This is a genomic window from Streptomyces griseus (assembly GCF_001715295.1).
Taxonomy (GTDB): Bacteria; Actinomycetota; Actinomycetes; order Streptomycetales; family Streptomycetaceae; genus Streptomyces; species Streptomyces griseus_G.
Genome location: NZ_MDKB01000002.1, coordinates 184,499 through 299,841 on the forward strand (window position 1 = coordinate 184,499; position 115,343 = coordinate 299,841).

Annotated in this window: 83 protein-coding genes, 4 pseudogenes and 1 riboswitch (1 of these 88 cut by a window edge); of the genes and pseudogenes, 17 read left to right on the top strand and 70 right to left on the bottom strand. The window is 71.6% G+C overall.

The window, feature by feature from the left end; genetic code table 11:
* Nucleotides 1-190: pseudogene (locus BA175_RS30450) on the bottom strand (methylmalonyl-CoA carboxyltransferase); the annotation flags it as partial.
* A 292-nt stretch (nucleotides 191-482) separates the two neighbouring features.
* On the bottom strand, nucleotides 483-4,334 hold the full coding sequence (locus BA175_RS07480; protein WP_069170503.1) for an endo-alpha-N-acetylgalactosaminidase family protein: 3,852 nt from the start codon (nucleotides 4,332-4,334) through the stop codon (nucleotides 483-485).
* A gap of 764 nt (nucleotides 4,335-5,098) precedes the next feature.
* On the opposite strand from BA175_RS07480, the gene BA175_RS07485 reads away from it, so the two are divergent.
* A complete protein-coding gene (locus BA175_RS07485; RefSeq protein WP_175420835.1) occupies nucleotides 5,099-6,310 on the top strand; it encodes a glycoside hydrolase family 64 protein in 1,212 nt (403 codons plus the stop codon).
* Nucleotides 6,311-6,390: 80 nt separating this feature from the next.
* Here BA175_RS07485 and BA175_RS07490 read toward each other — a convergent pair whose 3' ends face one another.
* On the bottom strand, nucleotides 6,391-6,912 hold the full coding sequence (locus tag BA175_RS07490) for a hypothetical protein (protein ID WP_069170505.1): 522 nt from the start codon (nucleotides 6,910-6,912) through the stop codon (nucleotides 6,391-6,393).
* 224 nt (nucleotides 6,913-7,136) lie between these two features.
* Between BA175_RS07490 and BA175_RS07495 the strand changes: the two genes are divergently transcribed.
* Nucleotides 7,137-7,757 (top strand): YceI family protein, encoded by a 621-nt coding sequence (locus BA175_RS07495; RefSeq protein WP_069170506.1) that lies wholly within the window; start codon nucleotides 7,137-7,139, stop codon nucleotides 7,755-7,757.
* A 122-nt stretch (nucleotides 7,758-7,879) separates the two neighbouring features.
* On the opposite strand, the gene BA175_RS07500 is transcribed toward BA175_RS07495, so the two are convergent.
* The gene (locus BA175_RS07500; protein ID WP_069171996.1) at nucleotides 7,880-8,482 is read right to left on the bottom strand and encodes an SAM-dependent methyltransferase; all 603 of its coding nucleotides are present in this window, start codon (nucleotides 8,480-8,482) and stop codon (nucleotides 7,880-7,882) included.
* An 89-nt stretch (nucleotides 8,483-8,571) separates the two neighbouring features.
* Nucleotides 8,572-9,612 (bottom strand): NAD(P)/FAD-dependent oxidoreductase, encoded by a 1,041-nt coding sequence (locus BA175_RS07505; RefSeq protein WP_069170507.1) that lies wholly within the window; start codon nucleotides 9,610-9,612, stop codon nucleotides 8,572-8,574.
* A 314-nt stretch (nucleotides 9,613-9,926) separates the two neighbouring features.
* Here BA175_RS07505 and BA175_RS07510 point away from each other — a divergent pair, with 314 nt between their 5' ends.
* Nucleotides 9,927-10,505, top strand: a complete 579-nt coding sequence (locus BA175_RS07510) for an MSMEG_1061 family FMN-dependent PPOX-type flavoprotein (protein ID WP_069170508.1) — start codon at nucleotides 9,927-9,929, stop codon at nucleotides 10,503-10,505.
* 212 nt (nucleotides 10,506-10,717) lie between these two features.
* On the opposite strand, the gene BA175_RS07515 is transcribed toward BA175_RS07510, so the two are convergent.
* The 9 genes from BA175_RS07515 to BA175_RS07555 form a co-directional block, all read right to left on the bottom strand.
* Nucleotides 10,718-12,115, bottom strand: coding sequence for a hypothetical protein (locus BA175_RS07515; protein ID WP_069170509.1), 1,398 nt, complete (start codon nucleotides 12,113-12,115; stop codon nucleotides 10,718-10,720).
* A gap of 61 nt (nucleotides 12,116-12,176) precedes the next feature.
* The gene (locus tag BA175_RS07520; RefSeq protein WP_069170510.1) at nucleotides 12,177-15,263 is read right to left on the bottom strand and encodes a glycoside hydrolase family 3 protein; all 3,087 of its coding nucleotides are present in this window, start codon (nucleotides 15,261-15,263) and stop codon (nucleotides 12,177-12,179) included.
* Between the two features lie 22 nt (nucleotides 15,264-15,285).
* Entirely contained in the window at nucleotides 15,286-16,698 is a 1,413-nt protein-coding gene (locus BA175_RS07525) for a GH1 family beta-glucosidase (protein WP_069170511.1), read from the bottom strand.
* Between the two features lie 47 nt (nucleotides 16,699-16,745).
* Nucleotides 16,746-17,732 (bottom strand): ABC transporter ATP-binding protein, encoded by a 987-nt coding sequence (locus BA175_RS07530; protein WP_069170512.1) that lies wholly within the window; start codon nucleotides 17,730-17,732, stop codon nucleotides 16,746-16,748.
* Nucleotides 17,729-18,730 carry an ABC transporter permease gene (locus tag BA175_RS07535; protein WP_069170513.1) on the bottom strand — a complete coding sequence of 334 codons (1,002 nt, stop codon included), beginning with the start codon at nucleotides 18,728-18,730 and terminating at the stop codon, nucleotides 17,729-17,731. The genes BA175_RS07530 and BA175_RS07535 overlap by 4 nt, the downstream gene beginning before the upstream one ends.
* A gap of 166 nt (nucleotides 18,731-18,896) precedes the next feature.
* Nucleotides 18,897-19,877: an ABC transporter permease gene (locus BA175_RS07540; protein WP_069170514.1), complete on the bottom strand. Its 981-nt coding sequence runs from the start codon at nucleotides 19,875-19,877 to the stop codon at nucleotides 18,897-18,899.
* Nucleotides 19,874-20,929: an ABC transporter ATP-binding protein gene (locus BA175_RS07545; protein WP_069170515.1), complete on the bottom strand. Its 1,056-nt coding sequence runs from the start codon at nucleotides 20,927-20,929 to the stop codon at nucleotides 19,874-19,876. The genes BA175_RS07540 and BA175_RS07545 overlap by 4 nt, the downstream gene beginning before the upstream one ends.
* Nucleotides 20,930-21,109: 180 nt before the next feature.
* Entirely contained in the window at nucleotides 21,110-22,789 is a 1,680-nt protein-coding gene (locus tag BA175_RS07550; RefSeq protein ID WP_069170516.1) for an ABC transporter substrate-binding protein, read from the bottom strand.
* 172 nt (nucleotides 22,790-22,961) lie between these two features.
* Nucleotides 22,962-23,936, bottom strand: coding sequence for a LacI family DNA-binding transcriptional regulator (locus BA175_RS07555; RefSeq protein WP_069170517.1), 975 nt, complete (start codon nucleotides 23,934-23,936; stop codon nucleotides 22,962-22,964).
* Between the two features lie 290 nt (nucleotides 23,937-24,226).
* Here BA175_RS07555 and BA175_RS07560 point away from each other — a divergent pair, with 290 nt between their 5' ends.
* Nucleotides 24,227-26,095, top strand: a complete 1,869-nt coding sequence (locus BA175_RS07560) for a ricin-type beta-trefoil lectin domain protein (protein WP_069170518.1) — start codon at nucleotides 24,227-24,229, stop codon at nucleotides 26,093-26,095.
* Between the two features lie 27 nt (nucleotides 26,096-26,122).
* Here the strand turns inward: BA175_RS07560 and BA175_RS07565 are convergent.
* The 10 genes and pseudogenes from BA175_RS07565 to BA175_RS07605 all read right to left on the bottom strand — a co-directional run bounded on the left by BA175_RS07565 (nucleotide 26,123) and on the right by BA175_RS07605 (nucleotide 36,883).
* Nucleotides 26,123-26,444, bottom strand: a pseudogene (locus BA175_RS07565) (VOC family protein).
* Between the two features lie 309 nt (nucleotides 26,445-26,753).
* Complete coding sequence (cimA, locus tag BA175_RS07570; protein ID WP_069170519.1) at nucleotides 26,754-28,289, bottom strand: citramalate synthase; 1,536 nt, start codon at nucleotides 28,287-28,289, stop codon at nucleotides 26,754-26,756.
* 279 nt (nucleotides 28,290-28,568) lie between these two features.
* A complete protein-coding gene (locus tag BA175_RS07575) occupies nucleotides 28,569-29,201 on the bottom strand; it encodes a TetR/AcrR family transcriptional regulator (protein ID WP_069170520.1) in 633 nt (210 codons plus the stop codon).
* Between the two features lie 4 nt (nucleotides 29,202-29,205).
* On the bottom strand, nucleotides 29,206-30,222 hold the full coding sequence (locus BA175_RS07580) for an agmatine deiminase family protein (RefSeq protein WP_069170521.1): 1,017 nt from the start codon (nucleotides 30,220-30,222) through the stop codon (nucleotides 29,206-29,208).
* A gap of 108 nt (nucleotides 30,223-30,330) precedes the next feature.
* The gene (locus BA175_RS07585; RefSeq protein WP_069170522.1) at nucleotides 30,331-32,013 is read right to left on the bottom strand and encodes an urease subunit alpha; all 1,683 of its coding nucleotides are present in this window, start codon (nucleotides 32,011-32,013) and stop codon (nucleotides 30,331-30,333) included.
* A 404-nt stretch (nucleotides 32,014-32,417) separates the two neighbouring features.
* Nucleotides 32,418-33,098 (bottom strand): annotated as a pseudogene (gene ureA / locus BA175_RS07590) (urease subunit gamma); the annotation flags it as partial.
* Nucleotides 33,099-33,291: 193 nt separating this feature from the next.
* Nucleotides 33,292-34,395, bottom strand: coding sequence for a branched-chain amino acid aminotransferase (locus tag BA175_RS07595; protein WP_069170523.1), 1,104 nt, complete (start codon nucleotides 34,393-34,395; stop codon nucleotides 33,292-33,294).
* 270 nt (nucleotides 34,396-34,665) lie between these two features.
* Nucleotides 34,666-35,709, bottom strand: coding sequence for a 3-isopropylmalate dehydrogenase (locus BA175_RS07600; protein WP_069170524.1), 1,044 nt, complete (start codon nucleotides 35,707-35,709; stop codon nucleotides 34,666-34,668).
* 87 nt (nucleotides 35,710-35,796) lie between these two features.
* Nucleotides 35,797-35,925 (bottom strand): hypothetical protein, encoded by a 129-nt coding sequence (locus BA175_RS32100; protein ID WP_302622485.1) that lies wholly within the window; start codon nucleotides 35,923-35,925, stop codon nucleotides 35,797-35,799.
* A 358-nt stretch (nucleotides 35,926-36,283) separates the two neighbouring features.
* On the bottom strand, nucleotides 36,284-36,883 hold the full coding sequence (locus BA175_RS07605) for a TetR/AcrR family transcriptional regulator (RefSeq protein ID WP_069170525.1): 600 nt from the start codon (nucleotides 36,881-36,883) through the stop codon (nucleotides 36,284-36,286).
* Between the two features lie 134 nt (nucleotides 36,884-37,017).
* Between BA175_RS07605 and BA175_RS07610 the strand changes: the two genes are divergently transcribed.
* Nucleotides 37,018-39,309: a glycoside hydrolase family 3 N-terminal domain-containing protein gene (locus BA175_RS07610; protein ID WP_107407544.1), complete on the top strand. Its 2,292-nt coding sequence runs from the start codon at nucleotides 37,018-37,020 to the stop codon at nucleotides 39,307-39,309.
* Nucleotides 39,310-39,322: 13 nt separating this feature from the next.
* On the opposite strand, the gene BA175_RS07615 is transcribed toward BA175_RS07610, so the two are convergent.
* From BA175_RS07615 to BA175_RS07625, 3 genes are all read right to left on the bottom strand, one after another.
* Complete coding sequence (locus tag BA175_RS07615; RefSeq protein WP_069170527.1) at nucleotides 39,323-39,862, bottom strand: GNAT family N-acetyltransferase; 540 nt, start codon at nucleotides 39,860-39,862, stop codon at nucleotides 39,323-39,325.
* A gap of 124 nt (nucleotides 39,863-39,986) precedes the next feature.
* Nucleotides 39,987-41,618 carry an L-glutamate gamma-semialdehyde dehydrogenase gene (gene pruA, locus BA175_RS07620; protein WP_069170528.1) on the bottom strand — a complete coding sequence of 544 codons (1,632 nt, stop codon included), beginning with the start codon at nucleotides 41,616-41,618 and terminating at the stop codon, nucleotides 39,987-39,989.
* Between the two features lie 45 nt (nucleotides 41,619-41,663).
* Entirely contained in the window at nucleotides 41,664-42,590 is a 927-nt protein-coding gene (locus BA175_RS07625; RefSeq protein ID WP_069170529.1) for a proline dehydrogenase family protein, read from the bottom strand.
* Between the two features lie 181 nt (nucleotides 42,591-42,771).
* On the opposite strand from BA175_RS07625, the pseudogene BA175_RS07630 reads away from it, so the two are divergent.
* Nucleotides 42,772-43,967 (top strand): annotated as a pseudogene (locus BA175_RS07630) (PucR family transcriptional regulator).
* A 48-nt stretch (nucleotides 43,968-44,015) separates the two neighbouring features.
* Nucleotides 44,016-44,387 (top strand): hypothetical protein, encoded by a 372-nt coding sequence (locus BA175_RS07635; protein ID WP_069170530.1) that lies wholly within the window; start codon nucleotides 44,016-44,018, stop codon nucleotides 44,385-44,387.
* 117 nt (nucleotides 44,388-44,504) lie between these two features.
* On the opposite strand, the gene serA is transcribed toward BA175_RS07635, so the two are convergent.
* The 6 genes from serA to BA175_RS07665 form a co-directional block, all read right to left on the bottom strand.
* Complete coding sequence (gene serA, locus BA175_RS07640; RefSeq protein WP_069170531.1) at nucleotides 44,505-46,097, bottom strand: phosphoglycerate dehydrogenase; 1,593 nt, start codon at nucleotides 46,095-46,097, stop codon at nucleotides 44,505-44,507.
* 295 nt (nucleotides 46,098-46,392) lie between these two features.
* A complete protein-coding gene (gene ilvC / locus BA175_RS07645) occupies nucleotides 46,393-47,394 on the bottom strand; it encodes a ketol-acid reductoisomerase (protein WP_069170532.1) in 1,002 nt (333 codons plus the stop codon).
* Nucleotides 47,395-47,499: 105 nt separating this feature from the next.
* Entirely contained in the window at nucleotides 47,500-48,027 is a 528-nt protein-coding gene (ilvN, locus tag BA175_RS07650) for an acetolactate synthase small subunit (RefSeq protein WP_069170533.1), read from the bottom strand.
* A gap of 22 nt (nucleotides 48,028-48,049) precedes the next feature.
* Complete coding sequence (locus tag BA175_RS07655; protein ID WP_069170534.1) at nucleotides 48,050-49,906, bottom strand: acetolactate synthase large subunit; 1,857 nt, start codon at nucleotides 49,904-49,906, stop codon at nucleotides 48,050-48,052.
* 216 nt (nucleotides 49,907-50,122) lie between these two features.
* Nucleotides 50,123-53,149: a putative bifunctional diguanylate cyclase/phosphodiesterase gene (locus BA175_RS07660; protein ID WP_438947320.1), complete on the bottom strand. Its 3,027-nt coding sequence runs from the start codon at nucleotides 53,147-53,149 to the stop codon at nucleotides 50,123-50,125.
* A 411-nt stretch (nucleotides 53,150-53,560) separates the two neighbouring features.
* Entirely contained in the window at nucleotides 53,561-54,511 is a 951-nt protein-coding gene (locus tag BA175_RS07665) for a 2-hydroxyacid dehydrogenase (protein ID WP_069170535.1), read from the bottom strand.
* Nucleotides 54,512-54,605: 94 nt separating this feature from the next.
* On the opposite strand from BA175_RS07665, the gene BA175_RS07670 reads away from it, so the two are divergent.
* A complete protein-coding gene (locus tag BA175_RS07670; protein WP_069170536.1) occupies nucleotides 54,606-55,601 on the top strand; it encodes an aldo/keto reductase in 996 nt (331 codons plus the stop codon).
* Between the two features lie 104 nt (nucleotides 55,602-55,705).
* Nucleotides 55,706-56,911, top strand: a complete 1,206-nt coding sequence (locus BA175_RS07675) for a PQQ-dependent sugar dehydrogenase (protein WP_175420776.1) — start codon at nucleotides 55,706-55,708, stop codon at nucleotides 56,909-56,911.
* Between the two features lie 285 nt (nucleotides 56,912-57,196).
* Here the strand turns inward: BA175_RS07675 and BA175_RS07680 are convergent, their stop codons facing one another.
* From BA175_RS07680 to BA175_RS07740, 13 genes are all read right to left on the bottom strand, one after another.
* Nucleotides 57,197-57,748 carry a GNAT family N-acetyltransferase gene (locus BA175_RS07680; protein WP_069170538.1) on the bottom strand — a complete coding sequence of 184 codons (552 nt, stop codon included), beginning with the start codon at nucleotides 57,746-57,748 and terminating at the stop codon, nucleotides 57,197-57,199.
* A gap of 15 nt (nucleotides 57,749-57,763) precedes the next feature.
* Nucleotides 57,764-59,983 (bottom strand): MMPL family transporter, encoded by a 2,220-nt coding sequence (locus tag BA175_RS07685; RefSeq protein ID WP_069170539.1) that lies wholly within the window; start codon nucleotides 59,981-59,983, stop codon nucleotides 57,764-57,766.
* A gap of 216 nt (nucleotides 59,984-60,199) precedes the next feature.
* Entirely contained in the window at nucleotides 60,200-62,308 is a 2,109-nt protein-coding gene (locus BA175_RS07690; RefSeq protein ID WP_069170540.1) for a phosphocholine-specific phospholipase C, read from the bottom strand.
* Nucleotides 62,309-62,429: 121 nt separating this feature from the next.
* Nucleotides 62,430-63,665 (bottom strand): SLC13 family permease, encoded by a 1,236-nt coding sequence (locus BA175_RS07695; protein WP_438947332.1) that lies wholly within the window; start codon nucleotides 63,663-63,665, stop codon nucleotides 62,430-62,432.
* Between the two features lie 228 nt (nucleotides 63,666-63,893).
* Nucleotides 63,894-65,402 (bottom strand): Asp-tRNA(Asn)/Glu-tRNA(Gln) amidotransferase subunit GatB, encoded by a 1,509-nt coding sequence (gene gatB, locus BA175_RS07700; protein ID WP_069170542.1) that lies wholly within the window; start codon nucleotides 65,400-65,402, stop codon nucleotides 63,894-63,896.
* A gap of 16 nt (nucleotides 65,403-65,418) precedes the next feature.
* Nucleotides 65,419-65,661: a hypothetical protein gene (locus tag BA175_RS07705; RefSeq protein ID WP_069170543.1), complete on the bottom strand. Its 243-nt coding sequence runs from the start codon at nucleotides 65,659-65,661 to the stop codon at nucleotides 65,419-65,421.
* On the bottom strand, nucleotides 65,658-67,160 hold the full coding sequence (gatA, locus tag BA175_RS07710; RefSeq protein WP_069170544.1) for an Asp-tRNA(Asn)/Glu-tRNA(Gln) amidotransferase subunit GatA: 1,503 nt from the start codon (nucleotides 67,158-67,160) through the stop codon (nucleotides 65,658-65,660). The genes BA175_RS07705 and gatA overlap by 4 nt, the downstream gene beginning before the upstream one ends.
* A 5-nt stretch (nucleotides 67,161-67,165) precedes the next feature.
* Nucleotides 67,166-67,462: an Asp-tRNA(Asn)/Glu-tRNA(Gln) amidotransferase subunit GatC gene (gene gatC / locus BA175_RS07715; RefSeq protein WP_069170545.1), complete on the bottom strand. Its 297-nt coding sequence runs from the start codon at nucleotides 67,460-67,462 to the stop codon at nucleotides 67,166-67,168.
* A 259-nt stretch (nucleotides 67,463-67,721) separates the two neighbouring features.
* On the bottom strand, nucleotides 67,722-69,869 hold the full coding sequence (locus BA175_RS07720; protein ID WP_069170546.1) for a putative bifunctional diguanylate cyclase/phosphodiesterase: 2,148 nt from the start codon (nucleotides 69,867-69,869) through the stop codon (nucleotides 67,722-67,724).
* 313 nt (nucleotides 69,870-70,182) lie between these two features.
* Entirely contained in the window at nucleotides 70,183-72,378 is a 2,196-nt protein-coding gene (gene ligA / locus BA175_RS07725; RefSeq protein WP_069170547.1) for an NAD-dependent DNA ligase LigA, read from the bottom strand.
* A 30-nt stretch (nucleotides 72,379-72,408) separates the two neighbouring features.
* A complete protein-coding gene (locus BA175_RS07730; protein ID WP_069170548.1) occupies nucleotides 72,409-73,434 on the bottom strand; it encodes a methionine synthase in 1,026 nt (341 codons plus the stop codon).
* Nucleotides 73,435-73,502: 68 nt separating this feature from the next.
* Entirely contained in the window at nucleotides 73,503-74,192 is a 690-nt protein-coding gene (locus tag BA175_RS07735; protein WP_069170549.1) for an SDR family oxidoreductase, read from the bottom strand.
* Nucleotides 74,193-74,207: 15 nt separating this feature from the next.
* Complete coding sequence (locus BA175_RS07740; protein ID WP_069170550.1) at nucleotides 74,208-74,747, bottom strand: TIGR00730 family Rossman fold protein; 540 nt, start codon at nucleotides 74,745-74,747, stop codon at nucleotides 74,208-74,210.
* Nucleotides 74,748-74,822: 75 nt separating this feature from the next.
* On the opposite strand from BA175_RS07740, the gene BA175_RS07745 reads away from it, so the two are divergent.
* Nucleotides 74,823-75,158: a DUF427 domain-containing protein gene (locus tag BA175_RS07745; protein ID WP_069170551.1), complete on the top strand. Its 336-nt coding sequence runs from the start codon at nucleotides 74,823-74,825 to the stop codon at nucleotides 75,156-75,158.
* A gap of 429 nt (nucleotides 75,159-75,587) precedes the next feature.
* On the opposite strand, the gene mnmA is transcribed toward BA175_RS07745, so the two are convergent.
* Nucleotides 75,588-76,724 carry a tRNA 2-thiouridine(34) synthase MnmA gene (gene mnmA, locus BA175_RS07750; RefSeq protein ID WP_069170552.1) on the bottom strand — a complete coding sequence of 379 codons (1,137 nt, stop codon included), beginning with the start codon at nucleotides 76,722-76,724 and terminating at the stop codon, nucleotides 75,588-75,590.
* Between the two features lie 61 nt (nucleotides 76,725-76,785).
* Here mnmA and BA175_RS07755 point away from each other — a divergent pair, with 61 nt between their 5' ends.
* On the top strand, nucleotides 76,786-77,457 hold the full coding sequence (locus BA175_RS07755) for an N-acetylmuramoyl-L-alanine amidase (protein WP_069170553.1): 672 nt from the start codon (nucleotides 76,786-76,788) through the stop codon (nucleotides 77,455-77,457).
* Nucleotides 77,458-77,587: 130 nt separating this feature from the next.
* On the opposite strand, the gene BA175_RS07760 is transcribed toward BA175_RS07755, so the two are convergent.
* From BA175_RS07760 to BA175_RS31080, 4 genes are all read right to left on the bottom strand, one after another.
* Nucleotides 77,588-78,757 (bottom strand): cysteine desulfurase family protein, encoded by a 1,170-nt coding sequence (locus BA175_RS07760; protein WP_069170554.1) that lies wholly within the window; start codon nucleotides 78,755-78,757, stop codon nucleotides 77,588-77,590.
* Nucleotides 78,758-78,884: 127 nt separating this feature from the next.
* Nucleotides 78,885-81,386 (bottom strand): hypothetical protein, encoded by a 2,502-nt coding sequence (locus tag BA175_RS07765; RefSeq protein WP_069170555.1) that lies wholly within the window; start codon nucleotides 81,384-81,386, stop codon nucleotides 78,885-78,887.
* 116 nt (nucleotides 81,387-81,502) lie between these two features.
* A complete protein-coding gene (locus BA175_RS07770) occupies nucleotides 81,503-81,877 on the bottom strand; it encodes a hypothetical protein (RefSeq protein ID WP_069170556.1) in 375 nt (124 codons plus the stop codon).
* Nucleotides 81,878-81,910: 33 nt separating this feature from the next.
* Nucleotides 81,911-82,066 carry a hypothetical protein gene (locus BA175_RS31080; RefSeq protein ID WP_175420777.1) on the bottom strand — a complete coding sequence of 52 codons (156 nt, stop codon included), beginning with the start codon at nucleotides 82,064-82,066 and terminating at the stop codon, nucleotides 81,911-81,913.
* A gap of 105 nt (nucleotides 82,067-82,171) precedes the next feature.
* Here BA175_RS31080 and BA175_RS07775 point away from each other — a divergent pair, with 105 nt between their 5' ends.
* On the top strand, nucleotides 82,172-82,795 hold the full coding sequence (locus BA175_RS07775) for a TetR family transcriptional regulator (protein ID WP_069170557.1): 624 nt from the start codon (nucleotides 82,172-82,174) through the stop codon (nucleotides 82,793-82,795).
* Nucleotides 82,796-83,320: 525 nt separating this feature from the next.
* Here BA175_RS07775 and BA175_RS07780 read toward each other — a convergent pair.
* The 10 genes from BA175_RS07780 to BA175_RS07825 form a co-directional block, all read right to left on the bottom strand.
* On the bottom strand, nucleotides 83,321-84,187 hold the full coding sequence (locus BA175_RS07780) for a thioesterase family protein (RefSeq protein WP_069170558.1): 867 nt from the start codon (nucleotides 84,185-84,187) through the stop codon (nucleotides 83,321-83,323).
* A gap of 51 nt (nucleotides 84,188-84,238) precedes the next feature.
* Nucleotides 84,239-84,910, bottom strand: coding sequence for a trimeric intracellular cation channel family protein (locus tag BA175_RS07785; RefSeq protein WP_069170559.1), 672 nt, complete (start codon nucleotides 84,908-84,910; stop codon nucleotides 84,239-84,241).
* A gap of 18 nt (nucleotides 84,911-84,928) precedes the next feature.
* A complete protein-coding gene (locus BA175_RS07790; RefSeq protein ID WP_069170560.1) occupies nucleotides 84,929-86,404 on the bottom strand; it encodes a dipeptide ABC transporter ATP-binding protein in 1,476 nt (491 codons plus the stop codon).
* Nucleotides 86,401-87,510, bottom strand: coding sequence for an ABC transporter ATP-binding protein (locus BA175_RS07795; protein WP_069170561.1), 1,110 nt, complete (start codon nucleotides 87,508-87,510; stop codon nucleotides 86,401-86,403). The genes BA175_RS07790 and BA175_RS07795 overlap by 4 nt, the downstream gene beginning before the upstream one ends.
* Nucleotides 87,507-88,496 carry an ABC transporter permease gene (locus BA175_RS07800; RefSeq protein ID WP_069170562.1) on the bottom strand — a complete coding sequence of 330 codons (990 nt, stop codon included), beginning with the start codon at nucleotides 88,494-88,496 and terminating at the stop codon, nucleotides 87,507-87,509. The genes BA175_RS07795 and BA175_RS07800 overlap by 4 nt, the downstream gene beginning before the upstream one ends.
* Nucleotides 88,497-88,586: 90 nt before the next feature.
* Complete coding sequence (locus BA175_RS07805) at nucleotides 88,587-90,350, bottom strand: ABC transporter substrate-binding protein (protein ID WP_069170563.1); 1,764 nt, start codon at nucleotides 90,348-90,350, stop codon at nucleotides 88,587-88,589.
* A gap of 44 nt (nucleotides 90,351-90,394) precedes the next feature.
* Nucleotides 90,395-91,387 (bottom strand): ABC transporter permease, encoded by a 993-nt coding sequence (locus BA175_RS07810; protein WP_069170564.1) that lies wholly within the window; start codon nucleotides 91,385-91,387, stop codon nucleotides 90,395-90,397.
* A gap of 376 nt (nucleotides 91,388-91,763) precedes the next feature.
* Nucleotides 91,764-92,552, bottom strand: coding sequence for an enhanced serine sensitivity protein SseB C-terminal domain-containing protein (locus tag BA175_RS07815; protein ID WP_069170565.1), 789 nt, complete (start codon nucleotides 92,550-92,552; stop codon nucleotides 91,764-91,766).
* Nucleotides 92,553-92,694: 142 nt separating this feature from the next.
* Nucleotides 92,695-93,465, bottom strand: a complete 771-nt coding sequence (locus tag BA175_RS07820) for an enhanced serine sensitivity protein SseB (protein ID WP_069170566.1) — start codon at nucleotides 93,463-93,465, stop codon at nucleotides 92,695-92,697.
* A gap of 158 nt (nucleotides 93,466-93,623) precedes the next feature.
* Entirely contained in the window at nucleotides 93,624-94,298 is a 675-nt protein-coding gene (locus tag BA175_RS07825; protein ID WP_069170567.1) for an AAA family ATPase, read from the bottom strand.
* Nucleotides 94,299-94,475: 177 nt separating this feature from the next.
* Nucleotides 94,476-94,573, top strand: a riboswitch (glycine riboswitch).
* Nucleotides 94,574-94,740: 167 nt separating this feature from the next.
* Between BA175_RS07825 and gcvT the strand changes: the two genes are divergently transcribed.
* The 4 genes from gcvT (at nucleotide 94,741) to BA175_RS07845 (ending at nucleotide 99,177) form a co-directional block, all read left to right on the top strand.
* Nucleotides 94,741-95,865: a glycine cleavage system aminomethyltransferase GcvT gene (gene gcvT, locus BA175_RS07830; RefSeq protein ID WP_069170568.1), complete on the top strand. Its 1,125-nt coding sequence runs from the start codon at nucleotides 94,741-94,743 to the stop codon at nucleotides 95,863-95,865.
* A gap of 113 nt (nucleotides 95,866-95,978) precedes the next feature.
* Nucleotides 95,979-96,356 (top strand): glycine cleavage system protein GcvH, encoded by a 378-nt coding sequence (gene gcvH, locus BA175_RS07835; RefSeq protein WP_069170569.1) that lies wholly within the window; start codon nucleotides 95,979-95,981, stop codon nucleotides 96,354-96,356.
* An 18-nt stretch (nucleotides 96,357-96,374) separates the two neighbouring features.
* Entirely contained in the window at nucleotides 96,375-97,634 is a 1,260-nt protein-coding gene (gene glyA, locus BA175_RS07840) for a serine hydroxymethyltransferase (protein ID WP_069170570.1), read from the top strand.
* Nucleotides 97,635-97,791: 157 nt separating this feature from the next.
* Complete coding sequence (locus BA175_RS07845) at nucleotides 97,792-99,177, top strand: L-serine ammonia-lyase (protein WP_069170571.1); 1,386 nt, start codon at nucleotides 97,792-97,794, stop codon at nucleotides 99,175-99,177.
* Nucleotides 99,178-99,791: 614 nt separating this feature from the next.
* Here BA175_RS07845 and BA175_RS07850 read toward each other — a convergent pair.
* The 7 genes from BA175_RS07850 to BA175_RS07880 all read right to left on the bottom strand — a co-directional run bounded on the left by BA175_RS07850 (nucleotide 99,792) and on the right by BA175_RS07880 (nucleotide 108,880).
* The gene (locus BA175_RS07850) at nucleotides 99,792-100,406 is read right to left on the bottom strand and encodes a TOPRIM nucleotidyl transferase/hydrolase domain-containing protein (protein WP_069171998.1); all 615 of its coding nucleotides are present in this window, start codon (nucleotides 100,404-100,406) and stop codon (nucleotides 99,792-99,794) included.
* Nucleotides 100,399-102,195, bottom strand: a complete 1,797-nt coding sequence (locus tag BA175_RS07855) for a non-ribosomal peptide synthetase (RefSeq protein WP_069170572.1) — start codon at nucleotides 102,193-102,195, stop codon at nucleotides 100,399-100,401. The genes BA175_RS07850 and BA175_RS07855 overlap by 8 nt, the downstream gene beginning before the upstream one ends.
* A complete protein-coding gene (locus BA175_RS07860; RefSeq protein WP_069170573.1) occupies nucleotides 102,192-103,607 on the bottom strand; it encodes a lysine N(6)-hydroxylase/L-ornithine N(5)-oxygenase family protein in 1,416 nt (471 codons plus the stop codon). Before BA175_RS07860 ends, BA175_RS07855 begins: the two co-directional genes overlap by 4 nt.
* A gap of 18 nt (nucleotides 103,608-103,625) precedes the next feature.
* The gene (locus BA175_RS07865; protein ID WP_139131377.1) at nucleotides 103,626-104,486 is read right to left on the bottom strand and encodes a sulfotransferase; all 861 of its coding nucleotides are present in this window, start codon (nucleotides 104,484-104,486) and stop codon (nucleotides 103,626-103,628) included.
* Nucleotides 104,487-104,561: 75 nt separating this feature from the next.
* Entirely contained in the window at nucleotides 104,562-105,860 is a 1,299-nt protein-coding gene (locus tag BA175_RS07870) for a trans-sulfuration enzyme family protein (RefSeq protein WP_079159439.1), read from the bottom strand.
* A gap of 114 nt (nucleotides 105,861-105,974) precedes the next feature.
* Entirely contained in the window at nucleotides 105,975-107,690 is a 1,716-nt protein-coding gene (locus tag BA175_RS07875) for a DUF885 domain-containing protein (RefSeq protein WP_254667831.1), read from the bottom strand.
* Nucleotides 107,691-107,857: 167 nt separating this feature from the next.
* The gene (locus tag BA175_RS07880; RefSeq protein ID WP_069170575.1) at nucleotides 107,858-108,880 is read right to left on the bottom strand and encodes an ornithine cyclodeaminase family protein; all 1,023 of its coding nucleotides are present in this window, start codon (nucleotides 108,878-108,880) and stop codon (nucleotides 107,858-107,860) included.
* A gap of 79 nt (nucleotides 108,881-108,959) precedes the next feature.
* Here BA175_RS07880 and BA175_RS07885 point away from each other — a divergent pair, with 79 nt between their 5' ends.
* Entirely contained in the window at nucleotides 108,960-109,727 is a 768-nt protein-coding gene (locus tag BA175_RS07885) for a thioesterase II family protein (protein WP_069170576.1), read from the top strand.
* A gap of 72 nt (nucleotides 109,728-109,799) precedes the next feature.
* Here the strand turns inward: BA175_RS07885 and BA175_RS07890 are convergent, their stop codons facing one another.
* Together BA175_RS07890 and BA175_RS07895 are read right to left on the bottom strand one after the other, a co-directional pair.
* Nucleotides 109,800-112,109 carry a penicillin acylase family protein gene (locus BA175_RS07890; protein WP_069170577.1) on the bottom strand — a complete coding sequence of 770 codons (2,310 nt, stop codon included), beginning with the start codon at nucleotides 112,107-112,109 and terminating at the stop codon, nucleotides 109,800-109,802.
* A protein-coding gene (locus BA175_RS07895; protein ID WP_069170578.1) for a non-ribosomal peptide synthetase crosses the window boundary here: on the bottom strand, nucleotides 112,106-115,343 show its 3' portion. Its footprint extends 3,104 nt past the window's final position; 3,238 of the gene's 6,342 nt are visible here — the last part of the coding sequence; its start codon lies off the right edge, out of view; its stop codon occupies nucleotides 112,106-112,108. Before BA175_RS07895 ends, BA175_RS07890 begins: the two co-directional genes overlap by 4 nt.

Genomic DNA, 115,343 nt, shown 5'->3' on the forward strand with positions numbered 1-115,343 from the left:
CCTCCTTGAACGAACCCTCGTCCAGCAGCAGCGCGATACGCTCCCGGGCCGTCAGCTTGCCCTTGGCGTGCTGCGCCTCGGTCGCCCGATCACCCGGCCCGCGCCGGGCCTGCTCGCGCAGGGCCAGCAGTTCGGCCACCCGGCCACGCGTGTCACTCGGCTCGCCCGGGATTTCGTCCACAACGGTCATGCATCGACCCTACGAACCCGGCCACACGAATCCCGCCGTCCACACCGGACAGTCTCCTGCCCCGTTTCCTGGTGGCACCTGACAGAAGCGGTGCGCCGCGCAGCCCATCCACCAGCTCACGGGGCTGTTCGATTGTGGAGGTCCAACAAACGCCTGAGTATGACGCACGTCACATCGCAGTGCGCGCGCCACGCCGGGATCCACCGGTGCGGGGGAGGCGGGACCCCAGAATGGCAGAGGGCGGTGCCGGATCCGGCACCGCCCCCGGGTCCGTGCGGGTCACCCGCCGCGCTCAGCTCCCGCAGTGGAAGCGCGCCGCGCCCCAGTCGGCGTGGTCGTTGCCGTTGCCGTCCCCGCCGTCGCCGACGACCAGGTCGACGTAGGCGGCGCCGGTGAGGTCGGCCGTGAGCGACCATGCCGGGTCCGTCGCCCGCAGCACGGGGGAGATCACTTGCTCCGTGCCGTCGGCCCTGACGGAGAACGTCACGCTGCCGCGCGAGGTCTGCGCGTCGTCCACACCGACCTCGGCGGTGAAGGAGGTGCACTTCCCGCCCAGGTAGTAGCGGACCTTCGCCGGGGCGTGGGTACCGAGGCCCTTCCCGTAGGTGACGCCCCCGATCCGCAGCGGGCCTCCGTCGCCGGTGCCCGTCTCCCCGTTGGACAGGTTCCGCTCGACCGGTCCCCACCCGTTCTCGGACGCCGTCCAGTCCATGTCACCGGCCCAGCTGTCGGTGACCGGCGGTGGGGGCAAGGTCCGCACGGCGGCCTGCGCGCCGAGGGTGCGCCGACTGCCGTCGACCGTGTAGGAGGCTCCGGCGCGCAGGGAGTACGTCCGGTATGCGGCGTCCGCCGGCGGGGTGACCTCCCAGCTGCCGGTGGCCCGGCCGCCCGGGGCGACCGGGCCCGGCGTGACTGCGCCCGCGGGCCGGGCGGTCCAGCCGTCCGGCAGGTCCAGCGTCAGCTCCACCCCGGTGGCCGCGGCCGTCTCGTGGTTGGTGAAGACCGCCTCGACCGTGTGGGGCTCCCCGGGCACGAGGGTCTCCCCCTCCGGTGCCACCGCGAGGGTCGCGCAGGCGCTCCGCTCACCCGCGGGGACGGCACCGAGGTCGGTCACGGTGAACCCGTCGAGGACGAAGTCGGCGCCGTCGGGCGCGTCACCGAGCTTGCGCAGCCCGGTCCAGGTGTCCCCGCAGCCCGCGGTGAGGGTCTGCGAGAAGTGGCCCGTGGTGAGCTGCCGGCCGATCGGCGTCGTCCGGGTCTCGGTGGAGACGGGTGGGCCGCCGGTACCGGACCGGTCGTAGCCGTCGACCCACGCGTACGCACCTGCGTGGCTGGACACGTAGTCGAACTCGACCTGGTAGCGGTGACCGTCGGTCATGGGGACGGTCCAGGGCGCGGTGCGGTGGACGAGGCCCGCGTTCTCCTCGTGGGACTTGAGGGACTCCTTGCCGCCGAGCACGTCGTCGACGAGCTTCCCGTTCCAGCCGGCCTGCGTGTACGGGGCGTGCAGCTGGGAGATGCTGGTGCGGGGGTCGGTGGAGCCGCCCGCGTCCCCCTTGACGAAAGGCCCCCAGCCTTGGTCGACGTCCTCGAAGTCCTCGTACACGACGGTGCCCGGTTTCGTCGCCGGGGCGTTGGCGACGACGCGTACGTCGTCGGCCCGTACGCGTGCGGTGCTGCCCGCGTCCGCCTGGATCCGCAGGACGGTCCGGCCGTCCGCGGGGGCGGTGAAGTTGACCTTGGCCCGCTGGAAGTAGGTGCCGTGCCGCTCGGAGGCGGCGACGTGGTCCTCGACCGTGGAGCGTTCCACGGTGACGGACTTCCCGCCGGCCGAGAGGGTGGTACGCCTGTTCTGCCCGGGCTCCACCTCGACAAGGGCCGAGGCGGTGTGACGCGTCCCCGGCTTCAGGCCGGTGATGCGCTGCGAGACCGCGGCCGCCGCGCTCCCGGAGAGCAGGGCGCTGTGGTGGCCGAGGCTGTCGGTGTCACGGGTCACCGTGCCGGTCCGGGACCAGTGGTCCAGCCCGGCGTCGTTGAAGCCGGGGTCGCGGACGGGGGTGTCCTGGCCCCACCGGGGGTCGGCCGCCTTCGGTGCCGCCTCCGGGTACAGGACGTACGGCTGCCCCGGGTCCGCCGTCAGCGTGATCCTCCCGCCGGTGGGCCGGACGGCTCCGGTCTTGACCCGGCCGTTGTCGGTGAGCTTGTGGACGGAGTACGAGCCCTTCCCGGGCACCTCCCAACTGGTCGTCCCACCTGCTTTGTTGTAGTGGTAGAGCTTTCTTCCGCCGTCCCACGGCAGGAGGTAGCCGCTGCCGCTGAGGACCTTGCGGCCGTGCTCGTAGAAGGTCCGGCGGCCGTCCTCGGTCGTGCCGCGCACCCCACCGGTGAAGGTGATGTCGTTGCCGTCCCAGCGGGTGATCTTCTGCCGCTGGAGGTACTTGGCGGGCAGGTTCCGCTGCCAGATGTTGTCGTAGAAGGCGTTCCAGTCGGTCTCGCCGGTCCAGCCCTCGAACTCCTCGAGTGCGCTCCGGCCGAGGACCGGGTCGTCGTTCCAGGTGTCCTTCTCGTTGTTGCGGATGAACCTGATGATCTTCGAGTTGAGGCCCTTGTTCGTCTCGCCGCCGTAGTTCAGGTCGTTGGCCCAGTGTGACCAGAGGGTGCCCCGCTCGAACTTGTCGGACCACTCGCTGGCCACGTTCCAGCCCTGCTGCTGCATGGTCCGCAGGGTGCGGTCGGCGATCCAGCCGTGCGAGTAGTAGACGTCGACGTAGAGCAGGCTGAGGTTGGGGTCCGTCTCGTCGCGCAGCTGCTGGAGCCGCCGGGCGAGGCCGCCGCTGTTGATGTCGCGGCGCTGGTCGATGTAGTAACTCTGGTTGAGCCAGTTCCAGCCGGGTTTCGTCCGGTCGACGAGCTGCTCGTCGAAGGCCGCGGCCTCGGGGTAGGACTCGGTGGCGTTGATGTGGACGCCGAAGGTCGCGCCCCACTTCCTGCCGCGCGCGAGGAGGGCGTTGAGGTCCTTCAGCCCGCCGGCCCGCTTGTTGTAGTTCCCGCCGTAGTCGGGGTGGGCGGAGTCGTGGCCCTCGGAGCCGTAGCCCTTCAGCAGCGCGAGCTGGCCGAGGCCGTCCGTGGCGAGCGAGATGCGCTTGACGTCGTCCAGGGTGCGCAGGAAGGGATGGGTGGCCTGGCTGGCGAAGTTGAACGGGATGTGGGTGACGACCCTGTTCGCCGTGTCCTGGCCGCCCGGCGCCATGATGCCGATGCTCCGGAAGGCCACGGCACCGTCCTGCCAGTCGACCGCCCCGTCCCCGTTGGCGTCGGGGGTGACGACGACCTTGGCCCAGGGCAGGTCCGCGCCGCCGGCCGGCGCGGGCGCTCCTTCGCCGCGGTAGGTCCACTGGCCCGACCCGACGCCGACGCGTACCGTTCCGTCGGCTTCCCTGCGGGTCTCGTGCCGGAACCGGGAGTCGTCGCCGCCGGTGGCGCCCGAGGGTTTGTCGTACGAGGAGTTGGACTCGATGGCCGCAGCGAGCGAGCCGGTGTTGACGATCGCGTAGGCGGCGCCGAGCGGCGCGGGGTCGGCCGGCGTGTCCGCGGTGATGTCTCGGAAGACGTCCGCGGTCTTCGTGGCGTCCGGGTCGAGGCGGGTGAAGGCCGTGGCGGCGCCGGTGTCGGTGGAGGCGACCGACATCAGGTCGTGGCCGGGTATCTCGAGAGTGCCCACCCGGAAGTCCACGGTGTCCCGGACGGCGGTCACCGCGAAGGTGGTGGTGCGTCCGGAGAGGGTGAGCCCGGCGTCGATCTCGACGCCGGGCAGGTCGGCGAAGGCCAGGGTGTACCGGGCCGCGCCGGCGGTGAACCGGGGCGCGCCTTCGAGGTGCACGGGGTGCGCGGTGCCGTTGAGCGTGACGGCGGTGACCGGCCGGGTGCTGCCGGTGAGCCGGCCGCCCGCCCTGTCGGTGTACGACAGGACGCGCGGGAAGTCGTCGGCGACGGCCACCGACAGCTCTTCGGACGTCAGGACGGCACCGGCCGCGGTGGTGGGCGGCGGGTCTGCGGCCGCGGCGGGGAGGCCGGTCCCCGCGAGGGCCAGGACTACGGCTGAGGCGGCGGCCACTGAGGCTGCCGAACGGAATCTGGGCGACATGGGAACTGAGTAACGCGGGGCCGGGCCAGCCGGTCAACGGCTTCCGGCCTCAGGGGCCGTACCAGTCCAAGAGCCTCGCGCGTTAGTCCAAGTGAGCTTGCGGCGAAGGGCGGGAGCACTCCGGCTGCGCACAGGGCGGGTGGGCACGGTGGGTGGGCACGGCGGGCGGAGTACAGCGGGTTGGTGCGCACGGGGCGCGGGCCCGGCGGGCACGGACATACGGCCGGCACGGGGCGCGGGCCCGGACGGCGGACGAAGGGGCGGCCCGGCGCCCTCAGCCGGGGGACGGAACAGCTCGCCGGGCGGCCGGGCCCGAGGCCGACGTACAGCCGAGGGGTACGGGATCGACCGTCTGCGGCTGACCGGCAAGGCGCGGGGCCGGCAGGGGGTGAGGCCGGCAGGGCGCGGAGGCAGGCGCGGGCACGCGGCCGGCACTGAGCAGTCGGCAACCGGCAACCGACGGACACCGCACACGCACAAGCCCAGCGGCCGGCCGAGGTGCCCCGGCGGAACTGCCCACGCGTTCAGTTCCTGTTCACGCGGCGCACACGACGAGCGACCCGGAGTCCTCGAACTCCCCTTCACAGCGCCGAGTTGTGAAGAAAGGCGCACCCCTGAGAGCGCTCTCAGTCATAACTCTTGACGCTCGCCACCGGCATGGCGAAAGTGGTGGGCACCGCAGACGACCCCCCACTGCGTCACCTCCCCCATGCTTCCGTCTGCGGCCCCCACACCTCGGGAGTCCCTTCGTGATCTCACGCAGAATGTTCCTGACGGGCGCCGCCGCCTCCGCGACCGCGCTCTCCTACCCCCTCTGGGGCAGCGCCCTGAGCCCGCGCGCGTCGGCCGCACCCGCCACATGCGAACTCGCCCTGGAGAACCGCTCGCTGCCCGGCACGGTGAACGCCTACGTCACCGGTCACGAGCAGGGCACCGACCGCTGGGTCCTCCTGCGTGCCGACGGCAGCGTCTACCGCCCCGACTCGCCCGGCGCCCCGCAGACCCCGCTCCCGGTGGACTGCGCCATCCCGCTGAAGCCCGCCGGCGCGGGACCGGTCGTCCTGACACTGCCCCAGATGTACGGCGCCCGGGTGTACTTCGTGCGGGACGACACGCTGGACTTCTACCTGAACCCCGGCCCGTCCCTGGTGGAGCCCGCCTTCGCGACACCGACCGACCCGAACTACGGCCGCACCTGGTCGTTCTGCGAGTTCACCTTCAACCCGCAGCAGATCTACGCCAACATCAGCTACGTCGACCTGGTGACGGCCCTGCCCATCGGCCTCACGGTGGAGGGTGACGCCAGGCACACGGTGGCCCCGCTCCCCGACGGCGCGGTGCAGCGGATCGCCGACGACCTCACCGCCCAGGCCGCCGCCGACGGACAGCCCTGGGACAAGCTGGTCACCCGGGCCGCGGACGGGCGGGTGCTGCGTGTCGTCTCTCCGCAGAACCTGATGGCGCCGTTCTTCGACCGGCCGGACCAGATGCCCTTCCGGGACCTGTTCACCGCGCAGATCGACCAGGTCTGGGAAAAGTACCGCTCCACGGACCTGCGGATCGACCTGCAGGGGGGCCGGCCCACGCTCACCGGCCGGGTCAGCGGGGACGTCCTGACGTTCGAGGGTGGCCACACGTTCGTCAAGCCGACGTCCAAGGACATCTTCACCTGCAATCACGGACCGTTCACGAACAACCCCGGGGACTCCGACGACAAGAAGGCGATCCTGGCCCGGCTGGCGGCGGGCTTCAACCGGTCGATCATGCTGAGCCACCCCAGCCAGCCGAACGGCACCTCGGTGGCGGACTACTACCAGGGCGCGGTCACCAACCACTGGTCGCGCGTGGTCCACGCGAACTCCCCGATCGGCTACGCGTTCCCCTACGACGACGTACGCCCGGACGGCCAGCCGGACGTCTCCGGAGCCGCCCACGACGGCAACCCCCGCCGCTTCACGGTGAGCGTCGGTTCCTGACCGGCTCACGGACGGCATGAGGCCCGCCCGCGTCCCACGGACGCGGGCGGGCCTCATGCGTTCCCCCGTGCGGTTCAGGCTCAGCAGCCGCCGCAGTTGTAGTACGTCACGTCCCAGTGGTTGCCCTCGTCCGCGTAGATGTTGCCGGAACCGGACTTGTACTGGGGGGCGCCGTCGCCCCGCAGGCCGATGTAGCTGAACGCGCTCTTCACGTAGTTCGTGAGGCAGGTGCTCTTGGCGAAGTCGAGCTTGTAGCCGTTCCAGTGCGAGTAGGTGCCGCTCGCGTGCCCGGTCTCCGTGCCGCCGGTGATGTTGAGCCCGCAGCCCGTGGCGCTCTTCAGGGTCTGGGCGCCCTGCGCGCTGGTCAGGTTCAGCTGCTCGAAGGACGTACAGGTGGAGTTGTACCGGTCGGAGCAGCCGCCCGAGGACGACCAGGTGATCCCGGACGAGCTGAAGCGGGAGGTCGCCTGGGAATGGGTCAGCTTGGTGACGGCGTGTGCCTCGGTCGCGCCGCCGAGGACGCCGACGCCGGGCGCGAAGAGCGCACCGAGGACGAGGGCGAGGGCGGTGAGGGCCGAGCGGAGTCGGGGGCGGGTCAGCATGGACTTCCTCCTGCTCATGACAATCAGGGCAGGAAGATCCTGCCCTGTTCTACGCGCGTCCGCCAGTGGGCGGCAGCATCACGGACAACCCGGGGGGCGAATTCCGGACCGGCCTGGACCCTTGCTGTTGAACTTTGAACAAGATAGGTCTACAGTCAATCTCGTTGAAGGTTAAACAAACGCCTCCACAGCCACCCGCCTGAACCGTCCCCCGAGGAGGAGCCATGGCTCTGTTCACCCGTAAGACCAACGCCGCCCCGTCCACGACCGCCGCTCTCCCGGTGGACCCGGCGCTGGCCGCCCTGACCGGCGTGTACACGATCGACCCGGCGCACAGCAGCATCGGCTTCACCGTGCGCCACGCCATGGTCACCAACGTGCGCGGTTCCTTCGGTGAGCACGAGGGCACGCTGACGCTGGACGGCGCCGACCCGGCCAACTCCTCCGCCTCCGTGGACGTGAAGATCGCCAGCGTCGACACCGGCATCGCCGACCGCGACGGTCACCTGGTCAGCGGCGACTTCTTCGACGCCGAGAAGTTCCCCCTCATGACGTTCCGCTCCACCGGGGCGGAGCAGCTCGGCGGGGACACCTACCGGGTCACCGGCGAGCTCACCATCAAGGACGTCACGCGTCCGCTCGCCATCGACCTGGAGTTCAACGGCTCCGCCGTCGACCCTTACGGAAACCAGCGCGTGGGCTTCGAGGGCAGCGCCGAGATCCTGCGCTCCGACTGGGGCCTGACCTACAACGCGGCGCTGGAGACCGGTGGCGTGCTGGTCAGCGACAAGGTCAAGCTGAACTTCGACATCTCCGCGATCAAGGCCGCCCCGCAGGCAGCCTGACCCGCCGTACCACGCCGAGCGCCCGCCGCCCCCCTCGCACGAGGGGGAGGCGGGCGCTCGGCGTCGCGGTGGCCGTGGGTGGCCTGGAGGGGCCCGGGACGATGATCAGCGACGGCCCCGGGTCACCGCGTCCGCCGGAGCTTCAGCACGTTGTCGGTGCGGGTGGTGGGGTTCCCCTCGGGGTCGTTCTGGATCCGCTCGTACTCCTCGCCGAGCAGCACCTCCCACTCCCCCTCCGGCAGTTCCAGTGACGCCAGCACCTCGTCCGTCGTGGGCAGGACCAACCCGGGGTGGGGGTCCTTCTCCCAGGCGGGGAAGCCCGCGTGGCCGACGATGAGGAGCACGCCTCCGGGCGTCACCGCCGAGGCCGCCTTCCGCAGGATCCGCTCGCGCGGCAGATCGCCCATGGAGTGCAGGAACGCGGCCGAGACCAGGTCGTACACCCCCTCGGGGAAGGTGGCGCCCAGGTCGTGCCACTGCCAGTCGATACGGTCGGCCACCCCGGCCTCCACCGCGTGCCCGGCGGCCCGGTCCAGCGCGACGCGGGAGATGTCCGTGGCGGTGACCCGCCAGCCCTGCCGGGCGAGCCACACCGCGTCGGCGCCCTCGCCGCACCCGAGGTCCAGTGCGCGCCCCGGCTGCATGTCCTCCACCTCGCGGACCAGCATGGTGTTCGGGTTGCCGCTCCAGATCCGGTCGCTCTCGCGGTACCGGTCGTCCCACATCTCGGCGTCGGTGCGTGCCGTCCCGTCGGTCTCCGCGCCCTCGGCCGTCGCGTCGCCGGTCGTCGGGTCGTCGGTCGTCGGGTGCTCGTTCATCGGGTCTCCTCCAGTCCGTGACGGCGGTCGCCGAGCACGCGCTCGGTGACCCTTCGCTCGGCCTCGGCCGAGAAGGGGGCGCGCCGGGCGCCGACCGCCCGGCGGGTGTCGTCGGTGACGAGGTCCATGTTGAGGGCCGCTGCCGCCTTCAGCCCGGCGGCGGCGGAGCCGATGACCTGCTCCATGGGGTTGACGACGTTTCCGGCCACCCACACGCCGGGCACCTCGGTGGCTCCGGCGGGATCGGCCGCGACGTAGGTGCCGACGACCTGGCCGCCCATCTCCAGTGCCGTGGGCACCAGGCCGAGGCTCTCCAGGACGCCGGAACGCGCGGTGAAGCGTGGCTGGATCACGACTGCCTCACGCGGAATGAGCGTGCCGTCGGCCAGCCGCACACCCGTGAGCCGGTCGCCGGTCACCTCCACCCCGGTCACCTCGCCGTCCACCACGGAGATGCCCCGCGCGGCCAGTTGCTCGTACTCCTCGTCGCCGAAGTCCTTCTGCCGGTGGCGGAAGAGCGCGAGGTCGTCGGTCCACTGCCGCCACAGCAGGGCCTGGTGCACGGCCATCGGACCGGTGGCCAGGATGCCGACCGGCCGGTCGCGCACCTCCCAGCCGTGACAGTACGGACAGTGCAGCACCTCACGGCCCCAGCGCTCGGCCAGGCCGGGTACCGGCGGAAGTTCGTCGACGAGGCCGGTGGTGACGAGCAGCCGGCGCGCGTCGACGGTCCCGCCGTCCTCCCGGACCACCCGGAACCCGCCGCCCGGCAGCCGTGTCGCCGCCACCGCCTCGCCCTGGACGATCTCGGCCCCGTAGCCGGCCGCCTCCGCCCGGCCGGCGGCCAGCAGTTCCAGCGGCGGGACACCCTCACGGCCCAGGTAGTTGTGCGCGTGGGACGCCGGGGCGTTCCTGGGGTCGCCCGCGTCGATCACCAGCACGGAGCGCCGGGCCCTGGCCAGTGCCAGGGCCCCGCTCAGTCCGGCCGGCCCGCCTCCGATGATCACCACGTCGTGGCGCTGAGTCCTGTCACTCATGTGAACACCTCTCCCTCTACGGAAGAGAGTGCGCCCGCCCCGGGCGGATCGACAAACTTGATTGCCGAAACAGCAAACCCGTCCACGGGGGCCCGGAAAGCGGGCAGAACGCCCACGCTTCGGTCCGCAGCCTTACGGGAGCCGACCCACTCGGTACGGGGCCGGGGCGCGGGGAGGAGAGGTACGGGACGAGGGTCCGAGGCGCGGTGACGACCGCCCCGGGGCCGGGCGCGCACGGGACCACAAGTAAGGTAACCCTAAGAGAGCCAGGTCAGCGATCCGCTGCCGTCCACCCCCGAGCTACGGAGCTCCCCTTGTCGAACGCCGTACCCGCGGCCGCCACCGTCGCCCCCGGCCGGACCTGGGACCCGCCGGCCGGATCCGTACCCCTGCAGTCGGCGGAGCAGCTGCGGGAGATCCTCGGCACGCCGTGGCCCCTCGTGATCGACAAGGTGCACGACGAACTGACCGACGCCGACCTCGATCTGCTGGCCCGGGCACCCTTCTGCGTCGTGTCGACCTCCGACGGCGAGGGCAACTGCGACACCTCCCCGCGCGGTGGCGAGCCCGGCTTCACCCGGGTCCTCGACCCGCGCACCCTGGCGCTGCCCGACCTGCCGGGCAACCGGCGCGGGGACAGCTTTCACAACATCCTGTCCAACCCGCACGTGGGACTGCTCTACCTGATACCCGGTGCGATGACCGTCCTGCGGGTCAACGGCCGCGCCCGCATCCTTACGGACGCGCCGTTCTTCGACGGGATGACAGTGAAGGGCCGACGGCCCGATCTGGCCCTGGTTGTCGACATAGACGAGATCTACCTGCACTGCCCGGCCTCGCTGCGCCGCTCGGGCCTGTGGGCCCCGGAGACCTGGGAAGCCGCCGGCCGATAGCCCGGCGGCGCGGGGCGGGAGCGCCCGGTGACCGGCGGCGCGCCGCTCCTGAGGGCCGTCCCGCACTTCCCGGCGGGCGCGCGACGACAGCTACGGCACCTCGCCGCATTGTCGGAACGTCCCCATACATCCAGTATGCGGACGTCCCTCCGCCGTGCGATGCCCCGCATCCGACGCCGCACGCCGATCCACCAGGAAGTGCGGGACAGCCCTCAGAACCCGCCGCCGTCGAAGCCGCCGCCGCCTCCGAGGCCGCCTCCGCCGAAGCCGCCGCCGTCGCCGAAGCCACCGCCGCCGAAGCCTCCCGCGTCGAAGTCGGAGCCGGAGAAGTCGCCGCCGCCCCAGTCGCCGCCCGCGCCTGGGCCGAAGTCGCCGCCGCCGTACTCGCCCGCGTACGCCGGGGTCGACAGCATCGAGCCGAGCATCGTGCCGACGAGCAGCCCGGGCAGCAGGCCGCCGCCGAAGTAGCCGCCCGCCCAGGGGCCGTAGGCCGGACCCGCCTCCCAGTAAGGCCGGCGGCGGCCGTCACCGACGTCGACGGTGCGGCTCATCGGGTCCTCGCCCTCACGCAGCCGGACCTCGTCGGCACCGCAGACCGGGACCTCACGGGACGCGCCTCCGGACGGGGTCCACAGGACGTCGGTCACCGAGGGGCCGTGGCGGGGGTCGAAGAAGCAGGGCGGCCGGCGGACGGGGAGCTCGTGGTGCTTACGGCGGGCGTCCAGAACCGCCAGGGAGAACCGGCCGTCCTCCAGGGCCTTGGTGACCCCGCGCACGTCGGAGGGGTGCCGGGCGTTCCCCATCCTGGACTTGGCCTCCTCGTACGAGTCGAGCGCGCGCTCGTAGTCCGCGCGCATCGCGTCGTCGGCGCCCGCCTCCGCGGGATGGAAGTCCAGCCGGTCCAGGGTCTCGCCGTACGCGGTGATGTCCTCGTCCACGACGACCCGGAGCTTGTCCAGCGAGGCCTGTTCCTCCGCATCCTTGCGCCTGCGGTTGCGGTGGCCGACCGCGAGGGCTGCCGCTCCGCCGGCCACGACGACACCGCCGAGCACGAGCAGCCCGGTCAGGGGTGCGCCGCTCGTGGAGCCGGTGCCCGTGCCGCCGCCGGACCATGAGGCGGGGGCGCTGCCCCTGGCCTGCTCGAGGGCACGGTCGACGAAGGCGTTGAGCTGGGTGGCGGCGTTCGTGTCGGCGCCGGGCGCCTTGACGGCGGTCACGAGGTTCCGCACCGCCCGGGTCGGCATCACCTGCGGGTCGGCGCCCGCGTCGAAGCCGTCACCGAGGCGGACCGCGTACACACCCGTGATCCCGGTGTCGGCGCGCAGGTTCCGCAGGAGGGTGTCGGGTGGGTACTGGGACGTCGCGGGCAGCACGGCCACGAAGACCGGCTTGCCGGCATCCTTGATCTTCTTCTCCAGGGCGGCCTTCTGGGAGGCCGGGAGCTGCCCGGCCGCCGCCGGATCGACGTACACCGGGCCCCGGCGCAGGGCCTGGGCGGCGTCGCCGATCGTGGAGGGGGCGGCCTGGGCCGCGGGGGTCGTGGCCAGCACCGCCGCCGACAGCATCAGCAGCAGGCAGGCCCACAAGGGGGCGAACAGCCTTTTCCGCATACTCCGAAAGTAACCCGGACGGGCGACGAATGCGTCACCCGTCCGGGTCCTTCCGGAGCTCTCAGACGGCGCGGTAGGCCGCTCGCAGCTTGGCCACCGCACCGGTCAGGTCACCGGTGAGCAGCAGGTGGTCGGCGTCGGCGAACGGCGCGGACACCGCCTGCGTCAGCTTTCCGCCCGCCTTCCGCTGGACCAGCAGCCGCGCCTGCTCCACGATCGCCCGGCCGGCCGGGGTCTTCCCCAGGCCCGCCTTCTGTGCGACGCGGGCGGTGACGGCGAGACCCGCGAGGGTGGCCTCGCCGCCCGCCGGGACCTTCTTCAGGGTGGTCAGGCCCCAGCCGTAGGGGAACTGCGGGTCGTACACCGCGTCACCGACGTTGACCGGCAGCTGCGACTCCGACTTCGGCCAGGTCACCGGGAGCCGGCCGGTGAAGGGACGCTTGCCGTAGAGCACGTCGGCCACGCCGTCGCCCTCCGTACCCGGCAGCCAGGAGGCCACCAGCGCGTCCATGTCCCCGAGCCGGTCGCCGATGAGCTGCGGGCGGCCCGAGACGACGAGGACGGCGCACTTCATCGCGGCGCAGACCGTGTCGACGGCCGCCTTGTCGGCGTCGGTCAGCTCCAGGTCGTGGCCGTTGCCGACGTCGCCGATGCCCTCCGCGTACGGCTTCTCTCCGACGACGACGACGCCGACGTCGTATCCCCCGGTCGGGGCGGTTGCGTCCTGGGAGTAGGTGGCCGACGAGGTGTTCTTCCTGATGCCCTCCAGGATCGTGGTACCCGTGGTGGTCCTGCCCGAGGAGCCCTGCCAGCTGACGGTCCAGCCGCCGGCCTGGTTGCCGAGGTCGTCGGCGTTGGACCCGGCCACGTACACCTTCTGGGACGCCTCGAGCGGGAGGACCGCGCCGTCGTTCTTCAGGAGCACCTGGGACTTGGCGGCCGCCTCGCGGGCGACGGCACGGTGCGCGGCGGAGCCGACGGCGTCCAGGTTCGTGGTGTCGGCGTACGGCTTCTCGAAGAGGCCGAGGCGGAACTTCTGGGTCAGGATCCGGGATACGGCGTCGTCGATCCGGGCCCGGGTGATCCGGCCGGCGCCGGCCTCGTCCTGGAGCGTCCTCGTGAACTCCTGGTACGCGGTCGGGACCATGATCATGTCGAGCCCGGCGTTGACCGAGGTGCGGACGTCGCTCGCGTAGTCACCGGGGATCTGGTCGATGGCCTGCCAGTCGCTGATGACGAAGCCCTCGAAGCCCATCCGGTCCTTGAGCACCCCGTTGATCATCTCGGCGTCGGCGTGCATCTTCACCGGGCCGGCGCCGTCGCCGATGATGTCCAGCGAGGAGTAGGAGGGCATGACCGTGCCGACGCCCCGCTTCACGGACTCGGCGAACGGCGCGAGGTGTACGGCTTCGAGCTCCTCGCGGGTGACTCTGGTGACGCCCTGGTCGATCGTGTACGAGCCGGTGGTGGACGAGCCGAACTCCGTGCCGCCGTCGCCGACGAAGTGCTTGGCGCTGGCCAGCACCTTGTCGTTGCGGTCCAGGTCCGTGCCCGAGGGGCGGCCCTGCATGCCGGTGATGACGGTCTCCATGGACTCGACGAGGGCCGGGTCCTCGCCGTAGGCCTCGTAGGACCGGCCCCAGCGCTCGTCACGGGTGACGCAGAGGCAGGGGGCGAAGTCCCACGGGACGCCGGTGGCGCGCACCTCGTTCGCGGTGACGGCACCCGTCCTCTGCGCGAGCTCCGGGTCGCGTCCGGCACCGATGCCGATGTTGTGCGGCATGATCGTCGAACCGATGACGTTGTTGTGGCCGTGCACCGCGTCCACGCCGTAGATCAGCGGGATCTGGAAGCGCGTGGCCTGGGCGCGCAGCTGGTAGGCGTCGATCATCTTCGCCCAGGCGGCGGCCGTGTTCGGGGTGGGTACGGAGCCCCCGCCGGAGAGCAGCGAGCCGAGGTCGTACGTGGCGATGTCGCCCGGCGACCTGAGGGCGTTGCGCTCGGCCTGGGTCATCTGGCCGGCCTTCTCCGCCGGGGACATCCGCGACAGCAGGTCGGCGACGCGCTTCTTCACCGGCAGCTTCGCGTTCTGGTAGGGCAGCCCGTGGGCGTCGATGACGACCTGCGGGTTCTCCTTGGGCGGCTTGGCCCCGGTGACGGTGAGTTCGAGGGGGATCGTCTCGGCCGGCTCGGCGCCCCCGTCCTTCGCCGTGGCCACGGAGACGGTGTGCGAGGTCCCGGACGCGGTGCCTGCCGGGAAGGTGTACGTGCCGGTGACCGGCGTGTAATCCCGGCCGGCCTCGGCGCTGCCGCCCTTGGTCGTGTACGCGACGGTGACGGGCTCCTCGATGGGGAGGGAGCCGGTCGTGGCGACGGAGACCTCGATGTCCGCCGTGGCACCCTCCGTGACCGGGTGCACCGCCGAGTCGACGACGACACTCGACTTCAGGGCGGGGTCGGCCTTCCCGTACAGCTCGACGGCGTCCATCGCGAAGGAGCCGGGTGCGCCGGTCGGCAGCGTGAGGGCGTAGCCCCACATCTCGTTCAGGCCGAGGACCTGGTCGATGCCGCCGACGGGCTGGTAGTCGGTCCGGTAGACGAAGTCCGCGAACGGGATCTCGACCTGGTGCCAGCCCTCCCAGTCGTCGGTGAACGAGGTGGTCCACAGCTCCGACGCGCCGCCGTTGGCGCCGCCGTCCTTGATCTCGAAGTGGATCCGCCTGCCGGAACCGGGCGGCAGGGGCGCGGTGTTCTGGCCGTACCACCAGAAGCGGATGCCCTTGTGGGCGGTCCAGTCCTTCGGGGGCCGGTCGACGGCGAACTCGTGGCTGAGCCCGCCCCAGGCGCTGATGTCGTAGGTGCCCTGGAGGACCTTGGCGCCCTCGGGGGCGTCGGAGCGCTCGGCGAACGACAGCGTCGGCCGGTCGTCCGCGTCGCCACCCCAGGTGAAGAGGGAGTCGGCGGGCGGGTTGCCGAGGGGGACCTCTCCCTCGAAGCGGTCGACGAGGACGGGCGCGGGCTCGTCCCCGCCGGCCGCCGCGCTGGGGACGGCTCCGGCGAGGAGCCCGGCGAGGACGGTGACGGCCGCGAGAGCGGCCGTGACCGGTCTCGCTCCGCGGCGGGCGCGGGGGTGCGGTGTGCGGGGCATGTGCGGCTCTCTTCCGTCCGTGTCAGTCGGTGCTGCTGTTACGGGTGAGGTGGATGGTGTCGCGGTACCACATGGCGCTGTCCTTGAGGGTCCGCGTCTGGGTGTCGTAGTCGACGCGGACGATGCCGAACCGCTTGTCGTACCCGTACGCCCACTCGAAGTTGTCCATCAGCGACCACGCGAAGTAGCCGCGGACGTCCGCCCCGCGCCGGCGCGCCTCGGACACGGCGGCGATGTGGTCGGCGAGGTAGGCGGTGCGGTCGGCGTCGGGGACGCTCCCGTCGGCCGCGACGGTGTCGTCGAACGCGGCGCCGTTCTCCGTGATGACGGTCGGCAGGGCGTAGTCGCTCTGGAGCCGCAGCAGCAGATCGGTGAGCTCACCCGGGGTGATCTCCCAGTCCATGGCCGTACGGGGCAGGTCCCGCTCCACCCCGCGGACGACGGGCAGGCCGTCGGCGCCGGTCGGTGAGCCGTCCTCGGTCACACCGGAGAACAGGGCGCCCCGGTAGAAGTTGACGCCGAGGACGTCGAGGGGGGTGGCGACGGCGGCGAGATCGCCGTCCCGGACGGGCAGTTCGACGCCCTGGGCCGCGAGGTCATCGACGACGTCCTGCGGGTAGCGGCCGTGGACGATCGGGTCGAGGTAGAGGCGGGTGCCCATGCCGTCCGCCCGGCGGCAGGCCTCGCGGTCGGCATCGCTGCCGGTCTCCGGGGTGGCCGTGCCGAGGTTGAGGGTGATGCCGAGTTCCAGCGGGCGGCCGCCCGCCGCCTCGCGCATCTGCCGGGCGGCGAGGCCGTGTCCCAGGAGCAGGTGGTGGACGGCGCCCATGGCGTCGCCCAGGTCCTTGCGCCCGGGGGCGTGCACCCCGTAGGCGTAGCCGAGCATCGCCGAGCACCACGGCTCGTTCAGCGTCGTCCAGTGCTCGACCCGGTCGCCGAGCGCCTCGTAGGCGAGCATGGCGTACTCGGCGAAGCGCAGGGCGGTGTCACGGGCCGGCCAGCCGCCCGCGTCCTCCAGCTCCTGCGGCAGGTCCCAGTGGTAGAGGGTGATCCAGGGGGTGACGTCCCTGGCCCGCAGCTCGTCGACCAGCCGCTTGTAGAAGTCGAGGCCCTTGGCGTTGGCGGGGCCCCGGCCGCCCGGCTGGATGCGCGGCCAGGCCAGCGAGAAGCGGTAGGTATCGACGCCGAGGCCCGCGATCAGCTCCACGTCCTGGGGCATCCGGTGGTAGTGGTCGCAGGCCACGTCGCCGTGCTCCCCGTTGTGCACGGCGCCCGGGACCCGGCAGAAGGTGTCCCAGATGGACGGGGTGCGCCCGTCCTCCGAGGCCGCGCCCTCGATCTGGTACGAGGAGGTCGCCACGCCCCAGCGGAAGTCGGCGGGGAGTCCCTGGACGGCGGCGGGCTGCGGGCTGCTGCGGGGCGTGACGAGGTTCATGGTCTCCGTAACTCCTCTTGGCCGGTGGGTGGGTGGGGCTGGAGCGGTCAGCGGTGCAGCCAGCAGGCGACCTCTCGGTCCTGGTCGGCGTCCGGCGCGGCGAGGACCGGGACCCGCGTGGCGCACGGCTCGAACGCCTTGGCGCAGCGGGGGTGGAAGGCGCAGCCGGTGGGCATCGCGGACAGGTGCGGGGGTGATCCGGGGATGCCGGTGAGCTCGCGGCGCGGGCCGTGCAGCGCGGGGAAGGAGTGCAGCAGGCCTTCGCTGTAGGGGTGGCGGGGGTCGCGGTAGATCTCGGTTGCGCCCGCCTGCTCCACGATCCGTCCCCCGTACATGATCGCGATCCGGTCGGAGAACTCGATCAGCAGCGATATGTCGTGGGTGATGAACACGACGGAGAAGGAGAGCCGCTCCCTCAGCTCCACCAGCGTGCGCAGGATCTGCCGCTGCATCACGACGTCGAGGGCGGTCGTGGGCTCGTCCATGATGACGATCTCGGGTTCCAGGGCGAGCGCCATCGCGATCATCACGCGCTGGCGCATGCCGCCGGAGAGCTGGTGCGGGTAGGCGGCGAGCCGGTCGGTGGAGATCCCGACGAGGCTCAGCAGCTCTTCGGCCCGCGCGGTCCGCTCGGCGGCCCGCATGCCGGGGCGGTGCGCGGTGAGTACGTCGGTGAGCTGGCTGTGGACCGTGTGCACCGGGTTCAGCGAGTTCATCGCCCCCTGGAACACGATGGACAGCTCCTGCCAGCGGAAGGCGCGCAGCTGCTCCGGTGAGAGGGCCAGGATGTCGATGGTCCCACCGCCCGGCCGGTGGTAGTGGACGTCGCCGCCGGTGATCACGCCGGGCGGGGAGAGCAGCCGGGTGACGGCGTACGCCAGCGTGGACTTCCCGGACCCCGACTCGCCCGCCAGGCCGAGGACTTCGCCGCGGTGCAGGGTGAGGTCGATGTTCCGCAGGGCACGGACGCCGCTCGCGCCGGTGCCGTAGTCGACGTCCAGGCCGCTGATGGTGAGGATCGGCTCGGCGGTCATGCGCTGTGCTCCTTGCTGGGCTGTCCGGCCGGCTCGCGCCCCTCGGGTGCGGTGGTACGGGCCACGGGGGTGAAGCCGACCCGCATCCGGACCGTTCGGGAGGCGCCCGTGGCGGTGCGCAGGCGCGGGTTGACGAACTCGTCGATGCCGAAGTTGATGAGGGAGAGGGCGGTGCCCAGCAGGGCGATGCACAGGCCGGCGGGGACGAACCACCACCAGGCCCCCTGGGCCAGCGCCTGGTTGGACTGGGCCCAGAAGAGCACGGTGCCCCAGTTCCAGTGGGAGATGTCGGCGACGCCGATGAAGGCGAGGGTGATCTCGGAGAGGATCGCGAAGATGACGGTGCCCACGAAGCCCGAGGCGATGACGGCGGTGAGGTTCGGCATGACCTCGAACAGGATGATCCGCCAGGTGGACTCGCCGGTGGCCCGGGCCGCCTCCACGTAGTCGCGCCGTCTGAGCGACAGGGTCTGGGCGCGCAGGACGCGCGAGCCCCAGGCCCACGAGGTCAGGGCGATGACGAAGGCGATCAGCAGGTCCCCGGTGTCCTCGACGAAGCTCGCGATGATGATGATCAGCGGCAGCCCGGGGATGACGAGGAAGACGTTGGAGAGCATGGAGAGGGCCTCGTCGGCGGCCCCGCCGAGGAATCCCGCGCTGACCCCGATGAGCACCGAGAGCACGGTGGCGAGGAAGCCGGCCAGGAACCCGACGACCAGGACCCCGCGGGTGCCGACCAGGATCTGGGAGAGGACGTCCTGCCCGGTGTGCGTGGTGCCGAACCAGTGGTCGGCGGACGGCGGTTGCAGCAGCTGGTCACTCATCGCGTCGGGGTCGTACGGGGCGATCCACGGGCCGATGACGGCGAGGACCACGAAGAACAGGAGGATGAGCAGACCGGTGCGGGTCTTGCCGCCGCGCAGGAAGCGGAGCCTGGCCCGGCCGGCCGCGGGCGGGACGGGGTCCGTGACGACTACGTCGGTGGTGGTGACGGCCATGGTCAGGGCCTCTCTTCCGGGACAGGCCGGAACAGGGAGCGTGGTCTGGTGCGTGCAGCCGCAAGGCGGAGGAGGGAGGCAACGCGGAGCGTTGTGGACTGACGACAACGCGGCGGATGTGCGTGCCAGGCCACGCGAGCCCGGCCTGTCCCGGAAGAGAGGCCCACTATGCCTCCTTGCGGGTGCGCGGGTCGAGGAGGGCGTAGGCCATGTCGGCCAGCAGGTTCGCGGCGAGCACGGAGAGCGTGATGATCAGGAAGACGCCCTGCATCAGCGGGTAGTCCTTCGCGCCGACCGCCTGGAGCAGCCGGAAGCCGATGCCGGGGTAGTTGAAGACCATCTCGACCAGCAGGGTGCCGCTGACGATGAAGCCCAGGGAGAGGGCGAAGCCGGAGATGTTGGGCAGGACCGCGTTGCGGGCGGCGTAGGAGAACATCACCCGTCGCTCGGAGAGCCCCTTGGCCTGCGCCACCATGACGTAGTCCTCCGAGGAGACCGTCACCATCATGTTGCGCATGCCGAGGATCCAGCCGGCCACGGCGCTGAGCACGATCGTGATGCCGGGCAGCACCCCGTGGTAGAGCGCGCTGGAGATGAACGGCCAGTCGAAGGCCGGGACCAGGGAGCTGTCGTAGCCGCCCTCGAAGGGGAACAGCGGCCACTTCACCGCGAACAGCGCGATCGCGATGAGCCCCAGCCAGAAGTACGGGACGGACGAGATGAAGGTGGTGACGGGCAGCAGCCCGTCGAGCCAGGATCCGCGCCGCCATCCGCTGTAGACGCCGATGCCGGTGCCGAGCAGGAAGCTGATCAGGGTGGTGATGCCGACGAGTGCCAGGGTCCAGGGCAGCGCGTCGGAGAGCACCTCTCCCACCGGGGTGGGGAAGTAGGTGAAGGACAGGCCCAGGTCGCCGTCGAGCAGGCTCGACCAGTAGCCGGTGTACTGCGACCAGAGCGACTGGTTCTCGTCGAGCCCGAACAGGGCCTTCAGCGAGGCGATGGCGCCGGTGTCGAGCTGTCCCTGGTAGCGGCTCATCAGAGCCTCGACCGGGTCGCCCGGCATCAGGCGCGGGATCAGGAAGTTGATGGTGATCGCGGCCCACGCGGTGACGGCGTAGAAGGCGAGCCGCTGGAGGACGTACTTCACTTCGCTGCCCCCTCGGCGGTGGCGCCGTCGTACAGCCAGCAGGCTGCCCACCGGCCGTCCGCCAGGTCGAAGCGCGGCGGCAGTTCGGTGCGGCAGCGCTCCATGGCCTTCGGGCAGCGGGGGTGGAAGCGGCAGCCGGCCGGCGGGTCGATCAGGGAGGGCGGTTCCCCGCTCCCCGTCTCCTCCTGCGCCTGGGCGTCGGCGACCCGGTCGGGGTCCGGCGCGGAGGCGATCAGCAGCTGGGTGTAGGGATGGGCGGGGTACTGGGTGACGGTCTCGCTGTCCCCGCCCTCGACGATGCGGCCCGCGTACATCACCAGGGTCGTGTCCGCGAAGTAGCGGGCGGACGCGATGTCGTGGGTGATGTAGAGGATCGCGAGGTGCAGCCGCTCCTTGAGGTCGCGCAGGAGGTTGAGGACGCCGAGCCGGATCGACACGTCCAGCATCGAGACCGGCTCGTCGGCCAGCAGTACCCGGGGGTCGGCGCCGAGCGCGCGCGCTATCGCGACGCGCTGGCGCTGGCCTCCCGACAGCTCGTGCGGGAACTTGTCCAGGAACTGACGGGGAGGGGTCAGCTGGACGCGTTCGAGCAGAGCCGCCAGGTTCTTCTCCAGTTCCTCGTCCCCGCTCCCCGCCCGGCCGTGGATCCTGAGGGCCCGGGTCAGGTGGTAGCGCACGGTGTGCACCGGGTTGAGCGAGGCGAACGGGTCCTGGAAGATCAGCTGGACCTGCTTGACATACCTGCGGAAGGACCGGCCACGCCCGGCCCTGACCGCCGTGCCGCCCAGCTCCACCTCGCCCGCGGTGAGCGGGTACAGCTGGGCGAGCAGCCGTGCGACGGTGGATTTGCCCGAGCCGGACTCCCCCACCAGAGCCGTGACGGTGCCGCGCCGGAGCTCCAGCGAGACGTCGTCGACGGCGTGGACGGTGCGGTGTCTGCGGGCGAGGAGATCGCCGGCGGTACGCCGTACGGGGAAGTGCTTGGTGACTCCGCGTGCTTCGAGGACCACATCGGTCCCGGTGCGCGCGTCTGCGGCCTGTTCGGTGGTCATGGTCGGTTCTTCCCCGTGCTTAGAGGGTGCGGCAGTTGAGGGGCGGGAGAAGGAGCGGGGTCAGGCGCGTGCAGCTGCAAGGCGGAGGATCGAGGCGACGCGGAGCGTTGTCGATCGACGACAACGCCGCAGATGCGCGCGCCCGACCCCGCGACGCCGCCCCCCGGCTGCCGGGCTCTCTCACTTGGCGGGCTTCAGGTTCAGCACGACTTCCAGCGCGTCGGGCTGGGTGTGCTGCGGCGCGGCGTACGGGTCGGCCTCGGTCGGCCAGCCCACCCAGTTCTTCGTGGAGTACTCGGCACCGATGGGGGCCGCGGCCGTCGGGATGACGGGGGCCTGTTCGACCATGATCTTCTGCAGGGCGTTCATGGCCGTGGTGCGCGCGGCGTCGTCCGTGGCGTTGGCGTACTGCTTGAGCAGGGCGGTGGCCTCCGGGCTCTGGAAGCGGCCGAAGTTGCCGAGCTGGGCGGTCTTGCCGACGGGCTGGAGGATCGCCCCGTCCATGATGTTCTGGTACATGTCGTACGGCGTGGCGCCGCTGTTGGTCCAGTGCAGGGTGGCGTCGAAGTTGCCGGTGGCGACGTCGGTCCCCCAGGCCTCCGCGGTCTGCGTCTTGACCTTGGCCTCGATGCCCAGCTGCTTGATGTTGTCCTTGATGATGGACAGCCCGGTGATGTAGTCGTTCCAGCCGGCCGGGTCGGTGAAGGTGAGCTCCACCGGCTTGCCGTCCGGGTCCTTCAGCACGCCGCCGCCGAGGGTGAACCCGGCCTCGGCGAGGATCTTCTTGGCGCCGGCCACATCGGGCTCCGTGGTGGCGTTCCTGTACTCCGGCGCGATGAACGACTCACCGGCGGGCAGCGGGATGCCGGTGGGGCTGGTGATCTCCGGGTAGAGGGTCGCCTCGGCCTGGACGTGGATGGCCTTGCGGTCGACGACCATGGCCATCGCCTTGCGCAGCGCCGGGTTGTCGAACGGCTTGCGGGCGGTGTTGAACCACAGCCCGTGGATGCCGAGGCCGGAGGGGAACCAGAGCTTGTGGTTCTTGGGGTCCTTGGCGATGTACAGCTGCTTGTAGTTCGGCATGAAGACGAAGGACCACTCGACCTTGCCGTTGGCCAGGGCCGTGGTCGCCGCGCTGTTGTCGTTGTACGCGGTGTAGCGCAGCTCCTTGACCTGGGTCTTGCCCTTCCAGTAGCTGGGCGTGGCGGTCAGGGTGGTGGTCTGCGGAGTGAAGGTCTTCAGCTTGTACGGGCCGGAGCCGACCGGGGTGCGGTTGGGCCAGGTCTCCGGGTTCTCGACCTTCTCCCAGACGTGCTTAGGCACGACGAACGTCGTAATGATCTTGTTCTGGTTGACGAACTGCGACTCCTTGAAGGTCAGGACGACCTTCCCGCCCTCGACGGCGATCCCGTCGTACGGGATGCCGTTGCCGTTCAGAGCCGGGTGCTTCTTCAGCAACTCGAAGGTGAACGCCACGTCGGCGGCGGTCAGCGGCTTGCCGTCGGCCCACTCGGCCCGCTCGTCCAGGGTGAAGGTGACCTTGCGGAAGTTGTCCTCCCAGGCCCAGTCAGTGGCCAGCCACGGGTCGCCCTTCTCGGTGGGGCGGATCTGGTTGGTCATCACCAGCGGCTCGTAGATCATGAACCGGTAGCCGAGGGTGGCGCTCGCCGAGGTGGCGAGGAACGGGTTGCTGTTGTCGGTCTGCGGTCCGTCCGGCTTGCCGAGGGTCAGCACCCCGGTCGCGCCGGCTCCGCCTCCCTTGCCGGCACCCGAATTGGCGGAGGAGCAGCCGGCGGCGAGCGCGACCACGGCGGTGGCTGCTGAGAGCGCTCTCAGAGTGTGGCGACGGCGTACGGACATGGCGACTCCAGAAGGACTGCGGCCGGAGGGATCCGGGAGGTGGACAGCGCTCGACGCGCCGGGTACGGGCGGTGCGGGGTGGGGCGGGCCGCTGCGGGCGGTGTGGTGCGGATGGCGCCTGCGGCGGGGTGCGGCTCGGGGCCGGGGGGCCGTGCGTCGTGGCCCCCGCCCGTTACGGCGCCGAGTGACGCACGACCAGTTCGGTGGGCAGCACGACCGGTCCGTCCGGTACGGCGGTGCCGCCGAGGTGGGAGAGCAGCAGCCGCGCGGCGGCCTCGCCCATCCGGCGGGTGGGCTGGTGCACGGTGGTGAGCGGGGGTTCGGTGTGCTCGGCCATCGGGATGTCGTCGAAGCCGACCACCGCGATGTCGTCCGGCACCCGGCGGCCGGCGACCCGCAGGGCCCTCAGCACCCCCGCCGCGGTGATGTCGTTGTGGGCGAAGACCGAGTCGAACTCCGTTCCGGACGCGAGAAGTTCCTCCACCGCGAGGCGGCCGGAGCGTTCGGTGAAGTCCCCGCGCACCACGAGATCGGTGGGCAGGACCGCGCGGAAGCCCGCGAGCCGGTCGCGTACGCAGCCGAAGTGCTCGGGCCCCGTGACGACCAGAGGTCTGGTGCGTCCGCCGGCCCGCAGATGACGGGCGGCCGACGCGCCCCCCTCGTGATTGGTGGTCACGACGGAGGGGAACTCCGGGTGGTGGCCGCGATCGTCGATGAGCACGATCGGGAGGCCGGACCGGTGCAGCTCGGTGAGGTGGGCGAGGGTGTTCTCCGGTTCGACGACGACGAGCCCGTCGAAGGCGCGCGCCGACACCTGGCTGGTGAAGCGCTCCACGGACTCCGCACCCCGGTTGCAGGTGAAGAGCAGGAGTCCGTAGTCGGCGGCCTCGACGGTGTCGACGACACCCTGCAGTACCTCACCCATCCACGGCCAGGTGAGCGAGGGCACCAGCATCCCGACCGTGCGGCTGCTGCCGCGGGCCAGTCCGACGGCGCCCGAGCTGGGCACATAGCCGAGATGTGCGATCACTTCACGAACACGGGCGGCCGTGGCACCGTCCACCTCGCCCTTGAGGTTGACGACCCGCGACACGGTCGTCTTGCTGACGCCGGCCTCACGGGCGACGTCGGCGATGGTGACACGCATCGGGGGCTCCAGGGGCAAGGCAGGACAGGACGGCCGAGAACACGTCGGTACCGGTTCCGCAACCGGTACCGGAACCGGTACCGGCGTTGCGGCTGGAGTTAACCGGGCCGGAACAGGGGCGTCAATACTTCACACCGAGATTGGTCGGGACCGGCGTCCTGAGCGGCTTCGGGAAGACAGACGTTCAGCTTGTGAACGCACCCCCTCTTGACGTGAGCACGTAACGGCAGTTCACTCACGGCTCGTTCCACGGCACTTCCCCCACACCTCTGCCGAGAAAGGCAGCAGCCATGATCCGAACCAGCAGGGCGCTGAGAGTCCTCGTCGCGACGGCGCTCGCGACCGCGGGCCTCGCCGGACTCTCCTCAGGTACGGCGCAGGCCGCCGATGAGACGGTGAACATCGCGCTGACCACCACGGACGACTCCGGCGGGCGGCACGTCACCCGCGGCCTCCAGGCGCAGGCACCGATCACCTTCGGCGCGGGGAACGGCTCCGCGGGCACGACCGTGACCGTCGACGAGAACACCCGCTACCAGACCTTCACCGGCGGCGGCGCCTCGTTCACGGACACGGCGGCCTGGCTGATGAAGGGCAGCGGTGCCCTCTCCCAGGCGACCCGCGACGCCACGATGAAGAGGCTCTTCTCCCCCACCGAAGGCATCGGGCTCTCGTTCGTACGCAACCCCATGGGCGGCTCCGACCTGGCGCGGTTCGGCTACACCTACGACGACATGCCGGCAGGGCAGACGGATCCGGGACTCTCCCACTTCTCGATCGCACACGATCTGCAGGACGTGCTGCCGCTGACCAGGCAGGCCAAGCAGCTCAACCCGGCACTGACGACCGTCGCCTCACCGTGGACGGCGCCGGCCTGGATGAAGGACAGCGGGCAGCTCAACGGTGGCTGGCTGAAGGCCGAGCACTACGGGACCTACGCCGGCTACTTCGTGAAGTACCTCCAGGCGTGGAGGGACCAGGGCGTCCCGGTCGACTACGTCACCGCGCAGAACGAGCCGACCTGCTGCTCCGGCTATCCGTCGATGAGCTGGAACGGCTCCGGACTCGCCTACTTCACCAGGAGCGAGCTGCTGCCGAAGCTCCGGTCCGCCGGCCTGGCGACCAGGGTCCTGGCGCACGACTGGAACTGGGACACCTACGACGCGTACGCCGCCCCCACGGTCGACGACGCGGAGGTGCGCAGCCACCCCAACTTCGGCGGGGTCGCCTGGCACGGCTACGGCGGCGACATCGCGAAGCAGACGGCGGTGCACGACCGGTACCCGCAGCTCGACGCCTTCCAGACCGAGCACTCGGGCGGCACCTGGATCGCCGACCAGCAGCGCGAGGACATGCTGAACATCATCGACTACACCCGCAACTGGGCGAAGTCGGTGACCAAGTGGTCCCTCGCCGTGGACCAGGACCGGGGCCCGCACAACGGCGGCTGCGGCACCTGCGACGGGCTCATCACCGTCCACAACGGGGACGGCAGGCACGGCCAGGTCGACTACACGGTCGAGTACTACACGATGGGCCACCTGACGAAGTTCGTCCGGCCCGGCGCCTCGCGCATCGCCTCCACGGCCAGCTCCACCGTGCCGAACGTGGCCTGGCGCAACCCCGACGGCTCCAAGGCCCTCATCGCCTACAACGGCTCCACCTCCGCGCGGCAGATGACCGTCAACTGGGGCGGCAGCACGTTCACCTACAGCCTGCCGGCCCGCACCTCGGCGACCTTCACCTGGTCGGGCGCCCAGTCCGGCACCCCCGGCACCAACGGAGCCCTCACCGGCCTCGCGGGCAAGTGCCTGGACGCCACCGGCAACACCGGCGCGGACGGCACACCCGCCCAGCTCTGGGACTGCACCGGCGCGGCCAACCAGCGCTGGACCCTCTCCGGTGACGGCTCGGTCAAGGCACTCGGCGCCTGCCTGGACGTCACCTCGGGCTCCACGGCCGACGGAGCAAAGGTGCAGCTGTACACCTGCAACGGCACGGGCGCGCAGCGCTGGACGTACGACTCCGCGACCGGGGACCTGGTCAACACGGCGGCGGACAAGTGCCTCGACGTGGTGGACAACTCCTCGGCCAACGGGGCACGCACGCAGATCTGGACCTGCACGGGAGCGGCGAACCAGAAATGGCGGCTGGGCTGAACGCCCCCGCGTCCGGGACCCGGTCCCTCAGCCGCCGTGCACGATCTGGATCAGATTGCCGCAGGTGTCGTCCAGGACGGCGGTGGTGACCGGGCCCGTCTGCACCGGCTCCTGGGTGAAGCGCACCCCGAGCCCGCGCAGCCGCTCGAACTCCGCGGCCACGTCGTCCACGGCGAAGGAGGTGGCGGGAATGCCGTCCTTGACCAGCGCCGACTTGTACGGCTTCACCGCGGGGTGTCCGTCCGGCTCCAGCAGCAGCTCGGTCCCGTCCGGATCGTCGGGCGAGACCACGGTCAGCCACCGGGCGGCGCCCCAGCGGGACCTCGGTCTTCTTCAGGAAGCCCAGCACGTCGGTGTAGAACCGCAGGGCCTTGTCCTGGTCGTCGACGAAGACACTCGACAGATGGATCCTCATGGGGTGCTCTCCGGGAGGTCGGGCCTGAGTCACCGGGCCGCGGTGCGCTCAGGGGATCGTCGTGCGGACCCCGGCCTGCCTATCACACCGCCGGCCCGCCCGTCCCGGCGAAGGGACGGGCCGCACCGCCCCCGGCACCGCCGGGGGCGGTGCGGGTGGGGCGGGCCGGACCCGGCCGGGCCCGGCCTGGGAGTCCCACCGGGGCGTGTCCCGGAAGACCCGCCGGGAAGTGCGGGACGGCCCTCAGTCGGTGGGCTCCACGCCGGCCCGCAGCAGCCCGTAGGTGTACGCGTCCTCCAGGGCCTGCCAGGACGCGGCGATCACGTTCTCGGCCACGCCCACCGTCGCCCAGTCGCCGGATCCGTCACCCGTCGTGATCAGCACCCGGGTGGTGGACTCGGTACCCGTACGGCCCTCCAGGATGCGGACCTTGTAGTCGATCAGCTCCAGCTTGGCCAGCTGCGGGTAGATCCGCTCCCCCTTGGCCCAGAGCTTCACGGTCGCCTCGTTGGCGTGCGTACCGTCGGGGCGGTCCTCGACGATGGCCCGCCAGGACTCGACACGGAAGTAGCGGCGCGGCCGGCCGTCGACCTCCGCGCGCAGCAGCAGCTCGAAGGAGGCGTCGGCCGCCTCGTAGGTGTAGCCCTTGAGCTCGCGCTCCTTGACCCGCTCGACGACACGGCCGACCAGCGCCCGGTCGCCACTCAGGTCGATACCGAGCTCCTTGCCCTTCAGCTCGATCGAGGCACGGCCCGCCATGTCCGACACCAGCATCCGCATGGTGTTACCGACGCGCTCCGGGTCGATGTGCTGGTACAGGTCCGGGTCGACCTTGATCGCGGAGGCGTGCAGTCCGGCCTTGTGGGCGAAGGCGGACACCCCGACGTACGGCTGGTGCGTGGAGGGCGTGAGGTTGACGACCTCGGCGATGGCGTGCGAGATGCGCGTCATGTCGGCGAGCGCGCCCTCGGGCAGGACGGTCCTGCCGTACTTGAGTTCCAGGGCGGCGACGACCGGGAAGAGGTTGGCGTTGCCGACCCGCTCGCCGTACCCGTTGGCGGTGCACTGCACGTGCGTGGCGCCCGCGTCCACGGCGGCCAGGGTGTTGGCCACGGCACAGCCGGTGTCGTCCTGGGCATGGATGCCGAGCCGGGCGCCGGTGTCGGCGAGGACGGTGGCGACGACGGCCTGGATCTGGGCGGGGAGCATGCCGCCGTTGGTGTCGCAGAGGATGACCACGTCGGCCCCGGCCTCGGAGGCGGTGCGCACGACCGACGTGGCGTACTCCGGGTCGGCACGGTAGCCGTCGAAGAAGTGCTCGCAGTCGACGAAGACCCGGCGCCCCTGCTCCCGGAGGTGGGCGACGGTGTCGCGGACCATCTCCAGGTTCTCCTCGAGCGTGGTGCGCAGGGCCAGCTCCACGTGCCGGTCGTGGGACTTGGCGACCAGCGTGATCACCGGCGCACCGGAGTCCAGGAGCGCCTTGACCTGGGGGTCCTCGGCGGCCTTGCCGCCCGCCCTGCGGGTGGCACCGAAGGCCACGAGCTGGGCGTGCTCGAAGGTGATCTCCTGCCGGGCCCGGGCGAAGAACTCGGTGTCGCGCGGGTTGGCGCCGGGCCAGCCGCCCTCGATGAAGCCCACGCCGAAGTCGTCCAGGTGCCGGGCGATGGTCAGCTTGTCCGCGACCGTCAGGTTGATGCCTTCACGCTGCGCCCCGTCGCGCAGGGTGGTGTCGAAGACATGGAAACTGTCGTCGGTGGCCGTGGCCTTGGTGGTCATGCTGATCTGACTCCTGTCGGGTGAGCGGATCCGGACGAATCGGCTCCACTTGCCCCCATCATCCCGCGTGCCTCGCCCCGGCCGTGGTGCGGGCCGGAAAACGAAAAAACCCCTCGCGGGTGCGAGAGGTCTGCGCGCGGGTCTGGGGCACGATGTCCGCTCCGTGCGTGATGGTCACGGGGCGGTCACTGCGGACCGGCGCGCCTGCTGCCGATAATCATGGCGGTCGAGGACACGCACGCAGTCTTGCACAGCCCGGCCGCCGCACTCCTCCCCGTCTCAGGATGCGGGCGGCGCGTCCACCGGGCCGGGCGCAGGGAGCGTTTCGTCCACGTACCGCCGTACCTCGTCCAGGACCCGCGCCCGGCCGGTACCGGGGATGCCGACCGTGACGTGGACGCTGAACCCGTCCATGAGGGCCCGGAGCCGGGTCGCGGCCCGGCCGGTGTCGACGGGACGGAACTCGCCCCTCGACACGCCCTCTGCCAGCAGTTCCACCAGGTCACGGTGCCAGGCGTCCTCGATCGCCGCCTGCCGGGCCCGGGCGTCGCCGTCGGCGTTCTGCGAGCGGTTCCAGACCTCAAGCCAGAGCGTCCAGTGCGGGTCGCGGTGGCCGGCGGGGACGTACAGGGCGATGTACGCGTCGAGCCGCTCGCGGGCGGTCCCCGGGCCGGCGAGCAGGGCCCTGCGCTCCGCGCCGAGCCGCCCCTCGCTCCACTCCAGGGTCTGGAGCAGCAGCTCGTCCTTCGTACGGAAGTAGTAGAGGAGGTGTCCGCTGCTCATGTGGACCTCGCGGCCCAGACCGGCCATGGTCAGGCCGTCCAGGCCGCGTTCGGCGACGGTGGCCATGACGGCGGCCAGGACGTCCTCCCGGGGCGGGGCGATGTTGCGGCGGCGCGGGGTGTCGGGCACGTTCTCAGATCCTGGGCTGTTGCTGCGTGATGCAGTGGATGCCTCCACCGCCGGCAAAGATCGTACGGGCGTCGACCGGTGTCACCGTACGGCCGGGGAACAGGTCGCCGAGGACGGCCGCCGCCTCGTCGTCCCTCGGGTCGTCGAAGGCGCAGAGGATCACACCGTCGTTGCAGAGGTAGTGGTTGATGTAGGAGTGGTCCGTCCAGCCGCCGTCGGAGCCCCGCAGTGTCCTGGGCGCCGGCATCTCCACGACCTCCAGGGGGCGCCCGCCCGCGTCGGTGGCGGCGCGCAGGAGCCGGACCGTCTCACGGGTGACCTCGTGGTCCGGGTGGGACGGGTCCGGCTGGACGTGCGCGACGACCAGACCGGGCCGGGCGAACGCGGCCACGATGTCGACATGGCCCAGGGTGCCGTAGGTGCCGTAGTCGCCGGTCAGGCCGCGGGGCAGCCAGACGGCCCGCTCCGTGCCGAGCCGGGCGTGGATCTCCGCCTCGACGGCCTCCCGGGTCCAGCCGGGGTTGCGTTCCCTGCCGAGCTGGACGGTCTCGGTGAGCAGGACGGTCCCCTCGCCGTCGACGTGGATCGCGCCTCCCTCGTTGACCAGCGGCGAGCGGTGCACGGGCACACCGGCGAGCTCCGCGACACCGCGGGCGATGTGCCGGTCGTGCTCCCAGCGCGCCCAGCTCTGCGCACCCCAGCCGTTGAACGTCCAGTCGACGGCGGCCAGCCGGGTGCCGTCGGTGACGAAGGTGGGGCCGATGTCCCGCATCCAGGCGTCGTCCAGGGGGCGGACGGCGATCTCGATGTCCGGGCCCAGGAGGGAGCGGGCGCCGTCCTCCTGGCCGGGACCGGTGACGACGGTGACGGGCTCGAACGCACGTACGGCGCGGGCGACGGAGGCCCAGGCCCTGCGCGCCTCGTCCAGCTCGGCGCCGGTGGCGAAGGTCGGATTGGGGCCGGGCCAGGCCATCCAGGTGCGCTCGTGCGGGGCCCACTCGGGCGGCATGCGGAAGGTCATGGGGAGGTCCTCGGGTCTTTCGTCCGGGTCGGGCCGGGTCGGGATGGGAGTCGGGGGTCGCCCGCCTGGGGACGGGGGCCGCCCTCGGAGGAACCCTCGGAGGAACCCTCAGAGGAAGTAGAGGCGGTTGAGGGAGACGGATGCGGCCGCCGGGGAGCGCAGCGGCTCGCCGTCCAGGGTGACCAGACCGCTGCCGGCGTCGACGGCCACCTGCCCGGTACGGGAGTTGAGACGCAGGTCGGCCGGCCCGATGCCGCGCGTGCCCCGGACCGCGACCCTGCGGCGGCGGGTGGGCAGGAGGTCGCCACCCAGCTGGGTGGCGGCCTCCGCGACGAAGGCGACGGAGAGATCGGCTGCGGTGGCTCCGTAGGCGCCGAACTGCGGCCCCAGGACGAGGGGTTCACAGGTGTCCGTGGCGGCGTTGGGGTCGCCGGTGACGCCGTACGCGGGGAAGCCGGACTTCAGGACCAGCTGGGGTTTGGCGCCGAAGAACTCCGGGCGCCACAGGACGATGTCGGCGAGCTTGCCCGCCTCGATCGAGCCGATCTCATGGGAGAGGCCGTGGGCGATGGCGGGGTTGATGGTGAGCTTGGCGATGTACCGCAGCACCCGGGCGTTGTCGTCGCCGGGGCCGTCGCCCTCCATCGGGCCGAGCTCGGCCTTCATCTTCGCGGCCATGGCGAAGGTGCGGCGCACGGTCTCTCCGGCCCTGCCCATGCCCTGCGCGTCCGAGGAGGTGATCCCGATGGCGCCCAGGTCGTGCAGCACGTCCTCGGCGCCCATCGTGCCGGCGCGGATCCGGTCGCGGGCCATGGCGGCGTCACCGGGCAGGTCCGTCTTGAGGTCGTGGACGGAGACGATCATGCCGTAGTGCTCGGCGACCGCGTCCCTTCCGAAGGGGAGCGTCGGATTGGTGGAGGAGCCGATGACGTGGGGGATCCCGGCCATCTTCAGCACGTCGGGTACGTGTCCGCCGCCGCAGCCCTCGATGTGGAAGGCGTGGATCGTGCGGCCGTCGAGCACGCTCAGGGTGTCCTCGACGGAGAGGCACTCGTTCAGCCCGTCGCTGTGCAGGGCGACCTGGACGTCGTACTCCTCGGCGACCCGCAGCGCGGTGTCCAGGGCGCGGGTGTGGGCGCCCATGTCCTCGTGCACCTTGAAGCCGCAGGCGCCGCCTTCGGCGAGCGCCTCGACCAGCGGTGCCTCGTGGGAGGACGAACCGCGGCCGAGGAAGCCTATGTTGACCGGCCACGCGTCGAAGGCGCCGAACGCGTGACGCAGGGCCCAGGGCGAGTTGACGCCGACGCCCCAGACCGGGCCGAACTCCTGGCCGATGACCGTGGTGACGCCGGAGGCCAGCGAGGCCTCCATGATCCGCGGGGAGAGCAGGTGGACGTGGGGGTCGACGGCTCCCGCCGTCGCGATCAGGCCCTCGCCGGAGACGATGGTCGTCCCGGTGCCGACGACCACCTCGACACCGTCGAGCGTATCCGGGTTGCCCGCCCGGCCGATCGCGGCGATCCGGCCCTCCCGGATGCCGACGGACACCTTCCGGATGCCCAGTACGGCGTCGATGACCAGGACGTTGCTGAGGACGACGTCGCAGGTCTCCCGGACTGCGGCGGCCTTGAGGTGCAGTCCGTCGCGGGCCGTCTTCCCGAAGCCGGCGAGGAACTCGTCGCCGGGCTTCTGGGCGTCGGACTCGACACGGACGGTCAGCCCGGAGTCACCGAGCCTGACCCGGTCCCCGGCGCGCGGGCCGTGCACGGCGGCGTACCCGTAGGGGTCCATCAGTGCTCCTCCTCTCCCGGCCCGGGGGACGTCCCGGCGTCCGCCGGGCCCTCGGGGCCGGGGCTCGTTCCGGTCCCGGTACCGTCTGCGGTCCCGGTACCGTCCGCGGCCCCGGGGTCGTCCGCGGTTCCAGTGCCGTCCGCGGTTCCGGTTCCGGTTCCGGTTCCGCGGAGCGTCCCGGTGCCGCTTTCGGGCCGGGCTCCGGTTCCGGCAGCCCTTCCCGCTCCGGCAGTCGTTCCTGACACGGGGGTCGTTCCGGTGCCGTCCGCGGTCCCCACTACGGTCCCGGTGCCGTCCGCGGTTCCGGCTCCGGTTCCTACGCCGGCTCCGGTACGTGTTCCGGTTCCGGTTCCGATTCCGATTCCGGGGAGCGTCCCGGTACCGCTCGTTCCGGTGCCGTCCGCGGGCCCGGCTCCGAGGTAGCCGCAGGCCGCCGCCCTGCGCAGCGCCTCCTCCTTCGCGCCGGGCGCGTCCAGCGGCCCGTCCACCAGGCCGGCGAAGCCGATCGCGATCCGATCGCCGCCGATGGGCACGAGACCCACCCGCGCGCTCTCCCCCGGCCCGAAGCGGACAGAGGAACCGGCCGGTACGCCGAGCCGCATCCCGTACGCCGCGGCACGGTCGAAGTCGAGCCGCGGGTTGGCCTCGAAGAAGTGGAAGTGGGAGGTCACGCTGACCGGTACGGCCGCGGTGTTGCGGACGTCCAGTCGTACGGCGGGCTCCGCCCCGGGCAGCGCGGGGCCGGGCCGGAGCGCGCCCGGGGCGTTCTCGCCGAGCGAGCCGCCGTCCAGGGGGCGACTGACGACCGCCAGCCGGGTGCCGTCCTCGAAGACGGCCTCCACCTGCACCTCGGTGACGATGTCCGCCACACCGGGCAGCACGTCGCCGGGCCCGAGGACCGCCCGCGCCGCCTCGATCGCCTCCGCCAGCCGGCGTCCGTCCCGGGCCGCCTCGCAGACGGTGTCGGCGATCAGCGCCGTCGCCTCGGGGACGTTGAGCCGGAGCCCGCGGGCGCGGCGCGCCCTGGCCAGTTCGGCGGCGCCGAAGAGCAGCAGCCGGTCGCGTTCGGTCGGGGTCAGCCGCACGTCACCGCACCTCCTTGTTGGAGCGTCACTCTAAACCATGTTTAGAGCGGCGCTCGAAATCCGGGGGCGGCGAAGGCCGCGCCCCGGTGCGGAGCGCGGCCTTCGAAGGGGACCGGACGGGCCTGTGGGCTAGGCCGTGTTGCGAAAGTCCCGTCTGCCCTCCGGGCAGACGACGCCACTTTCGCAACACGGCCTAACCGAGCCGGTGCATCCAGCCGTGGGTGTCCTCGGCGATGCCCCGCTGGATGTCCAGCAGCCGCTCGCGCAGCCTGACGGTGACCTCGCCGGGCGTGCCGTCACCCTGGACCCACTCGCCGTCCGCGGACTTCACGGTGCCGACAGGCGTGATCACGGCGGCGGTGCCGCAGGCGAAGACCTCGGTGAGGGTGCCGTTCCGGGTGTCGGCCCGCCACTGGTCGATGGAGACCCGGCCCTCCTCGGAGGTGTAACCGAGGTCACGGGCGACGGTGAGCAGGGAGTCGCGGGTGACTCCGGCGAGCAGCGAACCGGTGAGGGAGGGGGTGACGATCCGCTTGCCGCCGTCCTCCTGCTCGTACACGAAGTAGAGGTTCATGCCGCCCAGTTCCTCGACCCACTTGTGCTCGACGGCGTCGAGGTAGGCGACCTGGTCGCAGCCCTTCGCGGCGGCCTCGGCCTGGGCGAGGAGCGAGGCGGCGTAGTTGCCGCCGGTCTTGGCGTCACCCATGCCGCCGGGGACGGCCCGCACCCGGTCCTCGGAGAGCCAGATCGAGACCGGCTTCACACCGCCGGGGAAGTAGGCGCCGGCCGGAGAGGCGATGACGATGAAGAGGTACTCGTTGGCCGGTCGCACACCCAGACCGACCTCGGCGGCGATCATGAACGGGCGCAGGTAGAGGGACTCCTCGCCGCCGTGCGCGGGAACCCATGCCTCGTCCTGCCGGACCAGCGCGTCGCAGGCCGCGATGAAGGTCTCGACCGGCAGCTCGGGCATCGCGAGCCGGGCGGCGGAGCGCTGGAAGCGCGCGGCGTTGGCCTCGGGGCGGAAGGTGGCGACCGAGCCGTCGGGCCGGCGGTAGGCCTTGAGGCCCTCGAAGATCTCCTGCGCGTAGTGCAGGGTCATGTTGGCCGGGTCGAGCGACAGCGGGCCGTAGGGCACCAGCTGGGCGTCGTGCCAGCCGCGGCCCTCGGTCCAGCTGATCGTCACCATGTGGTCGGTGAAGTGCCGGCCGAAGCCGGGGTCGGCCAGGACCGCCTCGCGCTCCGCGTCGGACAGGGGGTTCGAGGAGGGCTTGAGCTCGATCGTGGGCGTCGTCATGAGTGGGTGTCCTTCACCGGTCTTGTGTGTGAGGGACCGCGCTCACGCCCGCTCCCGTCCGACTCGTGTCGGGCAGGTCGCAGGACGTCCGAGCTCTACCGCAAGCCACGGCCCCGCGTCTGATTATCGCTCGCGGGCGGCTCTGCACGAAATGGCACGTTTGCGGTGACGTGAAACGCGGTCCTGGGGTCGATGGTGGCACCCGGGGACCGCAAGGTGAAGCCGCCGGGTGCGGATGCGACCCGGCGGCTTCGAAGAGGAGTCGTCGGGTCAGCTCGCTACGCGTACTGCGAGCGCGTCGCCGATCTCGTCGGTGGAGCGTGCGGCGGCCCCGTCGCGTTCCGCCAGGTCGGCGGAGACGGCCTCCTCGATGCGGGCGGCCTCGGTCTCGTGGCCGAGGTGGCGCAGCAGGAGGGCGACGGAGAGGATCGTGGCCGTCGGGTCGGCCTTGCCCTGGCCCGCGATGTCGGGGGCGGTGCCGTGGACGGGCTCGAACATGGAAGGGAAGGCGCCCGTCGGGTTGATGTTCCCGGACGCGGCCAGGCCGATGCCGCCGGTCACCGCGGCGGCGAGGTCGGTGAGGATGTCGCCGAAGAGGTTGTCCGTGACGATGACGTCGAAGCGCTCGGGCTGGGTGACGAAGAAGATCGTCGCGGCGTCGACGTGCAGATAGTCGGTGGTGACCTCGGGGTACTCGGCCGCCACCCGGTCGAAGGTGTTCTTCCACAGGTGGCCCGCGTACACCAGGACGTTGTTCTTGTGGACCAGCGTCAGCTTCCTGCGCGGGCGCGCCGCGGCGCGGGCGAAGGCGTCCCGGACGACGCGCTCGACACCGTAGGCGGTGTTGACGCTCACCTCGGTGGCGACCTCGTGCTCCGTACCGGTGCGCAGGGAACCGCCGTTGCCCGTGTAGGGGCCCTCGGTGCCCTCGCGGACGACGACGAAGTCGATCTCCGGGCGGCCGGCCAGCGGGGTCGCGGTGTTCGGGAAGAGCTTCGACGGCCGCAGATTGATGAAGTGGTCGAAGGCGAAGCGCAGCTTCAGCAGGAGCCCGCGTTCGAGCACGCCCGACGGCACGGACGGATCGCCGATGGCACCGAGGAGGATGGCGTCGTGGGCCTTGAGTGCCTCGAGCTCCGCGTCCGGGAGGGTTTCACCGGTGCGGTGCCACCGCTGGGCGCCGAGGTCGTACTCCTTGGTCTCCAGCTTCACGTCCTGCGGAAGGACGGCGTTGAGGACCTTCAGGCCCTGGGTCACGACCTCCCGGCCGATACCGTCACCGGGGATCACTGCGAGATTGATGCTGCGAGACATGGATGCACCCTAATCCTCGTCCCACCCCATGACATCCACTGTCCACGATGCGGACGGACGTGGCTGTCACGTGGTGGGACCCGACTTTCAGTGGCCCGTGGATCCGCCGTTGTCCCGGCGGTCGAGGGCCCGCTGCAGGGCGGCGGCGGCGTTCGTACGCTCGGAGGCGGTGGGGCGAGGGGTGCGGCGGACGCGGCGGACCGTGGTTTCGGCCATGGGTGATCGACTCCTTGGGATCGCGTGGCTGTCGAGATCGGGACTTCGCGCGACGAGACGTCGGGGACGTGCGGTTCCGTGGCGTGATGCCCGGGACGTGACGTCGGGAACGGATTTCGAGGCGCCGGAAGGGCGGGGAGCCGGTGCCGCAGGGGTTGCCTGCTTCGGGCACGTGCTCACGACCGCCGGTCGCTGGATCGCGCGAATCGTTCGGCTCCTACAAAGCTAGGACACTCGGAGCCATCTGTCTCCACAGATACTCGGACTTCCTACTATCTGAGACGGCATCCCCGCCGGACAGGGACCGCCGTCCCGGGAGCGGGCCACCGGGGCGGCGGTCCGGAGGGCGGCGAACCCCTCAGAGCGGGACGGTGAGCTGCGCCCGGACGTGCGCGCGCAACACACCCGCCATGTCCGTCGCACCGCCGCCCAGGAGCCACTGCACCTGCAGCCCGTCCATCAGGGCGATCAGCTGCCGCCCCGCCGCGTCCGGGGCGATCCCGGCCCGCAGGGCGCCGTCCGCCCGTGCCTGCGCGTAGGCGAGTCCGGCCCCGGACACCGAATCGCGGTAGCGCCGTACGAAGTAGTCGTGGGCCGGGTGATCGGCCGCCGTGGCCTCCGCGGAAACCACCGTGAACAGTTCGACGATCCCGCGCCGGGTGGCGTTCAGCGCTGCCAGTTCGGCGTACCTGCGCAGCCGGCCGACGCCGGTGGTCCCGCCGAGCGAGAGCCACTCCCCGTCGACCTCGTCGCGGTGTTCGAGCACCGCGAGCAGCAGGGACTCCTTGGTCGGGAAGTGGTGCAGCAGACCGGGGTGCGAGATGCCGCACCGGCTCGCGATCGTCCGCAGCGACGCTCCCCGGTAGCCGGCCTCACCGAAGAGGGCCATGGCCTGCTCGAGAATCTCGCGCCGTCTCGCCCGGCCCTTCGCGTAGCCGCGCCGCGCTTCGGCCGCCACTCGCCACACTCCCGGTCACGGTCCGCCGGCGGGTCCGGCGGCTCAGCGCCCAGATTCGCACACCCGGAGATACCTACCACCTGGTCGGGATCGACTCTATGGTGGTCCGGAACCGTGTCGCGAAAGGACCGCCCGTGTCCCCCTCCCTGCCCTACCTGGACCCCTCGCTCCCCGTCGCCGAGCGGGTCGAGGACCTCCTCGGCCGTATGACGCCGGCGGAGAAGACCGGCCAGATGCTCCAGCTCGATGCCAAGGACGGCGTACGGCACCTCATCGAGGACCTGCACGTGGGGTCGATCCTGCACGCCTCCCCCGAGCGGATCCGGGAGGCCGGGGCGCTCACCGGGCGGACACGCCTGCGCATCCCGCTGCTGATCGCCGAGGACTGCATCCACGGCCACTCCTTCCGGGAGGGTGCGACCATCTACCCCACCCAGCTCGGCATGGCCGCGACCTGGGACGCCGGGCTCGTGGAGCGCATCGCCAGGGCCACGGCCGTCGAGGTGGCGGCGACCGGTGTCCACTGGACGTTCTCACCGGTGCTCTGCATCGCCCGGGACCTGCGCTGGGGACGGGTCGGCGAGACGTTCGGCGAGGACCCCCACCTCATCGGTGAGCTCGGCTCGGCGATGGTGCGCGGCTACCAGGGCGACGGCCTGGACGACCCTACGGCGGTCCTGGCCTGCGCCAAGCACTTCGCGGGCTACTCCGAGACGCAGGGCGGCCGCGACGCGAGCGAGGCCGACATCTCGCGGCGCAAACTGCGCTCCTGGTTCCTGCCCCCCTTCGAGCGGGTCGCCCGCGAGGGCTGCCGCACCTTCATGCTCGGCTACCAGTCCATGGACGGGATCCCCGTCACGGTGAACGACTGGCTCCTGAACGAGGTGCTGCGCGGCGAGTGGGGCTACACCGGCACCCTGGTCACCGACTGGGACAACGTCGGCCGCATGGTGTGGGAGCAGCGGATCTACGGCGACCACACCGAGGCCGCCGCCGCCGCTGTCCGCGCGGGCAACGACATGGTGATGACCACGCCGAAGTTCTTCGAGGGGGCGCAGGAGGCGGTCGCCCGGGGCATGCTCGAGGAAGCCGGGATCGACGCGGCGGTCCGGCGCATCCTGACCCTCAAGTTCGAGCTGGGCCTCTTCGAGGACCCGCGCCACCCGGACACCGCCCGGCAGACCGCGGTCCTCGGCAGCGCCGCCCACACCGAGCTGAACCTGGAGGCGGCCCGCCGCTCGCTGGTCCTGCTCACCAACGACGGCACCCTGCCCCTGGCCGGCGGCCTGCTGCCGGGGAAGGACGGCCGCGCCGTCGCGGAGCCCGGCACCCCACCGCGCACGGTCGCCGTCATCGGGCCCAACGCCGACGACGCGCAGACCCAGCTCGGCGACTGGGCCGGCTCCTCCGGCCAGGCGGACTGGCTGCCCGACGGCCATCCCCGCTCCATGATCCGTACGGTGCTCGACGGCTTCCGCGCGCACGTCCCGGCCGACTGGACCGTCTCCTACGCCCGGGGAGCCGACATCCTCACCGTCGGACCCGATCCGGAGGGCGCGTACTTCCCCGACGGGCAGCCCCGGCCCGAGGTCGTCGTCCCGGCGGAGCCGTCCGAAGTCCTGATCCGTGAGGCGGTCGCCGCGGCCGAGGCCGCCGACCACGTCGTCGCCGTCGTGGGCGACCGCATCGAACTGGTCGGGGAAGGACGTTCGACGGCCACCCTGGGACTGGTCGGCGACCAGGTGGCGCTGCTCGACGCCCTCGCCGCGACGGGCAAGCCGCTCGTCGTCGTGGTCATCAGCTCGAAACCGCTCGTGCTGCCGCCCTCGGCGCTCGGGGCGGCGGCGATCCTGCACGCCTGCAATCCGGGCATGCAGGGCGGCCGGGCCGTCGCCGAACTGCTGCTCGGGCTCGTCGAGCCGTCCGGGCGGCTGCCGATCTCCTTCGCCCGGCACGCCGGCCAGCAGCCGACGTACTACAACCAGATCCGCGGCCAGCACGGCACGCGGTACGCCGACCTCACCCAGCGCCCGGCGTTCGTGTTCGGCGAGGGCCTGAGCTACACCACGGTCACGTACACGGACCTGGAGGTGCTCACCCCGGCCGTCGGCCCGGACGACACGGTGCGGGCGCGCGTCACCGTGCGCAACACCGGGGCCCGCCCCGCGCTGGAGACGGTGCAGGTCTACCTCAGTGACACGGTGACGTCCGTGACGTGGGCGGAGAAGGAGCTGAAGGCCTACCGGCAGGTGCCGCTCGCGCCGGGCGAGGAGCGGCAGGTCTGTCTGGAGGTACCGGTGTCCGCATGCACCCTCGTGGACGCCCGGGGGACCCGGGTCGTCGAGCCCGGCGCCTTCGAACTGCTCGTCGGCCCGTCCTCCCGCGACGACGCCCTGCTGCGGGCCGGCTTCACGGTGAAGGGCTGAGGACGGGTCCCGATCAGAGCACGTCGCCGTCGCGCCAGTCGAAGAGGAGGGTCCCCTCGCGGGGGAAGGGCAGCGGGCCCCCGGCCACGCCCCGGAGGTAGGTGCTGCCCTCCTCTTCCGGCAGCGGTACCGTCCCGTCCGGGCCGAGCGCTGCCAGCCGCCCGGGCCAGGCCTGCCAGCCGCGCCCCGCGTAGAGCGGGGCCCCGGACGCGGACGCGGAGAGCGCGCCGAAGGCGTAGGCCCCGTCGAGGACCCGCTCCAGCGCGGCCATCACCTGGCCGCCGAGCCCTTCGCGGCGCCGGTCGGCACGGACGGCGACGCCTTCGGCGTACCCGGTCCGGTAGGCACGGCGGCCGTGGACCACCCGGCGCTGGACCACGCTGCCGTGTGCGAGGAGTTCGCCGCCGTCGAGGACGCGGGCGTGGATGCCGCCCAGAGTGTGGTCCCAGTCGTCGTCGGCGAAGCCGCCGTCGAAGGCGGTGTCCAGGAAGGTGCGGATCGCGGCCAGGTCCGCGGCGGCCAGCTCGTACGTGTGGGCGGTGTGCAGGCGCATGGCGCCACCCTGGCACCCGGCCCCGGTGCGGCGCACCCGGATAGGTGGAAACCGCCTCCCGGCAGGCGGGGGGAGCCGGCCGGGAGGCGGGGTGCGGGGCGGGGCGCAGGCGCGCCCCGGGGCGTCAGCCCTGGTGGGGGTAGGTGTACTCGGTCGGCGGGACCAGCGTCTCCTTGATGGCGCGGGTCAGCGTCCAGCGCTGCAGGTTCTGCGGGGCGCCCGCCTTGTCGTTGGTGCCGGAGGCGCGGCCGCCGCCGAAGGGCTGCTGGCCGACGACGGCGCCGGTGGACTTGTCGTTGATGTAGAAGTTGCCCGCGGCGTAGCGGAGCTTCTCCATGGTGTACGCGGCCGCCGCGCGGTCCTTGGAGATGACCGCGCCGGTCAGCGCGTAGTCGGACACCGACTCCATCTGCTCCAGCATGGCGTCGTACTTCTCGTCCTCGTACACGTGGACGGCGAGGATCGGGCCGAAGTACTCGGTCGTGAAGACCTCGTTGGACGGGTCGTCGCACACGATGACGGTGGGGCGGACGAAGTAGCCCACGGAGTCGTCGTAGGTGCCGCCCGCGACGATCGTGCAGGACGGGTCGGCGGCAGCGCGGTCGATCGCGGCCTTGTTCTTCGCGAACGCGCGCGCGTCGATGACGGCGCCCATGAAGTTCGACAGGTCGGTGACGTCCCCCATGGTCACGGCGTCGACCTCGGCGGCGAACTCCTCCTTGAACCCGGAGTTCCAGATGGACGCCGGGATGTACGCGCGGGAGGAGGCGGAGCACTTCTGGCCCTGGTACTCGAACGAACCGCGGGTGAGCGCCGTCTTCAGGACGGCACGGTCGGCGCTCGGGTGGGCGACGACGAAGTCCTTGCCGCCGGTCTCGCCGACCAGTCGCGGGTAGGTGCGGTAGGTGGCGATGTTGTTGCCGACGGTCTTCCACAGGTGCTGGAAGGTGGGCGTCGAGCCGGTGAAGTGGATACCCGCCAGGTCGCGGTGGTTCAGCACCACGTCGGAGACGGCGATGCCGTCGCCGGTGACCAGGTTGATGACGCCCTTGGGCAGGCCGGCCTCCTCCAGGAGCTGCATGAGCAGCACGGCGGCGTGGGTCTGCGTCGGGGAGGGCTTCCACACCACGACGTTGCCCATGAGGGCGGGCGCGGTGGGCAGGTTGCCGGCGATGGCCGAGAAGTTGAACGGCGTGATCGCGTAGACGAAGCCTTCGAGCGGGCGGTGGTCCATGCGGTTCCAGACACCGGCCGAGTTGGCCGGGGGCTGCTCGGCGAGGATCTGGCGCGCGTAGTGCACGTTGAAGCGCCAGAAGTCGACGAGCTCGCACGGGCAGTCGATCTCGGCCTGCTGGGCGGTCTTGCCCTGGCCGAGCATCGTGGAGGCGGCCAGCGTCTCGCGCCAGGGACCGGCGAGCAGTTCGGCGGCGCGCAGGATGATGGCGGCGCGGTCGTCGAAGGACATGGCCCGCCAGGCCGGGGCGGCGGCGAGGGCCGCGTCGACGGCGTCCTGGGCGTCCTGCCGGGTGGCGCCGGCGAAGGTGCCGATGACGGCCTTGTGGTTGTGCGGCTGGACGACGTCCACGCGCTCACCGCCGCCCATGCGCTTCTCGCCGCCGATGGTCATCGGCAGGTCGACGGGGTTCTCGGCGAGCTCCTTGAGCTTCGCCTCCAGCCGGGCGCGCTCGGGGCTACCGGGGGCGTAGCCGTGGACCGGCTCGTTGACCGGCGCGGGGACCTGGGTGACAGCATCCATGAGTGCCTTGTCTCCTTGGTTGAGGTGGGTGGTCGGCCGGGCGGGTCAGCCCTTGGTGACGACGGAGCGGGCGAAGAAGAGGAGGTTGGCCGGCTTCTCCGCGAGGCGGCGCATGAAGTATCCGTACCAGTCGGTGCCGTACGCCGTGTACACGCGCATCCGGTGGCCCTCGGCCGCGAGCCGGACGTGCTCGTCGCTGCGGATGCCGTACAGCATCTGGAACTCGTACTCATCCAGTTTGCGCCCCGCCTGGCGGGCGAGCTCCTGTCCGATGGCGATGAGCCGCGGATCGTGGGAGCCGATCATGGGGTAGCCCTCGCCCAGCATGAGCGTCCTCAGGATGCGCACGTACGCCTTGTCGATCTCGGCCTTGTCCTGGTGGGCGACGGAGGCGGGCTCCTTGTAGGCGCCCTTGACCAGGCGGACCCGGCTGCCCGCGGCGGCGAGGCGGCGGGCGTCCTCCTCGGTGCGGAACAGGTAGGACTGGATGACGCAGCCGGTCTGCGGGAAGTCCGTGCGCAGTTCCTCGTGGATGGCGAACATCGAGTCCAGGGTGGTGTGGTCCTCGGCGTCCAGCGTGACCGTGGTGCCGATCGCGGCGGCGGCCTCGACGACGGGGCGGACGTTGGCCAGGGCGAGCGCGTGGCCGCCCTCCAGCGACTGGCCGAACATCGACAGCTTGACCGACATCTCGGCCCGGGTGCCGAGACCGAGCTCCTTCAGGCGGCCGACGAGCTCCAGGTAGGCGTCGCGCGCGGCGGCGGCCTGCTCGGGGGTGGTGATGTCCTCCCCCACGACGTCCAGGGTGACCTCGAGGCCCTTGGCCGCCGACTCCTGGATGACCGGGACGACCTGGTCGACCGTCTCACCGGCGATGAACCGGTCGACGACCTGCTTGGTGCCCGGGGCGGCCGAGACGAAACGACGCATCGTGTCGCTGCGGGACGCGGCGAGAATCACGGGACCCAGCACGGGGCACCTCCACGGAAGGTTACGGACGAAGGCCGGACCGGCAGCCGGGTGAACGGACCGGGTCGGCACGGAGAACCACTGTGAAATCTAGGGACGGCCCCGACCCCGTGCCATCGACACCTGTCACGCATCTGCTCCCACCCCTTCAGACATATGTCTGAAGGGGTGGGAGGATGGCCGGGTGAAAGGCGATTACCAGGAGCTGGTCGACGAGATCTCCGCGCTGCTCGGCGCCCCGGCCACGCTGGAGAACCGCGATTTCGGGCTGGTCGCCTTCGGAGCCCACGACAGCGACGACGACACGGCCATGGATCCCGTCCGGACCCGCTCGATCCTGACCCGGCGCTCCACCCCCGCGGTCCGCGCCTGGTTCGAGGGCTTCGGCATCACCCGCGCGACCGGCCCGGTCCGCATCCCGGCCGCCCCGGAGGCGGGGGTGTACCGGGACCGGATCTGTCTCCCAGTACGCCATCGGAGTGTCGTCCTCGGGTACGTCTGGCTGCTCGACACGCGGCCCGGGCCGACCGACGCGCAGCTGAGGGCGGCCATGGACGTGGCGGCCCGGATCGGGGCGCTGCTCTCCGACGAGGCGCGGGCGGGCGCGGATCTGTCCCGGGAGTTCGGTGCGGCGCTCACCGCGGGGCGCGGCCGGCAGCGCGAGACGGCACTGGCGGCCCTGCGGGAGGCCCTCGGAGCGGACGCGGACGGGCTGCACACCGTGGTGTGCGTGGCCCCCTGGCCGGACGAGTCCCCGTCGGTGCGTACGGTGCCCTCGGCCGCGGCCCTCGCCCCGGTCACCGGAGCGGGCCCCGCGCGCTGGCGGCACTCATCCGGCTGCGCGCCCCCGACGCCCTGGACCCGGCGACGGCGGCGGCGGAGCGGCTGCGGGCCGCGGCGGGTCCGGCCGCCGCGGGCGGAACCGCGGTCGCCGGTGGGATCGCGCACCCCCGGCGAGGGCTCGCGGAGCTGGCCGACTCCTGGTACGAGGCCCTGTCCGCCGCCCGTGCCGCCTCGGCGGAGCCACGTCTGGGCCCGGTCGCCGACTGGTCGGCGATCGGCCCGTACCGGCTGCTGACCACGCTCCCCCGGTCCCCGGGCGCCCCGCCGGATCCCGCCGTACGCGCCCTGTTGACCCCGCCGAACACCGAACTGGCCCGCACCGCGGAGGTGTTCCTCGACCGCGCGGGCCAGGCGAGCCGCGCGGCCGCCGAACTGGGTATCCACCGGCAGACCTTGTACTACCGGCTCGCCAGGGTCCAGCAGCTCACCGGCCTCGACCTCAACGACGGTGAGGCCAGGCTCCTGCTGCACATGGCGCTGAAGGCCGCCCGGCTGTGGGCCGGTCCCCCGGATGAGTACACCGCGGGCGGTTCCTGAGTACGGCAGCGGAGGAGGACGGCCCTGCCGGCACGGTGAACTGGGCGCATGAGCAACAGCGTTCGGACACACCTCCCACACCCCGTCGCGGCCGGCCCCGCCGCCCGTCCGGAACCCGACCCCGGCTGGTGGGTCCTGCCGCTGACCGGGACGGTCCTGGCACCCGTGCTCGCCGTCGTGGTGTCGGGGGCGGACCACCTGTTCGCCGGCAGGGCGTTCCTGCTGACCGGGGGCCTGGTGCTCGCGTACGCACTGATCCTGCCGAGCTGGTTCCTGGCCCGGACGGCGGACCGCCGGCGCCGGCGGGGCGACCTCGTCCTCGCCGGCTGCGCCTGCGCCGCCGGGCTGCCGTCCCTGCTGACCGCACTGGGATGGGCCGTGTTCCTCGTCATGCTGTGCACGGGCGGTGTCAACGGCTGAACACCCGCCCGCGCGGACGACACGCACCCCTGCGACACCGCGGCCCCGCACACACGACCGCACCCGGCGGCGGGAGATGCTCCGCGCGCCGGGTGCGGTGTCGGGACGGGGTACGGATCAGTCGGTGAGGTTCACCGTACGGGCCGACGTGGCGCCGATCTCCTCGGCGATCTCGGTCAGGACCGACTGCGGCACGGTGTCGTCGACGGTGAGGACGACGAGCGCCTCACCGCCGGCGTCCTGCCGGGACACCTGCATGCCGGCGATGTTCAGACCGGCCTCGCCCAGGATCTTGCCGACCGCGCCGACGACGCCGGGACGGTCCTCGTACCGCAGGACGACCATGTGGTCGGCGAGCGCCAGGTCCACGTCGTGCTCGCCGATGGCCACGATCTTGCGGAGGTGCTTCGGTCCGGCCAGGGTGCCGGAGACCGCCACCTCCTCGCCGTCGGCCAGCGTGCCGCGGACGGTCACCACGTTGCGGTGGTCCGGAGACTCCGAACTGGTGGTCAGCCGCACCTCCACACCGCGCTCCTGGGCGAAGAGCGGGGCGTTGACGTAGCTGACGGTCTCGTCGACGACGTCCTCGAACACGCCCTTGAGCGCGGAGAGTTCGAGCACCTTCACGTCGTGCTGGGTGATCTCGCCGTAGACCTCGACGTCGAGGCGGGCCGCGACCTCTCCCGCGAGCGCGGTGAAGATACGGCCGAGCTTCTCGGCGAGCGGCAGCCCGGGGCGGACGTCCTCGGCGATGACCCCGCCCTGGACGTTGACCGCGTCGGGCACGAGCTCCCCGGCGAGGGCGAGACGGACCGACTTGGCGACGGCGATGCCGGCCTTCTCCTGCGCCTCGTCGGTGGAGGCACCGAGGTGCGGGGTGCAGACGACCTGGTCGAACTCGAACAGCGGGGAGTCCGTGCAGGGCTCCTTCGCGTACACGTCCAGACCGGCGCCGGCGACCCGGCCCTCCTTGAGGGCGGAGGCGAGTGCCGCCTCGTCGACGATGCCGCCGCGGGCCGCGTTGACGATGCGCACCGAGGGCTTCACCTTGTGCAGCGCCTCGTCGCCGATCAGACCGAGCGTCTCGGGGGTCTTGGGCAGGTGCACCGTGATGAAGTCGGAGACCTCGAGCAGCTCGTCCAGCGAGAGGAGCTTGACGCCCATCTGCGCCGCCCGCGCGGGCTGCACGTAGGGGTCGTACGCGACGATCTTCATGCCGAAGGCGGACATGCGCTGCGCGACCAGCACGCCGATGCGGCCGAGGCCGACGACGCCGAGGGTCTTCTCGCTGAGTTCGACACCCGTGTACTTCGAACGCTTCCACTCGCCGTTCTTCAGCGCCGTGTTGGCCTGCGGGATGTTGCGCGCGGTGGCGACGAGCAGGCCGCAGGCGAGCTCGGCCGCCGTGACGATGTTGGACGTCGGCGCGTTGACGACCATCACACCGGCCTTGGTGGCCGAGGAGACGTCGACGTTGTCCAGGCCGACACCGGCGCGGGCCACGACCCTGAGCTTCTTCGCGGCGGCGATGGCCTCGGCGTCGACCTTGGTGGCGGAACGCACCAGGATGGCGTCGACGTCGGCGATCGCGGGGAGGAGTTCGGCGCGGTCGGCGCCGTTGCAGTGCCGGATCTCGAAATCCGGACCCAGTGCGTCGACCGTGGCGGGCGACAGCTCTTCAGCGATGAGTACGACAGGTTTCGAGCTCACGTGTGTCCTCACAAGTCCAGTGCGGACGGCCGTCCCGACGGCCGCAGGCGGTGGAGGGGCTAGCCGCGTGGAAGACGCACGACACTGTGGGCCCTGACGCGTATATGTGTTGAGAAGTGTAGTCATGCGGCCGGACGCGGTCTGCGCCCTGGTGGAAGGATCACCCGCACGGGGTGGACGGTCTGTACAGCCGTACGGTGCCGCCCCTGCCACCGCCCCTCCCCGCAGTGACACGGGGTGTGGGGCCGGCCCTGCGCCGGGGGCGGACCCGGGTGGGTCCGCCCCCGGCGAGCACTCAGGCTTCCTCGTTCTCCACCCAGCTCATGAGCTTGCGCAGCTCCTTGCCGGTGGTCTCCAGCAGGGACTCGCTGTCGGCCTTCTTGTACTCGTTGTACTTGGGCAGGCCGTTGTGGTACTCGGCCATCCAGTTCTTGGCGAAGGTGCCGTCCTGGATCTCGGCGAGGACCTTCTTCATCTCGGCCTTGGTGGCGTCCGTGATGATGCGCGGGCCGGTGACGTAGTCGCCCCATTCGGCGGTCTCCGAGATGGACCAGCGCATCTTCTCCAGGCCGCCCTCGTACATGAGGTCCACGATGAGCTTCAGCTCGTGCAGGCACTCGAAGTACGCGATCTCCGGCTGGTAGCCGGCCTCGGTCAGGGTCTCGAAACCGGCCTTGACCAGGGCGGCGGTGCCGCCGCAGAGGACGGCCTGCTCGCCGAACAGGTCGGTCTCGGTCTCCTCGGTGAAGGTCGTCTTGATGACGCCGGCGCGGGTGCCGCCGATGCCCTTCGCGTAGGAGAGGGCCAGCTCCAGGCCCTTGCCGGTGGCGTCCTGCTCGACGGCCACGATGCACGGGACGCCGCGGCCCTCCTCGTACTGGCGGCGGACCAGGTGGCCCGGGCCCTTGGGGGCGACCATGCAGACGTCGACGTCGGCCGGCGGCTTGATGAAGTCGAAGCGGATGTTCAGGCCGTGACCGAAGAACAGCGCGTCGCCGTCCTTGAGGTTGTCCTTGACGGACTCCTCGTAGACCTGGGCCTGGATCGGGTCCGGGACGAGGATCATGATGACGTCGGCCTCGGCGGAGGCCTCGGCCGGCGTCACCACGCGCAGGCCCTGCTCCTCGGCCTTGGCCCGGGACTTCGAACCCTCGTGCAGACCGACACGGACGTCGACACCCGAGTCACGCAGCGACAGCGCGTGGGCGTGGCCCTGGCTGCCGTATCCGAGGATCGCGACCTTGCGGCCCTGGATGATGGACAGGTCGGCATCGTCGTCGTAGAACAGCTCGGCCACTGGGTCTTCTCCTTGGTGTGCAGGTGTTGCGTCCCACCGTACGGCGGGGTGCTTCGGATACGTTGCGGGGTCTCGCCATGCGAGCGGCGTGGCCGCCCGGGATGCTTACGCCGTGCGGTCGAGTGCGCGCAGGGAACGGTCGGTGATCGAGCGCGCGCCGCGCCCTATGGCGATGGTGCCGGACTGGACGAGCTCCTTGACGCCGAACTGCTCGAGCATCTTGAGCATGGCCTCCAGCTTCTCGGCGCCTCCGGTCGCCTCGATCGTGACGGCCTCCGGGGAGACGTCCACGGTCTTGGCGCGGAACAGCTGGACGATCTCGACGATCTGGGAGCGGGTCTCGTTGTCGGCGCGGACCTTCACCAGGACGAGCTCCCGCTGGATCGCGGCGGAGGGCTCGAGTTCGACGATCTTCAGGACGTTGACCAGCTTGTTGAGCTGCTTGGTCACCTGCTCCAGGGGCAGGCCCTCGACATTCACGACGATGGTGATGCGGGAGATGTCGGGGTGTTCGGTGGTACCGACCGCGAGCGAGTCGATGTTGAAGCCGCGGCGGGAGAACAGGGCCGTGATACGGGCGAGGACGCCCGGCTTGTTCTCGACCAGGACGGAGAGCGTGTGCTTGGTGGACATGGAGTCGGTCTCTCTCTGTCTCTCAGTCGTCTTCGTTGTCGCCGAAGTCGGGGCGGACACCGCGGGCTGCCATGACCTCGTCGTTGGAGGTGCCTGCGGCGACCATCGGCCACACCATGGCGTCCTCGTGGACGATGAAGTCGATGACGACCGGGCGGTCGTTGATCGCGTTGGCCTCGGCGATGACCTTGTCGAGGTCGGCCGGGTCCTCGCAGCGGATGGCGTAGCAGCCCATGGCCTCGGACAGCTTGACGAAGTCCGGCACGCGGGTGCCCTTGGCGGGGACGCCGTCGCTGTCCGCGCCGGAGTGCAGCACGGTGTTGGAGTACCGCTGGTTGTAGAAGAGCGTCTGCCACTGGCGGACCATCCCGAGCGCGCCGTTGTTGATGACGGCGACCTTGATCGGGATGTTGTTGAGCGCACAGGTGGTGAGTTCCTGGTTGGTCATCTGGAAGCAGCCGTCACCGTCGATCGCCCAGACCGTACGGCCCGGCATGCCGGCCTTGGCGCCCATCGCGGCCGGGACCGCGTACCCCATGGTCCCGGCGCCGCCGGAGTTCAGCCAGGTGGCGGGCTGCTCGTAGGTGATGAAGTGGGAGGCCCACATCTGGTGCTGACCGACGCCCGCCGTGAAGATCGTTCCCTCGGGGGCGAGTTCACCGATGCGCTGGATGACCTGCTGCGGGGAGAGACTGCCGTCCTCCGGCAGGTCGTAGCCGACCGGGTAGGTCTCGCGCCAGCGGTTGAGGTCCTTCCACCACGCGCCGTAGTCGCCGGTGTTGCCCTCGGTGTGCTCGGCCTGGACCGCCTGGACCAGGTCGGCGATGACCTCGCGGGCGTCACCGACGATCGGGACGTCGGCGGCGCGGTTCTTGCCGATCTCGGCCGGGTCGATGTCCGCGTGGACGATCTTGGCGAACGGGGCGAAGCTGTCCAGCTTGCCCGTCACGCGGTCGTCGAACCTGGCCCCGAGCGCGACGATCAGGTCGGCCTTCTGCAGCGCGGTGACGGCGGTGACCGAACCGTGCATGCCGGGCATTCCCACGTGCAGCGGGTGGCTGTCGGGGAAGGAGCCGAGCGCCATCAGTGTGGTGGTGACGGGCGCTCCGGTGAGCTCTGCCAGGACCTTCAGCTCGGCGGTGGCGCCGGCCTTGAGGACACCGCCGCCGACGTACAGCACGGGGCGCTTGGCCTGCGTGATGAGCTTGGCCGCCTCGCGGATCTGTTTGGCGTGCGGCTTGGTCACCGGGCGGTAGCCCGGCAGGTCCATGGTCGGCGGCCAGCTGAAGGTGGTCTTCGCCTGCAGCGCGTCCTTGGCGATGTCCACGAGGACCGGGCCCGGACGGCCGGTCGAGGCGATGTGGAAGGCCTCGGCGATCGTGTGGGCGATGTCCTCGGCGCGGGTGACCAGGAAGTTGTGTTTGGTGATCGGCATCGTGATGCCGCAGATGTCGGCTTCCTGGAAGGCGTCCGTGCCGATGGCCCCGGAGGCCACCTGGCCGGTGATCGCGACCATGGGCACCGAGTCCATCGCCGCGTCGGCGATCGGGGTGACCAGGTTGGTCGCACCGGGGCCCGAGGTGACCATGCAGACGCCGACCTTGCCGGTGGCCTGGGCGTAGCCGGTGGCGGCGTGACCGGCGCCCTGCTCGTGGCGGACCAGGATGTGGCGGACCCGGGTGGAGTCCATCAGCGGGTCGTACGCCGGAAGGATGCAGCCACCGGGGAGGCCGAATACGGTGTCGGCGCCGACTTCCTCGAGAGAGCGGATGAGGGACTGCGCGCCCGTGAGGTGCTCAACGGAGGCGGGGGACGGTCCGCCGTTACGGGCCCGCGGCTGGGGATGGTGGGCCCCGGTGGCCTGCTCGGTCATCGGCATTCTCTTCTCGAAGCTGAGGGTTTATGCGGCGTATATGTGCGGTTTCGGGCGGTGCCGGTGCAACAAAAAACCCCCCGTGCCGTGAGGCAAGCGAGGGGAGCGCGCCGGTGCGGTCCGCAGGTTTCCATGAGTGATCCTGCTTCAGCCGACGCGCTTTCCAAGTACGAGAATTCGGGTGCGCATGGCATTGACCCTCTCTCCGGCACGCATGCGGTGTCAAGTGGGTGGGACGGACGTCTCATCATGTGAACGGCCCTGGAGCGGGAGAGGCCTGCCGGCCGGCACCGGCCGGACCGTGGGCCCCCCGCCCGGGACGGGGTACTTTCCCGTGGTCAGGGTCCGCCGCAGCCGGTGCTCGTCCAGCGGCCCGGAGAAGGCCGTCCCCTGGCCGTGCGTGCACCCCATGGAGCGCAGCACGCGCACCTGCTCGGGTAGGTCGACGCCGTCGGCCACGGACTGGACACCGAGATCACCGGCGATGCGCAGCAGTCCACCGGTGATCTTGTGAAGCCGTGCGGACTCCACGACCCCCTCGACCAGCCCCCGGTCGAGCTTCAGTACGTCGACGGGGAGCCGCCGCAGGGCGTTGATCGCGGCGAATCCGCTGCCGAAGCCGTCGAGCACGATCCGCACCCCGAGCCGGCGCAGCGCGACCAGCCGCTCCTCCAGGTCGTCGACGGAGATCCGGGAGTCGCTGCCGGACACTTCGAGCATGAGGGCACCGGAGGGCAGGCCGTGCCGGGTGAGCAGCGCCTCGACGGAGCCGAAGGGCAGGCTCCGGTCCAGCAGCCGGGCGGCCGGGACCTGTACGCAGACCGGGACGGGATGCCCGGCCCCGGCCCGGTCGGCGGCCTGCTCCACGGCCGCCTCCAGGAGCCAGTTGCCGAGCTCCGCGGCGTGCTCGCCGTCGTCGGTGGCGCGGAAGCACTCGGCGGGGGTGAACAGAAGGCCCTGGGCGGAGCGCCAGCGCGCCTGCGCGGTGACGGCGGTGACCGTGCCGGTCGCCAGGTGGACCACGGGCTGGTGCAGCAGGGCGAACTCGCCGTCGCGCAGGGCGGTGCGCAGCCGCGCCGCGAGCTCGGAGCGGCGGACGACCTCGGCCTGCATCTGCGGGGCGTACAGCTCGACGCGGTCCTTGCCGCCGGCCTTCGCGCGGTACATCGCGAGGTCGGCGTTGCGCATCAGGTCCTTGGGCGTGATGGAGGGCTCGGCGAAGGCGACCCCGATGGAGGCCGCCACCCTGACCTCTCCCTCACCGATCCGGTAGGGCTGGGAGAGCGTGAGCCGCAGCCGGTCGGCGATCTCGTGGACCTGGTACTCCCGGGCGGCCTGGTCGCGGGAGCCGTCGCCGAGGATGAGCGCGGCGAACTCGTCCCCGCCGAGCCGGGCCGCGGTGTCCGTCGCACGTACGGAGTCCTGGAGGCGGCGGGCGGCCTGGACGAGGAGCTCGTCGCCCGCCTGGTGGCCGATGGAGTCGTTGACCGCCTTGAAGCCGTCCAGGTCGATGAAGAGTACGGCGGTGCCCGGTTCCCCGGCGCGCCGCCCGCTGAGCGCCTGGCCGACCCGGGCCGTGAACAGGGCGCGGTTGGGGAGGTCGGTGAGGGGGTCGTGCTCGGCGTTGTGCTGCAGCTGGGCCTGGAGCCTGACCCGCTCGGTCACGTCCCGGCTGTTGAGCAGCAGGCCGCCCTGGTGGCGGTTGACGGTCGACTCGACGTGGAGCCAGTCGCCGGTGCCCGACCCGAAACGGCACTCGATCCTGGTGGTCGGCTCCTCCTCGGCCGGGGCCGCGAGGAAGCGTCTGAGCTCGTGGACCACTCCCCCGAGGTCGGCGGGATGGATCAGGGAGGACAGCTCCGTGCCGACGAGGTCCTCGGCCGCACGCCCGTAGACTCCGGCCGCCGCGGGGCTGACGTAGCGCAGGACGCCGGTGGGCGCGGCGATCATGATGACGTCGCTGGACCCCTGGACCAGGGATCTGAAGTGGTTCTCCTTCTGGGCCAGTTCCTGGGTGAGGGTGATGTTGTCGAGGAGCATGATGGCCTGGCGGACCACCAGCGCCAGCACGACCGCGCACCCGGTGAGGACGACGACCCGGTCAACCCGGTGTCCCTGGACCACGTTGTACAGGATGCCGAGCGTGCAGACCGCCGCGGCGAGGTACGGCGTGAGGGCGGCCAGCGACCCGGCGATCGGGCGCCCGCCGGCGCGCGCCTCGCCGCCGGGCGTTCCCACGCCGGGTCCGACAGCGTTGTCCTGGCCGCGGCGCGCGCCCCACGGCGCGTAGGCGAGAAGCAGGGAGCCGGCGAACCAGCCGGCGTCCAGGAGCTGGCCGGACTGGTAGGCGGAGCGCAGCAGCGGCGAGGTGAAGAGGGCGTCACACACCACGGTCAGGGCCAGCCCGGCGATGGCCACGTTCACCGCGGGGCGGTCCACGGTGCCCCGCCGGAAGTGCAGGGCCAGCACCATGGAGACGAGCACGATGTCGAGCAGCGGGTAGGCCAGCGAGAGCGCGGCCCTGGCCACGCTCTCGCCCCCGGCGTTGGCGACCCGGGCGGTGTGGGCGAGCGCGAGGCTCCAGGAGAGCGTCAGCAGGGAGCCGCCGATCAGCCAGGCGTCCAGCACCAGGCAGATCCAGCCCGCCCGGTTCACCGGGCGGCTGGCGAGGACCAGGAGGCCGACGATGGCGGGCGGCGCGAAGCAGAGGAAGAACACGTCGGCGAGGGACGGGGAGGGCACGGAGCGCCCCAGCACCACCTCGTACCACCCCCAGACCGCGTTGCCTCCTGCGGCCATGGCGGAGGAGAGGGAGAACAGGAGCCAGGCGGGCCGGAAGCGGCTGCCGCTCCTGCGGGCGTGGAGGAAGCACGAGACGGCGGCGATCAGGGCTGCGGCGCTGAGCCCGAAGTCGCCCATGAAGAGGGCGACTCCGGGCGATCCCCAGCCGAAGGCCGCCCCCACGCCGTAACCGGAGCAGACGAGGGCGAGGATGAGCCGGGAGCGCAGTTCCGACCGGCGTCGGGCGGCCGGTTGCCCGGCCGCCTGCTGTCCGGCGCCCTGGCAGGTCGCGCGCGGCCCGGCCGTCGGGTCACCGGGCGTACCGTGCCCGAAGGCCGGCTGCCCTGGCCCCGGCCGGTCCGGCGACGGCTGTCCGGAGACCGGCTGCCGGGAGAGCTGGGCCCCGAGGGCGCTCACCGGAGAGCCCCCCGGGCCCGGCCCGGTGCCGTCTGCGCCCCGGAGCCGCATCCGCGCAGGCCCGCCCGGCCCGCGACTCCGGTTCCGCTGCCGGACTTTCGGCTGCTCCTGCACGGGCGCCGCCCCGCTCCCGCCGTGCCGCCGGAGTCGTACCCGCGTGCGCGGTAAGGGAGTCGGCCCCCGGCCTCGCGCTCGCGGGCGCCGGCCACCGCGGGCCACGCTCCCCTGGCGCCCGCCGGGGCCGGCCGATCCCGCTCGCCGCACCGCGTCCGATCGTCTCTCCGCTGGCCGCACATAGCCCGTCGCCCCCTCGCGTCCGTTCCTCCCCGGCACCGTCCCTGCCACGGTGCGGCCCCCATATGGACGATACACCAGAGCGGTCACAGAGGGACATAGCTCCTCTACTCTCCGTGACCAGCGGGGAAACCGGCAGCGACGGCGGCAGGAACGTCCCGCGGCGGGTCAGGAGGTCGTGAGAACCAGGTTGCGGACAGGCTCCCCGGCCGCGAACCGGGTGAGTTGTGCGGCCAGCAGGCGCTTGGCCCTCGGCAGGAACGCCGAGGTGCTGCCGCCCACGTGCGGGGTGATGAGCACGTGCGGAGCATGCCAGAGCGGGTGGCCCGCGGGCAGGGGTTCGGGGTCGGTGACGTCGAGCGCCGCCCGTAGCCGCCCGGACTCCAGTTCGGCCAGCAGGGCGGCGGTGTCCACGACGGGCCCGCGCGCCACGTTCACGAGCAGCGCACCGTCCCGCATCGCGGCGAGGAAGTCCGCGTCCACCAGCCCTTGCGTGGAGGCGTTCAGCGGGGTGGACAGAAGGACGATGTCCGCCTCCGGGAGCAGCCGGGGCAGCTCTTCGAGCGCGTGTACGGGCCCGCGCCCGGTGGTCCGGGCGGAGCGCGCGACGCGCATCACCCGCGCGCACTCGAACGGTTCGAGCCGGTCCTCGATGGCGGCGCCGATCGACCCGTACCCCACGACGAGCACCGACTTGTCGGCCAGCGCGGGGTAGAAGCCGGACCGCCACTCCTCCTTGTGCTGGCCGTCCACGAAACCGGGGAGGCCGCGCAGCGAGGCGAGGACGAGCGCGAGGGCGAGTTCCGCGGTGGACGCCTCGTGCACACCCTTGGCGTTGCACAGCCGCACCCCCGGGGGCAGCAGGCCGAGCCCGGGCTCCACATGGTCGATGCCCGCCGAGAGCGTCTGCACGACCCGGACGGCGTCCATGCCCTTGAGCGGGCGGACCGCGACCTCCGAGCCCTTCATGTACGGAACGACGTAGAAGACGCAGTCAGCGGGGTCGGCGGGGTAGTCCCGGCCCCCGTCCCAGAATCGGTAGTCGAGACCCTCGGGGAGCCCGTCGATCTCCTCGGCCGCGAACGGCAGCCACACGTCGTCTGCAGGTGTCGAAGTCATGGTCAGGAGGCTATGCGAAGGCGACGGAGCCGCAGAGGTTACTTTGGGGTGCGGTCGGCCCCGTGATCATGGGACCGAGGGAGGGTGCGGGGAGTTGGAGCGCAGGACTATCGGTGCGGCGGCGCTGTCCGTCGGCGCGGTCGGGCTGGGCTGTATGCCGATGAGCTGGGCCTACAGCACGTCGCAGCAGCGCGGTGACCGTTCGCTGCGGACGGTGCACGCGGCGCTGGACGCGGGCGTCCGGCTGCTCGACACGGCGGACATGTACGGCCCCTTCACCAACGAGCTGCTGGTCGGGCGCGCGCTGAAGGGACGCAGGTCCGAGGCCTTCCTCTCCACCAAGTGCGGGCTGCTGGTGGGCGATCAGCACATCGTCGCCAACGGGCGCCCCAGTTACGTGCGCCGGGCCTGCGACGCCTCGCTGCGGCGGCTGCAGACGGACGTGATCGACCTGTACCAACTCCACCGGGCCGACCCCGAGGTGCCGGTGGAGGAGACGTGGGGGGCGATGGCGGACCTGGTGACGGCGGGCAAGGTGCGGGCCCTCGGCCTGTGCGCCGTGGGCGCCCGTGCCGGACGCCGGCCGGGGGCCAGGACGCATGACGTCACCCTGCGCCAACTGGAGCGGGTGCAGCAGGTCTTCCCCGTCAGCGCCGTCCAGGCGGAGCTGTCCGTGTGGTCGCCGCAGGCACTGGAGGACCTGCTGCCGTGGTGTGCGGCGCGGGGTGTGGGCGTGCTGGCGGCGATGCCGCTGGGCAGCGGCTATCTGACGGGGACGCTGAAACCGGGGCACGGCTTCGAACCGGACGACCCGCGGGCCAGGCACCCCCGCTTCACCTCGGAGATGATGGCCGCCAACCAGCCCGTGGTCGCCGGCCTGCGCCGCATCGGGGAGCGGCACGGCGCGACCCCGGCCCAGGTGGCACTGGCCTGGGTCCTGCGGCAGGGCAGCCAGGTCGTGCCGGTGCCCGGCGCGAAGCGGGAGCAGTGGGCCGTGGAGAACGCCCGGGCGGCGGAACTGGTCCTCACGGACCGGGACCTCGCGGAGATCGCCGGGCTGCCCAGGGCCCGCGAGTCGTGGGACGGATAGCCCGTACGGGACACCCACGGCGGGACAATGCGCGAAGACCGGGGGTCCGGGGGCGGACGGCAGTGTAAGAACAGTGGTCGGGCTACCTCGAAAGGATCTCTGCTGTGCGCGGTGCTGCGTTCGGATCTGTGCAAACCCCTGCGGTGCGCAAGGGAGTCGTGGCCGTGCTCGCCTCGGCGTCCCTGCTGCTCTCCGGGTGCTCGGCCGACGGCGGGGAGGCCCGCGAAGGGGGCGCCCCGCCCGCGGCGAGCGGCTCGTCGGCTCCGGTGACGAGCGCCTCGCCGAGCCCGGCGGCGGACCGGCCGCCGGCCCGAGGCTCGGTGGACGTGGTCTCGACGCTGACGGAGGACCTGCCCTCGCCGTGGGGACTGGCGGCTCTGCCCGGCGGTGATCTGCTGGTGACCTCGCGCGACGAGGCGACGATCAGCCGGATCGACGTCAGGACGGGGAAGAAGACGGTGCTGGGCTCGGTGCCGGGCGTGGCCCCGGCCGGTGAGGGCGGCCTGCTCGGCGTGGCCGTCGGCCCGGCGTACGGTGCGGACCACCAGGTGTACGTCTACTTCACCACCGAGTCGGACAACCGCATCGCCCGCCTGCAGTACGACGAGGCGAAGCCGGCCGGCCAGCAGCTGGGCGCTCCGGACACGATCCTGCGGGGCATCCCCAAGGGCGGTATCCACAACGGCGGCCGGATCGCGTTCGGGCCCGACCGCATGCTGTACGCGGGCACGGGTGAGACCGGGGACACCGGACTCGCCCAGGACAAGAAGTCCCTGGCGGGCAAGATCCTGCGGATGACCCCCGACGGCGAACCGGTACACGGCAATCCCGAGGCCGACTCGGTGGTGTACACCTACGGGCACCGCAACGTGCAGGGACTGGCCTGGGACGCGCAGAAGCGGCTGTGGGCCTCCGAGTTCGGCCAGGACACCTGGGACGAGCTGAATCTCGTCGAACCGGGGAAGAACTACGGCTGGCCGGACGTCGAGGGCAAGGCGGGCAAGGCCGGGTTCGTCGACCCGGTCGCCTGGTGGAAGACCTCCGAGGCGTCCCCGAGCGGCATCGCCTACGCCAGGGGCTCCATCTGGATGGCGGGCCTGCGTGGCGAGCGGCTCTGGCGGATCCCGCTCTCCGGTACGGACAAGGAACCGCTGGCGGCGCCCCAGGCGTTCCTCGAGGGGACGTACGGCCGGCTGCGCACGGTCCTCGCGGCGGGCGGCGACAGGCTGTGGCTGGTCACGAGCAACACGGACGGCCGTGGCACCCCGAAGCCGGGCGACGACCGCATCCTCCTCCTGAAGGTGCGGTAGCCGGCGGCCCTTCCACGACAGCCACCGCGGCGGCCGTGCGGAGGTCCGGGCCGGCCGGCCCCGGGCCCCCGGGTACGACCGGAAGGGACGGGCGCGCGCGGCCGCCCCGCCCCGCCCCGGCCGGAGTCGTTCAGCTCGGTGAGGACGTGGGAGACGTGCACGCTCGCGCTCCCGGGCGGGACGTACGGCGAGCGGCGGCGTGCCGCGGCGGCCTCGCCGAGGACGGCGGGCAGCGCGTGGGCGGGGTCATGGGCGGCGTGCCGGCAGGCTCGGACGAGAGGCCCGTCAACGCGCCGCCCACCACTCGTCGGCCAGTACGGCCCAGATCTCCTGGTCGTGCCGCTCGCCGCGGTAGAGGTTCGCCTGACGCCGTACGCCCTCACGGGTCAGGCCGAGCCGCTCGGCGGCCGCGGTGCTGCGGGTGTTGGCGGCGGACGCGATCCATTCCACGCGGTGCATCCCCCGCGTGTCGAAGGCCCAGTCGATCAGCCGCTGTGACGCGCGGTTCACCAGGCCGCGTCCCTGACCGGCCGGCTCCAGCCAGCAGCCGATCTCGCAGGTGCCGCTCCGCGCATCGAATATCCGGAACATGACACCCCCGACGAGCGTGCCGTCCAGCCAGATCCCGTAGATCCGACCGGTGTCGGCGGCCTGCTTGTCCGCGTACCCGCGCAGCAGTGCCCGGGCCGATTCCAGGTCCGCGGCGGCGGCCGCGAAGGGGATCCAGGGGTCGACCAGGTCGCGCGCCCGGTCCATGTGGGCGAGGAACTCCTCCGCCTGCCAGGGTTCCAGCGGGCGGAGCTGCGCCCCGTCGTCACCCAGGGATACCGCGAACATGGTGCGTCTCCTCACTCAGGGCGCGCGCTGCGCGACGGGCCGGTCCGCGTCGCCGGTGCGCTCCCCCGGGATCTTCGCACGGGCCCTCGGCAGGTCCGGCGGTTCGATGCTGATGCGGGGCAGCAGCCGGTCCAGCCGGGCGGGCAGCCACCAGTTGGCGCCGCCGAGGAGGTGCATCAGCGCGGGCACCAGCAGGGTGCGCAGGACGAAGGCGTCGAGGGCGACGGCCGCGGCCAGCGCGATGCCGAACATCGCTATGACACGGTCGCCGCTGAGCACGAAGGCGAGGAAGACGGCGATCATGATGACCGCGGCGGAGTTGATCACCCGCCCCGTCTCGGCGAGGCCGACCCGGACCGCCGTGCGGTTGTCCCCCGTCTCCAGCCACTCCTCGTACATCCGGCCGACCAGGAAGACCTGGTAGTCCATCGAGAGCCCGAAGAGCACGGAGACCATGATCACCGGCAGGAAGGGCTCGATCGGGCCGGCGCTGCCGAGGCCCAGCAGTTCGCTGCCCCATCCCCACTGGAAGACGGCGACGACGACACCGAAGGAGGCGGCGACGGCGGCCACGTTCATCACGGCGGCCTTCAGCGGAATGGCGAGGGAGCGGAAGGCCAGCAGCAGGAGCAGGCAGCCGAGACCGACGACCACTCCGACGAAGAGGGGCAGTTTGCCGACGATGACCTCGGCGAAGTCGTCGTAGCCGGCCGTCACCCCGCCCACCTGCACTTCGAGCGAGGTGTTGGCCCGGGTCTGCGGCAGGACGTCGGTCCGCAGCCGGTCCACGAGTTCACTGGTCCGCTGCGACTGCGGAGCGGAGTCCGGGACCACGGTGACGAACGCCGTGTCGCCGCTGTTGTTGTACGTCACCGGGCTCACCGAGGCGACGCCACCGGTGCCGCGCAGCGTGGCGGGCAGACCGTCCAGGGCGAGCCGGTCGTCGGCTCCGTCGAGGTGGGCGGCGATGGTCAGGGGGCCGTTGACGCCGGGCCCGAACCCCTCGGCGAGCAGGTCGTAGGCCTGCCGGGTGGTGGCCGCGGCCGGGTTGTTCCCCTGGTCGGAACTGCCCAGGTGGAGACCGAGGGCGGGCAGCGCGATCACCGCCATGACGGCCGCGGCGACCGCTCCGAGGAGCTTGGGGTGCCGCTCGACGAAGCCGGACCACCGGGCGGCGAAGCCGGTGGTCCGTTCCGGCCCCGGCCCCTGCTCGGCGAGCTGCCTGCGCTCGCGCCGGCTCAGGGCCCGCATGCCGATGAAGGAGAGCAGGGCGGGGAGCAGGGTGACGGAGGCGGCGACGGTCAGCATCACGGTGAGCGCGGCGGCGAGGGCGACACCGTTGAGGAAGCCGAGCCGCAGGACGAGCATGCCGAGCAGGGCGACGCAGACGGTGGCCCCGGCGAAGACGACGGCGCGCCCGGTCGTGGCGACGGCGTTCTCGGCCGCTTCATGGACGGACAGGCCGCGGCGCAGGCCCCGGCGGTGCCGCGTGACGATGAACAGGGCGTAGTCGATGCCGACACCCAGGCCGACCAGCATGCCCAGCATCGGCGCGAAGTCGGCGACGGTCATCACGTGACCGAGGAGCGCGATACCGGCGTAGGCGGTGCCGACGGAGACCAGGGCGGTGGCGACGGGCAGCAGGCTGGCGGCGAGGGATCCGAACGCGAGGAAGAGGACGACCGCGGCGACGACCACCCCGACGGCCTCCGCGAAGTGGACGGACGGCGCCTCGGTCAGCGCGATCGCGGGGCCGCCGAGCTCGACCTGCAGCCCCTCGCGCTCGGCCGCCTTCGCGGTGTCGACGACGGCCTGGACCTGCTCCCTCGGGAGGTCACCGGTGCGGCGGTCGAAGGTGATCGTGGCGTACCCGGTACGGCTGTCGGCACTGATCTGCCCCGTCCCGGCCGCCCCGTAGGGTCCGCTCACGCCTCCGACGCCGGGCAGCGCGTCGATCCGTTCGAGGGTGCGGGTCATCGTCCGTTCGATGCCGGAGGCGCGGACGGAGGAGCCCGTCGTGTGCCAGACGACGGTGTCGGTGTCACCGCCCAGGTTCGTGAAGCCCTCCGTCAGGATGTCGCCGGCGCGGCCCGCCTCGGTGCCCGGGACCTCGTAGTCGTCGGTGTACGCGGAACCCGCGAAGCCCGCCGCCGTGGCGGTGCCACCGAGGGCGGCGAGCCAGACGAGGACGGCGGCGAGACGGTGCGCGAGGCACCAGCGAGCGATGGCGGCCAACGGACGTGCTCCTGAGGGTTCGTGGATACTTGTCCCGAGTTGACGTGCCGAACCCTGGAAAAGCCTCACATGACCTGAGAACAGCCACTCTCGCAGGCGGATGTGATCCTTTGTCCCTTTCGTGGCCATGGTCACACCACCGGCCGCTCCCCCGCCACCGCCGGCGCCTCGCCGCCCCTCCGTCACCGGCCGCCGCACCGCCTCCAGCCGTCGCGATCAGCCCGAGACGCTCGCCCTGCCGTTCTCGATGTGCCCCATCAGCCGGCGGCGGAACGCGTCCTCCCCGTCGGCCGTGACGGCGAGGTCGTACCAGCCGTGCGCGTCGGCCGCCGAGTGCACCACCGTACGGCTGCGCCCGGGCTTCACCTTGACGGTACGGCTCCAGTCGCGCAGGTCGTCCTCGTCGACGTACCCCAGCGGCCGCACGGTGAAGGTCAGCGTGCGCCTGCCGTGGTTGCGCAGGGTGACGTGCAGGTCCCGTTCGCGGGCGTCGATGCGGGAGGAGACCTCGGCGGCGCCGTCGGCGGCCCCCTCGAACTCCCGCCGGAAGCCGTTCGGCCCGGTGACCGTGAAGCGGTACCCCCCGCCGGTCAGCGGCACCGTCCACCGGCCGGTGCCGCTGACGTCCTGGTGCTGCGGAGCGGGGAACTCGTTCGCGTAGGGGTAGAGCGCGAAGTGCGCCGAGGAGCGGCCGGTGTTGCTGAGAGCCACCAGGAGGCCGCCGTCCACCCGCCGCGCCTCCGCGTCCGGCTGGTACGGCAGGGGCCTGGCCGGGCGGGTGCCCGCTTCCTGGACGGGCATGTGCTGGACGGCCGGCGGCCGGGGCTGCCAGCGTCCGCCGAACGGCGGGATGGCACCGGGCTGTCCCGTCTCCGGCCGGCGCCGCGGCCGGGTGAAGTCGAAGGCCGAGGTGAGGTCGCCGGTGACCTTGCGCCGCCAGTCGCCGATGTTGGGCTCCTCCACCCCCGTCCAGCGCTCGAGGAAGCGGATCACGGAGGTGTGGTCGAAGACCTCGGAGCACACGTACCCGCCGACCGTCCACGGGGAGACCACCAGCATGGGCACCCGCACGCCGAGACCCGTGGGCTTGCCCTCCCACTGCTCCTCGGTCACCTCCGGGGGAGCGACCGGCGGCGGCACGTGGTCGAAGAAGCCGTCGTTCTCGTCGTAGTTGATGAGGACGACGGTGCGCCGCCACACGTCGGGGTGCCGGCCGAGGGCGTCCAGGATCTTGTAGACGACCGTCGCGCTGTGCACCGGCGAGGAGACGCTGGGGTGCTCGGAGTCCACCGCCGAGGGGACCAGGTAGGAGACCTCGGGCAGCGTCCCCGCCGCCACGTCCTCTGCGAACGCGTCGGCGAGGGTGCCCGGCTCGACCCGGCGCAGCCCCCGCTCGAAGAGGCTGCGTTCGGCCGGTGTCAGGGTGGCGACACCCTCCTCCAGCAGGCCGAGCAGCCGCTCCCGCTCGTCCGGCGCGTCCGCGTCGCGCACGGTGGCGTAGAAGGACTCCATGTAGGTGTGGCCGCCGGTCCTGGCCAGCGCCTTGCGGGCGATGGCCTTGAAGGTGGCGAAGAACTCGATCTGGTTGTCGGTGAAGTTCTCCCACTCGGTGTACGTCTTCCAGGTCCGTCCGGCCTTCTCCAGCCGCTCAGCGTAGGTGCCCCAGTCGTACCCGGGATGGGTGCCCTCGTCGTAGGCGTCGTTGCCCACGGCCCGCTTGCCGTTCGCCTCGTCGCCCGTCCTGCCGCTCCACAAGTGGTTGCGGTTCGGGCTGGTGGAGGTGTGGATCGAGGAGTGGTAGGCGTCGCAGACGGTGAAGGTGTCGGCGAGTTCGTAGTGCAGCGGGATGTCGCGGCGGTCGTAGTACGCCATGGTGGCGGCCGTCTTCGCGGTGACCCAGCCGTTCATCCAGCCCCCGGCCCAGGCCTTGGCTCCCCCGCTCCAGGAGTGGTCCAGGGCCCCGATGTACTGGAGGTCCTTCTTCTGCGCCTCGGCGGCCTCGCGTACCGGGAACGGCAGGACGGTGCTGCCCAGCGGACCGGGCTGCGCGAAGACCGGCTTGCCGGAGGGCAGTTCGACCGCGTTGCGGTCACCGAAGCCGCGCACCCCGCGCAGGGTCCCGAAGTAGTGGTCGAAGGAACGGTTCTCCTGCATGAGGATCACCACGTGCTCGACGGCGTCCAGCCCCGCGGCACCGGGACCGGGGGCGGGCTGCGCGGCGATCGCGGCCTGGAGCGAGGGGGGCAGGAAGGATCCCGCCGCCGCGGCGCCCAGCGCGCCCCCGCCGAGCGCGAAGAGCCGTCGCCGTGTCATGTCCGTGGTCAATTGAGCCTCCCGATTCCGTTCCTACGGCGGGAAACTAATCGCACCGGATGGCGCCGGGAAGACCGCCGTACGGCCTCCCGGTGAACGTCGGTCCGGCCGCCGCGCACACCGGGAACCAGCCTCATGTCCCGAAGAGGCGCAGGGACCCCCACAGCGCGACGGTCGACACCGCCAGCGTCGCCGGTACGGTCAGCAGTCCGAGCCGGGTGAAGAAGCCGAGTTCGACATCGGTTCCGTGGGCGTGCAGGATGCGGCGCCACAGCAGGGTGGCCAGGGAGCCGACGTAGGTGAGGTTCGGACCGATGTTCACCCCGATCAGTGCGGCGAGCAGCGGACCCGGGCCCGCCGCGGCGACGACCGGCAGGAGCGCCAGGACGGCGGGCAGGTTGTTGATCAGGTTGGCCAGTACGGCGGCCACCGCGGCGACCGCCAGCAGTTCGGGCAGCGAGGAACCGTCCGGAAGGATGCGGCCCACCCAGTCGCCCAGCCCGTGGTCCACGACGGCTTTGACCACCACGCCCAGGGCCAGCACGAACAGGCAGAACAGCACGTTGGCCGACCGTGCCACCCGGGCGACCGTCGTCCTGCGCTGCGCCAGCGCGCGGACCGCGAGGACCGCGGCTCCGGCGAGAGCCGCCCACAGCGGCTCGGCGCCCGCGAAGGAGGTGACGACGAAACCGGTCAGGGTGAGGACGAGGACGACGAGCGTGAAGACCGGGAAGCCGGGCCGGGCCTCCCCCGACTCCGGCGTGTGCGCGCCGGCCAGGAGGTCGGCGGCGAAGACCCGGCGGAAGACGAGGTACTCGACGGCGATGGCGGCCAGCCACGGCAGGGCCATGAGCGCGGCGAAGCGGGTGAAGGAGAGCCCGCTCGCGGTGAACGCCAGCAGATTGGTCAGGTTGGAGACCGGGAGCAGCAGTGACGCCGAGTTGGCCAGGTGAGCGCAGGCGTAGACGTGCGGGCGGGGGCGGGCGCCGACCCGGACGGCGGTGGCGAGGACGACAGGGGTCAGCAGGACGACCGTGGCGTCCAGGCTCAGTACGGCGGTGATCCCCGCGGCGACGGCGAAAACCCCGCCGAGCAGGGGCCCGGTCCGGCCGCCGCAGGCCCGGGCGACGAGGTCCCCGGCCGCAGCGAACAGGCCCTCGTCGGCACACAGCTGGGCCAGGACCAGGATCGCGGCGAGGAATCCGACCACCGGCAGCAGGCTCTCCACCTGAGCCCTGGCCTCGTCGAACGGCACCGCCCCGGCCGCGACGACCAGGACCGCCGCCGGAATCGCCACGGCCGCCTCCGGCCATCCCCGGGGGCGTACCACGGCACACGCCAGGACGGCGAGAAGCAGCACGGCGGACAGGGTGCCGGCGGCGACGGTATTCAGGGCGGCCTCCGGAACGGGGAGAGGGGACGGGCGACGCGATGACAGGGGCCGGGGCGGGCGACGGCGGCGGCGGCCGGCGGCCGGGTGCCGGGGCGGGCGACGGCGGCGGCCGGGTGCCGGGCCCGGCGAGGGGAACGGCCCGGTGGAAAACAGGCGGGCGGCGCATCCGGATCACGGATGCGCCGCCCCCAGGGACCCGGCAGGTCAGCCCTCGACGCCGAGCTTCTCCAGGATCAGCTCGCGCACACGCGCCGCGTCCGCCTGACCACGGGTGGCCTTCATGACGGCACCGACGAGCGCACCCGCGGCGGCGACCTTGCCGCCGCGGATCTTGTCGGCGACGGCCGCGTTGGCGGCGATCGCCTCGTCGACGGCCGCGCCCAGCGCACCCTCGTCGGAGACGACCTTCAGGCCACGCTTCTCGACGACGGTGTCCGGGTCGCCCTCGCCCGCGAGGACACCCTCGATGACCTGGCGCGCCAGCTTGTCGTTGAGGTCGCCGGACGTGACGAGCGCGGCCACCCGGGCGACCTGCGCCGGGGTGATCGGCAGCTCGTCGAGGCTGCGGCCGGTCTCGTTGGCGTTGCGGGCGAGCTCGCCCATCCACCACTTGCGGGCCTGGTCGGACGGGGCGCCCGCGTCCGTCGTCGCGACGATCAGGTCGACGGCGCCGGCGTTGAGGATGGACTGCATGTCGTGCTCGCTGACACCCCACTCCTCCTTGAGCCGCTGACGCCGCAGCCGGGGCAGCTCGGGAAGCCCCTTGCGGAGCTCCTCGACCCACTCGCGGGACGGGGCGACCGGTACCAGGTCGGGCTCGGGGAAGTAGCGGTAGTCCTCGGCGTTGTCCTTGATGCGGCCGGCCGTGGTGGAGCCGTCCTCCTCGTGGAAATGCCGGGTCTCCTGCACGATCGTCCCGCCGGAGTTCAGCACCGCGGCGTGGCGCTGGATCTCGAAGCGGGCGGCACGCTCGACGGAACGCAGCGAGTTGACGTTCTTCGTCTCGGAGCGCGTACCGAACGTCTCGGTGCCGTGGGGGCGCAGCGACAGGTTGACGTCGCAGCGCATCTGGCCCATCTCCATCCGGGCCTCCGAGACGCCGAGCGCCTTGATGAGCTCGCGGAGCTCGGCGACGTACGCCTTGGCGACCTCGGGGGCCCGGGCGCCGGCGCCCTCGATCGGCTTGGTGACGATCTCGATGAGGGGGATGCCCGCGCGGTTGTAGTCCAGCAGCGAGTGGGACGCGCCGTGGATACGGCCGGTGGCACCGCCGACGTGCGTCGACTTGCCGGTGTCCTCCTCCATGTGGGCGCGCTCGATCTGCACGCGGAAGATCTCACCGTCCTCCAGCTGGACGTCCAGATAGCCGTTGTAGGCGATCGGCTCGTCGTACTGGGAGGTCTGGAAGTTCTTCGGCATGTCCGGATAGAAGTAGTTCTTCCGGGCGAAGCGGCACCACTCGGCGATCTCGCAGTTCAGCGCGAGCCCGATCTTGATGGCGGACTCGACGCCGATCTCGTTGACGACCGGCAGCGCGCCCGGCAGCCCGAGGCAGACCGGGCAGGTCTGCGAGTTGGCGTCCTGCTTCAGCTCGGTGGAGCACCCGCAGAACATCTTGGTCCTGGTGCCGAGCTCCACATGGACCTCGAGGCCCATGACGGGGTCGTACGTGGCGAGGGCGCCCTCGTACGACTCCAGGTCGATGACAGTCACGGTGAAACTTTCCCTCTCAGCCCAGCAGGACGTCGTCGTCGCCGAGACGCTTGAGTTCGCGGTAGAGAATCGCCATACCGGTCACGATCGCGGCCGCGGACACCGCGGCGTCGATCAGCCGCAGGGTGTCGTTCTCCTGGCGGGCCAGCCTCGCCTGCTTGACGACGCTGAGTGCGCCGAAGGCGGTGGTGCCCAGCGACACGTAGACGCCGGACTTGGACTTCTTGAAGTTCTTGGCCTTCTTTGCCATTGCGCTCATAGTGACGGAGCCTCCTCAAGCAGCGGGTGCCCCCACTTTTCCACGAATGCGGCCTCGACGGCGGCTCCGACCTTGTAGAGCCGGTCGTCCTTCATGGCGGGGGCGATGATCTGCAGCCCGACCGGCAGGCCGTCCTCCGGGGCCAGACCGCAGGGCAGCGACATGGCGGAGTTGCCGGCGAGGTTGGTCGGAATGGTGCACAGGTCCGCGAGGTACATCGCCATCGGGTCGTCGGCGCGCTCGCCGATCGGGAAGGCGGTGGTGGGCGTCGTCGGCGAGACGATCACGTCCACCTGCTCGAACGCCTTCTCGAAGTCCTGGGTGATGAGGGTGCGGACCTTCTGCGCCGAGCCGTAGTACGCGTCGTAGTAGCCGGAGCTCAGGGCGTACGTACCGAGGATGATGCGGCGCTTGACCTCGTCGCCGAATCCGGCCTCGCGGGTCAGCGCGGTGACGTCCTCGGCGGAGCGGGTGCCGTCGTCGCCGACACGCAGGCCGTAGCGCATGGCGTCGAAGCGGGCCAGGTTCGAGGAGCACTCGGACGGCGCGATGAGGTAGTACGCCGACAGGGCGAGGTCGAAGGAGGGGCAGTCCAACTCGACGACCGTGGCGCCGAGCGACTTCAGCAGCTCGACGGACTCCTCGAAGCGCTGGACGACACCGGCCTGGTAGCCCTCGCCCGAGAACTGCTTGACGACCCCGACGCGCATGCCCTGCACGGAGCCGTTGCGCGCCGCCTCGACGACCGGCGGGACCGGGGCGTCGATGGACGTCGAGTCCATCGGGTCTTGCCCGCCGATGACCTCGTGGAGCAGGGCCGCGTCCAGGACCGTACGGGCGCAGGGTCCGCCCTGGTCGAGGGAGGACGAGAAGGCGACCATGCCGTAGCGGGAGACGCCGCCGTAGGTGGGCTTGACGCCGACGGTGCCGGTGACGGCCGCGGGCTGGCGGATGGAGCCGCCGGTGTCCGTGCCGATGGCCAGCGGCGCCTCGAAGGAGGCGAGCGCGGCGGAGGAGCCGCCGCCGGAGCCGCCCGGGATACGGGTGAGGTCCCAGGGGTTGCCGGTGGGGCCGTACGCGCTGTTCTCGGTGGAGGACCCCATGGCGAACTCGTCCATGTTGGTCTTGCCGAGGATGACGACGTCGGCGGCCCTGAGCTTCCGGGTGAGGGTCGCGTCGTACGGCGGCACCCAGCCTTCGAGGATCTTCGAACCGACGGTGGTCGGCATGTCCCGCGTGGTGAAGATGTCCTTCAGCGCGAGCGGGACGCCGGCCAGCGGGCCGAGCTTCTCACCCGCCTCCCGCTTCGCGTCGACCGCGCGGGCCTGCGCGAGCGCGCCCTCGCGGTCGACGTGCAGGAAGGCGTGGACCTTCTCGTCGATGGCGTCGATCCGGGCCAGGTGGGCCTCGGTGACCTCGACGGCGGTCAGCTCGCCGGAGGCGATCTTCTCGGCGATCTCGGCCGCGGTGAGCTTGATGATGGTGCTGGTGTCCGTCATGGCTGTTAGTCCTCCCCCAGGATCTGCGGCACCTTGAAACGCTGCTGCTCCTGGGCCGGGGCGCCGGAGAGCGCCTGCGCGGGGGTGAGCGACGGACGGACCTCGTCCGCCCGCATGACGTTGGTCAGCGGCAGCGGGTGGGAGGTCGGCGGGACGTCTCGGTCGGCGACCTCGGAGACGCGGGCGACCGCGCCGATGATGTCGTCGAGCTGACCGGCGAAGTGCTCGAGCTCTTCGCCCTTCAGCTCCAGACGTGCCAGCCGGGCGAGGTGGGCGACCTCCTCGCGCGTGATGCCAGGCATGCAGCGATCCTCAGGGGTTGGTGTGTGGTTTTGGACCAATCCTATGGGGTCTCCACCCGCTGCCCCGCCTGCTTACCCGCCCGCTCCCCCGCAAACCGGGTCCGGCCCGGCCGCACCCGTCCGGCGATTGCCGACAAAGCCGGTAAAAAAAGCCACCGGTGCGGCCGGCAGGTACCTTTGCCCGCTCCCGCAGTCCGCAGGACGGGACCTCCCCGGCCGCTGCCCGTTCCCGGCCGTCCGCCGCGCCCGGAACGGCCCCTCAGGCCGTCGCCGGCCCCGGCTGTACGGCGCGCCCGGCGGCCCGCTGCTCCGGCTCGCGTACGGTCCTCGCCGCGGCCGCGGCGGCCTCCAGCTCCGCCGGCCGCCGCCATCCGCGCTCGCCCCGGGCCAGCAGCCACGCGGTGGTCTCCTGCGGGGGCATCGCCGCGGCGACGAGCCAGCCCTGCACCGCGTCGCAACGCAGGTCCCGCAGCCGTTCCCACGTCTCGTCGTCCTCGACACCCTCGGCGACGACCAGCAGGCCGAGGGAGTGCGCCAGGTCGATGGTGCAGCGGACGATCTCCGCGTCCTCGGTGTCGACGGCCAGCCGCGCGACGAACGACCGGTCGATCTTGAGTTCGCTGACCGGGAGCTTGCGCAGGTGCACCAGCGAGGAGTAGCCGGTGCCGAAGTCGTCGAGGGACATCTTCACCCCGTGCGCGGTCAGTCCGGCGAGGGTGTCGGCGGCCCGCTGAGGATCCTCCAGCAGGACGTGCTCGGTGATCTCCAACTGCAGCGCAGCGGCCGGGACGCCGTGCCGGGCGAGCCGGGCGGCTACGCTGCCGGCGAAGCCGGGGGTGTGGACGTCACGCGGCGAGACGTTGACGGCGACCGGGACGAGGAGGCCCTGGGCGCGCCACCGGGCCACCTGGGCCAGCGCGGTGTCCAGGACGTACTCCGTGAGGTGCGGCATCAGGCCGGAGGACTCCGCGATCGCGATGAACTCGTCCGGGGGGACCCTTCCGCGCTCCGGGTGCACCCAGCGTACGAGCGCCTCGAGTCCGGCGACCTGGCCGTCGAAGCGGACCTTCGGCTGGTAGTGGAGCTCCACCTCGCGGGCGTCCAGGGCGCGGCGCAGGTCGCCCAGGAGGCCGAGCCGGTCGGGGGTGTTGCTGTCGCGCTTGGACTCGTACACCTCCACGCCCGTCCGGTCCCGCTTGGCCTGGTACATGGCCACGTCCGCGCGCCTGAGCAGCCCCTCGGCGTCCAGCGCGTGGTCGGGGTGGACGGCGACCCCGGCGCTCGCCTCCAGGACGAGGGTGAGCCCGTCGAGGTCGAGCGGGGAGGAGAGCTCGGCGACCAGGTGGCGGGCGACGCGCTGGGCGCTGGTGGTGGAGTCCGCGGTGGGCAGGAGTACGGCGAACTCGTCACCGCCCAGGCGTGCGGCCTCCGCCCCCCGGGGCAGGGCGAGACGGAGCCGCTCCGCTATCTGCAGGAGCAGCCGGTCCCCCGCCAGGTGGCCGAGGGTGTCGTTGACGGCCCGGAAGCGGTCGAGGTCGATGAGGACGAGGGCCGATCGGGTACCGGTGGTCTCGGCCTCCTCCAGCGCCGTCCACGTGCGCTCCAGCAGCCACTGACGGTTGGGCAGTCCGGTCAGCGGGTCCTGGAGCTGTTCCTCCGCCCGGGCGCGGGCGATCCAGAGCGTGGAGTCCAGGGCGATCAGGGGGACCGCGAAGAGCGGCAGCAGGACGGGCATGGCGGAGGCGACCACGCAGATCAGCGGGGCGATGCCCAGCAGGGCGACGGCGACGAGTCCCTGGCGCAGCAGTGCGGTACGCGCGACGGTGGGCAGCGCGCCGCTCTGGGACGCCCGGGCGCACCACAGCAGCGCGCGGGTGACCAGGAGGTAGGTGGCGGCGACCAGCAGCACTTCCGGTACGGCCCCGACGTCCCAGTGGAGGGGCAGCCAGGGCGACGCGACCGTCGGCACCTCACCGAACACGGAGAGCAGGAGCGCGGCGGCCCCGACGCCGAGTATGTCCGCCGCGCCGTGCAGCAGACCCTGCCGCCAGCGGCGCCGGCGGGCCGTGCCGACGAGCACCACGACGACGAGGCTGACGAGTCCGGCGGGCACCCAGCCGTAGAGGAGCAGGACGGCGAGGGTGAGGGCTGCCCCCGATCCGGTGCCGCCCCACCAGCGGTCGCGCCCGAGGGCGACCAGATGGCCGACGACGATGCCGGTGAGCAGGGCGAGCGACCAGCCGGCCGTGCCGGCCGGGAAGAGCGCCTCGCCGTCGCGGAGCGTCCGGTAGAGCCCGGCCGTGAGCTGCAGCGCGGCGGCCGCCACGACGAGAGTCCCCACTTTCGGTGTGACGCCCGCGAAACCTTGCAGCCGCGCCACCCGTGCGGCGCCCTCGGTCGGTTCCATTCCGTCCCTCTCACAGCCGGCGGTGCCGATGTCCCACGGTGGCCCCCGCTCCCATGCCACCACGACCCGATTCCCACCACGCGGCCGGGCAGCACGGCAGGTGCACGTTCAACACTAGGCCGCCAACGGCCCCTGCGCGCAGCGCTCTACAGCTCTTGCCCGAATGCGGACCTGACGTCCCCGACCGTCCGGTATGCGCCGAACGAGTGAGCCCTCCTGGTCGGCCAGGGCCTTCCGCTCCACTCTGCCGGCACTTTCCTTCTTCCCCTCCCGCCCACCGCCACTCCCCGGCGGGGTCTCGATCGTGCCTCGATCACGCCTCGGCCGGGACGGCTGCCTCGCGGGCGGCGTCCGGCCCCTGGCCGAGAAGGACCGCGAAGCCCTCCTCGTCGAGGACGGGCACTTTCAGCTGCACCGCCTTGTCGTACTTGGAGCCGGGGTTCTCGCCCACCACGACGAAGGAGGTCTTCTTCGAGACGGAGCCGGTCACCTTCGCCCCGCGGCTCTGCAACGCTTCCTTCGCACCGTCCCTGGTGTGGCTCGCCAGCGTGCCGGTGACGACGACGGTGAGGCCTTCCAGCGGGCGCGGGCCCTCGTCCTCCCCCGCGCCCGCGTCCTCCATCCGGACTCCGGCCTCCCGCCACTTGCGCAGGATCTCGCGGTGCCAGTCCTCGGCGAACCACTGCTTGACGGAGGCCGCGATGATCGGCCCGACCCCGTCCGCCGCGGCCAGCTCCTCCTCGGTGGCCTCGTCGATGCGCTCGACGGACCGGAACTGCCGGGCCAGTTCGGCGGCGGCGACGGGCCCCACGTGTCTGATCGAGAGGCCGGTGAGGATCCGGGCGAGCGGGGCCTGTTTCGCGGACTCGATGCCCTCCAGCATCGCCAGCGCGTTGCTCTTGGGCTCGCCCGCCTTGTTGGAGAAGACCTTCGCGATCTTCTCCTCACCCGTCTTCGGATCGCGTTTGGGCAGCCCACTGTCCTGGTCCAGTACATAGGCACGGATCGGGAGGAGTTGTTCCACCGTGAGGCCGAAGAGGTCGCCCTCGTCGCGCAGCGGGGGTTCGGCGGGCTCCAGCGGCTGGGTGAGGGCGGCTGCCGCCACATAGCCGAAGTGGTCGATGTCCAGGCACCTACGGCCCGCGAGGTAGGCCACCCGCTCCCTCAACTGGGCGGGACAGGAGCGGGCGTTGGGACAGCGGAGGTCGATGTCGCCCTCCTTCATGGGGCGCAGCGCCGTCCCGCACTCGGGGCAGACGGAGGGCATGACGAAGGCGTGCTCGCTGCCATCCCGCAGGTCGACGACCGGCCCGAGGATTTCCGGGATGACGTCACCCGCCTTGCGCAGGACCACCGTGTCACCGATGAGGACGCCTTTGGCCTGCACCACGTTCTGGTTGTGCAGGGTGGCGAACTCGACCTCGGAGCCCGCCACTTCGACGGGCTCGACCTGCGCGTACGGCGTGACCCTTCCGGTGCGGCCGACACCGACCCGGATGTTCACGAGCCTGGTGTTGACCTCCTCCGGCGCGTACTTCCAGGCGATCGCCCAGCGGGGGGCGCGCGAGGTGGAGCCCAGCCGTCCTTGGAGGGGGATCTCGTCGACCTTGACGACGACCCCGTCGATCTCGTGCTCAACGGAGTGCCGGTGCTCCCCGAAGTGGGCGATGAACTCCCGCACACCGTCGAGGGAGTCGACGACCTTGTTGTGCCGGGCCGTCGGCAGGCCCCACTCGCGGAGGAGGTCGTAGGCCTGCGAGAGACGGTCGATGTCGAAGCCCTCCCGCGCGCCGATGCCGTGCACCACCATGTGGAGCGGGCGGGTGGCGGTGACCTTGGGGTCCTTCTGGCGGAGCGAGCCCGCCGCCGCGTTGCGCGGGTTGGCGAAGGGCTTGTCGTCCGCCTCGACCAGGCGGGCGTTGAGTCCCTCGAAGGCCTCCATGGGGAAGAAGACCTCGCCGCGGATCTCGACCAGGTCGGGGATCCGGTCGCCCCGGAGCCGGTGCGGGATCTCGGAGATCGTCCGGACGTTGGGCGTGATGTCCTCGCCGGTGCGGCCGTCGCCGCGGGTCGCCGCACGGGTCAGCCTGCCGTGCTCGTACGTGAGGTTGACGGCGAGGCCGTCCACCTTGAGCTCGCACAGGAAGTGGTAGCCGGGGCCGCCCACGTCCTTGGCGACACGCTCGGCCCAGGCCGCCAGCTCCTCGTCGGCGAACGCGTTGTCCAGCGACAGCATGCGCTCGCGGTGCTCCACGGAGGTGAACTCCGTGGTGTAGGGGCCGGCGACCTTCTGGGTCGGCGAGTCCGGCGTACGCAGCTGGGGGTACCGGTCCTCGACGGCCTCCAGCTCGCGCATCAGCCGGTCGAACTCGGCGTCGCTGACGACCGGCCGGTCCTTCACGTAGTACCGGAAGCGGTGTTCCTCGATCTGCTCGGCGAGGAGAGCGTGCTGCTCCTGTGCCTCCGCCGGCACCGTGGTCAGCTGCTGTTCCCGCTGTTCGCCGGCCATCGTCCGTCCTCCCGTTAGCCCGTCGTGCCGTTACTCAGGGTTGTCTGCGAGCGACCTCGCGGCCCGGGCGCAGTGGGCGAGCGCGGCGCGTGCGTACGCCGGAGAGGCGCCCGCCAGCCCGCAGGCCGGGGTGATCACCACGGACTCGGTGAGAGTCCCCGGGTCCAGCCCCAGCCTGTTCCACAGCGTCCTGACACCCATGACGCTACCGCCCGGGTCCGACAATGCGGCCGAGGCGGCGTCGGCGCCCGGGACCACGCCGAGGAAGAGCTGGGTGCCTCCCTCCACGGCTTCACCGATCGCCTCCTCCTCACGCTCGGTGAGGAGGGAGAAGTCGAAGGAGACGGCGCCGGCTCCGGCGCGGCGCAGAAGCGCGAACGGCACCTCGGGGGCGCACGAGTGCACGACCGTGGGGCCCTCGCCGTTCACCGCGAGCAGCTCGCGCAGGGTCCCCTCGACGACCTGGCGGTCGACGGCCCGGTAGGTGCGGTACCCGCTCGCCGACCTGACCCGGCCCAGCAGTACGGCCGTGAGCGAGGGTTCGTCGAGCTGGAGCACGACGTCGGCGCCGGGCACCCGGCGCCGCACCTCGGCGAGGTGGGAGCGCAGCCCCTCGGCCAGTGAACCCGCGAGGTCGCGGCAGGCCCCCGGGTCCCCGAGCATGGCCTCGCCGCCCCGCAGTTCCAGAGCGGCGGCCAGGGTCCAGGGACCGACCGCCTGCACCTTGAGGAGCCCCTCGTAGCCCTGGGTGAACTCCTCCAGTGCGTCGAGGTCCTCGCCGAGCCAGGAGCGGGCCCGGCGGGTGTCGCGGCCGGGCCGGTCACTGATCCGCCAGCCGCTGGGCTCGACGTGGCCGTACATCTCCACGAGCAGCCCCACGGTCCGCCCGATCATGTCCGCGCCGGGACCGCGCGCGGGCAGCTCCGCCAGATACGGCATGCCCTGTCCGTCGGCGAAGGACCCGGTGACCGTCTTCGCGGCCTCGCGGGCGTCGCCTCCCGGCATGGACCCGATCCCGGTGGCGGCACACACGCTGAACTTGCTCTTCTCGCTCACGCGGAAAGCCTACGGGCCCCGGCCCGCCGGACGGCCCCGGCCGCCGAGACGGGCCGGGGCGGCACGCCTCAGCGGCCGGGACGGACCGTGAGGTTGTTGATCTCGGCGTCGCGCGGCAGGTCGAGCGCCAGCAGGATGGTGGTGGCCACGGACTCCGGGTCGATCCAGCGGGAGGGGTCGTACTCCTTGCCCTCCTGCTGGTGGACCTTGGCCTGCATGGCGCTCGCGGTGCGTCCCGGATAGACGGACGTCACGCGGATCCCGTTGCCGTGTTCCTCGTGGCGCAGCGAGTCCGCGAGCGCCTTCAGGCCGTGCTTGCTCGCGGCGTACGCGCCCCATGCGGCGTGCGCTTCCAGGCCGGCCCCGGAGTTCACGAAGACGACGTGGCCCTGGGCGACCCGCAGTTGCGGGAGCAGCAGGCGGGTCACCTCGGCGGGGGCGATCAGGTTGGCGTTGAGCTGGAAGTGCCAGGCCTTGGGCGTGAGGTCACCGATCCGGCCCAGCTCGACGACGCCCGCGACGTGCAGCAGCGAGTCGAGGCGTTCGGGCACGGACTGCTGCCCGAAGGCCCAGGAGAGCCGGTCGGGGTTGCCGAGGTCGCCGACGAGCGTGCGCGCCCCGGGGTGGAGCGCGGCGAGCTCCTTGGCGCGGCCCGCGTCCCGGGCCAGCAGCACGAGTTCGTCGCCGCGCTCCAGGAGGCGGCGGGCGACGGCTGCGCCGATACCGGAACCGGCACCGGTGATGAGATGAGTAGGCATGGGCTCATGCTCGCATCACCGCAGGCCGGCCGACTCCTCGAGGTAGGCGAGCGCCCCCACCCCGTCCTTCGCGAAGAAGACCAGGTCGGTGAGGGGGACGGGCAGGAATCCCTCGTCCTCCATGCGCTGGAACTGCAGGCGCAGACCGTCGTAGAACCCGTCGGTGTTGAGTACGACGACGGGCTTGGCGTGCCTGCCGTGCTTCTTCAGCTCCAGGATGTCGGTGGCCTCGTCGAGTGTCCCCGTGCCGCCCACCATGATCACGAACGCGTCGGCCTTCGCCAGGAGGAGCGCCTTGCGCTCGGCCAGGTCGTCGGCGATCACCATCTCGTCGGCGTTCGTCCGCGCCTTGGCCGCCAGGAAGTCCACCGACACCCCGACGAGCCGCCCGCCGGCCTCCTGCACGCCGTCGGCGACGACCTTCATCAGCCCGCTCTCCGATCCGCCCCAGACCAGGGTGTGCCCGCCGCGGCCCAGCAGTTCGGCGAACTCGCGGGCGGGCACGGTGTAACGCTCGTCGAGGTCGGCGGCGGAGAGGAAGACACAGATGTTCATGCGCCTACCGTACGGGCCGCCTCCGACATCGGGCCGGGCGGGAAGAATCCGGCTCGCGCCGCGGCTTAAGCAGATATGACTCCCACTCCTGGACACCGCATCACCGTCGAGCCCACCGACGCCCACGTGCGGGCCGTGCACGACGGGCAGGTGCTCGCCGAGAGCCGGCGCCCGCTTCTGCTGCGCGAGACCGGCTGTCCCGACCGCTACTACCTCCCGCCCGAGGACGTCCGGACGGAACTGCTGATCCCCTCGGACACGCGTACGCACTGCCCGTTCAAGGGGGACGCGTCCTACTGGTCGCTCCCGGACGCGGCGGACCTCGTCTGGGCGTATCCGGAGCCCAGGGAACAGGTGGCCGCGATCCGGAACCACTTCTGCTTCTACGACACGGATCTCATCGCCCGCTGACGGCCGGAGACTGCTTCCGCTCTTCTCCGCGGCGGCGATGAGTTCCGCGTACCGCGCGGGGCCACCCCCATGGACAGGCCTCGGCCGACGGCACGTCGATCGCGTACCGGCGTCAGGGGGGCGGGCCGCCGGTGATCCTGGTCGGCGGCTTCAGCACCTCCCGGGTCCACGAGGTGACGCACACCCTCGCCGCCGCGATCCCGCGAGCCGGGCACCGCACCCTGACCGGCCGGACCCGCGAGCCGGCACCGCAGGTGATCGCACCGCTCCTGGAGGAGTTCGTCGCCCGCGAGGTGCTCGCGGGGGCGGCCGGCGACCGGGACGCCGCTCACGGGGCGGGCGGCGACCGGAACGCCATGAGGCCCCCTGCCGCGCATCGCACACCCGACGGGATGCCGGGCCCGGCCCGTGGGGCGGGCCCGCCGTCCGCTACCGGCCGGCGGCCGCCGGCTCGCCGCGGCGCGCCGTCGTCGCGATGGTCGCCGACCCGACGACCCGCGTCCCGTCGTACAGCACGACCGCCTGTCCGGGGGCCACGCCCCGCACCGGCTCGGCGAAGGTGACGTGCAGGGTGCCGTCGACCAGCTCCGCCGTCACCTCCGTCTCACCGCCGTGGGCGCGGAGCTGCGCGGTGTACGTACCCGGTCCGGCCGGTGCCGTGCCGCACCAGCGGGGCCTGAGCGCGGTCAGTGCCGTGACGTCGAGGGCTTCCACCGGGCCGACGGTCACCGTGTTGTTCACCGGTGAGATGTCCAGGACGTAGCGCGGCTTGCCGTCCGGGGCGGGGTGACCGATGCGCAGGCCCTTGCGCTGGCCGATGGTGAACCCGAACGCGCCCTCGTGGGTGCCGACCTTCGTCCCCGACTCGTCGAGGATGTCCCCCTCCGCCGGGCCACCGAGGCGGCCGGCCAGGAAGCCCTGGGTGTCCCCGTCGGCGATGAAGCAGATGTCGTGGCTGTCGGGCTTCTTGGCGACGGCCAGTCCCCGGCGCTCGGCCTCGGCCCGGATCTCGTCCTTGGTGGTGAGGGTGTCGCCGAGCGGGAACATCGCGTGGGCGAGCTGCTTCTCGTCCAGGACGCCCAGCACGTAACTCTGGTCCTTGGCCATGTCGGAGGCGCGGTGCATCTCCCGGGTGCCGTCCTCGTTGACCACGACGGTGGCGTAGTGGCCGGTGCAGACCGCGTCGAACCCGAGGGCCAGGGCCTTGTCGAGCAGTGCGGCGAACTTGATCTTCTCGTTGCACCGGAGGCACGGATTGGGGGTGCGCCCCGCCTCGTACTCCGCGACGAAGTCGTCGACGACGTCCTCGCGGAAGCGTTCGGCGAGGTCCCAGACGTAGAACGGGATCCCGATGACGTCCGCCGCCCGGCGGGCGTCGCGGGAGTCCTCGATGGTGCAACAGCCGCGGGCCCCGGTACGGAAGGACTGCGGGTTCGCGGAGAGGGCGAGGTGTACACCGGTCACGTCGTGGCCCGCCTCGGCGGCTCGGGCCGCGGCGACGGCCGAGTCGACACCGCCCGACATGGCGGCGAGCACGCGGAGGGGGCGCTGGGAGGTCTGAGTCATAGCCTCTCCAGGGTACGGGTCGCCGGGAACCGAATGCGCGCGCGTATGCGTTGACGATCACATGGGGACCAAGGGGAACGGCGGAGCGCCGGGAGGCGGGCCGGCGCACGGCGTCAGCCGGCGCACGCTGCTGATCGGCGGCGGAGCCGCCGCGGCGGCGGGTTCGGCCGCTCTGGCCTGGGACGGGGTGCGGCGCGTGTGGTGGCGCGTCCCGGGCGTGGAGAAGCCCCGCAAGCCGGGTGAGCTGGACTACGCGGGCGCCCGCTGGATCGGGGCCTCCGAGGCGAACTGGCGCCGCGCCGACCGCCCCGACGACTACGCCGTCGACCGCATAGTCGTCCACGTCACGCAGGGTGGGCTCGGGAGCGCGGTCAAGGTCTTCCAGGACCCGGCCCACGGCGCCGCGGCGCACTACATCGTGGGCAAGGACGGCCGGGTGGTCCAGATGATCCGCGAGCTGGACGTGGGGTTCCACGCGGGCAACCGCTCGTACAACGAGCGCAGTGTCGGCATCGAGCACGAGGGCTTCGTCGACCGCCCCCAGGACTTCACGCCCGCCATGTACGCGTCCTCGGCCCGCCTCGCGGCCACGGTCTGCAGGCGGTACGGCATCCCGGTGGACCGCGAACACATCATCGGCCACGTGGAGGTCCCCGGCGCCGACCACACCGACCCCGGCCCTCACTGGGACTGGCCCCGCTACCTCGCCGAGATCCGCGCGGCCCGCACCTGACCCCCGCCCCGCCCCACGGCGTCGCCTGACCGAGCGGACGGGCAACAGGGGGTCGTGTCCGGCTTCCGGCGTCCACAGCCTCACCAGGGCAGACTGCGGGGCCGCGGGGCCGAGGAGCCCGGGGAGCGCGTCAGGTGAGACCCGCCGTGCGGGCCCGGGTCACCGCGGGGCCGATGGCGCGGGCCAGGTCCTCCACGTCCTGCCGGGTGGAGGTGTGGCCGAGCGAGAAGCGCAGGGTGCCGCGCGCCAGGTCGGGGTCGGTGCCGGTGGCGAGCAGTACGTGGCTGGGCTGCGCTATCCCGGCCGTGCACGCCGAGCCGGTGGAGCACTCGATGCCCTGGGCGTCCAGGAGCAGCAGGAGGGAGTCGCCCTCGCAGCCCGGGAAGGTGAAGTGGGCGTTGGCGGGCAGCCGGCCGCCGGGGGCCGGGTCACCGCCGAGCAGGGCGTCCGGGACGGCGCGCAGCACGGCGTCCGCCAGCTCGTCGCGGAGCCCGCCGATCTCGCGGGCGAACTCCTCGCGCCCCTCGGCGGCGAGCCGTCCGGCGACGGCGAAGGAGGCCACGGCGGGCACGTCGAGGGTGCCGGAACGCACGTGCCGCTCCTGCCCGCCTCCGTGCAGGACGGGTACGGGGGCGTAGTCACGCCCCAGGAGGAGCGCGCCGATGCCGAACGGGCCGCCGATCTTGTGCGCGCTCACGGTCATGGCCGCCAGCCCGGAATGCGCGAAGTCGACCTCCAGCTGCCCGAAGGCCTGCACCGCGTCGGCATGCATCGGAACGTCGAACTCGCGGGCCACCTCGGCGAGTTCATGTACCGGCATGATGGTGCCGATCTCGTTGTTCGCCCACATCACGGTGATCAGCGCGACGTCGTCGGGGTCGCGCGCGACCGCCTCACGCAGCGCGTCCGGGTGCACCCGCCCGTACCGGTCGACGGGCAGGTATTCGACGGTGGCGCCCTCGTGTTCGGCGAGCCAGTCGACGGCGTCGAGTACGGCGTGGTGCTCCACGGGGCTGGCGAGGACCCTGGTGCGCCGCGGGTCGGCGTCGCGGCGGGCCCAGTACAGGCCCTTGACGGCGAGGTTGTCGGCCTCCGTGCCGCCGGAGGTGAGGACCACCTCGCTGGGGCGGGCGCCCAGAGCGTCGGCGAGGGTCTCCCTGGACTCCTCGACGGTACGGCGGGCACGCCGCCCGGCGGCGTGCAGGGAGGACGCGTTGCCGGTGACGGCGAGCTGCGCGGTCATCGCCGCGATCGCTTCCGGAAGCATCGGCGTGGTCGCCGCGTGGTCGAGGTAGGCCATGATGCCCCCGATTCTACGAGCCCGCGGCGGGCGCCCGGCGGACGCCTGGGCCTCGCATTCCCCACCGGGGCCTCCTGGGGTGTGCCGTGTACGCCGCCGACCTCGCCCCCGACCGCCCGAGGTGCAATCACTCCGGTGACGCGCTGTCCGGCCCGGTCGACTCGCCACGCTCGCCGAGCCACCCGCGCCAGATGGACTCCACCCATGTCAGTTCCCGCGCGACCTGCGACTCCTTCGACTGACTCCCTGGTCGTGCGGGGCGCGCCGCGGCGCACTGGTCGAGCACCGTGAGGACCCACGCCCCCGGCCGCGCAAAAGCGGCCCGGTCCGTCAAGCCGTGATCTTCTGCAGCCGCCACCAGCCGCTTGACCAGCCCATTCTCGTCGGCGCATGTGCGGCGCCTCAGTTCATCAGGACTGTTGACGCCCTCCTGCAACAGAACACGCACCACGTCGGGGGAGGCCAGATCATCGTGAACAGCGGACAAATCGGCCACACACACCAGATGACGCACAACCATGACGGGCACCCCAAGATACTCCGCCATGACCTCAATTCCCGCTTCAGAAACTCGCCGCCTGAATTCCTCGAAGGAGGTGATCCCTATGCAGGCGAGCTTCTCCCCGTACTGCAAGAAGGGAGGAATATCCAGAATTCCGGTTTCACCTCCGCCGACCGCACTCTGCACGGAATCCCTGAAATTCTCGTGACGAAGAGAGGTCCAGAAGGAGGGATCCTCACGCAGCGCACCACGACCCGCAGGGCCCGGCGAGAAGGAGAACGCGAGGTATTCGAACACGTCCCACAATTCCCCCCGCGGCAGGGAGTGATCGTCAGCGACGCTTCCCAGCGCGGCATAGTTTTGGGCGAGACTGGGGGAAGGGAATGCATCAAGTTCCCGGGGGACGCTCCAGTCCCATGCCCCGCGGGACGAGTTCCTCTGCCACTCGACGGAGAGAAACTCCGCCAGGCTCGCCATACTCTCAGCCACAGGTCTCATGTATTCGGCGTACTGCCGGAGCCCTTGACTGCTGCCGATTCTCACATAGTCCCGGCAATCGCTCTCCAGTATTCGAGCTACTCTCCCGGATTCTTTCATATCCAGGCGATATTCGGCACACACCTCCCGGATGCGATATTCACCGACTGCCCTCGCCATCAAGTAGGCATTGATCCGCATAGCCGTCCGAGCGAAGAGAATACGCAGGCGGATCATCTCGCACCCAGGAACGACCTTCACACTTCCCGAACTCTCCTGGACTTCTGTGGCGGCGAGCAGCGCACCCAGGAGTTCGGAGAACCTGACGCGATTGGCGATGGTCTTGTCCGCCTGCGAGTAACGCTCGAGTACATAGTCACACCTCGCCAACGCGTTCTTGGGATCCCTGGTTATCGCAGCTTTCAGCAGGGCCAGCCGAACCTCGGAATCCTCCATCAGTCCTGGCTCATTCGCGATGACCTGCCGCGCGACGCTCTTCCAGTCCTTGGCGCCGGCCAACCCGGCAGCGAGGCGATCGTGCCTGAAAGCGAGTTCGACCAGAATGAAGGCTGCGGCACCGGTCAGCAGCTGGGCACGCGCCCGCCCTCGCTGCTCCTCCAGCAATTCCGCGGCTCGGGCATCCGGCGACTCCGCTCGAGCAGCCATCCCAGCGCGGGGACCACCCCCGCCCGTGGCGGATTCGTCCGCCGGAACGAGATGGGGGAGGCCGAGGTTTCTGCGGCTGATCACCACGGTTCGGACGTGGAGCCCGTTCCTGGTGAGAGTGGCGGTGACCCGGTTGACGTCCACGAGCGTCAGGCGTGCGCGCCAGGTGAGACCCGGGCGGATCGCGTACAGCACACGGGCCGTCGCGCTTGCAAGGGCGCCGGCCGGAATGGCGCTCAAGTCCGAGCTGAGCAGCTTGCTCACGTCGTTGGCCCGCACGAAACCCATCGCGTCGGGCTCCTGGGTACCGAGTGACTGGAGTCTGGCAAGGGTGTAATCGACTGCGGCCGCATCCGTCGTTCCGTCCCCTGCCTGCGCCTCCACCTGAACCCGCAGCCCTTGCCCGAGTGCTGCGGCGACCGCCGTGACTCCTAGAACCGCCATGGCCACATACGCGACTGCCAGCCGGTTATGGCTACCCCACGAGAAGAAACACGAGACGAGACCCGCCCAGACAGACATCAGGACCCAGAACGACGCCTGCGGGAGCCCGCGCCCGGCACGCCCCAGCGATCTGCCGAGCCCCGAGCGCATTTCTGTTGCACAGGTTCCCGTTTGTGAGGCACGTAGCACCAGAGCGACCCCCGGTAGCGCCAAAGCCAGCGAGAAGGCCCAGGTGACCCACGTTCCATCACGGAACGGGCGGAACATGGGGTAGATCGCCAGAAAGGCAGCATCGGCAAGGAGCGCCACACTGCCGATGACGGACCAGATGCTCCGCTCCGCAGGAGACCAGGGTTTGGCGTTCCGGTCGACCATGAAGCGGGTGATGAGTCCAGCGACCGCTACCAGGACAACCGCCGCGACGACCATGGGAATGAGCAGCTGCCCCGTCGGCACGAACCAGGTGGTGTAGAAGTCGTCCCACTTGCCGGTGCTGAAGGCCAGCACGGCGGAAGCAGCCGGGCGCACAGCAATCTGCATGGGCACGACCTCGTTCTCGCAGTTCAGCGTACTTTCGACGCTAAGCCTCCGCCGAGCTGCGTGCCAGCCGGCCACGGACCGCAGGAAAGTCGGACCGCCTCCCGGGTCCAGGCCGTTCAGCCCCCGAAGCTCCAGGAGACGGTGCCGTTCGCGGTGACCAGGACGGCGAGGACGACGAGGTCGGCGACGCCGAGGGCGAGGCCGAGCAGGGCGCGGCCGCGGCGGGCGGTGGAGCGGGCGAGGGCGATGAGGGCCATGACGACGGCGGCCGGCCCGAGCAGGATGTTCATCACCAGAAGGCCCAGCAGGCCGAGTACGAAGGAGGCGACGGCCAGGCCGTCGGCCTCCCGGCCGCGCGGCCTCCGGGGGCCGGGTGCCGCCCCGGTGGACGGGGTGCCGCCGGCCCCGGCGGCGGACGCCGGCCCGGTGGTCCTGGCGCCGGGGCCCGGGGTGCCCGGGCGCCGGTCGGTGCGAGCGGTGGTGAGAGTCATGGGGCGAGCTCCTTCTCCCTGCGGGTCGGGCGGTCAGCGGGTGCGGCGGGCATGGCGTTCGCGGACACCGAAGACCACCAGCCAGAGGCCGATCACGGCTGCGGCGGCGAGGGTCAGGGGCAGCGGCAGGTGTGCGACCGCTCCGAGGACGACCCCCAGCAGGAGCAGGGCGGCGACGAGGACGAACATGTGCGGCCTTTCTTCCCGTAGTTGAGAGTACGACTGTTTACTGACTTAGGAGTCTAGACCTCCTACCCCTTCCGATACTCGGAGAACGGTTGTTTACTGAATGGCATGAGTCACACCCTCGGAATCCGCCAGGCCCAGAAGCTGAAGACGCGTCAGGCGCTGCTCGACGCCGCTCTGCGGCTGCTGGAGCACCAGAGCCTGAGCAGCCTGGGCCTGCGCGAGGTGACCCGGGCCGTCGGGGTGGCCCCGACCGCCTTCTACCGCCACTTCGACGGCACGGCGGCACTGGGCGTGGCCCTCGTGGAGCAGACGCTGGGCAGCCTGCACGGCATGATCGGCGCCATCCTGGCCGAGACGGGCGACAGCGAGGAGCGGCTGGACCGGAGCGTGGGACTGATCAGCCGTCACGTCACCGCGCAGCCCGCCCACTTCCGCTTCATCGCCCGCGAGCAACACGGCGGTGTCGGCGCGGTCCGGGAGGCCATAGCGGCCCAGCTGCGGCTGTTCGCCGAAGAGGTGGCGGCGGCGCTCGCCGCGGAACCCGAATCGGCGGGCTGGGACGCCGAGGACCTCCTGATGCTGGGCGGGCTGTACGTGGACCACATGGTGCTCACCGCGTCCGCGCTGCTGGACGCGGGGCCCGACGGGGAGCAGGAGGTCGTCCGGGTGGCCCGGCGCCGACTGCGGCTGGTGACCGTGGGCCGCGCCCACTGGCTCGACGCCCCCTGAGGCCACCGGCCGGCGGGCGGCTCGTCCAGCGCGCCCGTCCACCGTGATCCTGCGGCCGGTCCGCTCGACGGCGGGGCGGCGCGGGGCGGGGCGGGGCCATCAGCGTGCGCGGGGCCGAGCCGAGCGCCGTATCGAGGCCGGGGGCGGTGGGGCTCAGTGGCAAAGGCTCGGCGGCAAGGACGGACAGGCCACGCGCTCCGTCAGCGGTGAGGTTGGGGACGTCGGTGACCTCGGCGACGTCGATACGGAAGCCCGGCAGCGAGGCCGTCCCGGCGCCGGGCCCCCGTTCGGCACACACGGGCCCCCGACCTCGGACGGCGCCCGGACGTCCTGGCGGACGGTGCGTACGGAGACCTGGAGGCGCTCGGCCGGCTCCGTGGCCGGGACGGGGCCACGGCCGGGACGAGCCGCCGGCCCGGCACAGCAAGGGACGGAGGCCGCCGGCAGGGCTTCACCCCCTGCCGGCACGGGGCCGCACCGGCGCCGGGACGGCCCCGAGGGGCCGAGGGCCCTTCGGGTCGGGCGTCAGCCGCGGGGTGCGCGGGCCAGCTGGCGGGACTGGGCCACGAGCCGGTCGGCGCTGTCCCAGACCTCCGCGTCCTCCTCCAGGAAGCCGCCCGCGAGGTTGCGGGTGGTGATGGAGACACGCAGCGGTCCGGGGGCCGGACGGCAGCGGATGTGCGTGGTGAGCTCGACGGTGGGCGTCCAGCCTTGCAGGCCCAGCTCGAACGAGGTCGGCGGCAGCGCGTCCACGGTGAGCAGCAGCGAGAGCGGATCGGCGTCACGACCGTCCGCGAGGCCGAACCAGCCGCGCATCTCGCCCTTGCCGGACGGGGCGCCGACGGCCCAGCCGACCGTCGCCGGATCGAGCTTGATGTCGAGCCGTTCGGTGATGGCGGAGCCGCCGGGGATCGGCGCCGGCCCGTCGCCCGGACCGAGGCACCGGTCCCACGCCGGGATGGCGGGCGGCTCGGCGGAGGTACGGACCTCGTCGGTCAGGCCGTCGAGATCGCCGTAGGTGGCCAGCACCCGGATGCGTTCGACCTCGGTGCCGTCCTCCGCGTACTGGAAGAGGGAGGCCTCGCCGGTGGAGAGCATGCGCCCCGTGCGCACGACCTGGGTCCGGATCACCGCGGGGCCGGGGACGGACGCGGTGAGGTAGTGCGCGGAGACCGAGAAGGGGTCGGCGTGCGGAAGCGCCTGACCGAGCGCCCGGCCGAGCATGGCCAGGAGATAGCCGCCGTTGACGGCGTGGAAGATCGTCCAGCCCTCGGAGAGCTCTGCGTCGTAGACGCCCTCTTCGCGGAGCGTGACGGCGGTGTCGCGGTCGAACTCGCTGTCGCCGATGGTCGCCTGCGCTGCGCGCGGTACCTGCGTTGCTGCCTGTGCCATGGCATGCACCGTACACCGATTGTATTACTGAGCGGTAGCTTTTTAGGGTGGTCAGATACCGGCGGGTGCCTCCTCCGCCGTGGCCGAGCGCCGGTTGTAGGCGCGCGGCGCGCGCCAGTGGAAACGCAGCGCCAGCAGACGGAGCACGAACGCGGTGATCACCGCGGTGGCACTGGTGTAGGCGTTGAGGGCGTCGAAGCGGATGCAGAGGACCACGAGGACGGCGCCCACGATCGCGGGCACCGCGTACAGGTCCCGGTCCCAGCGCAGCAGCGAGGGCACCTCGTTGGCGAGTACGTCGCGGAGCACACCCCCGCCGACCGCAGTGGCCAACCCGAGTGCTGCGGAGGCGGTGAGGCCGAGCCCGTAGTCGTACGCCTTGACGGTGCCCGAGACGCAGAAGAGACCGAGTCCGGCGGCGTCGAAGACGTTGACGCCGACCTGGATCCGCTCCACGTGCGGGTGGAGGAAGAAGACCAGGCCGGCGGCGAGCAGCGGGGTCAGGAAGTAACCCAGGTCCGTGAAGGCGGCGGGAGGAACGGCACCGATGATCACGTCACGGAAGATCCCTCCGCCCAGCGCTGTCACCTCCGCGAGTACGGCGATGCCGAAGACATCGAAGTTCTTGCGTACGGCGAGCAGGGCGCCCGAGATCGCGAAGACGAAGATCCCGACGATGTCGAGCGCATGCTGGACGGAGGGGGTGAAGAGTTCGTTGAGCACCGGGCAATTGTGCCGGTACTACTTCTTCGGTGTGTCCCCCGCCTCCGTGGACGGAGCGGCGGCGTCCTCACCGCCGTCACCTCCGGCGGGCGCCGCCGGTTCACGCGTGGGCGCGTCCGGGGACTCCGCGGCGGCCGCCGCGGCGGCGGACTCGTCGGCGTCGGCCCGCTCGGCGGACCCAGCCGCCTCAGCAGCCCCGGCCGGCTCGACAGCCTCAGCCGGCTTCTCAGCGGCTACGGACTCCCCCGCCTCGGCCACCTCGGCCACCTCAGCAGCCGCACCCGGCTTGTCGACGGCCACGGACTCCCGCGCCTCGGCCACCTCGGCCGCCTCCCCGGCCTCGGCCGGCTCAGCGGTCTCCGCCGCCACGACCGTCTCCGACGGCTTCTCCGCACCCGCCGACTTCACCGTGATGACGTCGGCGACGAGCGGTGCGTCGCCCGGCATCTGGTCCTCACCGTTCTCCGGGTGGTGGCACGCCACCTGGTGCCCGGTCTTCAGCTGGAGCAGCGGCGGCTCCGTCGTCTTGCAGACCTGCGTCGCCTTCCAGCACCGGGTGTGGAACCGGCATCCGGTGGGCGGCGAGATCGGCGACGGGACGTCGCCCTTGAGCAGGATGCGGTCGCTCTTGGCTCCGCGCCGCCGGGGGTCGGGCACCGGCACGGCGGACATCAGCGCCGTCGTGTACGGGTGCATCGGCGCCTCGTACAGCGACGTGCGGTCCGCCAGCTCGACGATCTTGCCCAGGTACATGACCGCGATCCGGTCCGAGACATGGCGGATGACCGAGAGGTCGTGCGCGATGATCATGTACGTGAGGCCGAGCTCGTCCTGGAGGTCGTCCAGCAGGTTCACGACCTGCGCCTGGATCGACACGTCCAGCGCCGAGACCGGCTCGTCCGCGACGACGAGCTTCGGCTTCAGGGCGAGCGCCCGGGCGATGCCGATGCGCTGGCGCTGACCGCCGGAGAACTCGTGCGGGTAGCGGTTGTAGTGCTCGGGGTTGAGCCCGACGAGCTCCAGCAGCCGCTGGACCTCCGCCTTTACGCCGCCCTCCGGCTTGACGCCCTGGAGGCGGAAGGGGGTGCCGACGATCCCGCCGACCGTGTGGCGGGGGTTCAGCGACCCGTACGGGTCCTGGAAGATCATCTGGATGTCACGGCGCATCGGCCGCATCCGGCCGGCCGACAGGTGCGTGATGTCGCGGCCCTGGAACTCGATCGTGCCGCCGGTCGGCTCCAGCAGCCGGGTCACCAGCCGGCCCATGGTCGACTTGCCGCACCCGGACTCGCCGACGACGCCGAGGGTCTCCCCGGGGCGCACGTCGAAGGTGAGCCCGTCGACGGCCTGGACCGCGCCGACCTTGCGCTTGAGCACGCCCTTGGTGATCGGGAAGTGCTTCGCCAGGCCGGTGACCTTGAGGAGCGGCTCGGACCCGGACCCGTCGGACCCGTCCGCGACGGACGCGGGAGTCTTCTCGTTCAGATCAGTCACAGCTTCGGCGCAATCTCTTCGGTCCAGATCCGGTCCCGCTGCTCACGCGACATGTGGCACGCGGAGTAGTGCCCGTCGCTGACCAGCTGCAGCTCCGGACGCTCGGTACGGGTGATGTTGTCCGCGGGGACGTCCGCGTACGGGCAGCGCGGGTGGAAGGCGCAGCCCGAGGGGACGTTGATGAGGCTGGGCGGCGAGCCCTTGACGGGGATGAGCCGCTCGGTCTGCTCCCGGTCGATGCGCGGCATCGAACCGAGGAGGCCCCAGGTGTAGGGGTGCTGGGGCTCGTAGAAGACCTTCTCGGCGCTGCCGCGCTCGATGCAGCGGCCCGCGTACATCACCAGCAGGTTGTCCGCGATCTCGGCGACGACGCCGAGGTCGTGGGTGATCATGACGACCGCGGAACCGAACTCCTTCTGCAGGTCGCGGATGAGGTCGAGGATCTGCGCCTGGACGGTCACGTCCAGGGCGGTCGTCGGCTCGTCGGCGATGAGCAGCTGGGGGTTGTTCACCAGGGCCATCGCGATCATCGCGCGCTGGCGCATACCGCCGGAGAACTGGTGCGGATAGTCCTCGTAGCGGCGGTGCGGTTCGGGGATGCCGACCCGGTCGAGCATCTCGATCGCGCGCTTCTTCGCGGCCTTCTTGTCGACCTTGTTGTGGACCCGGTGCGCCTCGACGATCTGCGCGCCGATGCTGTAATACGGGTGCAGGGCCGACAGCGGGTCCTGGAAGATCATCGCCATCTTCTGGCCGCGCAGCTTCCGCACGCGCTCGGCGCCGGCGCCGATGAGCTCCTCGCCGTCCAGCCAGATCTCACCGCTGATGCGGGCCCGCTCGGAGGTGTGCAGGCCCATGATCCCCAGCGAGGTCACGGACTTTCCGGAACCGGACTCGCCGACGATGCCGAGGGTCTGGCCCGCCTTGAGGTCGAAGCTGACGCCGTCGACGGACCTGACCAGGCCGTCGTCGGTGTCGAAGTGGACCTGGAGGTTACGGACGGAGAGGAACTCCTTCCCGTCCGCGGCCGAGGCGTCCCGGGGGGCGGGGACCGTGCCCTCGGCGACGTCCGCCGCCGGGGTGTCCTTCTTGCTTACCTCGCTCATGAGAGCCTCACCCGGGGGTCGATCGCGGCGTACACGAGGTCCACCAGCAAGTTGCAGATGACGATGAAGAAGGCGGCGACCAGCGTCACGCCCATCACCTTGGGCAGGTCGGCCTCGGTCACGCCCTTGATGGCGAACTGGCCCATGCCCTGGAAGGAGAAGACGGTCTCGGTGATGACCGCGCCGCCGAGCAGCAGCGCGAAGTCCATGCCGAAGATGGTGACGAGCGGGGTGAGCGCGGAGCGCAGCCCGTGCTTGACGACGACCTTGCGTTCCCGCAGGCCCTTGGCCCGCGCGGTTCTGATGTAGTCCTCGCCCATCGTCTCCAGCATCCCGGCGCGGGTGAGCCGGGCGTAGAGGGCGGAGTACAGCAGCGCGAGGGTGCACCAGGGCAGGACCAGGTTGGCCGCCCATTCGACCGGGTTGTCGGCGAACGGCACGTACTCCCCGTTGCCGAACAGCGCGAGAACGACGAGGCCGGTGAAGAACATCGGGAGGGAGACGCCGGCGAGGGCGACACCCATGGAGATCCGGTCGAAGACCGATCCCCGCTTCAGCGCGGAGAGCACGCCGATCGCCACACCCGAGACGACCCAGAGGACCGCGGCACCGGCGGCCAGGGAGAGCGTGACCGGGATGCGGTCGACGATCTGGGGCCAGATCTCGGTGTGGGTCTTGAAGGAGTAGCCGAAGCAGGGAGCGTTGCAGGTGACCGGGTCGGGGCCGAACGTGTAGTCGGCGCCGACGACGATGCCCTTGACGAACTCCCAGTACTGCAGATAGAGGGGCTGGTCGAGCCCCAGGTTCTTCTTGACCGCGGCGATGACGTCCGGGTCGGGGCTCTTCCCGACGTACTGGGCGGCCATCGAGTCGAGGGTCTGCCCGCCGAGGCGGGGCACGAGGAAGAAGATCGCGAACGTGACTGCGCTGACCACCAGCAGCAGCAACACCGCGGCGAATACGCGTCGGATGATGTACGCAGCCACAGCCGTGCGGCGCCGGGCGGGCGGACGGGTAACGCCCGCCGGCCCGGCGCCTTCACCTGCCTTTCAAGGGATGCTGTTGATGAACAGGTGTTACTTGGTCGAGGTCATCAGCACGTAGTCGTACATGCCGAGGTACGCGTCCGTGACCGTGACGTTCGCCGCGGAGTCCGGGCGGTAGAGCAGGTTCTTGCGGTAGAAGAGCGGAACGACGGAGCCGTTCTCCATGACCTTCTGGTCCACCTCGCCCCACGTCGCGTTGCGCGCCGTGGTGTCGACGGTGCCGATGCCCTTGACGAGCAGGTCGTTGATGGCCTTGTCGTTGAGCTCCATCAGGTTCGTGCCACCGGACGGCTTGATGGCCGTGCCGTTCACGATCTGGTCGAGGAAACCGAAGCCGGTCGGCCAGTCGGCGCCCCAGGCCATCATCATCATGCCCGCGTTGTTCTTGTGGACCCAGTCCGGAACGCCCGCGAAGTCGGTGAAGTACTTGTTCGCCGGGAACTGCTTGATCTCGGCGGTGACGCCGATCTTCTTCAGGCTGTTCTGCAGCTGCGTGGCGGCGAGGATCTCGTCAGGACGGTCGGAGCGGGCCGTCAGCGTGGTCTTGAAGCCCTTGCCCTGACCGCACTTGGTCAGGTGCTCCTTGGCCTTCGCGATGTCGCCCTTGTTGCCCTCGGACGGGTACAGGTCGAACTTCTTGTACCCGGCGACGCTCGGGGGGATGACCGTGGTGGCCGGGTCGCCCTTGACCGAACCGCCGATGGCGTCGACCATGCTCTGCTTGTCGACGGCGTACTGGACGGCCTTGCGGCACTCCACGTTGTCGAACGGCTTCACGTTGACGTTCAGCGCCAGGTACTGCAGGGCGCCGGCGTACGGGTTGTCCGTCTTCGCCTTCTCGGCGGCCTTGGCCAGGACCTTCGGCTGGGTCTTGGACTGCAGACCCGTGCCCTCGGCGCCCACGGTGATCGTGTCGCTGAGCAGGTGGTCGTCGATCGTCGTGGCGTTGACGTTGAACTTGAGGTCGACCTTGTCGGCCAGCGCCTTGCGGATCGGGTCCGTCTTCGGGTCCCACTCCGGGTTGCGGACGAGCGTCGCGCCCTTGCTCTCGTCGTACGACTCGAACTTGTACGGACCCGAGGAGACCATCTTCTGGACGTAGGCGGCACCCTTGTCGGCCTTCTGCGGGACCGGAGCGGTCTGCGAGAAGGCGGCGAGGTAGTCCATGTCCGCGAACGGCTTGTTCAGCTTGAAGACGATCGTGTAGTCGTCCGGGGTCTCGATGGACTTGAGGCCCTCGGGGGACTTGTCCTTGTACGGACCCTTGTACTTGTCGCCGCCGTCGAGGTAGGCCTTGAAGTACGTCGGGCCGTTGGACAGGGCCTCCGGCGCGAAGTTGGAGCGCTCGACGGCGTACTTGACGTCCTTCGAGGTGACCTCGGTGCCGTCCTCGAACTTCACGCCCTTGCGGAGCGTGTACGTCCAGGTCTTGGCGTCCGCGCTGGCCTTGCCGAGGCTGGTGGCCAGGTCGGGAACGACCTCCAGGCTCTCCTTGCCGGCGGCCGGCTTGAAGGTGACCAGGGAACGGGCGTACAGGCGGGAGAAGTTCTGCACCCAGCCGTAGTACGTGTTGCCCGGGTCGAGGGAGTCCGGGCCGCTGGCGTGCTCCAGCCGGACCGTCCCGCCCTTCTTGTCGGTCTGGTTGACGATGGTCGTCAGACCGGCGTCAGCCTTGGCGCTGCCCCCGGCGCCGTTGCTGCCGTCCTTGCCCGAATCACTGCCGCTGCAGGCGGACGCGCCGAGCGACACCGCTACGGCCACGGCGATCGCCGCTGCTGTCTTTCTGTTCTGCATGCTGAGGAAAGCCCCCTCGCTTGTTCGGTACGGCAGAGCCGCGATTACTTGCCACGAGGGTCGAGTGCGTCACGCAGCCCGTCCCCCAGCAGATTGAAGGCCAGCACGGTGATGAAGATCGCCATGCCGGGGATGACCATGAACATCGGGTCCACCTCGTAGAGGTCGACGGCCTGCGTGAGCATGCCGCCCCAGGAGGCCTGCGGCGGGGCGATGCCCACGCCGAGGAAGCTGAGGGACGCCTCGAACAGGATGTTCGTGGGGATCAGCAGCGTCGCGTAGACGAGGATCGGCGCGATCAGGTTCGGCAGCAGCTCGCGGAAGAGGATGAACGGACCGCGTGCGCCCAGCGACCTGGCGGCCTCGACGAATTCACGCTCACGCAGGGACAGGGTCTGCGCGCGGACGATGCGGCCGATGTAGGGCCAGCTGAAGAAGCCGATCACGAAGATCAGGACGGCGATCCGCAGGGTGAGCCCTTCCATCCCGAACGCTTCGCCCTGCAGGGAGGCGGAGATGGAGATCGCGAAGAGCAGCAGCGGGAAGGCCAGGAAGGTGTCCATCATGCGGCTGATGAAGCTGTCCACCCAGCCGCCGTAGAACCCTGCCACGACCCCCATGACGACGCCGATGGCGACGGACAGGAGCGTGGAGCCCACGGCGACCACGAGGGAGACCCAGGAGCCTTCGAGGATGCGGGCCAGGATGTCGCGGCCTGTCTGCGGCTCCACACCGAGCGGGTGGTCCCAGCTCATGCCGCCGAAGGAACCCTTGGGCGCCAGCATGACGGGGTCGACCAGGCTCTGGTTGAACGCGTCGGGGTCGAGACCGAGCAGCGACTGGAGGGGCTTGGACAGCAGGGCGGTGAGGACCAGAAGGATGACAACGATGCCGCCGGCCATCGCCGCCTTGTCCCGCTTGAAACGGGTCCAGGCGATCCGGCCGAGGGAACGGCCCTCGATCTGCTTGCGCCCGGCGCCTTCCAGCACCGCTTCGGGCTGCACTTCCGCCCTGGTGGTCTCGATAGGTGCCGTCATTGCGGTGGAGACCCCTCTCGGCCGACGGTGGCCGGCCCATGACCGCCGCTGTAGCGGCTCGTACAAACACATGAGACATGTGGTGATGCGCCGGCCGAACCGCCCCTGTTTGAAAGGGACGTGTGCCGGGCATGGACCACCTGCTGTCTGGAGTCTTCAACCACTTTGCGATCACCCGCCAGACCTGACGGGGAATGTTTGCGCAACCGTGATGCGCTCATTGAGTTTCCGTTATGCGGACAGCCCGGTCCAGTGAGCGGACCTCTCATCCACTAAGCCGCGATAAGGGACATCTCGCCCAACGCGCCTCATTCGGTGGGCGATTGCCCTGCTGACGCGTGTCAGCCGAGCCGTGTGTGACCGTCCCTCAGCAAGGTCAGTAGGCGTGCGGCGGGTAGCCGTAGCCCGGCGCGGCGGCGGGGGGCGGACCCGCCGGGGCGTGGGCCTCACGGTCGTAGAACGGGCGCGCGTTGGCGCGCAGCCACATGGCGACGGGGTCGTACTCGTCGGACATCGAGACGGTGGAGACGGGCAGCCCGTCCGGGACGACGCCGATCGACTGCTGCATCATGGCGCGGACCGCGTCGACGGAGGGCCGGCCGGTGTCGTAGAGGTCCAGCCCGATCGCCAGGTAGGGGACGCCGAGGGCGGGCTGCACCCAGGCACGGCGCAGCGAACGGACGGCGGGGGTCCGGTGGGCGTTCCGGGAGAGCAGGGCGTAGAACTGCGGGATCTGAAGGGCGGGTTCGGAGAGCCGCAGCGGGCCCGCGGGCATCCGGTCCAGACCGGTGGCGATCCGGCGCAGGTCCAGCCACGGAATGCCGACGCCGCCGCCGGGGGCGTGCGGGTTGAGCCAGATCCCCCAGCGGTCCGGGAAGAGGGCGCGGGCGATCTCCCGGCCGGTCACGAGCTCGTGGGCCCGGGTCCAGCCGCTCGCGGAGAGCTCCTGGGCGGAGGTCACGCAGGGGGCGTAACCCAGGCCGCCGATCTCCATGTTGCCGTACTGGGCGTCGGGCGAGCCCGCCGTGCCGTGCCACAGCAGCATCCAGACCGGGCCGTCCGACAGGGCCTCCAGCAGCGCCTCGTACGCGTCGAGGCGCCCCGGGGTCACTTGGCGCAGCATGTGCTCGACCTGCCCGGCCGCCGCGGCGCCTGACGCACTCACCCTGGTCCCGCCCCTCTTCGATCCGCTGTCCCGCTGTGTCGCGGTGCTCTCCGTGTCCCGTGCGGGCCACGGGGCGACCCGGCCATCAAACCAGCTTATGCGCCGTTACCGACACCGGCTTGACGCCACGGTCGGCGCCGGTTCAGTAACCCTCACGCCGGTAGAACGGGCGCACTTTTTCCAGCATCCAGTCGCCCACGGGGTCCTGGGCCACGTCGAGCAGGACCAGATTGACCGGCCAGGGCACCGGGACCCGGCCCAGCGCGCGGCCCAGTGCGTCCATCGGGGCGTTCCGGGCGGCCTCGTCCCAGCCGGCGCACTGGACTCCCACGAAGAGCACCGGGCTCTCGCCCTCGATGCTGGCCAGCGTTCTGCGGGCGGTGGCGACCACACCGGTCTGCTGGAACTCCGCGGCGACCGCGGAGAGGAAGTCGACGGGGTCCTGCTTCCAGTCGGGTTCGTACAGCCGGACCCGGCCGCCGCCGGCCGGCCCGTCCAGAGGGCTGCGCCCGGCCCGGCAGAGCTCCGCGACGGCGGGCGGCGGGAGCGGCACGCCGACCGCGCCGCCGGGGTTGACGGCTATGCCGAGCTGCGGGGGCAGTCCCCGGGCGAACTCCCTGGCCGGCGCGACGGTGAAGGAGAGATGGGTGCCGACACAGGCGCGGAACTGGGCCTCGGAGGAGAACACGGGGACGTAGGCGCCGCCGTCGAGATCGATCGTCGGCAGGTCCAGGTCGCGGCTGTCGGGTCCGCCGCCGTTCGGCAGGGGCACCCACACCTGGCTGCGGCCGAGCACCTCCACCAGCCGGCCGCCGGACCCGGCCACGCCGAGCGAGGCGCCGAGCACTTCCTCGAACTCGTTGGCCGGCCACCCGTGCTGCCCCTGCGCCTGGTCCTGGACCGGAATCTCCACGGTGTCTCTGTCCTCTTCTCGCCATGCGGTGCCGCAGAAACCTTAGAGGGTCCGGCGCCGGAGGGCACGGGCCGGACGGGAGCGGAACCAGCCGGTGTCCGGATTCCGGACATCCGGCCGGGAATTCGTGGTCTGTGCGTCTGCGAACCGCCGTGCCCTCACGCGCCGGTGAACGAGATCCGCCCGATCGCCCCGGCGGCCTCCCGGTCGAGGAGGACCGCGGAGGCGCAGCCGGGCGGCAGCAGCCCCTGCTCGGTGTCGCGCAGCAACCGCCCGACCGCCCGCCGGTGCCGGGCGAAGGCGTATCCGGAGACCCCTCGGCCGCGCTCCCGCTGGCCCTCACGGGCGACGCCCGGAGTGACGTCGAGCAGCACGAGGTGCAGCGTGCGGCCCCGGCGCCGGGCCTCGCGTGCCAGCCAGCGCCGCACCCACGCCTGCGTACCGCAGTCGTGGACGACGACGGATCCGCCGGAGCGCAGCGCCCGCCGGAGTCCGAGGTAGTGGGCGGCGCGTACCAGGGGGCGGTAGAGGGCGTACGGGAGTAAGCCCGGCAGGGCGTCCGCCCAGCGGTCCCGGGTGTCCTGCGAGTCGATGGCGTGTTCCCCGACCGCACGCCGGATCAGCGTCGACTTACCGCTTCCCGGAAGTCCGGAGACCACGACCAGATCGCCGGCCACGAAGTCCAGGCCGTCCGGGGCGCGCGCCCCCGTGCCGCGGAGGTCGCGCACCACGGGTGCGGGCGGGCCCAGGCGCTCACGGACGGGCGCCCCCGGCTGCGCGGGCATGGCATCGCTCGCCGCACCCGCGGCCGTCGTATGTGGCTGCAACGTCATCGCCGTCCCCCTGCATTCGTCACCCACCACCTGGCCTGCCTCCAGAAGTGTAAAGAAAAGGCAATGCGCCACAACGCCTTCCGGCCGTTCGTGTCGGCCCGGCGTCCGCGCGTCCTCGGGGCCCCACTCTCCCGTAATGCGTGCGATGATGACCCCGCCAACTGCATACCGGCCGTTTGAATCCGCGCGGGAGAGTCCCGGACACCGTGTGCGCCGGGCGCCGAAGGAGCAAGTTCCTCCCTTGAATCTCTCAGGCCCCGTACCGCGTGGATGAGGCAGATCTGAAAAGCGGGCCGCTCGCGGCCCCACCCAAGGTGCAAGCCGAGCTCCCGGGACGGCCCTTCACGGGCCGACCCTTTCAGGGGCTCTCGGCGAACCTCTCAGGTTCCGATGACAGATGGGGAGGGACCGTCCTCTGCCGTCATGCCCTGGAGCCGTACCCATGAGCACTGCCCCGCGCCTCACCGCCCTCGATGCACTGCATCGTTCCCTGGGCGCGACCATGACCGATTTCGCCGGCTGGGACATGCCGCTGCGGTACGCCAGTGAGCGCGACGAGCACACCGCCGTACGCACCCGGGCCGGCCTCTTCGACCTGTCCCACATGGGCGAGATCACGGTCACCGGTCCGCAGGCCGCCGCCTTCCTCAACCACGCGCTGGTCGGCGACATCGCCACCGTCGGCGCGGGCCGGGCCCGCTACACGATGATCGTCGCCGAGGACGGGGGCATCCTGGACGACCTGATCGTCTACCGGCTGGGAGAGCCCGGGACCCCGGAGTACCTGGTCGTCGCCAACGCGGGCAACGCCCAGCTCGTCCTGGACACGCTGACCGAGCGTGCCCGGGACTTCGACGCCGAGGTACGGGACGACCGCGACGCGTACGCGCTTCTCGCCGTCCAGGGCCCCGAGTCCCCCGCCATCCTGAAGGCCGTCACCGACGCCGACCTGGACGGACTGAAGTACTACGCGGGCCTGCCGGGCACGGTCGCGGGCGTCCCCGCGCTCATCGCCCGCACCGGTTACACGGGCGAGGACGGCTTCGAGCTGTTCGTCGCCCCGGAGCACGCCGAGCAGCTCTGGAAGGCCCTCACCGAGGCCGGCGCCCCGCACGGACTGATCCCCTGCGGTCTCTCCTGCCGCGACACCCTGCGCCTCGAGGCGGGCATGCCGCTGTACGGGCACGAGCTGACCACCGCGCTGACGCCGTTCGACGCCGGGCTCGGCCGGGTCGTGAAGTTCGGGAAGGAAGGCGACTTCGTCGGCCGTGAGGCACTGCTGGCCGCCGCGGAGCGCGCCGAGACCGACCCGCCCCGCAAGCTCGTCGGCCTGGTCGCCAAGGGCCGCCGGGTGCCGCGGGCGGGCTTCCGGGTCACCGTCGGCGGCACGGCCGTCGGCGAGGTGACCTCGGGCGCGCCGTCGCCCACGCTCGGCCGGCCGATCGCCATGGCGTACGTGGACGCGGCGTACGCCGCACCCGGGACCGAGGGCGTCGCCGTGGACATCCGGGGCACGGAGGAGCCGTACGAGGTCGTCGCACTCCCGTTCTACAAGCGCCGCAAGTAGTCCGGTCCCCGCGCGCGGGAATCCGTCCGCGCGCGGGGACGTGACGTAATCGCGTCTCATACCGCAAGACCACCGTTCACCAGCACTCCCCCGCGTACAGGAGAATTCAGACCATGAGCAACCCCCAGCAGCTGCGGTACAGCAAGGAGCACGAGTGGCTGTCGGCCGTCGAGGACGGTGTGGCGACGATCGGTATCACCGAGTTCGCCGCCAACGCGCTCGGCGACGTCGTCTACGCGCAGCTCCCGGAGGTCGGTGACACGGTGACCGCGGGCGAGACCTGCGGTGAGCTGGAGTCGACCAAGTCGGTCAGCGACCTGTACTCGCCGGTGACCGGCGAGGTGACCGCGGCCAACCAGGACGTCGTGGACGACCCGTCGCTGGTGAACACCGCTCCCTTCGAGGGCGGCTGGCTGTTCAAGGTACGCGTCGCGGAGGAGCCGAAGGACCTGCTCTCCGCCGACGAGTACACCGAGTTCTCCGGCAACTGAGACCCAAGGGACCCCCTGATGTCGCTTCTCAACTCCTCCCTCCACGAGCTGGACCCGGACGTCGCCGCCGCCGTCGACGCCGAGCTCCACCGCCAGCAGTCCACCCTCGAGATGATCGCGTCGGAGAACTTCGCTCCGGTGGCGGTCATGGAGGCGCAGGGCTCCGTCCTCACCAACAAGTACGCCGAGGGCTACCCGGGCCGCCGCTACTACGGCGGCTGCGAGCACGTCGACGTGGTCGAGCAGATCGCGATCGACCGCATCAAGGCGCTCTTCGGCGCCGAGGCCGCGAACGTCCAGCCGCACTCGGGTGCGCAGGCGAACGCCGCCGCGATGTTCGCGCTGCTGAAGCCGGGCGACACGATCATGGGTCTCAACCTGGCCCACGGCGGGCACCTGACCCACGGCATGAAGATCAACTTCTCCGGCAAGCTCTACAACGTGGTGCCCTACCACGTCGACGACACCGGCGTCGTGGACATGGCCGAGGTCGAGCGCCTCGCCAAGGAGTCCAAGCCGCAGCTGATCGTGGCCGGCTGGTCCGCATACCCCCGTCAGCTCGACTTCGCCGCGTTCCGCCGCATCGCGGACGAGGTCGGCGCGTACCTGATGGTCGACATGGCCCACTTCGCGGGCCTGGTCGCCGCGGGCCTGCACCCCAACCCGGTGCCGCACGCCCACGTCGTCACGACCACCACGCACAAGACCCTCGGCGGTCCGCGCGGTGGGGTCATCCTGTCGACGCAGGAGCTCGCCAAGAAGATCAACTCGGCGGTCTTCCCGGGCCAGCAGGGTGGTCCCCTGGAGCACGTGATCGCGGCCAAGGCGGTCTCGTTCAAGGTCGCGGCGACCGAGGAGTTCAAGGAGCGCCAGCAGCGCACCCTGGACGGCGCCCGCATCCTGGCCGAGCGCCTGGTGCAGCCGGACGTCACCGAGGCCGGCGTCTCCGTCCTGTCCGGCGGCACGGACGTGCACCTGGTCCTGGTCGACCTGCGCGACTCCGAGCTGGACGGGCAGCAGGCCGAGGACCGGCTCCACGAGCTGGGCATCACGGTCAACCGCAACGCCGTCCCGAACGACCCGCGGCCCCCGATGGTCACCTCGGGCCTGCGGATCGGCACCCCGGCCCTGGCCACCCGCGGCTTCGGCGCCGAGGACTTCACCGAGGTCGCCGAGATCATCGCCGCCGCGCTGAAGCCGTCGTACGACGCCGGCAGCCTGAAGGCCCGCGTGACCGCGCTCGCCGAGAAGTTCCCGCTGTACCCCGGCCTCGCGTAGGCCTTCCGCAGTTTGCACACCGGGTGGGGGCACCCCGCACACTGAACAGTGAGCGAGGTGCCCCCACCCATGTCACCGCGCTCCTCGTGCCCACCGGCGCGTCCCGCACCACCGGCAGACAACGACGTCTACCAGCCCTTTTTTTAGGAGTACTCCCGTGGCCATCTCGGTCTTCGACCTCTTCTCGGTCGGTATCGGCCCGTCCAGCTCCCACACGGTCGGCCCGATGCGCGCGGCCCGTATGTTCGCCCGCCGGCTCAAGAACGAGGGCCTGCTGGCCCACACGGCGTCGATACGGGCGGAGCTGTACGGCTCGCTGGGCGCGACCGGCCACGGCCACGGCACGCCCAAGGCCGTCCTGCTCGGCCTGGAGGGCGAGTCGCCCCGGACCGTGGACGTCGAGGGCGCCGACGCCCGCGTGGCGGAGATCCGCTCGTCCGGGCGCATCAACCTGCTCGGCATGCACGAGATCCCCTTCGACGCCGACGAGCAGCTCGTCCTGCACCGCCGCAAGGCGCTGCCGTACCACGCCAACGGCATGACGGTCCTCGCGTACGACCGGGAGGGCGCCCCGCTCCTGGAGAAGACGTACTACTCGGTCGGCGGCGGCTTCGTCGTCGACGAGGACGCGGTGGCCGGCGAGGACCCGATCGTCCCGGACGACACCGTCCTCAAGCACCCTTTCCGTACCGGTGACGAGCTGCTGCGGCTCGCCCGCGAGACCGGGCTTTCAATCTCCTCGCTCATGCTGGAGAACGAGAAGGCCTGGCGCACCGAGGACGAGATCCGCGCCGGGCTCCTGGAGATCTGGCGGGTGATGCAGGCCTGCGTCGCACGCGGCATGTCCCGCGAGGGCATCCTGCCGGGCGGCCTGAAGGTCCGCCGCCGCGCCGCGAACTCGGCCCGCCAGCTCCGCGCCGAGGGCGACCCCCAGACGCACGCGATGGAGTGGATCACCCTCTACGCGATGGCCGTCAACGAGGAGAACGCCGCAGGCGGGCGTGTGGTCACCGCTCCGACCAACGGCGCGGCGGGCATCATCCCCGCCGTCCTGCACTACTACATGAACTTCGCGGCCGGGGGCTGCACCGAGACCGAGAAGGACGACAGCGTCGTCCGCTTCCTGCTGGCCGCCGGCGCCATCGGCATGCTGTTCAAGGAGAACGCCTCCATCTCGGGTGCCGAGGTCGGCTGCCAGGGCGAGGTCGGCTCCGCCTGCTCCATGGCCGCCGGCGCGCTGGCCGAGGTGCTGGGCGGCTCCCCCGAGCAGGTGGAGAACGCCGCGGAGATCGGGATGGAGCACAACCTCGGCCTGACCTGCGACCCGGTCGGCGGCCTCGTCCAGATCCCCTGCATCGAGCGCAACGGCATGGCGGCCGTCAAGGCCGTCACGGCGGCGAAGATGGCGCTGCGGGGCGACGGCAGCCACAAGGTCTCCCTCGACAAGGTCATCAAGACCATGAAGGAGACCGGTGCGGACATGTCGGTGAAGTACAAGGAGACGGCCCGGGGCGGGCTCGCGGTGAACATCATCGAGTGCTGAGCCTGTAGGCCCTGACCAGCGCGTTTGTTCCTTTCAGCGCGGTCGGGGCCTTCCCTGCTTCACAGGGTTGTCCCGCGATTCCCGGTGGATCGGCGCGCGGCGTCGGATGCGGGGCACCGCACGGCGGAGGAACGTCCGCATACGGGATGGACGGGAACGTTCCGGTAACGCGGCGAGGTGCCGTAGCTGTCGTCGCGCGCCCCCCGTGCAGTGCGGGACAGCTCTTACGCGGCGGACGGTCTCCGCAGACGCCGTGGGACGGACGGGGAGGTCCCGGCAGAGGCCGGGCCGGTCCGCAGCCGGTCGCGCAGGCGGCCCAACCGGGACCGGCCGGGGTCCGGCAGTGACGGACGGTCTTTCAGGGCGATCACCCCCTGCGGGCCCGAGCACGGCGTCCCGTGCTCATACCAGCGCCGTGACCTGCGATGTCGAGCTGAGACGGTCGTGGTGAGGTGTACCAGTACCCGGTACCCGGTATCCGGCGGAAGTGCTGCCGCGTCCGGGCAGGGGACGCCGCCGGGGGTGCCGGTGCGTGGAGGAACGCCCGGCCGGCACGCTGCCGGCCGTGGCCCCCGCCGCCCGTGGCGCACGGCCGCCGCGAGTACCGGCCCGCCTCAGACGAAGTCGATCAGGTCCCGCAGCGGCGGGGGCACGAGGTCGTGCGGGAGCGCCTCGACCAGCACCGTGCCGTAGTGAATCTTCCGGCCCTTCTTGGTCCCGATGAACCGGCGGAGCTGCTGGTGCGTGGTGCGCTCCCGCTGGGCGGGCTGGGACTGGAGGGTGAGCAGCGGGCGCAGGTCGCCCTGCTGCCGGACGAGCTCCGTCACCCGTTCCACCCCGAGAGCGCGGATGAGCTCGTCCTCCAGGTCCACGTCGCACACGAAGAAGCTCGGCTCCAGCCCGGCCCGTGCCCAGGCGCGGGCGAAGTAGCCGCGTTCCCCTTCGTCGCACAGACCCGTGACCTGCACGTTCAGGCCACCGGGTCCGACCCGGTCGACGAAGCGGGCCACGTTCATGGCGCCGCCCATCGCCAGGACGCAGATCTCCTCCTCCGCCAGGTCCCGGCCGTAGCCGTGCGCCAGCGCCTCGACCGCGGCGACGTCGCTCGGCCCCTCCACCAGGACGACCCCGCGGACGGGCAGCAGCGCGGCGAGTTCGTACGCCGGGTCGGCGGGGCCGCCCCACGCCCACGAGGTGACCGCGTCCCGGAAGGACCTCATATCAGCCAACACGTACGTCCATTCGTTCTCCGGCGGTGTGCCGCTCGACCAGCTCCGCGAGTCCGGCCACCGTAGCGTCGTCGAAGAACTCCGCCGCGGGCAGGTCCACATGGAGGAGGGTCCTGATCCGGGCGAGGAGGTCCATGCCCGACAGCGAGTTGCCGCCCATCTCGAAGAACTCGTCGTCGACACCGACCTCCTGGAGGACGAGTGCGTCGGCCACCAGGTCCGCGAGCAGCTCCTCGGTGGGAGTACGCGGCGCCACGAACGGCGTGTGCACGGTCCGCGGGAGATGGGCGGGGGCCGGCAGCGCCCGGCGGTCCGTCTTCGAGCCCAGCGTCAGGGGGAACTCCTCCATGACCACGATGACGGACGGGTGCATGTACCGGGGCAGTCTGTGGTGCAGGGCCAGCCGCAGCTTCGGCACCAGCCCTTCGGCGGAGCCGCTCGGCACGACGTACGCCACCAGGATCTTCCGCCCGGGCACGACGTCCTCCCGGGCCAGCACGACGGCCTCCTTGAGATCCGGCATCCCGGACAGGGCCGCCGCGACCTCACCGGGTTCGATGCGGTAGCCGTCGACCTTGACCTGGTCGTCGATCCGTCCGCGGAACTCCAGGGCGCCGCGGGCGTCGAGACGGACCATGTCGCCGATGCTGTACATCCGCTCGCCGGGGACGAACGGGTCGGGCACGAACTTCTCGGCGGTGAGCGCGGGGCGGCCGACGTAACCGCGGGCCACACCGCTGCCGCCGGTGTACAGCAGACCCCACTCGCCCTCGGGGACCCGCTCCAGGTTCTCGTCCAGGACGTAGAGGCGGGTGTCGGTGACGGCGCGTCCGATCGGGACGCTGTCACCGATGCGGTCGTCGATGACGTGGCAGGACGTGAAGCAGGTGTCCTCGGTGGGGCCGTAGCCGTTGACGATCAACAGCTCCGGGTAGGCCTCGTGGAGCGTGTTCATGTGCAGAGGGGACAGCGGCTCTCCGCCGCCGAGCATCTGACGCAGTCCGGCCATGCTGTCGAGGTGGTCGTCGACCAGCCGGTGGAACAGGCCCGTGGTCAGCCACAGCGTGGTGATCCGCTCCTGTTCCAGGAAGGCGGCCAGCTCGTGCATCGCCACCGTGCCCGGCGGATAGACGACCAGCTTGGCGCCGTTGAGCAGGGAGCCCCAGATCTCGAAGGCGGAGGGGTCGAAGCGCAGCGAGCAGAACTGCAGGAAGGTCTCGTCCGCGGTCAGCGAGGCGTAGTCGCCGTCCTGTACCAGCCGCACCACCCCGCTGTGCCGTACGGCCACGCCCTTCGGCATGCCGGTCGAGCCGGAGGTGTAGCAGATGTAGGCCAGGTTGTCGGGGCCGGTGCCGGGGGCGATCGGTCCCGGGACGGGATCCGTCCGCCACGGGTGGTCGAGGTTGACCACGGTGCCGTCGATCTCGGGCACGCGGTCGCTCAGCCGGTCGTGGGTGAGCAGGACACGTGCCCGCGCCTGTTCGAGCATGTACCGGAACCGCTCGGGAGGCTCGTTCTGGTGCACGGGCAGATAGACGCCGCCCGCCTTCAGGATGCCGACGAGCGCGACGACCATCTCGAACGAGCGCTCCACGAACAGGCCGACCACGCTCTCCGTGCCGACTCCGAGCCCGCGCAGGTGCCGGGCCAGCAGGTCGGCCCGCCGGTCGAGTTCCGCGTAGCTCATGTCGACGCCGTCGAAGCGCAGAGCGGTCGCCTCGGGGCGAAGGCGCACCTGCTCGTCGAACAGATCCGTGATGCTCGCGCTCCGCCAGTTGCCGATGGTCATCGGATGCTCCCCTTGTCGAACGCCGCTTCGAGCTGCCGCTCCGGGGAGCGGGCGAGGTCGAAGACCTCGGTCTCCCAGGAATACGCTTCCACGTCCCGTGCGGGAGCCGTGGCCTTCCTGAGACCGTTCAGGAGGGTCCCCGCACGCAGCGACAGCAGACTGAACGAACCCGCGTCACCGATGCCGTGGCTCGATTCGCACAGTCCGTTGAGGAACAGCGGCGGGGTGCTGTCGCTGTGGGAGCGCAGCCGGTAGTCCGGCTCGACGACCAGATGGCCGTCGTCGTCGACCTGGAAGCGGTCGATCACGCCGGCCAGCAGCGCCGGATACGGCTCCTGGTGCTCTCCCGGTCCGAGGTCACGGAATCCGGTCGCGAGGATCACCAGGTCCGCGTGGTCCGTCGACACCTCCTTGGTGTGGACCTCCTCCACCTCGAGGCGCACTCCGGTCCCGACCGGTTCGGCCGTCCTGATCGCACTGTTGCCGCGGACGAACACCCGCTGGTCGCCGTCCAGGCGCTGCTCGTACATCAGCGCGTACAGGTGGTGCAGGACGTCGGCGTCGGTCGACGAATAGTTGGTGGGCCGCATGTACGCGTCGAGCTCGCGCTTGCTCGCCCGGTCCGCCCGGTAGTAGTAGTCCGTGAACGAGGGGAAGAAGCCCTCCTCGCTGAACGGGCTGGTGTCCTTGAGCGGCAGCCCGAACTTCCGCACGTAGTTGACGATTCTGGCCTGCGGGAAGCGGTGGGCGAGGTCGAGGACGATCTCGACGGCGCTCTGGCTGCCGCCGATGACGGCGATCGACCGCGGGGGCTCGCCGGTCAGCTCGCGCACCGTGTGCAGATAGCGGGTGAGGTGGCACACCCGGGGACTGTCCAGACCGGCGAACGGCTCCGGGACGAACGGGGTGCGGCCGGTGCCCACCACCAGCGACCGGGCCCGGTGCTGCGATCCGTCCGCGCACGTCACCACGTACTCCGCGGTGCCGCCGTTCTCGGACACGGCGACGTCGGTCGCCCGCGCGCCGAACGCGACCTGCGGCCGGAACTGCCGGGTGACCCAGTCGATGTACTGCGCGTACTCCTTGCGCAGCGGGAACTCCAGGGGCAGGTTCAGGTGCTCGATGAGCCTGCCCTGTTCGAAGAGGTAGTTGAGGAAGCTGTAACGACTGCGCGGATTGCGCAGGGTGACGAGGTCCCGATTGGGATGGTTCTGCATGTTGGAACCGTCCAGCAGCAGCCCTCCCTGCCATACCGGGTGGGCCGCGGCCTCCAGGAAGAAGGCGCGCGTACCCGGCTGCTCCTCCTGGAGCGCGATGGCGAGCGACAGGTTCGCGGGGCCGAACCCGACACCGAGCACATCCACGGGTTCGGAGGCCGGCGCGGTCGCCTGGACGTCGGATCGATCAGTCATGCGGCACCTCGGATTGCGTCATCCCGCGTCAGCATTGTTCTCCCGTCCCGCGGGCCGGCCGACGATCAGTGCCGGGTCCGCCCGCATCTCCTCGTACCAGTAGCGCCACTTCGCCACGTCGCCCGCGAGGCCGGCGGCGGCGATGATCTCTTCCTCCCGCTCCCAGCGGACCTCGCCCCGGGGCTGGATTCCGCTGCTTCCCAGGACCTTGCGGTAGAAGGGGTCGTCGCCCTTGCGGACGTCGCTCATCAGAGCGCCCACCTCGGGCGAGACCAGTTGCAGGCCGGGGCGGGGCGCCCAGCTCTCGAGACCGACGACCGGGGGCAGCCCGAGCGCCGTCATCAGGGCGGCCGTGACGCCGGCGGGGTCGGCCCGCAGGTCGTCGGAGTCGACGAGCACGTACGGGACGTCCCGTGACCGGCACTGCTCGATCTGCTCACGCAGCGACTGCCAGCCGCTCTCGAAGGCCGGGAAGGTCTCCGCGCCGTTCAGCTGGCGCACGATCCGCAGCCGGGAGGTGGTGGACAGACGGGGGTCGCAGATCACGAAGACCGGCGCCGCCGTGGCGAGCCCGGCGAGCTGCCCGAACTGGGCCTCGCTGAGCTGGAAACTCATCTCCTTCATCAACAGGCCGCCGCCGTGCGGCACGTCGGCCAGCGAGACCCGGTGGCCGGACGCGACGTCCATGGGGTTGGCCAGGACGCTCTCGACGGATTCCGGACCCTGGTCACCCCAGTAGCAGGCCTCGAAGGGTTCGTGGCAATGGTGGGTCACCGCGGGGTGCTGCCACAGCAGCCGTGCCACGGCGGTCGACCCGGTGCGCGGCGGTGATATCAGTACCAGCCGGGTCGTGTACACGGAGGTCAACGCAGCTTCCAATTCCACTGTCTCCTTAACTGCCGGCTCGGCCCGGCGACGGCCGGAGCCATGGGGTGTCAGGGCTCTCACGGGATCTCACCGCGGTCGGAGCGCCTGGTCGAGATCGGCGACGATGTCGTCCAGGTGCTCCATGCCGATGCTCAGCCTGATCATGTCCGGCGGCACCGGAACCCGGGCCGGGTCGGCGTCCGCGGCCTGTTTGTGTGTGGTGGCGCCGGGGATCGTGGCCGTGCTCCTGACCTGGCCGAGGTTGTTCGCCCGCCAGACGAGCGCGAGCCGGTCCATCACCTCGTGGGCGGCCCGGACACCGCCGGCCGGGCGGAAACAGAGGAGGAAGCCGAACCGGTTCTCCGGCTCTCCCCCGTCCCGTTCGCTGTCGACCAGCCACATGTCGCGCTTGGCGATGTGGTGCGACCGGTGGCTCTCGAGTCCGGGGTGGAAGACCTCGACGACGCCGGCGTGGCCCTCGAGGTGGCGTGCCACCTCGAGCGCGGTGCGGGACATGGCGTCCACCCGGCCGCGCAGCTCCCGGATGTCGGCGAGGATCGTCCACGCGTTGAACGGGCTGATGACCGCGCCCATGTCCCGCAGCGGACCGCGGCGCAGGTGTCCCGCGTAGTCCGCCGAGAGTTCCGCGGGCTGGCCGCGCAGCTCCAGACCGTGCCGGGCGATCACCGCTCCGCCCATGCTCCGTCCGCTGGCGCCGGCCGCCTTGGTGAGCGAGTGCACCACGATGTCCGCGCCGAGCGCCAGCGGACGGAGCAGGGCGGGCGTGGCGAGGGTCGCGTCGACGACGAGCGGGACCCCTGCGGCCCGGGCCAGCTCCGACAGCGCGGGGATGTCCACGAGCTGGACCGTCGGGTTCGACGGGACCTCCGCGTAGAGGAACCGGGTGCGCCCGTCGATGTGGCGCGCCCAGTCCCCGACGGCCAGCGGGTCGTCGACCCAGCGCACGTCGACACCGCGTTCCTGCCCGTACCGCTTGTCGAAGACCATGGTCGTGGAGCCGTAACACTGCGGTGACGCGACGATGTTGGGCCGGTCACCGGAGGCTGCGGACAGCAGCGGCATCGTGGCCAGGGTGATCGCGCCCATCCCGGTCGCGGTGAGCGCGGCGCTCACCGCGGCGTCGACCCGGTATCCCTCCAGGGCCGCCACGGTGTGCTCCAGGACGCGGACCGTCGGGTTGCCCCGCCGCGCGTAGACCCAGCCGTCGCCGTCCTCCGCGGTGGCGGCGAGCATCGCCTCCATCGACGGGAAACTCTGCGCGGTGGCCAGGTGTGCGGGCTCGCTCAGCGCACCGAGGTGGTGGGCGGACTCCGCATGGTCGTAGGCGCCGCTGACGGCCAGGGTCGTGAATCGGGCGCCCGTCACAGCAGCGCCTCGTCTTCCACCCGCGTGGGCCCGTTGCTCACGGCTGCTTCCTTTCCGTCACAGTGCTGCGGTGGACTGGTGGTCTGCGGGGCAGGGATCGTTCGCCGGCGCGGCCTAGAGCCGGGCCAGCTCGTCCTCGAGGTCGTCGAGACCGAGCGGGCCGAGCGACAGCGCGGCCGTGTGCCAGGACTTCAGGTCCAGCTTTCCGCCGCGCTCCGCGTGGGCCGCCGCGGCCGCGGTCCGGCCGTCGAGCCAGGCCTTCTCGCCGAGCTTGTAGGAGATCGCCTGGCCGGGCAGGCCGAGGTAGCGGTCGATCTCGCTGTCGAGGTATGCGGCGGACTGCCCGCTGTGGGCGGCGAGGAACTCCCTCGCGAGGCCGGGGGTCCAGCGCTGTCCGGCGGCGACCGGGGCGTCTGCCGGGATGTCCAGGGACAGGTGCACCCCGATGTCGACCAGGACCCGCACGGCGCGCAGCATCTGCCAGTCGAGGAAGCCCAGGCGCTCGCCGGGGGTGCGCAGGTGGCCGAGCTCGTCCATCAGTCGTTCCGCGTACATCGCCCAGCCCTCGGTACAGGCGTCGATGGCGGCGAGGGCGGACTGGTACGTCGACAGTTCGGTTCCCAGATACCGCCACTGGGCGAGTTGCAGATGGTGGCCCGGTACGCCCTCGTGGTGCCAGACACTGCGCAGGCTCCACAGGGGGAAGCGGGTACGGCCCTGGGTGGGCAGCCAGGTCCGGCCGGGACGCGTGAAGTCGACGCTCGGCGGGGTGTAGTAGGCGGCCGAGCCGGTGCCCGTCGGCGCGATGGCGGCCTCCACCACGCGCACGGGAGGCGCCAGATCGAAGGTGGTGCCGTCGAGGGCGTCGATCGCCTGGTCCATCCAGTCCTGCAGTCGCAGCCGCACCGGTTCCACCCCTTCCACGGCCTCGCCGTGGAGGTCGAGATGGCGCATCGCCTCGACGGCGGTGGCCCCCGGCAGCACGGACGCGGCCTCGGCCCGCATCTCGGCCCGGATCCTCCGGTACTCCTCCCACGCCCAGGCGTAGGTCTCCCGCAGGTCGAGCGAGGCGCCCGTCCAGAACCGCGCCCAGGTGCGGTACCGGTCGGCGCCCACACCGTCGGGTCGGCCCTCGGTCGCGGGCAGATGGTCGGCGCGCAACCAGTCCCGCAGTCCGGCCAGGGCCGCCGCGGCGTCGCGGGCCGCGGCGTCGAGTTCGGCCCGCAGCGCCGGCGGCACGTCGGCGCCCTCGCAGAAACCCGCGTACCAGCCGCGGCCGTCGCAGTCGCGGCTCCAGACGTCGAGCTGGTCGGCGATGACGCGGATCTGTCGCGGGGCCGCGACGAAGGTGCGCTTCTCCAGGCCCTGGGTCAGGGACTCGCGGAAGCCGTCGAGCATCCGCGGGACGAGACCCATCCGGCGCGCGACCGCCGTCCAGTCGTCCGCGGTCCGGGTCGGCATCAGCTGGAAGATGTCTTGGACGCGCTGTTGCAGGCCGAAGACGTTGACGATCTCCCGCAGGTACTCGTCGTCGGCGCTGATGGCCAGGTCGGCCTCCAGGCGCTCGCGCAGCAGGCGCCCGCACCGTCGCTCCTCGGGCGACAGGGTGCCGGCCGCGGCCCGCTCGGCGCGGTCCAGGTCGCGCAGGGACGTACGGAACACATCGTCCATGCGGGCCCGGCCCTGCGGCGAGAGGTCGGGCATCTCGCCCCGGCCCTGCGGAACCCCCAGCCACGTGGCGATGCCCGGCTCCACCCGGGCGATCTGCGTGACGTAGGCGTCCGCCACCTCGCGCACCGCACGGGAACCGGCAGCTATGTCGTCGCCCACGTGTCTCCACCTCACCCTGCATCGTTCGGTCATGGCACTGCCCGGGGGCACGGCGATGCGCCGTGGACCACGCGACGGACTCGGAAAACGCGGTGCGCCGCACCGCCGGGAAACAGACTGGCCCGGCCCGATCGGCCGGTCAATGAAGGCCGGATTGAACGCGGCGATCAGCGGGGCAGGAGCATTCCGGCGCCCTTGTCGCGGGCGAGGGAGTGGACGCGGGTCGCGAGAGCCACGTCGTGGACACCCATGCCGAAGGGGTTGATCACCGTGCGGTCGGTGGAGCTGATCGAGCGCTCGTAGGCGCCCGCCAGCAGGGTGGCGAGGTCCGCGTCGACCTGCCGGGCCCCCGGCGCGTCGGTCCCCGGTCCGGTGGCCCGCCCGGCTCCGGCGAGGCGGCCCAGGAGGCGGGTGTCGTCCTCGCTGACGAGGTGCCAGTCGTCGACGAACAGGTGTTCCGCGCCCAGGAGTACGTCCTCGGCGGCGTCGTCCAGGGACACGTTGACGAAGACGGAGCCCTCCGGCAGCCAGGCCAGCGGGACGTAGGGGGTCGTGGTCGTCGTGCAGGCGAGGGTGACCGGGGCCGAGCGGACCGCCTCTTCGGGGCCGGCCGCGATCTCGACCTCGATCTGCGGCAGCGACGTGCGCAGGTCCTCGGCGAACGCCCGGCATCTGGCCGGGGACAGGTCGAAGACGCTGACCGACTTCACCGCGCCGTGCGCCGCGAGCAGACCCAGGTGCGTGCGTGCCTGTACGCCGGACCCCAGCAGGGCCACCCGGTCGAAGGTGGAGAGCGGGCGGACCGCGCGCAGCGCGGCGACGGAGACGGCCGCGGTGCGCAGCGCGCTGATGTGCGCGCCCTCCATGATGCAGACGGGTTCGGCCGTTTCCCCGTCGAAGAGCAGGATCAGCCCGGCGGCACGGGGCAGGCCCCGGTCCGGATTGCTCAGGCTGGCGTTGATGACCTTGCATCCGTACGCGCCCTCGTGCCAGGCGGGCAGGACCAGGCTGCGGGCCGCGGCGCCGTCGGGAGCCCGCCAGCGCAGCGCCGCCTCGGCCGCCACTCCGGACCGGTGCGCGCGCACCCCTAGGAACGCCTCGGTGACCGCGGTGAGCGGGTCGATCTCGGCGCACAGCGACCTGACGGTGGCACCGTCGAGGTACCGCAGACGGCTGGGTTCGGCTCGCATGGACTGCTTCCTCTCGTTTCGGAACAGGAAAATCTGCGCCCCTTGAGGGGCTCGGACGGGCTCCCTTACGGTCGCCCGCATGACATCTCCGCGACCTCGTCCCAAGAAGCCTCCGCGCTGGCTCCTGCGCACCCCGGACCCGGATGCGGCGGCCCGGCTCTTCCTCTTCCCCTACTCGGGGTGCGGCGCCTCGATGTACCAGGCGTGGCCTCGGCACATCGGGGCGGTCGACGTCTGTCCGATCCAGCCGCCGGCCCGCCAGAACCGGATCGCCGAGCCGCACTACGGCACGTACGACGCCATGGCGCGGGACCTCGTCGCGTACCTGCGGCCGTACCTGGACCGGCCCTTCGCGTTCTTCGGGCACTGCGGCGGGGCGCTACCCGGGGTGGAGGTGGCCCGGCAACTCGCCGCAGCCGGCCTCCCGTTGCCCCGACGGGTCTTCGTCTCGGGACAGGTGGCGCCGCACGACGGCCCGTACAGCCGGCTCTTCGCGCTCGACCGCGACGGGCTCCGTGCCGAACTGGGCCGCATCATCACCGCGCTCGGTGGTGAGCCCGGCGGCCCGCTCGTCGAGATGGGCCTGACCGTCCTGGCCGACGATCTGGAGGCGAACCGGTTGTACACCCCCGGCCGGATCGTCATCCCTTCGGGGATCACGGCGATCGGCTGGTCCGAGGACACCGAGATCCCCACGAAGCTCATGGGCGGCTGGCCTGACGTGTCGGCCGACTGCCGGTCCGTCGAGCTGAGCGGCGACCACTTCGCCTTCCTCTCCGCGCCCGAGGCCCTGCTCGCCGAGATCCGCCGGGACATAGGTCCGGTGGCCGGTATCCCGGCCGAGTAGGAAGGGGTGGCCGGCCGGGCCGCGGGCGGCGGGTGTCCCGCACCGCCCGCACGCTCTTCTCCGCCGGCCACCTCAGCGGCTCTCCGGAGGCCGCAGCGCGTGGTGGCAGCCGGCCCGGCGGGCCCGTGGCCGCAGCGGCACCGGGCTCGCCCAGCCCGCGTGGCGGTCCGTGTAGTGCCGGCTCAGCGGATGCCCCGACTGACCGGCGGGCAGTTCGGCGGTGACGAGGTCGTCCACCGTGACCACGACCCGGCCGGCCGCGCCGAAGCCCGGCACGGCGGTACGCACGGTGTGCAGCGTTCCGGCCTGTGCGTGGGGGCGGATGCCCAGCAGCCCGTCCGCCCACGGCGCGAGGGCGGTGAGGGGGTGCCGGAAGCCGACCCTGTTCAGCCGGCCCCATGTCCGCGGGCGTGCGGGCAGCGCCGCCCGGACGCAGTCGGCGACGAAACCGTCCACGTCGGCGGTACCGGCGGGCAGGAGTGCCGGATCACGGGCGCCGAGGATCGCGAGTACGGGCCGGTCGTAGTCCCGGAACGGGAAGCGGAACGAGGGTTCGTGCTCGCGGCAGACGGCCACGTACGGGGCGAGGACACGCCGGGCCAGGACGTCGCGCAGGCGCACGAGGACACCGAAGGCACGCGAGCCGGTCGCCGCGGTGCCGTCCCACTCCGTGAGCAGGGCCCGGACCGGATCACCGGGCTGGAGCGCGGAGACCGCCAGGTCCCGGTAGGGCAGGTACAGAGCGGCCGTGACGTCGTGCTGCAGCGCACGCATGCCCGCTGCGTCGTGCCGCCCCGCCGCGCCGAGGACCGTGCGGATGCGGCGCGCACGATGGCCCGGGTCCAGGTCGAGGCCGATCCGGAACTCGTCCTCGGGCAGGGCTCCGTCGTTCGCCGAGACGAGGACGCCGTCGACGGGTTCGGCGATCCGGGGGCGCTCCTTGCCGGTGAGGTGGCCCTCGGCCGGTCCGCCGCGCGGGAGGCCGGCCGGGCGGCGGGGCAGCAGCCCCGTCGCCACGTGCGTCATCCGCTTCCGGTCCGTGACGAGCACGTTGAGCGCGACCCCGTGGGCGTCGTCGAGGACCGCGACGGCCTCGTCGACGTCACCGGCGTGGGCGAGCCGCTGGAACCGCAGGTCGGCGGCGCGGGGATCGTGCCCCGCCCAGCGGACGGCGACCTTCTCCCCGCACAGCGTGTCCTGCGCGACCGGCATCGTGCCGACGGTCGTGACGTCCACGGTGACCGGTCCGCGGCCGCGGACACGGATCTCCTCCGTCCGCGTCCGGAGGTCCTGTTCCTCGGCCGGCACGAGGTCGAGCACGTCGGCGGTGAGGTTCGTGACGCCCCAGGCGATCCGTCCGTTGGTGCCCGACAACACCACCGGCAGGCCCGGGCTGGCCAGGCCGCGCAGGCGGGTGCCGGGCCACGCGATGTCGACCTCGTACAGCACGTTGGGTACGCCGAGGGCCAGGTGCAGGTCGTTGGCGAGCAGAGGCCCGTCGTCCCCCGGCGCGATCCAGCAGTTGGAGCCCGGAATGGCACCGTCCAGGGCGAGGAGGTCGTCGGCGCCCTGCTCGGCGCGGTGGCGTGCCAGGCCGGGGGGCGGGCCCGCGGCGCTGCCACCGGGCAGCAGGAACTCCGCGACGGGTGCGGGCAGCGCGCGGCGCACGACCGCCTCCGCCCGCTTGGCGTCCTCGTTCCAGGACAGCGCGTGCGACAGCACGAGCGAGGTGAGGACGCTGTCCTCCACCCGCCACGGCTGCGGCCGGTACGACAGGAAGCCGCATTCGAACGGGGTGGCGTGCGCGTAGGCGGCGTTGACCCCGTCGGCGAACGCCGTCAGCAGCTCCCGCTCGGGCCGGTCGAGTCGCTCGGCCGCGGACCGGGCTGCGGTGCCGAGCCCGAGGCGTCGGTACACGGTGTCCACCGGCAGTGCGGTCCTGCCCCACACCTCCGAGAGCCTGCCGCCTCCGGTCCGGCGCACGAGGTCGAGCTGGAATCCGCGGTCACGGCCCATCGCGTAGCCGAGGGCGCGGATCGCGTCGTGGTAGGTCCGCGCGGTGATCCGGGTGACTCCGTCGCCGCGGCACTCGGCCTGCACCGGTGCGGTCAGCGTGGGCACTCGGATGTCACCGGGGCAGCGCGGGGCCGAGTCCCTCAGGGCACGCACCAGCCGTCGCTCAACTGCGACCCGGCCCCAGTTGCGATGCAGGTGACCGGCGATGCCGGCCGTGCCCGCGACGAGCACGGCCGCCGCCGCCCAGGGCCACGCGAACAGCCCGGCGGCGAGCAGTACACAGGCCGCGCCCGCCGCGCCCACCACCCGGGCGGTCGGCAGCAGCCACAGGCGGCGCAGGCGCGGACGGTGCGCCGGGCAGGTCACGAGGTCTCCAGAAGGGCGGTGGCGGCGTCCCGCACGGCGGTCGTGATCGCGTCGAGCAGTTCGGCGGCCAGCTCCTTCGGCGTGCTCGCGGGCTTGAAGCGCAGTTCGAGCACCAGGGTGTCGCCGGCGGGCACGAGCCCGAGGACGAAGGCGGACTCGGTGGCCACGACCTGGGCGCCCAGCACGTCGCGGCCGGGGGCGTACGGAGTGAAGACGAGGCCGTCGTCGGGCGCGACGGTGGCGACCTCCTCCTGTCCGACGAGCACCGCCTCGAACACCGGCCCCTCGTCCGGGCATCGGTCCCGCAGGTCGGCGAGCACCTCCTCGAACGGCAGTTCCTGGTTGTCGAAGGCGTCGACACAGACCTCCCGGGCCTGCCTCCCGACCGCCACCGGATCGGTGTCGTCCAGCCGCATCCGCAGGACGACCGTGTTGGTGACGAGCCCGACGACCTCGTCCATGCCCGGCTCGACGCGATTGGCGAGCATGGTGGCGATGCGGATGTCGTCCCGGCCGCTCCACTGTCGCAGCGTCGTGGCGTAGGCGCCGAGCACCAGCATGAAGTCGGTCATGCCGTGGGCGCGGGCCGCGGCGCGCACCGTCCGTACCTCGTCGGCCGGGAGCGTCGTCCGGATCACCGCCGAGCGCAGCCGCTGCACGAAGGAGACCTGGCTGTTCAGCTCGGCGAAGCGACTGCCGGGGCCGTCGGCGAGCGCCGGGAACGGCGGGGCGAGCCGGTCGCGCCAGAACCGGCGCTGGCGCGCGCCCTCGTCGGTGGTGAGCCAGGCGGTCCGTTCCCCGGCGAGGGCGCCACTGCCGCGGGGGACCGGCCGGGGCGCGGGCGCGCCGTCGGCGGCGATCTCGCGATAGATCCGGGCGGCTTCGGACAGCAGTACCGAGAGCGACCGGCCGTCGCACACGATGTGGTGCACGTTCACGAAGACGACGTGCTGGTCCTCGCCGATGCGGTGCGCGACCACGCGCAGGAGCGGAGCCCGGTCGAGCGGGAGCGCCGTTCGGGCGGCGGCGGCCATGCGCTGCTCGCACCGGCGGGCCGGATGCTCGTCGGCCGTGTGGTCCTCGATGTCGATCCGGATCGTGACCTGCGGTTCGACCACCTGGACCGGGCCGTCACCGGTGTTCTCGAAGCGGGTGCGCAGCGCCTCGTGACGGGCCGCCAGTTCGGCGAAGGTCCGCTCCAGGAGCGCGAGGTCGAGGGGCCCCTCGGCGTGCAGCGCGCCCGCCATGGCGAACAGCCCGATGCCGGGGAGCCGGCCGGCCACGTCCCACATCTGGCGCTGGGCGCGGGAGAGCGGGTGGCGGGACGCGGGCCCGGTGGCGGCGGGTGCCGTGGGCGGCGCCGTCGGGGCCGTGCCGCCCCCCAGGGCTCTCGCCACGCCCGCGATCGTGGGCTCGGCCATGAAGGCGCGCATCGACAGTGCGCCGTGGCGGGCCCGGAGCCGGCTGACCACCTGCATGGCGGTCAGCGAGTCGCCGCCCGCGTCGAAGAACGGCGTCTCCGCGTCGATGTCCGCGATGCCCAGGACCTCGGCCCAGACCGCGCGGACGTCGGCCTCCGCCGCGGCGCGGACGGGCTGCGGTGTGCCCGCCGTTGTGGTGACGGGGGCACCGGCGGGGACGGGGGGCACGAGCGGCGCGAGCGCCCGCGCGGGGGACCCGGCCTCGCCCGCGCCGGGGGCCAGCAGCCGGGCCAGGTCGGCGATGCCGGGCAGCGGCGTCGCACGGAAGGGCTGCCCGGCGTCCTCGACGATCGCGTCCAGCGCCCTGCGGTGCACCTCGGCCGCGAGGACCATCGTGCTCTCCGGGAGCGCCGCCGCGTCGTACTCCATCAGCAGCCGCAACTCCTGGGTGCGGACGTCGACGGTGTAGGCGGAGCTGTACGCGTAGTGCGTGGACTCCAGTTCCTGTGCGTCCAGCAGCTCCAGTCCGCCGTCGCCGATCATCCGGCGGGTGTCGTGGTAGTCGGTGAAGTTGAAGCTGGAGTCGAACAGCGGCTCCGCGCCGTGCGCGGCCTGGATCGCCGCGTTCGGGTACCAGCGGTGCCGCATCATCTCCCGCTCCTCCTCGTGCAGGCCCGCCGCGAGCTGTGCCCACGACTGCTCGCCCGGCGCGACCCTCAGGGGCAGCTGGTTGAGGAAGAGACCGAGCAGACGGTCGGCGTCGGGGATCTCGGGACGGCAGCCGAAGACCATGCTCGTGGTCACCTCGTCGGAGCCGGTCAGCCAGGACACGACCCGCAGGTGCGCGGCGCTCAGCAGGGCCTTCACCGGCACACCGATCCGGCCGGCGACGGCTCGCAGCTCGTCGAGGCGGCCCGCCAGATCCACGTGGAACTGCCGCATCACGGGCGTGCCCGACCGCTCCGGCGCGATCAGCCGGGCCGGGCCCGCGGTACGTCCGGCCCAGAACCTCCGGTTCTCCTCGTCGAGGAGCGCCCGCTGTTCCAGGGCCACGTAGTCGCCGAAGCCGGTGCGCGGACCCGGCGGTGGTGTCGCCGTGCCCGCGTCGAGCAGTTCGAGGTAGCGGGTGTGCAGGTCCTCGAAGAAGACGTTCACCGACCAGCCGTCGAGGATGACGTGGTTGTGGGTGAAGATCAGCTGGTAGTCGGTCGCGGACGTGGCGATTCCCACGAGCCGGAACAGACCCGGCCGGGACAGGTCGAAGTCCTCGGCGCTCTCGCGCGCGACGACCTGCCGGATGCGCTCCTCCTGGCTCCCGGCATCGAGCCCGGTCAGGTCCTCGTACACGAACGGGACCTCGACACCGGTGTGCACCCGCTGCACCGGTCCCCGCTCGCCCGCCAGGTCGAAGCTGGTGCGCAGCACCGGATGAGCGTCGGTGACGGCCTGCGCGGCCGCCCGGAAGGCCCCCGGGTCCAGTACGCCGCGCACCCGGTAACTCAGCATGATGTGGTAGAGGCGGGCGTCCGGCGTCATCTCCTGGTGGTAGACCATTCCCGACTGCAGAGCGGTCATCGGATAGGCGTCGACGACATCCGGGGGGAAGACGCCACCGGCCGGCAGGCCGGAGAACGGCTCGCGGACGGTCCGTCCCGCCCCCCCGGTACCGGCGAGCGGCGCGAGGGAGGCGACCGTCGGCGCGGCGTACACGTCCTTCACGGTCAGGTCCAGCCCCCGGCTCTTGGCGAGGCTCACCACGCGGATCGCGCGCATGGAGTCGCCGCCGGCGTCGAAGAAGTCGGTACCGGTGGTG

Coding starts and splice junctions, on each gene's coding strand:
- BA175_RS32100 (WP_302622485.1), bottom strand. CDS start 35,925: ATGGCCGAAACCACGGTCCGCCGCGTCCGCCGCACCCCTCGCCCCACC.
- BA175_RS07660 (WP_438947320.1), bottom strand. CDS start 53,149: ATGCGGCTCCGGGGCGCAGACGGCACCGGGCCGGGCCCGGGGGGCTCT.
- BA175_RS07860 (WP_069170573.1), bottom strand. CDS start 103,607: ATGACTGATCGATCCGACGTCCAGGCGACCGCGCCGGCCTCCGAACCC.
- pruA (WP_069170528.1), bottom strand. CDS start 41,618: ATGGATGCTGTCACCCAGGTCCCCGCGCCGGTCAACGAGCCGGTCCAC.
- ligA (WP_069170547.1), bottom strand. CDS start 72,378: ATGGCCGGCGAACAGCGGGAACAGCAGCTGACCACGGTGCCGGCGGAG.
- BA175_RS07655 (WP_069170534.1), bottom strand. CDS start 49,906: ATGCCGATGACCGAGCAGGCCACCGGGGCCCACCATCCCCAGCCGCGG.
- BA175_RS07490 (WP_069170505.1), bottom strand. CDS start 6,912: ATGCTGACCCGCCCCCGACTCCGCTCGGCCCTCACCGCCCTCGCCCTC.
- BA175_RS07550 (WP_069170516.1), bottom strand. CDS start 22,789: ATGTCCGTACGCCGTCGCCACACTCTGAGAGCGCTCTCAGCAGCCACC.
- BA175_RS07795 (WP_069170561.1), bottom strand. CDS start 87,510: ATGAGCGAGGTAAGCAAGAAGGACACCCCGGCGGCGGACGTCGCCGAG.
- BA175_RS07615 (WP_069170527.1), bottom strand. CDS start 39,862: ATGCGCCTGCACACCGCCCACACGTACGAGCTGGCCGCCGCGGACCTG.
- BA175_RS07780 (WP_069170558.1), bottom strand. CDS start 84,187: ATGGCACAGGCAGCAACGCAGGTACCGCGCGCAGCGCAGGCGACCATC.
- BA175_RS07775 (WP_069170557.1), top strand. CDS start 82,172: ATGAGTCACACCCTCGGAATCCGCCAGGCCCAGAAGCTGAAGACGCGT.
- BA175_RS07705 (WP_069170543.1), bottom strand. CDS start 65,661: ATGAGCGCAATGGCAAAGAAGGCCAAGAACTTCAAGAAGTCCAAGTCC.
- BA175_RS07740 (WP_069170550.1), bottom strand. CDS start 74,747: ATGAACATCTGTGTCTTCCTCTCCGCCGCCGACCTCGACGAGCGTTAC.
- BA175_RS07825 (WP_069170567.1), bottom strand. CDS start 94,298: ATGACGTTGCAGCCACATACGACGGCCGCGGGTGCGGCGAGCGATGCC.
- BA175_RS07760 (WP_069170554.1), bottom strand. CDS start 78,757: ATGGCCTACCTCGACCACGCGGCGACCACGCCGATGCTTCCGGAAGCG.
- BA175_RS07520 (WP_069170510.1), bottom strand. CDS start 15,263: ATGCCCCGCACACCGCACCCCCGCGCCCGCCGCGGAGCGAGACCGGTC.
- glyA (WP_069170570.1), top strand. CDS start 96,375: ATGTCGCTTCTCAACTCCTCCCTCCACGAGCTGGACCCGGACGTCGCC.
- BA175_RS07635 (WP_069170530.1), top strand. CDS start 44,016: ATGAGCAACAGCGTTCGGACACACCTCCCACACCCCGTCGCGGCCGGC.
- BA175_RS07755 (WP_069170553.1), top strand. CDS start 76,786: ATGGGGACCAAGGGGAACGGCGGAGCGCCGGGAGGCGGGCCGGCGCAC.
- BA175_RS07500 (WP_069171996.1), bottom strand. CDS start 8,482: ATGTGGGACGACCGGTACCGCGAGAGCGACCGGATCTGGAGCGGCAAC.
- BA175_RS07495 (WP_069170506.1), top strand. CDS start 7,137: ATGGCTCTGTTCACCCGTAAGACCAACGCCGCCCCGTCCACGACCGCC.
- BA175_RS07555 (WP_069170517.1), bottom strand. CDS start 23,936: ATGCGTGTCACCATCGCCGACGTCGCCCGTGAGGCCGGCGTCAGCAAG.
- BA175_RS07535 (WP_069170513.1), bottom strand. CDS start 18,730: ATGGCCGTCACCACCACCGACGTAGTCGTCACGGACCCCGTCCCGCCC.
- gatC (WP_069170545.1), bottom strand. CDS start 67,462: ATGCCTGGCATCACGCGCGAGGAGGTCGCCCACCTCGCCCGGCTGGCA.
- BA175_RS07585 (WP_069170522.1), bottom strand. CDS start 32,013: ATGGACCCCTACGGGTACGCCGCCGTGCACGGCCCGCGCGCCGGGGAC.
- BA175_RS07805 (WP_069170563.1), bottom strand. CDS start 90,350: ATGCAGAACAGAAAGACAGCAGCGGCGATCGCCGTGGCCGTAGCGGTG.
- BA175_RS07560 (WP_069170518.1), top strand. CDS start 24,227: ATGATCCGAACCAGCAGGGCGCTGAGAGTCCTCGTCGCGACGGCGCTC.
- BA175_RS07855 (WP_069170572.1), bottom strand. CDS start 102,195: ATGACCATCGGCAACTGGCGGAGCGCGAGCATCACGGATCTGTTCGAC.
- BA175_RS07810 (WP_069170564.1), bottom strand. CDS start 91,387: ATGACGGCACCTATCGAGACCACCAGGGCGGAAGTGCAGCCCGAAGCG.
- BA175_RS07515 (WP_069170509.1), bottom strand. CDS start 12,115: ATGCGGAAAAGGCTGTTCGCCCCCTTGTGGGCCTGCCTGCTGCTGATG.
- ilvN (WP_069170533.1), bottom strand. CDS start 48,027: ATGTCCACCAAGCACACGCTCTCCGTCCTGGTCGAGAACAAGCCGGGC.
- cimA (WP_069170519.1), bottom strand. CDS start 28,289: ATGACCACCAAGGCCACGGCCACCGACGACAGTTTCCATGTCTTCGAC.
- gatA (WP_069170544.1), bottom strand. CDS start 67,160: ATGACGGACACCAGCACCATCATCAAGCTCACCGCGGCCGAGATCGCC.
- BA175_RS07680 (WP_069170538.1), bottom strand. CDS start 57,748: ATGTTCGCGGTATCCCTGGGTGACGACGGGGCGCAGCTCCGCCCGCTG.
- BA175_RS07765 (WP_069170555.1), bottom strand. CDS start 81,386: ATGCAGATTGCTGTGCGCCCGGCTGCTTCCGCCGTGCTGGCCTTCAGC.
- mnmA (WP_069170552.1), bottom strand. CDS start 76,724: ATGACTCAGACCTCCCAGCGCCCCCTCCGCGTGCTCGCCGCCATGTCG.
- BA175_RS07665 (WP_069170535.1), bottom strand. CDS start 54,511: ATGACTTCGACACCTGCAGACGACGTGTGGCTGCCGTTCGCGGCCGAG.
- BA175_RS07525 (WP_069170511.1), bottom strand. CDS start 16,698: ATGAACCTCGTCACGCCCCGCAGCAGCCCGCAGCCCGCCGCCGTCCAG.
- gcvH (WP_069170569.1), top strand. CDS start 95,979: ATGAGCAACCCCCAGCAGCTGCGGTACAGCAAGGAGCACGAGTGGCTG.
- BA175_RS07485 (WP_175420835.1), top strand. CDS start 5,099: ATGTTCCTGACGGGCGCCGCCGCCTCCGCGACCGCGCTCTCCTACCCC.
- BA175_RS07595 (WP_069170523.1), bottom strand. CDS start 34,395: ATGACGACGCCCACGATCGAGCTCAAGCCCTCCTCGAACCCCCTGTCC.
- BA175_RS07480 (WP_069170503.1), bottom strand. CDS start 4,334: ATGTCGCCCAGATTCCGTTCGGCAGCCTCAGTGGCCGCCGCCTCAGCC.
- BA175_RS07880 (WP_069170575.1), bottom strand. CDS start 108,880: ATGCGAGCCGAACCCAGCCGTCTGCGGTACCTCGACGGTGCCACCGTC.
- BA175_RS07745 (WP_069170551.1), top strand. CDS start 74,823: ATGACTCCCACTCCTGGACACCGCATCACCGTCGAGCCCACCGACGCC.
- BA175_RS07770 (WP_069170556.1), bottom strand. CDS start 81,877: ATGACTCTCACCACCGCTCGCACCGACCGGCGCCCGGGCACCCCGGGC.
- BA175_RS07530 (WP_069170512.1), bottom strand. CDS start 17,732: ATGACCGCCGAGCCGATCCTCACCATCAGCGGCCTGGACGTCGACTAC.
- BA175_RS07735 (WP_069170549.1), bottom strand. CDS start 74,192: ATGCCTACTCATCTCATCACCGGTGCCGGTTCCGGTATCGGCGCAGCC.
- BA175_RS07720 (WP_069170546.1), bottom strand. CDS start 69,869: ATGGAACCGACCGAGGGCGCCGCACGGGTGGCGCGGCTGCAAGGTTTC.
- gcvT (WP_069170568.1), top strand. CDS start 94,741: ATGAGCACTGCCCCGCGCCTCACCGCCCTCGATGCACTGCATCGTTCC.
- BA175_RS07545 (WP_069170515.1), bottom strand. CDS start 20,929: ATGACCACCGAACAGGCCGCAGACGCGCGCACCGGGACCGATGTGGTC.
- BA175_RS07885 (WP_069170576.1), top strand. CDS start 108,960: ATGACATCTCCGCGACCTCGTCCCAAGAAGCCTCCGCGCTGGCTCCTG.
- BA175_RS07505 (WP_069170507.1), bottom strand. CDS start 9,612: ATGAGTGACAGGACTCAGCGCCACGACGTGGTGATCATCGGAGGCGGG.
- BA175_RS31080 (WP_175420777.1), bottom strand. CDS start 82,066: ATGTTCGTCCTCGTCGCCGCCCTGCTCCTGCTGGGGGTCGTCCTCGGA.
- BA175_RS07580 (WP_069170521.1), bottom strand. CDS start 30,222: ATGACCTTCCGCATGCCGCCCGAGTGGGCCCCGCACGAGCGCACCTGG.
- BA175_RS07600 (WP_069170524.1), bottom strand. CDS start 35,709: ATGTCTCGCAGCATCAATCTCGCAGTGATCCCCGGTGACGGTATCGGC.